Genomic DNA, 115,343 nt, shown 5'->3' with positions numbered 1-115,343 from the left:
AATATCATTAGTACCCCAAGAACCGATACCATATTGATATAATAATTTATTGTCCGAGCCAGATTCATATTGGAATAAAGCGGTAGGCTCTCCATTGAAACCTAGTAGTTCTTCATCTGAAGTCATATCACTGTTTGGAGATACTAAGACATCTTTTTGTGATACATAGTGGTAGTCACCACCACCAGATACTGCGTTTCGGTATGAAAGGTTTTTGAACGTTTTGTCCGATACGTTACTTCCTGTAAAGCACTTATTCAACGACTCACGGTTAAGTGCGAAAGTAACATTGCGAAGCTCTTTATCTTCTAAAAACTCGCGAGAGAAAGAATTTACACGAACTTCTCGACCATTGAATTCAAGTGCTTGAATAGTGATGTAACCACCTTCAGGAATGTCTTCTAAAACAAACTTGAAGTTATCGCTGGTTGGTTTAATAACTTCTCCAACCATTTTGCCATCAGCATCAGAATAGTAACCGATAACATTATTCGTGACCTGAGCTTTTGATGCATGACTGTAAGTTAAAACGGTAGCGTCACCATTCGAATCAGTATCTCGATCATAAATTGTACAGCTTTGTGCCTTAGCATCGCTCTCAGACAGTGTCGCAGGGATCGCAAAATCAAACGTAAATGTTGTTTTCGATGAACCGCCGCCACCGCCGCCACCGCCGCCACAACCGACCATTAATCCCGAAATAATTGCCACTAGCGGCAGTACTTTAAGCTGTTTCATGTCTTCTTCCTAAACTGAGCGGCAATGATTAGCCAAAAAATCGTCTCTGCTCGGTACTAAGCAAGAATGAAGCCAGCTTTATATACAATTCATGAATGACGTAAATAAATCGCATTGGACATTATTTCTGCAAAATAACGTCTAATTTTATGCAACTTGTGTAATCGAATTACACACTAAACAACCAAGTCATTCGCATGCCAGACACTTTCTGTAGTTTTCTTTCACATCTATTCTTAAAGTGATCTAAATCAATCACCCCAAAGGGCTATCTTGCTAGACTCCGCCACAATGATGAGGAATTTTTTGTGCCTCAACACAATGAGTTATTAGCTATGCTTAGGCACGTGGTATTCGTGCAACAAAATCTAATAATAGCTAGCATAGGAAGTGCCGCAGGAAGCGGAAAAACACAATTCAATTTAGAATTCATAACTTTTAAATATATGAGGAATCTATGTCAGACGCAGTGAATAAAGCGCACTCTGATTCGGATATCGAGACTAAAAGCTACCGCGAGCTTCATCGTCCATCATCTGAGTTCGCAAGCCGTTCAGACTACCTAGACCACGAACTACAAATCATGAAGCCACGCCGTTTTGGCTTAAACTTGCCAGGTCGTGACTTCCGCTTTGAGCTTGAAGACCTTGTTCCAGCGCTTGCTGGTACGATCGGTATTATCGCAATGTACTCTGCGGTAATGATGTCTTGGGCTGAAGGTCTTACTGCTGCATGGGACCACGTTAACTTAGGCAAAGATTTTGCTATCGAAGTTGCTCGTGTAGAAATGCTAATCCCTGCACTCCTTTTCTGTATTCTTGCTTCTGGCTTTATTAACCCTAAAGCCAACCTAGCAGGTAACCACGGTCCAATGATCCCTCTTATTGGTACCATCGCTCTTGCGGGTGCCCATCCTCTTGCATTGGCAATCCTAATCGGTGTGTTTGGTTTGATTTTGAGCTTACTAAAAGGTGGCTCAAAACTCGTAAACCTCACTTCAGAGGGTACAGCTGGGGGCCTACTCATCTTCTTAGGCCTAACAGGTACCATGAGCCAAATCAACTCAATCCAAGCTTGGGCAGTTGGTTTGCAATCGGATACGGTTGCCGCAGGCAGTATGGGCTACATTGGCCTAATCGTTCTCGCGGTTACTATCGGTCTATATGCTTTCCTTGCTAAAGTTAATAAACGTTGGCTAGCCATCCCAGTATGTGCTTTCACGGGTCTCGTCATTGCACTTGTACTTGGTGCTGGTTTCGACATCAAATTCGTTACTGAAACAGGTCTTCCGAACCTAAACCCAATCTACTGGTGGGGTAGCACAGAAGAAGGTTGGATGCTTGGTCTACCAAATGTAGAACACTTCATTGCTTCACTACCGTTTGCAATTCTTGCTGTAGCTATGTGGTCTCCAGACTTCCTTGGTCACCGTATTTTCCAAGAACTGAACTACCCTAAAAAGACTGAAAAAGTTCTGATGGACGTTGATGACACAATGACTATGTGTTCGGTTCGTCAAATGGTTGGTACTGCTGTAGGTGGTGGTAACATTACGTCATCTTGGGGTACGTACATGATCCCAGCAGCAATTGCGAAACGCCCTATCCCTGGCGGTGCAATCCTGCTCGGCTCTCTATGTATCATCGTCGCGATTCTTGGCTTCCCAATGGATGTAGCAGTATGGCCACCAGTAATGCGTGTTGCTCTTCTAGTAGGTGTATCTCTACCTCTACTTGAAGCAGGTATGCAGATGGTGAAAGACTCTAAAGACTCTCAAGCAGCAGGTATCTGTATCTTCGGTTCTGCGGTAGTTAACCCAGTATTGGCTTGGGCATTGACTATGCTTCTAGACAACAACGGTCTGATTGGTGACAAAGAGCGTGCATCACGTCTGTCATTTGTAGATAAGATTGTGATCCCTGTAGGTGTACTTGTTGTCTGTTTAGTCGCTATGCTTGCAGTTGGTATGCTAGAAGGACAATATGGCATTAAAGCTTGGCTATAATGACATTCGTTCAAAAATTGTGTGGGTAGCGCTCGTCGCTACCCCATTTTTATCGCTATTTTTTAGTATTTATTGATTTAGTTTAAGGTTTACAAAAATTTTTTAGTGTAGCCTTGAATTGTGGTTGGGAAGAACCCACATTAGTAACAGTGACAATATTTATAGTTTTATCGCCCTATTCTTCTTATTTAAGACTATAAATATTGTTATTCATTAAGAGTGTACTGTTCTCCATGTGGAAGTGGAGATAGCTGGCTCAACGGCGAACCAGTACGTATTTTTTTCTACTACAAAGGTAGGTATGTCATGGCAGAGCAATTTGCTAAAGCTTGGGAAGGTTTTGCTGCAGGCGACTGGCAAAACGAAGTAAACGTTCGTGATTTCATTCAGAAGAACTACACTCCGTACGAAGGCGACGAATCTTTCCTAGTTTCTGAAGGTACTGAAGCGACTAACAAGCTTTGGGCTAAAGTAATGGAAGGTATCAAGCAGGAAAACGCGACTCACGCACCTGTTGATTTCGATACTTCTGTTATCTCTACCATCACTTCACATGATGCTGGTTACATTAACAAAGACCTAGAAACTATCGTAGGCCTACAAACTGAAGCTCCGCTTAAGCGTGCAATCATGCCTAACGGCGGCGTACGTATGATCGAAGGTTCTTGTAAAGCATACGGCCGTACGCTTGATCCACAAGTTTCTAAAATCTACTCTGAGTACCGCAAAACACACAACCAAGGTGTTTTCGATGTTTACTCTCCTGACATCCTAAAATGTCGTAAGTCTGGTGTTCTAACTGGTCTTCCAGATGCATACGGTCGTGGTCGTATCATCGGTGACTACCGTCGTGTAGCTCTATACGGTGTAGATTTCCTAATCAAAGACAAAGTAGCTCAATTCCACTCTACTCAAGAGAAGCTAGAGTCTGGTGAAGATCTACAAATGACGATGCAACTTCGTGAAGAGATTCAAGAACAGCACCGTGCACTAGGTCAAATGAAAGAAATGGCAGCATCTTACGGCTACGACATTTCTGCTCCTGCGACTACAGCTCAAGAAGCTATCCAATGGACTTACTTCGGCTACCTAGCTGCTGTTAAATCTCAAAACGGCGCAGCAATGTCTCTAGGTCGTACTTCGACTTTCCTTGACGTATACGTTGAGCGTGACATCGCAGCTGGCATCATCACTGAAGAACAAGCTCAGGAAATGATCGACCACTTCGTAATGAAACTACGTATGGTTCGCTTCCTACGTACTCCTGAGTACGATGAGCTATTCTCTGGCGACCCAATCTGGGCAACAGAATCTATGGGTGGTATGGGTGTTGACGGTCGTACACTAGTTACACGTACTAACTTCCGTTTCCTAAACACACTATACACAATGGGTCCTTCTCCAGAGCCAAACATCACTGTACTTTGGTCTGAGCAGCTACCTGACGGCTTCAAGAAGTTCTGTGCGAAAGTATCTATCGATACTTCTTCTATCCAGTACGAAAACGACGACCTAATGCGTCCAGATTTCGACAACGATGACTACGCTATCGCTTGTTGTGTATCGCCAATGGTTATCGGTAAGCACATGCAATTCTTCGGCGCTCGTGCAAACCTAGCGAAAACTCTACTTTACGTTATCAACGGCGGTGTAGATGAGAAGCTTAAAATGCAAGTGGGTCCTAAGACTGCACCAATGACTGACGAAGTTCTAGACTTCGACAAAGTTTGGGCTGGCCTAGATAACCTAATGGATTGGCTAGCTAAGCAGTACGTAACTGCACTAAACGCTATCCACTACTCACACGACAAATACAGCTACGAAGCAGCTCTAATGGCTCTTCATGATCGTGACGTTCGTCGTACTATGGCTTGTGGTATCGCTGGTCTTTCTGTTGCAGCTGATTCTCTATCTGCAATCAAATACGGTAAAGTTAAACCAATCCGTGACGAAGATGGCATTGCAATCGACTTCGAAATCGAAGGCGATTACCCTAAATTTGGTAACAACGATGCACGTGTTGATGACATGGCATGTGAACTTGTTTCTAACTTCATGGCTAAAATCCGTAAGCTTAAGACTTACCGTGATGCAATCCCAACTCAGTCTATTCTTACTATCACTTCAAACGTGGTATACGGTAAGAAAACTGGTACTACACCAGATGGTCGTAAAGCAGGCGCTCCTTTTGCACCTGGTGCTAACCCAATGCACGGCCGCGATGAGAAAGGTGCGGTAGCATCTCTAACATCTGTAGGTAAACTACCGTTTGCTGATGCAAAAGATGGTATCTCTTACACCTTCTCTATCGTGCCAAACGCACTAGGTAAAGAAGAAGTTAGCCAACGTGCTAACCTAGCGGGTCTGATGGATGGTTACTTCCACCACGAAGCTGGCATTGAAGGTGGTCAACACCTTAACGTGAACGTACTTAACCGCGAAACTCTAGAAGACGCTGTTAAGCACCCAGAGAAATACCCTCAGCTAACAATCCGTGTATCTGGTTACGCTGTACGCTTCAACTCTCTAACTGCAGAGCAACAAGCTGACGTAATCGCACGTACATTCACTGAATCTCTATAAGACTGATTGAATTAGCACTTTGAGTGATAAAATAGAGGCCGATGCTGTAAAGCATCGGCCTTTTTTTGTGTCTTGAACTAAAGTTGTGACATTGCCTAAGACTTTGTTCTCGATCTTACGTATGATGCCGAAAACGCTAGCAAACGAAGTATATGAAACTCAGTAAATTATTTATCCTTGCCTTGTTGTCGCCTGCTGCGATTGCATCAACGAAATCTACCGTCTCTTTCACTTTAGATAACGATGGCATATTTGGTGTCGACCAAGACTACACCAACGGCATTTTCCTTTCTTACGCGACCGATAAACTGCGTGAAGACAGCGAATGGAAATGGTTCAGTTTAAACGGTAATGGGCAAGCCAACGTCGATAAAGTAGAACTTGTACTAGGCCACAAAATGTGGACGCCGAGTGATATTGAAGCCGACTACCCTCTTGTTAATGATCGTCCTTACGCAGGCTACCTACATACCGAAATCAACTATATCTCGATCACAGCAGACCAAGCCGTTCGATACAATTTTACTATCGGGGCAACAGGTGAAAGCTCACTATCAGATAAAGCCCAAGATATCGTTCACGGCATCACTGGCTCAACCGACCCACAAGGTTGGGAATACCAAATTGATGACGAAGTCGCATTCAGTGTTGGTTACCGAGCATTCAACAAACTGATGCGCAGCGAAGGTAAAAGCACACAATGGGAAATTACTAACGTAAACGACATCAACGCAGGTAACTTCCGTAGTGATGTATCTCAAGGTGTCATGTTCCGCTGGGGTACCAACTTAGCGAACAGTATCGGTGCGGCAAACATCAGTGTTGAAAGCCCATTCCACGCGAGTATGCTAGCGCAAAGTACATCCAGTTGGTTCTTGTTCACCGGCTTTGAAGGACGTTACCGCTTTAACGACATTACCATCGAAGGCGATCGTTCAGACATTCCTGAGCCATCCGATCAATACGATGTTACGTTACAAAACTGGCAAGCAAGTGCGGTTGCTGGTGCAGCTTGGTATAACCGAAACTACGGCGCGAGCTTAACCTTTACCGTTAAAACACCGGATTATGAAGAAGCACAAACTGATGTTTATGGTACAGGCTCTCTGTCACTGTTTGCGTTCTTCTAAAGATAAGTCCCTGTGCGGCGTGTGAGTTTTCATTCGCCGCTTTCTTTGCTTAATATCTCGCCAACGTCCCTCTCCAAGACTGTTTTAACCCTGCAATTTGTAATAAAATAACGGGTAGAATTTATTAAAAAATGAGAGCAAAAGATGTCAACAGCTGGTCGTATTCACTCGTTTGAGTCATGTGGTACCGTAGACGGACCCGGTATTCGATTTATCGTCTTCTTGCAAGGTTGTTTAATGCGTTGTAAGTATTGCCATAACCGCGATACTTGGGATACGCATGACGGCAAAGAAGTGACGGTTGAAGAAATTATTGCTGAAGCAAAAACCTACCGTCATTTCATGAATGCATCAGGTGGTGGCATTACTTGTTCTGGTGGCGAAGCGATGCTTCAACCAGAATTTGTGCGAGACTTCTTCCGCGCAGCTCAAGCGGAAGGTATTCACACTTGTCTTGATACCAATGGTTACATCCGTAAACATACCGATGTTATCGATGAAGTGCTTGAAGCGACAGACCTTGTAATGCTTGACCTTAAGCACATGAAAGACGAAATTCACCAAGATTTCATCGGCGTTTCGAACCGTCGAGTTTTAGACTTCGCTCGCTATCTACATAAAATCGGTCAAAAAACGTGGATCCGCTACGTGGTTGTTCCGGGCTATACAGACGAACCCGAAGCGGCGCATATGCTTGGTGAATTCATCAAAGATATGGACAACATTGAGAAAGTGGAACTTCTTCCGTACCACAAACTTGGTGCGCATAAATGGGAAGCATTAGGGCTTGATTACCCATTAGATGGTGTAAACCCTCCATCGAAAGAAACGATGGATGAAATCCAATCGATCCTTTCCCAATACCATCCAAATGTGAAATACTAAGTCATATTAGGTTATTGAATAAATTAAAAATACCAGCAATTCGCTGGTATTTTTTTACTCATATTACCGTCGAGAGTACCAAACAAATCAAAACATTTGATGCCCTATCCTCGACACATTAAACGTATACAAACCTACTACACACTTAAAACGGTAAGTAAAGCTCGTAAGGAATCAAAAGTCAGGATATCAAACATGGATTGGTTTAATTTCGTATCGGTCATTATTGTTGGTTGGGTTGTAATCATGCATTGCCTACCCGATTGGCGAACAGTTGTTTGGCCTAAAATGGAACAAGAAAAACCATTTCAACATTTGATCTTCGCAACGCTCTTCTTGCTTAGCATTTTGTGGTCTGCACAAGCCGATGTGAAAGAAGGGTTGCAAATCCACTTTCTTACTTTGACAACGCTAACAATGATGTACGGTTGGCGAATGGCTTTTCTGCTCTGTATCCCTGCCATGATCATCAATCACTTGATTCACGGTATTCCTCTATTAATGCTGCCAAGTGCGCTCGTACTTTCTGCACTGGTACCAATACTAATAAGCTACCTCGTTTTTCTACTCAGCTATCAATATTTGCCACGCAATATTTTTGTCTTCATTTTTGTTGCGGGATTCTTCAATGGAGCACTAACCGGTAGCTTACACCTACTCATTAACTCGGTTTATCATCTATTAGTCGGTCATTACGACTGGCAAACCATCCAGCACAACTACTTTGTTTTTGTACCATTACTCGCTTTCCCCGAGGGGCTTCTTAATGGGATGTCATTGGCGGTCCTAACCGTATTCAAACCAGAATGGTTAAGAGTATTCTCGGATCGAGATTACATATACAACCACTACCACAAATAGCATGTCACAACGCATTCATACGCTGTTTGTAAACTGGCTAAATTTGATAATTCTTGCCATTTTTCATATTAAATATGTGTTGAGATCATGTTTCAGTAACGTCTGAAACGTTAACCTAAGCACATTAAAAATGTATTAGATTATTTAGTGAGGTCATCATGGAAATGTCAAACGCTCAACGTTTGATCTTATCAAACCAGTACAACCTAATGTCTCAGATGGAACCTAGCAGCGCAGCAAAATACAAGCGTCTACAGACCATCGTAGAACGTGGTTACGAGCTGCAAATGCGCGAACTGAACAAAGATTTTGGCTGCATTACTGAATCTGAATGTCGTGAAATCATCGACATCATGGAGATGTACCATGCAATGCAAGAATCTAACAAGATGCTGGATGACGAAGAGCGCAGCAAAGTCGATCAACGCCGTCTGCAATTCCTTGGTTTTGATATCGCAACAGAAGCCCAACAAGTGCATTACGTTCGTTTCCTTGTGGATTCTGAAGGTCTATATCCTCAATTTGATAAGGCTGATCACCACTTCAACAGCCAAATGCCAATGCAGGAAAAATACCAGCGCATGTTGAAAACATGGCGCAACTGCCCTCGTCAGTACCATTTGTGTGCAAACGAATTGGCGCAAATTTTCAGTGCATAACGCACTAAGCATTTGAAAAGGAGAGTAAACGCTCTCCTTTTTTCATCTCCCCTGTCACGATTTTATCAAATCTCACCTGTCAGCTTTCTCTACGCTTTCCCAAACACCACCTAGAATTCACTGATATCGACGATTTATCGCCAAATAATTGATTTCTTATACTGTCATTCACAACACAAATTCTTCTCTCATTAAACAGTGATTCAAATGTCACTTTTGCAATAAATTCATAATTGTTAAGCAAAATTGGAAATCCCCGACTAGGCTTAAAATGAGAAAGGGAGTGATTGAAAGGTACCTATCCACCGTCCTCCGTTGCAGTGAAAAATTGTCCATAAAGCAAAGCCTTTGGCGTGACCTAACTGGGATTCGGTACAAACCAAATGCGATAACAGGGCGTATAAGTTCATACAACGAAGGACATATCAAAGGTGGGTAAGCCTGCGTCAACGTTCGTCGGTAGACTGACTATTAAAGGGGAAAGCGACATGAGTATTTTCGACCACTATCAATCAAGATATGAAGCTTCAAAAGATGAAGAGATGTCGTTGCAGGATTTCTTAGCCCTGTGCAAGGACGATAAAAGCGCTTATGCCAATGCAGCAGAACGACTTCTCATAGCGATTGGGGAACCAGAAGTCATTGATACTGCGCAAGATCCAAGACTGAGCCGCATCTTCTCAAACCGAGTGATCTCTCGCTACGAAACCTTCAAAGACTTCTATGGCATGGAAGACGCTATCGAACAGATCGTGTCTTATCTCAAACACGCCGCGCAAGGTTTGGAAGAACGAAAACAAATTCTTTACCTTCTTGGCCCAGTAGGTGGTGGTAAATCATCACTGGCTGAGAAGTTAAAAGCACTGATGGAAAAAATGCCGGTTTACGTGCTCAGCGCCAATGGTGAGCGAAGCCCAGTAAATGATCATCCTTTCTGCTTATTTAATGCTTCGGAAGACGGCGAAATCCTTAAGAAAGAATACGGTATTGAGCATCGCTACCTACGCTCTATCATGTCACCTTGGGCTGCAAAACGTCTGCACGAGTTTGGCGGTGATATCACCAAGTTCAAGGTGCTTAAGGTACGTCCTTCTATCCTAGACCAAGTTGCAATTGCGAAGACTGAACCCGGCGATGAAAACAACCAAGACATCTCATCATTGGTTGGTAAAGTTGATATTCGCCAGCTTGAACACTTTTCACAAGATGACCCAGATGCTTACAGCTATTCCGGCGCGCTATGTAAAGCAAATCAAGGTTTGATGGAATTCGTGGAGATGTTCAAAGCGCCAATCAAGGTGCTACACCCTCTCTTGACGGCAACTCAAGAAGGTAACTTTAACGGTACGGAAGGGTTGTCTGCTATCCCATTCGACGGCATGATTTTGGCCCACTCAAATGAATCAGAGTGGCAAACGTTCCGTAATAACAAGAACAACGAAGCATTCTTAGACCGTGTATACATCGTGAAAGTCCCTTACTGTTTACGTGTATCGGAAGAAGTGAAGATCTACCAGAAACTACTTGAAAACAGTGAACTTTCTAAAGCACCTTGTTCACCAAGCACACTCGAGACTCTGGCACAGTTCAGTATTCTGTCTCGACTCAAAGAGCCTGAGAACTCGTCCATTTTCTCGAAGATGCGTGTCTACGATGGTGAAACACTGAAAGATACCGATCCGAAAGCGAAGAGTTACCAAGAGTACCGCGACTTTGCCGGTGTCGATGAAGGTATGAACGGTCTTTCCACCCGTTTCGCGTTCAAGATTCTATCGCGTGTGTTTAACTTCGACCAAACCGAAGTAGCGGCAAACCCTGTCCACCTATTCTACGTGATTGAGCAGCAAGTTGAGCGTGAGCAGTTCCCTTCTGAAATGGCAGAAAAGTACCTCGAGTTCTTGAAGGGTTACCTTGTACCACGTTACGTCGAGTTCATCGGCAAAGAAGTACAAACGGCCTACCTAGAGTCTTATTCTGAATATGGCCAGAACATCTTTGACCGCTACGTGACTTACGCAGATTTCTGGATTCAAGATCAAGAATACCGCGATCCAGAAACAGGTCAGCTATTTGACCGTGCCTCTCTGAATGCTGAACTAGAGAAGATCGAGAAAACCGCTGGCATTTCAAACCCGAAAGATTTCCGAAACGAAATCGTCAACTTTGTGCTTCGTGCGAAAGCCAATAACAATGGTCTGAATCCAGTTTGGACCAGCTACGAAAAACTGCGCACGGTAATCGAGAAGAAAATGTTCTCCAATACCGAAGAGCTACTTCCGGTTATTTCATTCAATGCGAAAACGTCTTCTGAAGATCAGAAGAAACACGACGACTTTGTCGCTCGCATGATGGAAAAAGGCTATACCGAGAAACAGGTTCGCCTACTTTCTGAGTGGTACCTACGAGTACGTAAGTCATCCTAACCAGTTTGAGTTAGGTCGCTTGTGAAACATGAAGAGGGCTATTTCATGGCGCAATTTATAGACCGAAGGCTCAATGGTAAAAACAAGAGCGCTGTTAATCGACAGCGCTTCTTGAAACGCCATAAAGAGCAGATTAAAGAGTCGGTAGCTGACGCAGTGAATCGACGCTCGATCACAAACACGGAAACGGGCGAAGACGTTGCAATACCGCACAAAGACATCAACGAACCTATGTTTCATCAGGGTAAAGGGGGCGTGCGTGAGCGTGTGCACCCTGGCAACGACCAATTTATTACTGGTGACAAAATCGAGCGCCCGAAAGGTGGAGGCCAAGGTGGTGGCGCAGGAGAAGGTAATGCGAGTCCTGACGGCGAAGGCCAAGACGAGTTTGTTTTCCAGATATCCAAAGATGAGTATCTCGATATCTTGTTCGAGGATTTGGAGTTACCCAATCTTGAAAAAAATCAAATTGCTAAAATAACTGAATGGAAGACCCATCGTGCGGGTTACCAAACTGCAGGCATTCCGTCCAACATTGCCATTGTGCGTTCGTTGCAGCAATCACTTGCTCGACGCACTGCAATGACGGCAGGTAAAAAGCGTCTTCTCAATGAACTAGAGGATGAGCTTACTCGCATCAAAAACATCGAGCCAGCTCAACAGCTCGAGGAAAATCGTCTGAAGAAGGAAATTGAGGATCTGCGCAAGAAAATCGAAAGCGTGCCCTTCATTGATACCTTCGACTTACGTTTCAAGAACTATGAGAAGCGCCCTGTGCCATCGAGCCAAGCGGTCATGTTTTGTCTGATGGACGTTTCCGGTTCTATGGACCAAGCCACCAAAGATATCGCAAAACGCTTCTATGTTCTTTTATACCTGTTCTTGACGCGCACCTACGAAAATGTAGAGGTTGTATTCATTCGTCACCATACTCAAGCAAAAGAGGTCGATGAACATGAGTTCTTCTACTCGCAAGAAACGGGTGGAACAATTGTGTCGAGCGCTCTCAAGCTAATGAACGAAATCGTGCAAGACCGCTATCCTGTAGGCCAATGGAACATCTACGCCGCACAGGCATCCGATGGGGATAATTGGGCTGACGATTCTCCACGTTGCCGTGAACTCCTAGTGAATAAACTGCTTCCTAACTGTCAGTACTATTCATACATTGAGATCACCCGACGCTCACACCAAACGCTATGGCATGAATACGAGAAGCTTGCTGAAGCCTTCCCGAACTTTGCCATGAAAAACATCCGCTCTGTGGAGGATATCTTCCCAGTCTTCCGTGAACTATTCCAAAAAGAAACGGCGTAAGGAGGCTAGCGATGAATACCGCAACGAAAAACCTTTCGGGGGAAGCTTCGAAGAAGCGCAGAGAAAATATGCTTCCTGACGGCCCAGACTGGACGTTTGAACTGTTGGAGCGTTATCACAAAGAAATCAAGCGTGTCGCGGAGCATTATCGCCTCGACACTTACCCAAACCAAATCGAGGTGATTACCTCCGAACAAATGATGGATGCATACTCAAGTATCGGTATGCCCATCAACTACAATCATTGGTCGTTTGGCAAAAAGTTCATCCAAACTGAGCAAAACTACAAACACGGTCAAATGGGCTTGGCTTACGAGATCGTGATTAACTCCAACCCATGTATCGCTTATTTGATGGAAGAGAACACCATCACGATGCAGGCGCTTGTTATCGCTCACGCTTGTTATGGACACAACTCGTTCTTCAAGGGCAATTATCTGTTCCAAACGTGGACCGACGCCAGCTCGATCATTGACTATCTCTTGTTTGCGAAGAACTACATTGCGGAATGTGAAGAGCGATACGGGGTGCATGAAGTTGAGCAACTACTTGACTCATGCCATGCATTAATGAACTTCGGTGTAGACCGCTATAAGCGTCCCGAAAAAATTTCTATTAATGAAGAGAAAGCGCGTCAAGAAGAGCGCGAAGCCTATCTTCAATCTCAAGTGAACGAACTTTGGCGTACCGTTCCACAGGCAAAAACTAAAGAAGAAGATATCAAGATTCGTTTCCCAAGTGAGCCACAGGAAAACCTGCTTTATTTCTTCGAAAAACATGCGCCATTGCTGGAGCCTTGGCAGCGTGAAATCGTCCGAATTGTCCGTAAAGTCAGCCAGTACTTTTACCCTCAGAAACAAACCCAAGTTATGAATGAAGGGTGGGCAACATTTTGGCACTACACGATTCTGAATCACCTTTACGATGAAGGCTTAGTATCAGAGAAGTTTATTCTCGAATTTCTACATAGTCACACCAGCGTTGTTGCTCAACCTGCTTACAACAGTCCGTACTTTAGCGGCATTAACCCTTATGCGCTTGGCTTTGCGATGTTCAGAGACATAAAACGTATCTGTGAAGAGCCAACCGATGAGGATAAAGAGTGGTTCCCAGAAATTGCCGGAGCCGATTGGTTAGACACGCTTCACTTTGCGATGCATAACTTCAAAGATGAAAGTTTTATCAGCCAATACTTGTCACCAAAGTTAATGCGAGATTTTAAACTTTTCGCCATTAATGATGATGATCGTAAGAACTTCGTTGAGGTTGCTGCCATTCACGATGAGATGGGTTACAAACGCATCCGAGAGGCGCTAGCCGCACAATATAACTTAGCCAATCTAGAGCCAAACATTCAGGTATTTAACGTGGATGTGAGAGGCGATCGTTCGTTAACACTTCAATACGTCCCTCATAACCGAATTCCATTGGATAACAGTTATGAAGAGGTGTTGAAACATGTTTATCGCTTATGGGGCTTCGATGTGATTTTGGAGGAAGTAAAAGACACCGGACACCGAGAGATTCTCTCTACCTGTCCGAAACGCAATCAGTACGACACAAATATCTAGAACTCCCTTTCTACTAGTGAATAAAAGAAAAGGCTCCTAACTTAGGAGCCTTTATCTATCTAAATCAGTCAGTGCGGTGTATTAAGCTTACTTTGCAATAATTTTTCTTACCGCTTCAAGGTCGGCTTGCGTATCGACACCTGCTGCTGGCGCTTCTTTTGCAACCGCAACATGAATCTTTTCACCGTACCAAAGCACGCGAAGTTGCTCCAGGCACTCGATTTGCTCAAGTGCACTTGGTTGCCAATTCACATAAGTGTTGATGAAGCCAGCACGGTAAGCGTAGATGCCAATGTGACGCATCAATGGATTTACGATGGTTTTGTCTTGCTTGGCAAAGTTGTCACGATCCCAAGGGATCGTCGCACGACTAAAGTACATAGCGTAACCACGCTCGTCCGCGACCACTTTTACCGCATTCGGGTTAAAGACTTCTTCTTCCGATTCAATCTCAACCGCAAGCGTTGCCATTGGCGCATCGCAACCTGCTAGGTTGTCAGCTACTTGGCGAATAATAGACGGAGGAATCAATGGTTCATCACCCTGAACATTAACCACAATGTGGTCTGCAGGAATTGCCATTTTTTCTACCACTTCTGCTAGTCGCTCAGTGCCAGATTCATGGTTTGGCGAGGTCATACAAACCTTGCCACCAAACTGCTCTGCAGCCGCCGATACGCGCTCATCGTCAGTCGCAATAATCACGTCTTCAGCGCCCGCTTGTAACGCTTGCTCATAAACCCATTGGATCATTGGTTTACCACCAATGTCTGCCAACGGCTTACCCGGTAAGCGGCTTGACGCGTAACGCGCAGGAATGACAACCGTAAAAGACATTAGCGTCCCTCGTCCATGCTCATGGTTCTTGCTTCTGGTTCAAGGAGAACAGGAATACCCTCTTTGATTGGGTAAGCAAGGCGATCTAATTTGCAGATCAACTCTTGATTATCTTTATCGTACGTCAGCTTACCTTTGCACACAGGGCAAGCTACAATCTCAAGCAGACGGTGATCCATAAGTCGCTTTAACCTCTTTTATTCGATTTAAAATTCGTTCTGCATCATATTGTTCAAACTGAGCAGAAACAGGAAGATACCACCAATTGTCTTGCGCATAGCGGTCGCATTTAACGGCATCTTTTTCTGTCATAATCACATTCGCTCCTTGTTGAGCCAATGCATCTAATTCTTGTTGGTCAAAGTCCTGATGATCGGCAAACCCTTTCGTGACTTTGACATCCGCATTCATTGCGTTAAGTGTATTAAAAAAACGAGGTGGATGCCCAATACCTGCAAATGCGACTAAGTCTTTCAACTCACTCACATCCACTTGCTGCTTCGTCTTCAAATTGATCGCTTTAGACGGCGCTAAAGACATTGGCATTTCGCCATGCTGAGCTTGACCACCATTAGTGATGATAAAGTCGACTTCAGCAAGACGCTCTACCCCTTCACGTAGCGGACCAAGTGGAATAAGGCTTTCATTGCCAAAGCGGCGATTACCATCAACGATAACGAACTCGATATCTCGCTCTAAAGCGTAATGCTGGAGGCCATCGTCAGTAATAATGATGTCAACGCCAGTTTCAAGCAATGCTTTCACCGCATTAGCACGAATCGGGTCTACGGCTACTGGCGCACCAGTACGACGATGAATTAGCTTAGGCTCATCACCACAGTGTTTCGCTGGTGTATTATCATCAAGAACAAGCGGATACTGAGGTGCTTTTGCGCCATAACCACGCGATACCACTCCGGGTTTATAACCCATTAGTTGCAATTGCTCTACCAGCCACACTACCACTGGCGTTTTACCATTGCCACCAGCGGTAATGTTCCCAACGACCACAACAGGCACGGGTGCTTTGTAGGCATCTTTCTTGCCGACTTGGTATTGACGGCGTTTCGATTGGCTTATCGCACCAAACAACAAGCTTAATGGCCACAAAAGCGGCCATAGCAAATATTTAAGCGGATGGTTTTCGAACCAGATCTTTTCAATCACAGCGCTTAGGCACCAAATTGAATTCGATGGAGCTGGGCATAAGCGCCATCTTTAGCGATCAAATCAGCATGACTACCACGCTCAACGATAGCGCCTTCATCGACTACAAGTATTTCATCAGCGTTTTCGATGGTCGACAAACGGTGAGCAATCACCAGTACCGTCTTGTCTTTTTGCAGTTCATCCAGCGCCGATTGAATAGCACGTTCCGATTCCGTATCCAGAGCTGACGTTGCTTCATCAAGTACCAGCACAGGTGCATCACGTAGAAGTGCACGTGCAATTGCGACACGCTGGCGCTGGCCACCAGACAAACTCGCACCATTTTCGCCAATCATCGCGTCTAGGCCACCGTCCATTTTACCAATGAACTCCATCGCATGAGCCAGTTTGGCTGCACGCTCAATGTCTTCATGTGAGTATTGTTCTTCTGTCGCGTAAGCAATGTTGTTTGCAATCGTGTCGTTGAACAAATGTACGTTTTGCGAAACAAGCGCAAACTGCTCACGAAGATTCTTAAGCTCATAATCACGAATGTCATGACCATCAAGCGTAATTGAACCACTGCTTACGTCATAGAAACGGTTGAACAAGTTAGCAATGGTACTCTTTCCTGAACCTGAGCGCCCAACGAGAGCAACCGTCTTACCTTTTGGAATGTCAAAACTGACATTCTCAAGTGCTGGTTTTTCTGCACCTTCATAAGTAAAGCTGACATCTTTGACAGTTACATCGCCTTGCGCACGCTCTACTTTGAATTTACCTTCGTTCTTTTCTGGTTCTAGATCGACCAGTGCAAACAAGGTTTGGCTTGCCGCCATACCGCGTTGGAACTGTGAAGTAACATTCGTCAGCGCTTTCAATGGACGCATCAAACCAAACATCGCAGAGAATACAACCGTAAATGTACCCGGAGTCAACTGGTCTTTAATTGAGTCGATACTAGCAAGGTAAAGCACGACAACAATCGCGATAGATGCAATCATTTGAATGATCGGGTTCGCGGCTGCTTGAGCTGTCACTAGCTTCATGCTTTGCTGGCGCATCTGATTGCTGACTTTCTCGAAGCGTTTACCTTCGATGTCTTGACCACCATAACTTAGTACGACTTTATGACCTTTCAGCATTTGCTCCGCGGAAGCCGTCACATGACCCATCATGGTTTGCATGTTCTTTGAAATTTTTCTGAATCGTTTAGAAACGATACCAATACCCCAAGCAACAACGGGAGCAACAGCAAACAGTACCAAAGACAATTGCCAGCTGTTGTAGAACATCAAAACCAACAAGCCAATGATACTTGCACCTTCACGAACGATACTGACCAATGCTTGGCTAGTTGCAGCAGATACTTGCTCTGAGTCGTAAGTGATACGTGACAATAAGTTGCCTGTTTTTTCTTTATCAAAATAAGAAACAGGCATATGCATAAAGTGGTTGAACACCATTCGTCGAATTTGCATCACGACGTTGCCGGAAACCCAGCTCAAACAATAGGTCGAGACAAACCCACTCACACCACGAATAAACATCATGGCGAAAACAATTAATGGGAGTGTGCGTAGAAAGTCTGACTCTGCATTGCCAAAACCTTCATCAAGAAGTGGTTTAAGCAGGGAAATCATGTAGGTATCTGAAACAGCATTAACGACTAATGCAATGACAGCAACGATCAAACCGGCCTTATAAAGGCGAATAAATTGCCATAGACGCTTAAACGTCTGCCAGGTCGTTTCATCAGTATTTATCGACATAGAAGTGCTTTATTTTCTTACATTAAGACTCTTATTCTACTCCCTTACGCAGCATCTGCCTATACCAAGGGTCAAATGTCTCACTTCGTTTAACTTCGAAGTGCCAATTGTCTTGCTCAATAAACACCGATACTTGACCATCACTGCCTGTGTCTAACCAAAGCGCCTTGCTCTCATCATAAGCTGATACCACATTTTCAGCAGGCATCCCCCATTGATTACTTTTTGCGAGAGAAGCAATGGCTAATTTGGGGGAAACGGCTTGAACAAATTTGGGGTTCGAAGAACTCTTGCTGCCATGGTGAGGAACCAACATAACATCACTTTCTAGTTTCTCAGGCTCACGCATGAGTATCCATTCACTTATGGCTTCAATATCTCCCGTCAGCAGCAGACGGAAACCAGATTGAGAGTCGACTACCCTAATCACACAAGAGTGGGGATTGTAGGCACGTTGAACCAACTTCGGTGGCCACAACACTTCCATATTCAAGGATTGCCACGACCAGTACTCCCCTGCAACGCACGCTTTGTAGTCAGTGTAATTCTGGCTGCTGAACTTATTGGTCGGATTGAAAGCGCTTTCGATGTATTGACGACCTCCTGCATGGTCAGAGTCCGCATGGCTAATGATGACCCCATCAATGGAACCGTAACCTCGACGATGCAAAGTCGGGGCGATAACCTGCTCAGCAATGCTACCGCTCCCCCATCCTTTCCCTGTGTCATAAAGCAATACCTTGCCGCCTTTTTCGATTAATACTGCAAGCCCATGCCCAACATCGAGAACATCCACTCGCCATCGGTCTCTAGTTGAATCATGAAAGAACACCACACAAGTCGTGACCAAAAGTAATAAAAGCAGTCCGTTCGCCCGAAAAAAGCGACCAAGTGAAAGACAAGCACTTGCCACACCGACAAGAAGCGTTGCTTTTAAACTGAGAAACTGCCAACTCCCTGTGGCAAAGGGTAAAGACCAACTCAATGGCCATAGCGCCCAGTCCATGCCTTGCCAAAACCACGCCGAAATGAAATAAGAGCAAAGCGAAAACATGAGTGCAAGAAACATCAGAGGAACCACAATCATCCCAAACCAAGGTATAAATACTAGGTTATAAATAATTGAGGTTAGACTGGTGCCAGAGAAGAAATACCCGCTGATCGGCACGATCAACAAAGTAAGTACTAACTGTACTTTCAACAACAAGATCAACTTGCCCTTCCAATCCCCCTTGTGGCTCTGAACGGCATTCACCGCAAGCAGTACCGCAACAACAGAGAGATACGACAACCAAAAACTCAGACTAAGAGAAGCAAAAGGTTCAATGCAAAGCTGAATAGCGACTGCTAACAGCAATACACGCCAAGCGCTCCAATACACCAGCCAAAACTTTAATGACACATAAATAACACAGACAGAAAAAGCTCTTATTGTCGGCAAAGAAAAATCTGCAAGCCAAGCGTACAAAAACGCAGTGATAATCCCAATGACAGGTGGTAACAGCTGGAGATTGAAAAAAACATACCGAAGCGCAACCCCGGCGAAAATACCAAAACTGAATGCCATCCCAATATGCAAACCGGAAATAGAGACCAGGTGCAATAACCCACTATCCCGTAGCTGCTGCCAATCTTGATATGTTAAAAGTGAGCGGTCACTAAAGGCGAGCGCATTGATGAGTGGATAATGTTTGAGGCGCGAGATGCTTCCAGAAACCGACTGAATGATTTGCTGACGAACAGAGTACGAAGAACGAATCTGCCACTTGGCATTACGTGACGACGTTGCCCTTGCAACAATTCCCTGCCCAATGGCTTGTTGCTCAGAATCAAAACCCGCTTCATTTCTCAACCCTAGAATGGGTTTAAGTGAAATTTGAGTAGTAAAGTCACTGTTAACAGGCAGTGGGAAAGGGGTTATCAGACGGATTTTCGGTTTAAGAAAAGGTAACAGGTTTTGAGAATTCACCCCGCTAACCACCGCAATTCCTTCATATCCGTGACTTATTTGCGTAAAAGGGCTGTCAACTTTACCAATTATGGTAATATTCACCCCTGCTTGAAACAGGGCTTGTCTTTGATGTTCCATAACATTGCCGTGGACAATAACAACCATACAGCCCGAAATTACGCCTATGCTAATTAAGCCTCGACGTAATTTGATTATTGAGCCAATGGCAATTATTCCCAGCAGCAACCATCGCCAATCTGGCATCGTCGGCCACCATGCAGACGAAATAACGCTCGCGACAAATAATGCCAAGGTCCAACTTTTTTCTAAGAGAGTCATGTCGTCCTATGCCTAGAAAGCTGATAAAACGCTTCATGCCAGATCATGAAATGATCAAACGCCAAAAAGCACTAAAGGTCTTCGGCAACGTGTTATACAACCCAAACTTGTGGTGTTTAAACCGTCGCTCTGCATCTGGTGCTTTTGCTGTTGGCTTATTTATGGCGTTTGTTCCGCTTCCGAGTCAGATGATCATGGCCGCAGGTCTCGCCATCATGCTTGGCGTTAACTTACCGCTTTCTGTTGCATTGGTATGGATCAGCAACCCTATCACGATGCCAGTTCTGTTCTACTTTGCGTACAAACTTGGCGCTTTGGTTATGCACGTTCCTCCACAGCCATTCCATTTTGAGTTGTCGTGGGAATTCATCATGCAACAAATGAACACTATTGGACCACCGTTCCTACTAGGCTGCGCAATATGCGGCGTTGTATCAGCCATCATTGGCTATTTTGGTATTCGGGGGCTTTGGCGTTACTCAGTCGTGAGAAGCTGGCAAAAACGTAAGATAAGATAAGTACTTATTCTTCAATTAGCAGGTTGTAGAGCATCGAATGGAGAACAGTTAACGTTCGACATGAAAGGCGCTGTAACTCAAGTATGAAGTCTACCGAGCCATGACAGAGATAAGCTGAACATAGATAAAAGAAAGGACCGAGATTCGGTCCTTTTTTGTGCCTGCCGCTTGAGAGCGGCGGCTAAAGTCTTTCTTTCGATTACTTGGAACTCAATACCGCAGCAGGATTGAGCTTCGCTGCGCGAGAAGCAGGGTACCAAGTTGCTAACAAGCTCAACATGATTGCCGTTCCCGAAACCAAAGCCACATCAGGCCAATGCAACTGGGAAGGTAAGAAGTCAACAAAGTAGATGTCACCCGATAAGAACTGATGTCCGATTAAACTCTCTAACGCTTTAATGATGGGGGTTAAGTTTAGCGCGACAAACACACCAACAATACTGCCTGCAATACTTCCGAATACGCCCGAGAACACACCTTGCCATACAAAGATACGTTTAATTAACCCATCTTTTGCGCCCATGGTGCGTAATATCGCAATTTCTGCAGCGCGATCTTTTACGGCCATCATCAATGTAGAAACGATGTTGAAGCTTGCTACACCAATCACCAGAACCATCACCAAGTACATAATGGTGCGAACCAGTTGGATGTCGCGATACAAGAAACCAAATTGTTGTTGCCAGCTCTTGAGGTAGACATACACATCAATCAGACTACCGACTTCACGCACGATCGAAGGTGCATTAAGTACATCATCTGTCTTCAATGAAATCCCTGTAACACCATCGCCTAAACGTGCATACGCCTGTGCATCTTTTAATGGAACCAGAGCGAGTGAATGATCGATCTGGCCGTTAAGCGTCAAAAAACCTGAGACTTTGACTCGCACACGTTTTGGTGCTTGAACTTTGCTGGTGCTTCCCGTTTGCGGAATCATTAACGTAACGTAGTCACCAACCTCAACATTTAATTCGTTGGCAACTCCACGCCCCAGAATGACTTGCTGCTGACCAGCATAAAAATTCTGCCATGCTTGGGGATCAATAAAATCAGACATGTTTGATACGGCCTGCTCAAAAGCCGGATCGACACCTCGTACTTCAACGGCTTTAAGCTTGCTGCCTTTTTCCGCCAAACCAGTAAAGCGAACATAAGGCGCCGCCGCGACAACATGTTCATGACTCAATGCCTGATTCATAGTTTTGGTGTAGTTGTGCAGTGGTCCATTGACCCCTTCTAACTCACCATGCGGAATAACTGATAACACGCGCGATTGCAGCTCACGTTCAAAACCATTCATTGCTGAAAGGCCAATAATGATAACCGCAACGCCAACCGCAATACCAATCGTGGAAGAAAGCGAAATGAACGACACCATTTTGTTACGCTTTTTAGCGCGACTGAATCGGCCCCCGATCATCAGTGCTAGAGATGAAAACAAAATTAGCCCTCCGCAACCGCTGTTTCAGTGATAAAGCGATCCACCAGCAAGCCATCTTGCATATGCATTTGGCGATCCATTTTCGCGGCTAACTCGTTATCATGAGTAACAACTAAAAAGGCAATGTTCGACTCTTGGTTTAATTCACGCATCAAATCGTAAATCGCCAGAGCAGTGTTGTGGTCTAAGTTACCCGTTGGCTCATCCGCCAATACCAGATCAGGCTTGTTCACCAAAGCTCGTGCAATGGCTACGCGCTGACGCTCACCACCAGAAAGTTCGGACGGACGATGATCCATGCGATGACCTAACCCCACCTTTTCGAGTAGAGTTTGAGCAGCTTCTTTTGCTTGCGATACTTTCGTTCCACCGATCAGCAGGGGCATTGCCACATTCTCTACTGCTGTAAAATCCGCCAACAAATGATGGAATTGATACACAAAACCAAGGTGTTTGTTACGTAACGCGGCTTGTTTATTTGAACTCAATGCAGATAGGTCTTGGCCAAGAAAGTCGACCTCACCTTGTGATGCGTCGTCCAACGCACCAAGGATGTGCAGTAAAGTACTTTTCCCTGAGCCCGATGAGCCAACAATTGACACTAACTCACCTTTATCAATATCAAAGCTCACGCCTTTCAACACTTCTGTATCTAACGATCCCTCTCGGTAGACTTTACGAATATCACGACATTCTAATAGCTTATTCATAGCGAAGTGCCTCAGCAGGTTTAACAGAAGATGCTCGATAAGATGGATATACAGTTGCAGCAAGACTCAGAGCAATCGCCAGCACTACCACTAATAAAATTTGGAATGAATCGATAACAATTGGCAGATGGCCACCAAAGCTAAATAGCGCCACACCAGCCGCTTCCAGAATCGCATTGAGGTTAAGCGACAAAGCCACGCCTACCACTCCACCAACAATCGCGCCAATTACGCCACTGCTAGCACCTTGAACCATAAAAATAGCCATCACCTGAGATTGCTTCATCCCCTGGGTTTTGAGAATTGCGACTTCAGATTGCTTCTCCATCACCACCATGATCAAAGCAGAAATGATGTTAAACGCGGCAACACCGACTATTAAACCGAGCATCAAGCCCATCATGTTCTTTTCCATTTTAACCGCTTGGAAAAGTTCACCGCGTTGTGCACGCCAGTCACTCCACTGCCAACCTTCAGGCATAGGTTTATCTGCAAACTCAGTCACCATAAACGGGTCGGAGAAAAAGACACGCCAACCAGAGACCGTCTCTTTAGGTAAGCGCATCAACTTTGCAGCATCCGTCATGTTCACAATCATCAATTGTCCATCAACGTCCGAGCCAGTATTAAACAACCCCGCAACGGTAAAGTTACGCTGACTAGGAATACGTCCTAACGGAGTAAATTGTGATGCATTCGTTACCATTAAACGCACTTTATCGCCCATTGAGATTTTTAACGATCGCGCCAAGCTGTGTCCTAAGAAGACCTTATACTCACCCGCTTTTAAAGAAGACAATCGACCTGCGATTAAATGGTTTGAAATAGGGTCGCCTTGTTTTGGTTCAATCCCAATCAAGTAGCCCGCGGTCAATTGTGCAGAACTTTGAATAACCGCTTCTCCACGAACGATCGGTTCAGGCTTTGCCGTCATAGACATCTTCTGGATAAATTCAGGCGCCGTCGCTGTCATTGGCGTTTTGCCATCATGTTGTGAAATTACGGCGTGAGGCAACACACCTAAAATGCGCTCTTTTAGTTGCGCTTCAAAACCGTTCATGACAGAGAGTACGGTCACAAGCGCCATCACACCGATCGTAATGCCTGCAGTCGACATATAAGACACGAATCGACTGAACCTATCTCCGGAACGACCCCGAAGATATCTCAAGCCAATAAACAAAGAGATAGGATGATACATATAGGACAAACCAACTGGTTTTCTAATAGTGCTAAATAATAAGAGTTATCTTACCTTACTCTTACAATGAAGAAGACAAGATAATCGCTAAATTTGTCAACGACATGCAATAAGTCCATTTTTAAGCGAGAAAGTTCACCCAGACAAAACATGGAAACTTGATAACTTATTTCAGTTAGCGATAATCAGTGCCCTATCCCTCTCTTTCTTCAATGAAATGAGAGTGCTCGTTGGCAGAAAAGGACCGATTAATGACAGAGCAAGAATACTTCACCGTACACCACAACCTCACTCTTAATGTCGAAACATTAGGAGCGGACTTCGTTCTGCCTGATGAGGAAACCTTTGTCTCGGAAATTCCAACGCCTTTTATTGTCGCAAGCGAATTTAGCCATTTAGATATGCTGGCAGATAATGCACGCCTTGAACTACAAACTAAAGAGCTGAAACACGTCATCAGCCTGTTGGATACACAGAATTCAAAGCTCAACCTTTTACTTAGTTTTATGCTCTCTCAACAAGACGATGCAACACTGCGCTTTCAAACCACTCAGTTTGGAGCAAGCCAGCTCAGCTATCGCTCAGAAACTGAAATTGAGACTCAACAATTAGTGCGAGTAAAACTGTTCTTAGATTACCCTGCGGCAGCCATTTACTGCTACGCTCAGGTAGTGGCATGCGAGCCTTGTGACCGTGGTTTCATCACCACTCTGAGGTATAAATTGCTCAGAGAAGCCGACCAAGATTTATTGATCAAAGCCGCTTTGTACCAACAACAGAAACTACTGCGTCAGCGTTCACTAGAGCGAGATAACAAATAACGACCATGACAAAAGCAACGATTCTTTCCGTCACTAATCCGTCTGAACGTGGCGATAAAAAACAGCTAGGGAATTTACCTGGCGCGTCATTACCAATGGCCATTGCAGAACTGGCAAAACAACACTCAAGCCATTCAGTTCTTGTGGTGCCCGATCCACAAATCGCGCTAAAACTACAAGCTGAAATTGAGCAGTTTACAGACCAAACCGTGAGCCTGTTCCCGGATTGGGAAACCTTGCCATACGATAATTTTTCACCGCACCAAGAAATTATCTCAGACCGAATTGCACGTTTATACCAGTTGCCTCATCAACGTAATGGGGTGACGATCGTACCAGTCAGCACAATCTTGCAACGTCAGTCTCCGAGAGACTTTTTGCTGCAACACACTTTGATGGTTAAGACGGGCGACCAGTTCTCACTCGAAAAGCTACGTACTCAGCTAGAAAACTCGGGATACCGTCACGTCGATCAAGTGTTTGGACCGGGTGAATACGCCAGTCGCGGTTCGATCTTAGATTTGTTCCCTATGGGCAGCTCCGACCCTTATCGTATTGATTTCTTCGATGATGAGATCGACACGATACGAACTTTCGACCCAGAGAACCAACGTTCGATCGAAGACATCCAGCAGATCCAATTACTGCCTGCGCACGAATTTCCAACGACCAAGGTAGCAATCGAAGACTTCCGTACCCGTTGGCGTACACAGTTTGAAGCACGCCGAGAGCCTGAATCGATTTATATGCAGGTCACTAAAGGAACATGGCCTGCCGGTATCGAATATTGGCAACCATTGTTCTTCGATCACACAGAGACTCTGTTCGATTACTTACCAGAAGATTCGCAACTGATCATTTATGGAGACATCGAAGCAGCGGTCGATACTTTCTTAAATGACGTTGACTACCGTTACGATCAAAAGAAAATAGACCCACTTCGTCCGCTATTGGCCCCTCATGAACTGTGGCTAAAGAAAGACGAACTATTTAAGCACATCAAACAATTGCCTCAGGCCCTATTAAGCCTAGAGAAAATTGTTAAACGTGCTGGTCGTCAGAACCTAGCGGTACAGTCTTTGGCAGAGCTTGGTGTCCAGCAACAAAACAAAGAGCCATTGTCTCGCCTTCGCCAATTTAGCGAACAATTTACGGGAAAAATCGTCTTTTCTGTCGAATCAGAAGGCCGTCGTGAAGCGCTGACAGAACTGTTGCAAGGCATCAAAGTACGTCCCGTGGTTCATGGATCAATATACCAAGCACTAGATTCAAATGACCGATTCAGCCTGATACTTGGCGCTGCAGAACATGGCTTTATCCATGATGAGCTGAACTTTGCACTAATTTGTGAAAGCGACCTACTCGGCGATCGCGTTATCCAACGCCGTCGCAAAGACAAAAAAACCGTCAATAGTGACACCGTCATTCGCCACCTTGCCGAGCTAAAACCGGGGCAACCTGTCGTACACATTGACCACGGTATCGGACGCTACATCGGCCTGCAAACGCTTGAAGCCGGTGGTATGAAAACGGAATACGTTACCCTTGAGTATCAAAACGATGCCAAACTTTACGTTCCGGTTTCTTCCCTGAACTTAATCAGCCGTTATTCTGGCGGTGCAGAAGAGAGTGCACCACTGCATAAACTCGGCGGTGAAGCGTGGGCAAAAGCACGTCGTAAAGCCGCAGAAAAAGTACGTGACGTCGCAGCAGAACTTCTGGATGTTTACGCAAAACGCGAGCTAAAACCGGGGTACAAATTCGAGTTGGATCGTGGCCAATACGCCACATTCAAAGCGACATTCCCATTTGAAGAAACGGACGACCAATCCACCGCCATCAATGCGGTACTTTCGGACATGTGCCAAGCAAAAGCGATGGACCGACTCGTATGTGGTGACGTTGGCTTTGGTAAAACCGAAGTTGCAATGCGAGCAGCCTTCGTGGCAACAGACAACAGCAAGCAGGTGGCCGTATTGGTGCCGACTACCCTGCTCGCTCAGCAGCACTTTGAAAACTTCCGTGATCGTTTTGCTAACTTACCAATTCGTGTAGAGGTCCTTTCGCGCTTTAAATCAGCGAAAGAGCAGAAAGTGATCCTTCAAGACGTCGCGGACGGTAAAGTGGACATCGTTGTTGGTACACATAAGCTGCTTTCAAGCGACATTAAATTCAAAGATCTTGGCTTGTTGATCGTCGACGAAGAACACCGTTTTGGTGTACGCCAGAAAGAGAAAGTAAAAGCAATGCGTGCCGATGTCGACATCCTAACGCTGACGGCAACGCCAATCCCTCGTACGCTGAATATGGCGATGAGTGGTATGCGTGATTTATCGATCATCGCAACGCCACCAGCGCGTCGTTTAGCGATCAAGACGTTTGTGCGCCAGCATGAAGATTCGGTCGTTCGTGAAGCCGCATTGCGAGAAATTATGCGCGGTGGTCAAGTGTACTTCCTGCATAACCAAGTCGAAACCATCGAGAAAACCGCTGAAGACTTGCAAAAGCTGATCCCAGAAGCTCGTGTGACGGTTGCCCACGGTCAAATGCGTGAACGCGAACTAGAACGCATCATGAACGACTTCTACCACCAGCGTTTCAACTTACTCGTTTGTACCACTATTATTGAAACAGGTATCGACGTTCCGACGGCAAACACCATTATCATGGATCGTGCCGATAACCTTGGTCTTGCGCAGCTTCACCAATTACGTGGTCGTGTAGGTCGTTCGCACCACCAAGCTTATGCTTACTTATTGACACCACATCCGAAAGCCATCACCAAAGACGCCATCAAACGTCTTGATGCTATTGCTTCGTTAGAAGATCTGGGCGCAGGTTTCACTCTTGCGACGCACGATCTTGAGATTCGTGGCGCAGGTGAGCTATTAGGTGACGAACAAAGTGGTCAAATTCAATCGGTTGGCTTTACACTGTATATGGAGATGCTTGAACAAGCGGTTGAAGCATTGAAAGAAGGTAAAGAACCATCGTTGGATGACTTGCTTCGTGAGCAAACGGAAATTGAAATGCGTATTCCAGCCTTGTTACCGGATGACTACATCCCTGACGTGAATACACGCCTATCAATGTACAAACGTATTGCAAGCGTCAGCGACAACGAAGGCTTGTCGGAATTGAAGGTAGAACTGATTGATCGCTTTGGCTTATTGCCAGATGCAACCAAAAACCTTCTCTCTGTCTCAGAACTGAAAATTGGGGCAGGAAGTCTCAAAGCGAAGAAAATTGAGGCACATGATAAGGGCGGATTCATCGAGTTTTACCCTGATGCTGACATAAACCCAGCGTATTTGGTTAAACTCCTGCAATCACAGCCGCAAAAATTTGCAATGGAAGGTCCAACTAAGTTCAAGTTTAGCGTACCATTAACGGACCGACGAAAACGCATTCAGTTTGTTCAAGACTTACTGAATGATTTTAAACAGAATTTATTACCAACGAGCTAATAGTCGAATGAGAATACTGATCCCATTATTGCTTCTTTGTGTCTCAATGCCTACTTGGGCTGCGCGTCAATTTGATATTGAAGTAATTATTTTCAAGCGAGCAGTTAACGCTGAAAGTACCAGTGAATCATGGCCAAATGAGCTGCCAAAACTCGAAATGAGCAACGTAGGCAGCTTAGACAGTGAGTCTTACCGCCGTTCTAAAGGCGTCACTTTGCTACCACGTTCTTCTTTCCGTTTGAATGCACAAGAATCAGCATTGAACAATCACGCCGGCTTCAAAGTGCTTAAACACGTAGCCTGGCGTCAAGGCGACCGCGGCAAGGCAAGCGCGCCGATCTTCCATATCGTGGGTGGACGTGATTTCTCAGGCTCTTACAACGCTGACGGCAGCCAAATCAATGGCAATGCACAATCACTTTCAACCGATGGTTACAGTGAAGAAACCGTTAACGGTCCGCTCTACGAGTTAGACGGCAAACTTCAAATCTACGTTCAGCACTACTTGTTCGCTGAGACCACCATAGATTTACGTGAGCCCGCTGTACGTGAAGTTCGTATCGAGTCTCAGCCTTCTGAGCAAATGACGAATGAGTTAGGTGAAGTGGACGGCAACGTTCAAGTAGGCAACTTGGCAGAAGTTTCACCAACCATCACTGAAGAGAAGTTCTTGAAGAGCTTCCGCATGGATCAGAAGCGCCGTATGCGCAGTAGTGAAACTCACTACTTAGACAACCCATTGATGGGAATGATCATTCAAGTTCGTCGCGTTCGATAAGAGCAACATAAACATAAAAGCGCAGCACTGGCTGCGCTTTGTTTTATCTAGCGCCCAACAAGGAAGTCGTATCTATTCATGAGTCCAGATTTTGAAATCATCACCTCGCGCTTGGCACTCAAGCTTATTCCCTCAGAACAAGCCCACTCACTACAACGCTTGTTAGTTGAATCCCCTTCCCTACATCAATGGTTAGATTGGTGTGACGAAAACGTCACACTCAAAGACGCGCAGGACTTCCTTCTTGCCACTCGCTTAAATTGGGTAAAAACGGAAGCGTTTGGATTTGGTATTTATGATCGTGAATACAACAATTTACTTGGAATGGCTGCTGTAAACGAGCTTTACCATACATTCAACATGGCGAGTATTGGCTACTGGGTTGCAGATAAATACCAACGAAAAGGCTATGCACAAGAAGCAATTCGAGCACTGGCTGAATTTTGTTTCGCCAAGCTTAGCCTAACGCGAGTAGAGATCGTCTGCGATCCAGACAACATTGCCAGTCAAGCATTAATCGAATCAGTCGGAGCGAAGAAAGAAGCCATTGCTAGAAATCGTTTTATCTTCCACGGTAAACCAAAAGATGGCGTTGTGTATTCGTTGTTACCCACTGATTTGTAATTAATCGAATGAAAGTGTTCGATTTTAAGACAACAAAAAAGCCACCGACAGACGGTGGCTTTTCGTTTTGATTGTTTGTCTTTCTATCAAGTCAGCAATAGAAAGCCAAGTCATCAAATTAGTGTAGCTTCAAGTTTGGACGAAGTACGCGGTTAATACGGCCAACCAGCATCATCAAGCCAGTCTTAATTACGCCATGCAACGCCATTTGGTGCATACGGTATAGCGAGATGTATACAACACGCGCGATACGACCTTCAACCATCATAGAGCCTTTGGTTAAGTTCCCCATCAAGCTACCAACTGTAGAGAAGCGGCTTAGCGAAACCAAAGAACCATGGTCTTTGTAAACGTAGTCTTTCAGTTCGCGACCGTTAAGCTTAGCGACGATGTTGCTGAACGCTTGGCTTGCCATTTGGTGTGCTGCTTGAGCGCGTGGCGGTACGAATGAACCATCAGGTTGAGTACATTGCGCCAAATCACCAATAACAAAGATGTCATCGTCACGAGTGGTTTGAAGCGTACCTTTAACCACAAGTTGGTTGATACGGTTTGTTTCTAGGCCGGCAATGTCTTTGATAAAGTCAGGGGCCTTAATACCCGCTGCCCACACCATGATTTGCGCAGGAATTTTCTCGCCGTCTTTAGTGGTTAAACCGTCTTTATCCGCTTGCGTTACCATAGTAGCAGTACGCACGTTAACACCGAGTTTAACCAGCTCTTGGTGCGCCGCAGAAGAAATACGCGGTGGCAATGCCGGAAGAATACGCTCACCTGCTTCCACTAGGTTCACGTTTAGTTTGCTCGAGTCTAAGTCACCAAAGCCGTAAGTACGCAGCTCTTTCACTGCGTTGTGCAGTTCTGCTGACAGCTCCACACCCGTTGCACCCGCACCAACAATCGCAATATCCACGGTACCGTTACCATTTTTCGCGTGCAGTTTTAGGAACTCATTGTTCATGCCAGAACGGAAACGGTGCGCCTGTTCTGGACTATCTAGGAAGATACAATTTTCACGAACACCGGGAGTGTTGAAGTCATTAGACGTAGAGCCAATCGCCATCACTAGAATGTCGTACTCTAGTTCGCGACTTGGCATAAGAAGCTCGCCATGTTCGTCTTTAAGCTCACTAAGAATGATCACTTTACGTTCACGGTCGATGTCTTGAAGGCTGCCCATTTGGAAGTCAAAACTGTGGTTTTTCGCGTGAGCACGGTAACTCAATGCGTCCACACCTTCATCCAATGAACCAGTTGCTACTTCATGCAACAGCGGTTTCCACAAGTGGCTCGCTTTACGGTCTACCAGTGTAATTTGCGCACGGTTCTTACGACCAAGAGTGCGACCTAGCTTGGTTGCCAATTCAAGGCCACCAGCACCGCCGCCTACAACGATAATGCGTGTCACAATGTTATCCTCTACAAAAATGAATATATGGGTTCAGCTCGAAGCTCTGACTCACAGTCTTACTGTGGTAAAGCATCCAACCGATGAATTCTTTGGTCTCTAGAGGTGAGCTCACTTTTTGGATAAATCCAATGCCATCTTTAATGTGCGTGTTTGATTAACTTGCTGATATGGCATTGCTCGTTTGTCTGAAAGATACGATCTCAGACAAAAAATGGGCAAGTTTCTTACTCGCTCTCAATTTTTTTTGATATTTATCAAATTATTTTTACCAAGTTCATTATATAGGGCAATCTTTTGATGGCAACAAAAATCCTTGCTAGGAATACGGATTGGCTAATTTTCAACTGTTTAACGGTATCGTTTTCGTGCCACAAAAGGTTAAAACGATAAATCAAGATAATAAATCGCTACAAAATGTAAATATCTACAGAATTATTGCTATCAAGTTACGTCTTGCAAAAACAAAAACAGCACTTCGAAAAGTGCTGTTTAAACATAGTCAGTTTGTTCGTTTTTATGCAAGTTACGCGTTCTTGAATGCCTTCATCGCCTGCAAGTGGTGAGAGATCTTCTTGAATTTATGCGTTTGGGTTTCATCCCAAATGATGTCGTAATGTTTCTCTAATTCCGACGCCGTTTTTCCATTGTCGTGAATCTCATCTTCTTTCGACAAAATCACTAAACAACGCGCTTTGTTCTTAGCACGAAACTCCTCAACACACTTGGTCGCAATGTCTTCGTACTCTTCTGGACGATCAATACGTCCTGCCATTGTCTTCTCAGGATGCAAGTTCGGGTTGAACATCACTTGCTTAATGCCGCAGAGAAAACCGATACGCTCTGACCAATAAGCACCTAAACCAACACCACAGATTAATGGGTTCGAATCGTCAGATTGGTCAATCACCTTAGACACTTCTTTCAGCAGGTGCTGCATATCGTGTTTTGGATGAAGTGTACTGTAGTTGATGAAACGAATGTCATCATCGATGAATTGCAGTTGCAGAACTTTTTCGTGGTTACCTGGGCTTGTACTATCAAAGCCGTGCAAGTAAATAATCATGTGTACCTCTCCCTGTGACTTGCTGGTACTTTCACTTTAAACTACCACTATTTCCTTATGGTTAAAGAGGAAAAAGCCATCAGTTCTCAAAACAGTGATCTTCCATACATAATAAGTCTTTAAACTCGTATGCACTGCTCAAGTATTGTTCATCATCCCATAATTTGTAGGCCAATAAATACCAAAGCATCGCCATCATTCGAGTTCTTGGCATCCACGCTCGCACGCCTTCCAACCATAAAGCGACGTCTTCAATGCCACGAGTTTGGCAATACTGTTCTACACCTTGTTCAATAGGCACGTCGGCGAGTTGCAGAATCAAGGTTAAATCGAGCCTTGGGTCCGCTAAGCCAGCATACTCCCAATCGATCACTTTCACGCCCTCTTCGCCTCGAACTAAGTTGTAACACCCAAGATCAAAATGACACAGCGCTGCAGGGACTTGCGCCACGCTTGGCTCAGAACGCCACTTTAGATAAAGCGCTTCGTACTCAGTGCCGACGTACTGGCCAGCCAGTTCCAACCAATAATGGTCGATGCGCGAAAGATACGAGAACGGTACTAAAGGAACCGCCTTTGCAGGATATTCATGAATCCTAGCAGCAATCGGCAATAGCTCTTCAATATCAATACCTGGCTTCGTCAGCGTTTCACCCGGCACCCATTCCACTAACAAACCTTGCTCATGCACAAAGACAGGCTTTGGTCCTAGGTTGAGAGGGGCAATCGCGTTAAGCACTTGATATTCGTTATGACGAGATATAGCAAAGGCCTTACACACGTTGCTGGTCGGGCGCCAGACGTAAGCAAGGCCTTCTGAGGATTCCAACCGCCAACAGCGATTGGTTAACCCACCAGTGACGGTTTGTACCTTCACTGGTGGAGAAGCAAAGAAGCTATCAAGGGTGTTAAGACTTGGGTCTAATTGTTTCGCTTGTTGCCAAGAAAACCACGCCATTAATGACTTCTCCACTCAAGGTCGTAGGACCAAATAGAATCAATTAAAGACCAAATAGGCTCTTCGATTGCTCTTTACGGATTTCCGTTTCATCCGCCCATTCGATCAGGCCAGTTTCTAGATCCATCAGACGCATCGTCATTTTGTAATATACGTCTTTGTCGCTACCCGCATCTTTTACGATGCTAGAAAGGTTACCGTAAAGCATGTATTGCGCACCGACCATTTTACCGAACTGAATTGCCGTACTTTGGTTCACTAGCTCATCCGTATTTTGGAAGTTTAGTTGCTCACGAACTGACTCAACACGATCCATATCCACGAAACGGAACTTACCTGAGTTCAACATCTTAGTAGAAATAGTGTCGGTGATAGACTCCGTATCGATGTGCTCACTTGTTTTGTTCTTGATGCGCTCAACAAATACGATAGGACGTTGGTCACGAGTAATTGCTGCCACTGAACCTGACATCATCATGCTGTCTACCATTTCACCAGCAATTTTTTGTAGATCCGTCGAGCCGAAATCGATGGTTGTAGTTTCAGTCGCTTGCGCATCACCGTAAGAGACTTTGTTTGAACAACCACCCAAAATGACGGCAAGACCTAAAAGAGCAATAATACTTTTTTTCATGAGAGTTCCTTAGTTTGTGTTTCATCCCAAGGCGTCTCCACCTTGGAAAAGCAGCAAGCTGCCTAAAATTATTTACCCAAAAGTGGGTTAGTTATCTAGTGCTTCGCGAATTTGTACACGGAATTGGGTACCGTTTGGATTCACTGTCACTTCTGACAGCGTCACTTGCTCAAATCCACGTACGATCATTTTTCGCCAAGGGCCTGGCTTGGTGTTCACTTCCAACCCAGAATTGTCATACCAGTAAAAACGATAAAGGATTTCTTGGTCACCTTTGTAGTTGCTACTTAGTTGTACAACACCGCGTGGACGATCATCCACGTAAGTCGTCGTAATATTATCGACTAATAAACGACTGCCCATTACGTTATCGTGGAAGAATACTTTTTGTGTTTGGCCGTCAATTCGGATACCCGCGGTATTATCAGCGCACCCCGCTAAACCGATGATCATTACCAAGCCAATAAGCCATGCTTTCATTACAATCTCCCTAATTGTTTGTGCCATACCGTTGAATGCGTTCCCTGTCGAGAAACCCACACCAACGTGGTTTGCTGTGCTGGCACTTCGAATTGATACACCTGATCGCCAACGTTTAAGCTCTGCAGCCCCGGTTTCACGACTTTCGAAGCCGTTTTCACCGTACCTGGTAGCGTCTGCCAACTTCTGGTATCAGGTTGTTCGGTTAATGTATTCCACACATTGAAAAGAATGTTGCCGACATCATCGCCTTTTGCCGCTTCTTTTCGGATTCTGTCTTTTGCCCAAACACGAATCGCTTGGCGAATCACAATCGTGGTCAAACGTTCGTGCAAATCGTTTTGCGCCATCGCGTTCACATCAGTCAGTGTGCTTGAAGGTAGCTTGTTGCCATTGAGCGCAACATCTCCAAAACGCTGTGTTCCACGTTTCGGGTAGTAAGGCAGCGCAAGCGAATAAATCGCACCGTCGCCTCGGCTATCATAAATCGGCAAATCAATGCGCCAACCTTGCAGTGCTTCCACCACGCCTTGCTCGTCTATAACGATCACGCGGCCTTGTGACTTACTCAGTCCTGAAGGCGCTTTGCCGTAACGTTTTTCCAGCATACGAAGGTCTTGACGCATACCGAGCTTTTTCGCGGCATACATTGCACTTTCAATCACTTGTTTGTTATCTGGCATCACAGCGAGCGCGCGACGATAGTCTACGTACGCACTGTTCAAATCTCGTGACGCTTCATAAAGCAAACCTGAAAGGTAGAACAAGTAACCGTTTTGTACGGAGCTAAGCTTTTTACCGGCATCCGGATAGTTCGCAAGTACACTACCCAAGTTGGCAGACATACCTTGCTTCTTAAGATCCTTTTCGGCCTGCTTTAGTTCCTTTTCACGAGCTTTCTTTGCAGCTTCCTGAACTTGATTGGCTCGGCGCATTTCAACCAAAGCTCCTTCAAGATCATTTTTCTGTAAGTAGTTAAGGCCTAAATACAAATGCAAAAAGCCGAGTTCATAGTCGGCTGGTTGGTATTCATTTAGATTGTCGTTAACGGCTAAAGAACCCACGTTGGTCGCCGTCTCCGTGACAGAAATCGTGGCACGGTCTTGTTGCTTACGTACTGCACGGTCGCTGTCTTCAAGCGAGCTCAAACTGGTTGGGTAATCTGCTGCAAGAAAAGAGATTCGGCCTTGCTCGAAATTACCAAGTATCTCGCCACCTACATCGCTTGATTGAAGTTGCTCAGCTTTCGCGTATTCACCTGCAACGACCGCTTGGTAAACTTCTTTATTTTGGTCACTGTAATGACTGAACAGGTTGCCAGCGGATAAATTCGCACACCCTGTCGCGAGCAAGGTCCAGCTAATTAATCCGAATAGCTTCACACCATGTTTCACATTTATCTCCACAAATGTGTCGTTCGAGGAATAAAGAAGTGGATGACGTTCTTCATCCACTTCCTTCTAAAGATTAGCTCAATACCATAGGACCTAAAGGACGACCGCCCACTAGGTGCATATGAATATGATAGACTTCCTGACCGCCATGTGAGTTACAGTTTACGATTAAACGGTAACCGTCTTCTGCAATGCCTTCTTCTTTCGCTAGTTTTTTCGCTACGGTGAACATGCGTCCCATCATTGCTTCATCATCCGCTTCCACATCATTTGTGGTTGGGATTAGCTTGTTTGGAATGATAAGGATGTGGCTTGGCGCACGCGGATTAATGTCGCGAAATGCCGTCACTAGCTCATCTTGGTAAAGGACATCTGCTGGGATTTCTTTGCGAATAATTTTGCTAAAGATGGTTTCTTCCGCCATGGGTACTCCATTTTATAAGGTGTGTAACCTATTTAGTATGCGCTAAGCCAAAAGCGAGCTCAATAAAAAACAGTGTTCACTTAACATTATCAATATAACTCGTGACGTTGAAGCTTTTTTTGTCGTGTGCGTCATAAAACGTGCGTCGCAAACTCAATACAATCCGATGAATTTTGTTACTTTTTTAAGACAATTCTTATTTACGTTGTCTATTTTTGGGAGAGGAAGCTCACTTATGCGAGGTTCAGTAATTAAACGGATGTATGCAGGCTTCGCGCTGATCATCGTCCTTTTCGCGGTCACGATTGCCATTATGATGGGGGGCATGAATGATATTCACGGCAAATTTGAGACAGTATCTAAATCATCACTTCCACTGGTATCCCTATCCAACCAAACCAGTGTCGAGCTACTTTCTGCGGACAAATCTTTCAAAGACTTCCTGACCACGGAGAATAAACAGCGCATGGATGAAATGCGTCAGGAGTTTGCTAAATCTCAACAACGATTCGAAGGCACATTAGGCCAACTTGAAGTGGCCAGCCAAATCTACCCTTCCCTAGCAGAACCTTTTTCTCAGCTTAAAGAACTTGAGCAGAGCTACTTTACCGAAGCAAAGGAAGCAATGGACAACTACGAAGCGATGTTTGCGGCACAAGAAGAAGTGCAGAAGTCTTCTCGTCGTTTCCAAAAGCTCAACACCGAACTTTCCGTTGGTCTGAAAGAATACGTAGCCGATCAATCAAGCATCTCAGTCAAAGTGATGGCAAAAAGCTATTTCATTAAGCTAAAAGATGCAGAGGTGATCACATCGGACGCATTGGCTAGCTCAAATCCAGAGTTTGTGACTCAAGCCGTTGCGAAAAACCGTAAAGCGGTTACGCACCTGAATTACGCATTTCGTGGATTGGTTACTCAGTTACCTGAGCTTAAAAAAGCCTTTGGTGATTCAGTGGATCAATTTACTCGAGACGTAGGCATGCGTGGTGGTGTATTAGACCAACACAACAACTACTTATCTGCTCGTTCTGCGCTGTACAACAATATCGCAAATCTAGCGACTAAAGTTGATTCAAGCATGTCGATTCTGGAGCAATTTACAACAACAGCGACAGACAAATTGAATGAGTCTCTGACCGATGCAGGTGACATCTATTCTGCTGGTGTAACCAAAGCTATTGTGATCGCAGTGATTGTGGTTCTGTTTGCGACGGCTATCGGCTATCACATTGCACAAAGTGTACGTGAACCATTGACTCGTATCTTGAAGGTATTAGAAAGCTTGACCGAAGGTGACATGACGCAGCGCATCGATAACCGTTACAACAACGAGTTCAGCCGCGTGAGTGGTCACATTAATACGTTGGCAGACAGCCTGCACAACATTCTTGTGAAATTAAATGATGCCTCAGATAACCTTGCATCTACCGCATCAACGAATGAACAAACTTCTTCTCAAGCGCAATCTAAATTGAATGCGCAGCGCGAGCAAACCGCGACCGTCGCAACCGCAATGACAGAGATGTCACATTCGGTGCAGGAAGTAGCGCAAAGTGCACAAGGCTCACTTGAAATGGTTCAGCGTGTAGAAACCGCCTCGGACCAAGGTCGAAATGTCATGAACAGCAACATTTCGACGATTAACCAACTTGAAACACGCTTGAACGAATCGGTGTCTGCCGTTTCTGAACTGCAAAAGATGAGTGGTCAAATTGGCTCGATTCTGGATGTGATTCGTAACATTGCCGAGCAGACCAACTTGCTTGCCCTAAATGCCGCAATTGAAGCTGCACGTGCCGGCGAACAAGGTCGTGGTTTTGCGGTCGTCGCAGATGAAGTTCGTGTGCTTGCCTCCAAGACCACACAATCGACAACTGAGATTGAGGCAATGATCAGTAACCTACAATCAAGTTCGCAATCCGCTAACCAAGTCATCCAAAGTTGCATGAGTGACATGGAAATGTCAGTAGAGCAAGCATCGAAAGCCAATAGCTCAATGGAAGAAATCCAAGCGCTTATTATCGAAATCAGCCAAATGAGTACGCATATTTCTCAGGCGGCAGCAGAGCAAAGCGAGACGTCAGCTGACATTGCACGCAATATTGAAGACATCAACAGTATCGCAGATGAAAGCTACCATGCGATGTCGAGCATCGCTCAGACCAGCGAATCGTTAACCCAACTGGCTCATCAGCAAAACGAGTTAGTTCATCGATTTAAACTATAAGAGCAGCATCGACAGTTAACAGATTTTTTGCAACCAACTGTATAAGGGCGACTTTTTATTGAAGTCGCCCTTGTTTTTTATGAGCCTTGTCTACATATGGTTAATATGGCTTGCTCATCCCTTTTCTTTTCTCTTTTCGAGCAAGCCAAATAAGAAGGAAAATCTATGGCTGTTCATGTTGGTATTATCGACCAAGACCCAGTGAGATTGGTCACTCCTCTTTTGGATAATCGCACTGTTAGCACACATATCGTCTTCATCGGCGACAAAAGCCAATCTGATATGTACGAGCGACTGAGTGCCGTGTTGGAGCAGCGAGAAATTACTTCTGAATTTTTTGAAATTCCTTCTGTTGTAAACACTTCTCTTATTAAGCAATCGATCCATAAATTGGCAAAAGACCTCCATGATAGAGGTGAAGAAGTAAAACTGAATGCAAGTTGCGGCCTTCGCCACCGACTGCTTTCTGTGTATGAAGTTTTCCGTACGTACCGCTGGCCAATCTTTGTCGTTGAGCCAAACAGCGACAAACTTTGCTGGCTGTATCCTGATGGTAAAGAAGACACGCAAGTTGAAGACCACATCACCATCTCTGATTACCTGACTATCTTCGGTGCACGCGGTGAATTCCACCACGTCGATCTGCCTCCTCAACTAGACCAAAAACTTTATGAACTGGGTGAGCGTTGGGCTTCTAATGCGCTAGAACTTGGTCCTGGACTGGCGACGCTTAACTATCTTGCGACGACATGTCGTAAAGAACAAAAGTTAGATGTAGAGCTTTCTGAGAAGCAGCAAGGCTACCGTGAACTGAATATGCTTCTGACTGATTTGGTGGAAGCAGAAATTGCAACCTATGAAAATGGGGTTCTCACCTTTATCGATGAAGATGCTCGTCGCTTCTCAAATGGTGAATGGTTAGAAACGTTAGTTCACAGCACTGTGAAGCAAATCCAAGACACAATGCCGACTATTCAAGACCGATCGTTGAACGTTCAGGTTTATCGCAAACTCGGCGAAAGCGAAGTTCGTAACGAGCTTGATGTGGCGACTGTGGTGAACAACAAGCTACACATCATCGAATGTAAAACTAAAGGCATGCGTGATGATGGCGATGATACCTTGTACAAATTGGAGTCATTGCGCGACCTTCTAGGTGGTCTGCAAGCGCGAGCAATGTTAGTTAGCTTCCGCCCACTGCGTCATAACGATATCACACGTGCAGAGGACTTAGGGTTGGCTCTTATTGGCCCAGACGAGCTGAAAGATCTCAAAACTCACCTAAGTGCTTGGTTTGAAGCCGCCGGTGGTTCTGACGAAATCTAATCGTCGATATAGATCAAAAATCAAAAAAAGCAGCCTCGAGCTGCTTTTTTATTGCGTCAGATTTGTTGTTTGAATACTCAGACAAAACTGCCAGATAGAAAAAACCAGAGGCGAACCTCTGGTTTTTCCCGTTTGTTTAAATGCCAACTAACCGTTGTGCTTAAAGCATCTTACGCGCTGCTTCTACTACAACTTTAATTGAGCGAGCTTCCGTTTCTTTCAGCGTTGCATGATCTGGAATCTCTTTTTGTGTACGGTTGATGATAACACCCGCCACACAACCTGCTTTCAAGCCAGAGCTTGCACACATGGTTAGCAGTGTTGCTGACTCCATTTCGAAGTTCAGAACGCCCATGTCTTGCCACTCTTGCATAGATCCTTGGAAACGCTTAACAACACGACCAGAGAACGTGTCGTAACGCTCTTGACCAGGGTAGAAAGTGTCACTTGAAGCAGTCACACCCATATGAACGGTTGCACCAGACTCTTCAACAGCCGCTTTCATTGCTGTTGCGATTTCGAAGTCTGCTACTGCTGGGAACTCCATTGGAGCAAAGTGTAGGCTCGCGCCATCTAGACGAACAGAACCTGTCGTAACGATCATGTCACCTACGTTTACGTGTGGCTGGATTGCACCAGTAGTACCAACACGTAGGAAAGTGCGAACACCAAGCTGAGCTAGTTCTTCTACTGCGATAGACGTAGATGGACCACCGATACCTGTAGAACAAACCACAACAGGTTTACCGTCTAGCTCTGCACGGTATAGCGTGTATTCACGGTGACTTGCTAGAAATACTGGGTTTTCCATTTCTTCTGCGATTTTTTGTACGCGTGCAGGATCGCCTGGAATGATTGCTAGAGTCGCACCATTAAGATCCGCTTCAGTAACACCTAAATGGAATACAGCTTGAGACATAAGTCGCTCCTTGTTGTGGCTTATTTTGTAAGCAATAAGCTCATTAGTAAGTTGTTGGGTACAGATGCACTGTAGCGAACCTTTTACCAACATAGAGTGATCATAATCACAATGAAACAATGTAATAAACTTACACTTTCAAATAAAAACGGTTTTGATCACACTTTGAAAGCCATAAAGCTATTGTGTTGCATAATAAACAGTGACTCTTCAATCAAATCATTCAGGAAAATGATTTCAATCATACAAATACAAAAGCCCGAGACGAATCCACCTCGGGCTAATAATTAATCGATTAGATCGTGAAATTACTTTACTTGTTTGGACTCGAATCGAAGCAATCTCAAAGCATTTAGAGTCACCAAGGCCGTAGCACCACTGTCAGCAAGTACCGCAACCCATAGGCCTGTAATACCTAACAAACTAGTCACTAAGAACACCCCTTTTAAACCCAAAGCCAAAGCAACGTTCTGACGAATGTTATTTAATGTTGCGCGTGATAGCTCAATCATGGCTGGCAGTTCCACCAAGCGGTTGTGAGTCAACGCGGCATCTGCAGTCTCTAAGGCAACGTCTGTTCCGCCTCCCATGGCAATACCAATGCTGGATGCTTTCATTGCTGGTGCATCGTTAATACCATCTCCGACCATCGCGACAGTGTGTTGCGCTGATATCTCTTCCACATAGTGCACTTTATCCGCTGGTAACAGACTGGCTTTGTAATCAAGACCAATCTGGTTAGCAATAGCTTCTGCACTACGTGGGTTATCACCGGTTAACATGACTGATGAGATACCAAGTTTCTTAAGTGCAGCAACCGCTTGCTGGGCGTCTTGGCGAAGCGTGTCTTGCCATGCGATCAAACCAATGACTTCATGATCATGACGAGCAATAACGACCGTTTTACCCTGCCCTTCTAACTCAACCACTTGTTGCTCAACCTGTTGCGATATTGGGAAGTCTGCTTTCGATGGTGCGATGACTTGAACCAACTTCCCTTCAACCACACCTGTCACTCCTGAACCAACCTGCGCAGTTTTATCTGCCGCTTCAGGAATATTGATGCCTTGCTCTTGCGCTTTACTTACCAGCGATAACGCTAGTGGGTGACTTGAGCCAATCTCAATCGACGCCGTTAAGCTTAATAGCTGCTCTTCTGTTACATCGAATGGAACCACGTCAGTCACTTGCGGTTTACCTTGTGTCAAAGTACCTGTTTTGTCGAACGCGACAGATTCAACACGTCCCAACAGTTCCAACGCTGCACCGCCTTTGATCAAGGCACCTCGTTTTGCTGCCGCGGCTAAACCTGAGGTAATCGCTGCAGGAGTAGAGATAACCAAAGCACATGGACATGCGATCAATAACAATGCTAAACCGCGGTATACCCATGTCTCCCAAGGCTGAGCAAACAGCAATGGTGGTGTGATAATGACAAGTAGCGACACCAACATCATCAAAGGAGTGTACCAACGGCTGAACTTATCTAAGAAGCGTTCTAGTGGAGCTTTGCGTGATTCCGCTTCTTCTATCAAATGAAGAATTCGGTCAATCGCGTTTTCACCTTGGCGAGATGTCACTTGAATTTGCACGACTTTGTCGACAACCACAGCGCCAGCCATGATTTTCCCACCTTCAATGTGTTCAACTGGTAGCGATTCACCGGTAAGAGCACTTTCATCAAAGCTTGCGGCTTGATTGATAAGAACACCGTCAGCAGGCATACGACCACCCGGTGCCACTTCAATCACGTCACCCGGCTGAAGTTGAGAAGCAGGGACTTCTTTACGCTCTCCGTTCACAATCAAAGTCGTGTTTTCTGGCACTAAATCCATCAGAGCCTGAACACCGCTACGAGCACGGGAGGATGCATATGCTTCTAACTTTTCACCAATAAGGAAAAGCAATAGCACCATCGCAGCTTCTGCGGTTTCACCAAGATACAGCGCACCTAAAGCCGCCACACTCATGAGCGTCTCGATAGCAAAGGGCGTTCCACTGCGTGCGAGTTTGAAAGCTTTCATTGCCACTGGGTATAGACCCAACAAACAGGTCAAGGTAAACAACCACGTGCTCAGCATCGGATTAACGTCCGAAATAAGACCGGCAAATGCCATCGCACCTGCAATAGAAAGTATCTGAGCATTGTCTTTGATGATACCTAACCAACCCTTCTTCTCAGCTTTTGGCTTTGGAGCATCGGTCGAAGACAGTGGGAATCCTGTTTGTTGTGAGATTTGTTCAATCACAGGCGCAAGAGCGCGATTGTCAAAATCAACCACCAGCTTTTCCGTCGCAAACAAGACTTTGGCCTTGAGTACACCGTCTATAGAAGAAACGGCTTTTTCAAGCTTTTGGGCACAGGCAGGGCAATCCATGCCAGACACCAACCAGCTATGGCGAATGGAGGTTTCTATGGGTTCGGCAGGGCCTTCTTCATCAGCAGGGTCATTACTACAACCACCACTGCTGCTGCAACATGACTCTTCTGAAGCCATAACACTGGCTTGAGTGATATTTAAGGTTGGTTTTGTTGGTGCGGAACAAGACTCCGTAGCACCTATTGCCACCGCAGATTTGATTTTGCCTGATTGGCAACCTTGATGTTTATTACACATAATTCACTTTCCTTATTGGTGATAAGTCTTTACCTACCGTAAAGAATAAACCTTGGAGCTTACTCCAAGGTCAAGAGTGTTTATGTGAAATTATTAAAATTTACGCTTTTTCTTCTTCTAAGGTGGTGACGACTTCATCGATCAAAACCGCATCGTGAGAACAGAAAGGCTGAGTATTTACGCACGTTATCGCAGGGTCGTCTTCCACCAAGTCTTCGCCAAAGTTTTGCATCAGATCTTTAATGTGTTTATTTAGCACAACCAATGCCAGCAAGCCGAACACGATGGTACCGACCGCTTGTCCATAGAGCACACCAAGCGCGCCATACCATTGCGCCCCAAAGTACACAAAAGGTAAGGTACCAATCGTCGCTTTACCTAAATTCAATGCTGTCGAGTAAAGTGGCTTACCAAGGTTGTTAAACGAGGTATTTGCCACAAACAGAGTGCCATTGAACACAAAGCTGATTGCCACATAAGTGCAGAAGGCCACTACAATGATTGCAGCATCACCAGTAAGGCTAAACATCGCAACAATGTAGTCTTGCAATAGATACAGTACAACGCACACCGAAAGTGTATAAATCGTGGTGACTAACAACGAGTCCGTCAGCGTTTTTTTCACGCGATCCATTCGCTCTGCACCAAAGTTTTGTCCAATAATCGGCCCTACCGCACCTGATAAAGCAAAAATCACAGCAAAACAGACTGGCGTCAAACGTCCAATAACGGCAAAACCAGCCACAAAGTCTTCCCCAAAATGCGCAATGTGCGTCGTTACAATAGCGTTCCCAATAGGGGTTGCGGTATTAGTAATGATAGCGGGCACAGCAATGGCTAGAATTGGCTTAAGGTTGTTTTTGAGGATGCTGTAATCCGGGAATGAAACCAACTTGTGCACTTTCACTAATGGATAGAGCGAGAAAGCCAATACGGTAAATCGAGCAATAACCGACGCAGCTGCAGCCCCTTCAACATTCCATTTGAAGACAAAAATAAACAGAGGATCAAGAATAGCGTTAACAATGCCACCCGCTAAGGTGGCCCACATGGAACGTTTAGCATCTCCCGCCGCACGCAAACCTGCGCCTGCTGACATGCCTAAGGCGAGAATAGGAGCACTTGGAAGTAGAATATTAAGGTAAGCTTCGGCTCTTTCAGCGGCAACGCCCTCTGCACCAATCGCAGCCAAGAGCTCGGGAATGTGCATGTACATGCCAATAGTGATAACCAAGCTGATCATAAAGGCAGTGAGCATGATACTGCCGCTCATCAACCTCGCTCGGTCAAAGTCCTTTGCACCAATAGACTTGGAGACCAGTGCTCCCATTGCGATTGACGTGCCAATCGAAGCTGACGTTGAGAAAAAGATCAATGTCCCAGCAAAACCAACGGCAGCCGCTAATTCAACTTGCCCCAACATACTGATAAACAACATATCGAGTAAATCGACGACGAACAACGCCATCAAACCAACTGAACCTGCGCCAGACATCACTAAGATGTGGCGCATGGTAGAACCTTGGACAAACTTCGCGTCTTGCGTGGACATATTCTTCCTCAACGACAAAAAGACGCCGAGGCGTCTTTTGTCTGAACTTTTATTATTTTGGCTTTAAACAGGATGTTTGAAACATTCGTTTAGCGTCTTCCCGATAGCCCTCAATACATCACGGCGAGTAATTACACCGACGAGCTTATCTTTATCATCCACCACTGGGTACATTTTCGGTTTCCCCACCTTCATCATATCTGCTAGTTCTATGATGGACATTTCTGGTGACACAGACAGTGCATCTTCGTGCATGCACTCTTCTACTGTGTGGGTATCCTGACAGTGGTAACTGGCTTTAACGAGTTTGTCTAAAAGGTCTTGTTCAGAAAGGAATCCAATGACTTTCTCGTTTTCGTCGATAACGGGACCACCTAGAGTAACACTTTGCATCACCTTATCCAAAGCCGCTGTGAGCGACATGTTTTTGGTGAAAGTCACCGCTTGCAACGTCATGTAATCTTTTACTTTTAGTGAGTGCATTCTTATCTCCTTAGCGGCACATTTTTGCTGCCTTTAAGATAAGTGTCGTCTAATTTCTTGATTTTACTAAATGGAAAATGGCAATTTTATTTATAGGCGTTGTCTATTAATCACAGTCACAATAGATTCATAAGATAGAGCAATGAAAGATCAGTTGCATATTTATGTTGTACTCCACCCGCACGGAAAGATCTGACAGAATGCGATGAAATAAGGAACAAACTGAAAACAAACAGGCTTAAACTCGGAAAAGAAAAAGGGGTTAGGTTAATTAGCTATGCATCACGCACAAAAAAGCCAGCCTCAAATTGGGCTGGCTTTCGACAAACTATTATCTGCTGAAATTATGCATTTTGCATTGTTTCAACGATATCACGAGCAACCGCTTCGGCGACTTTAATTCCATCAATACCCGCAGAAAGAATACCACCCGCGTAACCTGCACCTTCGCCCGCTGGGAAGAAACCTTTCAGATTAATACTTTGGAAGTCTTTACCACGCTTGATGCAAACTGGAGAAGACGTACGCGTCTCAACACCAGTCAGTAGACCGTCTTCAGAAGCAAAGCCTTTGATCTTACGATCGAATGCTGGAATCGCTTCACGAATCGCTTCGATTGCAAACGGTGGAAGCGCCTTAGAAAGATCAGTCAGTTTGATGCCAGGTGTAAACGATGGTTCAACATCACCCAACGCACTTGGATCGCGACCTTTCAGGAAGTCACCAATTTTCTGTGCTGGTGCGTCGTAGTTCTCACCGCCGAGTGTGTAAGCGCCCGATTCTAGTTCACGTTGGAAACGGATACCCGCCAGAGGATCACCCGGGTAGTCAACTTCTGGAGAGATGCCCACTACGATTGCGCTGTTCGCGTTACGCTCTGCACGTGAATATTGGCTCATACCGTTTGTTACTACACGACCTTCTTCAGAAGTTGCAGCAACAACAGTACCGCCAGGACACATACAAAAGCTATAAACCGTACGACCATTCTTACAATGGTGAACCAGTTTGTAGTCCGCTGCACCAAGAATTGGGTGACCTGCACTTGGACCAAAACGAGCTTCGTCGATCATCGCTTGTTTATGTTCAATACGGAAACCAACAGAGAATGGCTTCGCTTCCATGTAAACGCCACGGTCATGCAGCATTTCGAAAGTATCACGAGCACTGTGACCAACTGCCAGAACAACGTGACGAGATTTGATCTCTTCACCGTTTGATAGCGTTACGCCTGTGATTTGACCATCTTCCATATGCACATCATCAACACGAGTGCTGAAGCGGATCTCACCACCTAGTTCGATGATTTTCGCGCGCATCTTCTCGATCATAGTTACCAGTTTAAAGGTACCGATGTGCGGCTTACTTACGTATAGAATTTCTTCTGGTGCGCCAGCTGCAACAAACTCAGTGATCACTTTACGACCGTAGAAATTTGGATCTTTCACTTGGCTGTAAAGCTTACCATCAGAGAAAGTACCCGCGCCGCCCTCACCAAACTGCACGTTTGATTCCGGGTTTAGTGTGCGCTTACGCCAAAAGCCGAACGTGTCTTTAGTACGCTCACGTACTTCTTTACCACGCTCAACGATGATTGGGTTAAAGCCCATTTGAGCCAAAACCAAGCCCGCAAACAGACCACAAGGACCAAAACCGATCACCACTGGGCGCTCTGTTAGGTTCTCTGGTGCTTTCGCAACAAACTTGTATTCCATATCTGGTGTTTGGCGAACGTGCGGATCTTTTTCGAATTTCGCTAGCAACGCTTCTTCATCACCTTCAACGATGATGTCTAGCGTGTAGATAAGATGAATATTGGTTTTCTTACGAGCATCGTAGCCGCGTCTAAAGACATTAAAAGAGATAACTTTCTCAGCAGCAATGCCAAGCTTTTTAGTAATCGCGTCCAATAGCGCGCCTTCCTCATGATCAAGAGGAAGTTTAATTTCATTAATACGAATCATGTGATGTCTCGTTATGGTAGGTGTCTTAGCCAGAACTGCTATTTTCTCCTCGTTAATATCAAGGGTGAAAAAGCAGTCAGCTCACAATGGCGCGCATTTTACGAGAAATTGATTTGTCTGTCATACTAAATCCAAGTTGCGCGGCGGAATTAACGTAGCGAATGTTGAATTTTGCCTTGGGATGAGTATTATCCCCATTCTTCAATTTTGACTAACTTAAGAGCTGATTATCATGGCGTTTGTCGTAACCGATAACTGTATCCAATGTAAATACACTGACTGTGTCGCGGTATGCCCTGCTGATGCCTTCCACGAAGGCCCAAACTTTATGGTAATCAACCCGATTGAGTGCATCGACTGTGGCTTGTGCGTGGACGAATGTGCCGCAGCCGCTATCTTCCAAGAAGACGAGCTGCCAGAAGATCAAGTGATCTACAAGGAGCTCAACGCAGAACTTGCAGAAATCTGGCCGGTACAAACTGAAGTCAAGCCAGCAATGGATGAAGCGGAAAAGTGGAACGGCGTGCCAAACAAATTGGACATGCTAGAAAAATAAGCGCATTAAAACGAAAAAAGCGTAATGAACCTCAACTTGAAAAAGTCTGGCTCGTTACGCTTTTTTTGTATCTATGATTCGCTGCTGCGATTAGCTGTGTTGACGACGCATGTTGTCCAGAATAATACCTGTCGCCATTGCCACGTTTAGCGACTCAGCACCGCCAAACGCTGGAATGGTAATCTTGTCGGTCACAAACTTCGATGCCGCTTCACGCACACCATGAGATTCGCTGCCCATCAACAAAATACCTTCTGCTGAGAATTCCGTCTTGTGCACACTCTCGCCTTCAAGGAAAGCGCCATACACTGGCAAGTTTGCCTCTTCCAAGTAACTTGGTAAATCCACGAGGCTCACTTGAACGCGACCAAAGCTGCCCATGGTTGCACTGATGGTTTTTGGATTGTATGGGTCGGCACAATCTGCGCTCGCGATGATGTGCTTGATACCGTACCAATCCGCCACGCGAATGATCGTACCTAGGTTGCCCGGATCAGAAACGCCATCCAATGCAATCATCAAGCCTTTTGCCTGAGGCACTATTACGTTTGGAATTTCAACCACAGCAATGGCTGCATTGTTGCTCACCAGCGTACTTGCTTTAGTTAGGTCATCTAGTGACGCTTCAATACATTCGAAACTGTTGAGTTCTTGACGATGCTCATCCAGAAACTCAGCCGTCGCAAAAATCTGCTTTACTGTGAGCGAGCTGTTCGCCAATTCCAGTACGTTCTTTTCACCTTGAACCAGAAATAAGCCGTGCGCTTTACGCTGCTTCTTTTGACCTAAAGCACGCAGCAGTTTTAGTTGGTTTTTTGAAATCATGAAAATATCCCAGATGAAAGTTGGTGAAGTACCAGATGAAAACGGGTGGATTATAGAGTAAACCTTCGCACAGCTAAAGAGATGCCTTGCTTGAGAGAAAAGAAAAGCCCGCCAAGCTATCACTCTCGGCGGGCTTTAGGCATCTGTCACTTCCCTATGCTGAAAGAATCGACATCTCCATTCTTAAACGACTTTGGTTTTCGTCATCTCTTTAATGCCAGACAGAATGAACGTCGGCAGCGAGGACACAAGAATCACGCCAAATAGGTGACCAGCACTTAGTGCCTCTGTGTTAAAGATCAACTGACCAACACCGGTGTAAATCACGCCAAGGGACAGCGTTGCCGATAATGCTACTGCGCCCAAGAGGTATTTGTTGGTGAACGGGTTCTTGCGGTATAGCGAACTAAAACTGCGCGAATCGAACAAGTGCCATAGCTGAGCAAAAATCAGCATTGCGAACGCCATCGTTTGTGCATACTGCGCGCTTTGACCACTGCTCAGTGCCCAGTTGAACGCCAAGTAACTCATACCGCCCAATACCAAACCGCGTGTCACAATACGTGTACCCAGATGATCGCTGAAGAAACTTTCGTTACGCTTGCGCGGCTTACGCTCCATCAAATCTTTCTCTTCAGGTTCTACACCCAGTGCCAGCGCAGGCAGACCGTCAGAGACTAAGTTAATCCATAGAATCATTAGCGGCGTAAGTGGCAGAATCGCTTCTGGTCCCATCATCAAGAAGGCGAAAAAGATAACCGATACTTCGCCCACGTTCGCCGTCAATGCTTGGCGAATAAACTTACGCAAGTTATCGAAGATCTGACGACCTTGGCGCACCGCTTTCACGATCGTGCTGAAATTGTCATCCAGTAGAATCAAATCGCCCGAGTCTTTGGCTACCGATGTACCGGTGATACCCATTGCAACACCGATGTCCGCACGACGAAGAGCTGGCGCGTCGTTCACGCCGTCACCTGTCATCGCTGCCACTTCATTGTTGTGTTGCTGAGCCTGAACAATGCGCAGCTTGTGTTCTGGTGTTACACGAGCAAAGACGGCAACTTCCGGACATATTTTACGTAGTGCCTCATCATCCATCTCATCCAGTTGTGCGCCCGTAATGACCAAGTCTTTTTCACTGCGGATAATGCCGATTTCACGTGCAATTGCCGCTGCAGTAAGTGCGTGGTCACCAGTGATCATCACCGTGCGAACGCCTGCGTTGTAACAGCTCTCTACTGCGTCGCGAACTTCTGGACGTGGAGGGTCCATGATTCCGTACAAACCAAGTACGGTCACATCTTTCTCTAGCTCAGCAGGATCACGCTTGAGATCATCTTCAGTCAGCTCTTTATAACCTACTGCCAAAGTGCGAAGCGCTTGCTCTGCAAAGTCCTGAATTGCCGCTTCGTAGTTCGCAATCACCTCTTCTGCTGGGCTTGCCGCTAACGCAAGGCTACCTGTCGACATGGTTGGAGCTGTTGGTAGCTCACCACCATCAACCATAAAACCAGAGGCATTGCGTAACACCACATCTGGCGCACCTTTAATCGCCAAGAAGTGCTTACCATCAGGTCCTTTGACAATCACTGACGCCATCTTACGAGCAGAATCAAACGGGAACTTCTCAACGATAGAGTAACCGCCTGTCGATAGCATGTCTGATTGCTCCAGACCCGCTTTTGCCGCTGCAACAATCAATGCGCCTTCGGTTGGGTTACCACGCACAGACGAGTTATCACCATTTTTGATGTACTCCGCATCATTACACAGGGTCGCAACCACTAAGCCTTTCATCATCTCTGGGCTTTGCTTTGCATCAACCGTGTGGCCTAGAGGTTTGAATTCACCTTCAGGGCTAAAGCCTTTGCCTGACACTTCCCAGTAACGACCACTTGCATCGTACGCTTTCATTACCTGCATTTGGTTCTGCGTCAGCGTACCCGTTTTATCTGAACAGATAACCGTGGTGGAACCCAGCGTCTCAATCGCAGAAAGCTGTTTCGCCAATGCGTTGTTCTTCACCATGCGCGTTGAGCCCATCGTCAACACAATTGAGATAACTGTTGGCAGACCTTCTGGAATCGCTGCTACCGATAGAGAAATACCCGTGTTCAAGATCTCCTGCCAAGGCATTCCGTGGTAAAGGCCAATACCACAAACCACCGCCACCACACCCAAAGCCGCAACCATCAAGGTTTTCGCGATGGTATCCATACGCTCTTGCATTGGCGTTTTGGTTTCTTCGGTGTTTGCCATCATGTCCGCGATGTGACCAACTTCTGTCTTCATGCCGGTGCTGACAACCACACCCAAGCCTGTACCAGTGGTCACAATCGTGGTCATAAAGCCCATATTACGCTGATCACCAAGGCCGACGCTTTCGTCTTCAATCACCTTAACGATTTTATCAACCGGCTCAGATTCACCAGTAAGCGCGGCTTCATCTACTGCAAGACGGTTCGCTTCAATGATACGCACGTCTGCAGCAAGGATATCGCCCGTATTAATCTTTAGAATGTCACCCGGCACAATGTCTCGTGCCAACACATCAACCCATTCGCCATTACGACGAACTTGTGCGGTTGGCGCTGCCATTTCGCGCAGCGCTTCCATGCCCTTCTGAGCTTTAAACTCTTGCCAAAATGCGATGATGGCATTGATGAAGATGATCACCGTGATGGCAATCGCATCCACAAGATGACCAGTAAAGAAGGAAACAATCGCACCAATACCCAGAATGAAGATCAATGGGTTCTTAAATTGGTGTAGGAATAGCTCAAGGGCAGATTTGCCTTCTTGCTCTTGTAGCTCGTTTTTGCCGTGTTCAGCCTGACGCTGCTCTACTTCTTCCGAAGTCAAACCTTGCTCAGTTGATACGTTAAATTGAGTCAGTGTTTCTTCAACCGACTCAGTAAACCACTTTTTAGTCATGGGGGTCTCCAAAAAGCATTCAAGCGACATCAGTACAATTTCAAACTGATAAAAAGCATTCGCTGAATAGAATTGAGTTAAATCACCTCGCTAGTCACCGTCGCACCGTTTATTTTCATTTTGAATATTTATCAAGAATCTATTCAGTGTTTTGCCAGCGAGTAAAAATAACCTACCCGAACCGATGAATACTTGTAATTAACTTTCAGATAGGCAGATAGCGAATGCGGACGAATCTTTGACCCCAATCAATCTCGATTTTATTTTGTCATACAAAAGATCAATTAAGTGTAAATGAACATGAATAAGACCCCGATTAGACTGAAAAAACACTTCATTTTTCCCGAAAAGTGTAATTTTTCTACACGATGGTTTTATTAAGAGTGACTAACAAGCGTAACAAAAAGGCAAACTATCCGAAAAGATTTGCAAGGGAGGGTAGAAAAATCGCTAATAAAGCATGACCAAATTTAGCTAGCCAAAATGCATCACGTTCGAGTTATACAATCAGCATATTTATTCACTCTAAAACAAAGGAGAAATCACAAGAGACACGGCTGAATACTGCATACAAATTTGGTTGTGAGTCACGAAAAGCCACCAGCCAGACTAATAGCCAGTTTAGAGAATGGGAGAAGATCTAAGAGAGTGTTTTACAGCGCAGAAACGAAAAAGCCTCGCTGTATAAGCGAGGCTTTTTGTCGCTAAAACCATAATGCGTCCAACCACATAGTTTAAACTCAACAAGTTACATATCGATTGAAACCATAATTTGTCAAGATTTAAAACCATAACATGTCCTTTTGGTCAGCTTCAACAAAAACACAAAGGTTAGGTGTAAGAAAGTTACACAATACTAGAAGCAGTCAAAATGTGGTTTCTAAAACAGTGGCAGTAAGTGTTCATATTATATATCTTCAACAAGTCGAAAACCTACATATGGCTCTCGAATGTCTATATGTCGTGACCAATAGGAATTAGGGACTAAGTCCTGCCCCGGTAAAAACCAACCTCCGCCGACGAACAAGTAAACTGCACATTCTTGGCTTCCTTTTACTCGTTGAGGTAAACATTGGTCTACCCATTCACCTACATTTCCTAGCATATCAAAAGCACCAAACCGGTTCGGAGGAAAAGAGCCTACTCTTGCCGTTTGTTTATTACTCCAAGCAGTGCCGCAGTTACTACAGTTAACGTTGCTGGCCTTAGGTTGTTTTCCCCAATCATAACTCTCCGACATACCTGCTCTCGCGACATACTCCCATTCAGCACGCGTAGGTAAGCGGTACTTTTTGCCAAACTTGGAGTTAGCCCAATCTATATAACCCTGCACATCAGAATAACTTACATTGATAACGGGACGGGTGCCACGCCCCCATCCCATATCATCAGGGTATTGGCAGACTTCTCCCTCTACACACGGCTCTTTTATAGGACGATTTTTATATGCCCAGCTAGACTTAGGCTTTTGACAGCCTCCATCAGAAACACAGGCGTCCCATTGTTCCATCGTGACTTCAAATTTACCGATACGAAAAGGAGGTACTGCAATGGTGCGCATTATAAACTCTGGTTCACTGCAAATTTTAGTGTCATCAGGACATGTATACAGATCAACGTTACCTTTTGGAATGTCTATCATTTCTAAAATGGAATATTGACTCTCTGCATGCACCTTTAAAGAAATACAAGTGATACTTACAAACCAACAAAACACACCAAAAATTCTTACCACATTACCCCCTCAAAAATAACTTCAAATTGCAAGATTACGCTCAACCTTGGCAGCTCTTCATTTCGAATCAATCTTGAACAGTTTGTATGGGAAAAGCCCATGAACGAGTTTTTCACTAAGTAGAAAAGGGGCATAAATGTTTTAGCTCATCTGCCCCATTTCCAATGACTTTCACATAAGTTCAATTAAGAAGCGACAAACTGCTTCCCCATTACCCAATCCGATACTTTTACAAAGTTAAGTGTATCAACGTTGTGTTTTTTGAACGCTTTAACCACTTTCTCATGAACAATAATATGAGGGGTACTGCTGAATTTAGGCATAAAAACCAGGCGCTCTTCTTCTGGTATCGCTTCTAACTTTTCATCACTCAAACAGTATTGCTGAATTTTTTGTCCCTCTCTATTAGGGTTTCTTTTTCTTATGGCACATCTATCCATGTCCAGAACATCCATTTTTTCAAAGACGTTAAACACCCAATAGTCTTCATGGAAATCGCCGTTGTCATCCACTATTACCGCTGGGTAGCATTGACAAAAGTTATTATCAACACTGCCAAGTGACTGCTTGATAGCGGTAGTGAAAACTGGGTAGGTTGAATCTAAATGTGCTTGTTTAATAGGTCTTGATACACTTCGAGAAATATCTTCATCACGATAACAATTTTCAAAAAACATCGGCTCGCCACCAGTAAGTTTAGTGTATTCGTAATCTCGCATAGCTGAATGTTTTTGTGGCTTGAGATACAGTGTGTTGTCATCATAAATTTCGAAAACAATATAGTATTGATCGTTGAATCGACTCATTTTCCTACCTCTGGTGTCCATCTTGTACTTCTAAAAGTGATCGTCTTAGTATTCCACGGCACGCGACTAGGTTGGTATCGCTTGTCTTTGCCATCGCGGTCATTGTTTTTATAGTGGAGCCTAGCATTGCTACAAAAAGTGCCATGATGCTTTTCCGCATCATTAACCTCGAATTGACAGGCGCATCCTGGCCCACCAGGGATAAAATAGTGGGAAATTTTGGTTAACGGTAATGAATAGTACTCACCATCAACAACAAAATTTATTTCATCAAGAATGTCCTCACTAATCGGATCGAGTATTTTGTGTATTTCTGACTCGTCTTCCGTTTTCTTAGTTTTTCCGTAACAGTTGTTTATCTTTTTTCTTATTTCAGGATCTCTCAACTCTGCTGAAACATAGCGATGATAGGGTTTTTCTTCGGGTCTCATATACGTATGATCGCCTCGGTGTAGTTGACAATGGAGTTGACATGCCCCGGGCAGGGTAGCAGGAAAGCCAACCAAATTCGATAACTGGTTGATGTCGTAGCCTTTCTTGACTAAGATCTCACCCAATTCACTGTGCTTTACTGCTTCTGCTGAAATCAAGTGATGGGTATCCATATGGATACCATTATTAAAAGGATGATCAGGCAATTTCTTTACGTTTTTCACCCAACGCTTACGATACTTTTTTTTCTTTATCATCCCAACGAGAAAATCTGACTCGGATGCTTCTTGGTTTATAAGTTTGGTCATCAATATCCCACCCTAAACGTAATTGATTTCACCACGGTATACCCGAGGTGTTTTATGCTTTTCACTCTTACAAAGTCGACACTGACCATTTCTAGGATGGTGTTTCTCTTCTAATTGAGCAGTATCGTTCACCCTTTTATTTGGAATAGTCGACTTACGACGCAACGCTAGATGGCCAGCCAAGGTGTCGTAGTCTGGAAGAATATCTGTTAAACCGTCCAGAGTATTGGTAAAGCCTTTTAACGCTTGCGCTGCATGAGAGACTGTTCCGGCCTTTTTTACGCCCATGCCAAATTTGGCGGTAACGGCGGCGATCCTTGCTGCTGCACCTGCCGGTCCAGTCAAAAGACCAATAACGATAGTCAACACTATTTCAATGGCGATATAGGCCGCCGCTTTACCCACGTAATAAAAATAAAAGTTAGGAGGGATGGCTTCAATAATCAGGTTTAAGTAAGTGAAAAAAGGCAGAATACTGTTGTTATCATTAATTAGCGCCAAGGCTTTAGGGAAAAAATCACTTTTCTTTACCTCCATAGCCCATTCAGGGTCAAACTCCATCAACACGGTATCGACAAACTTTTCCAAGTCTTTTACATTGTTACTGGTGAATAGTGTTGGTAAGTTCCAGATCGCCTCTCTGTGCTTTGCGATACATTTGATTTTTCGTGCGATATCGTCGGAGCCTTCACTCCACCAAAGCTGCACTTCATCGATGGCATCATCAATACTTTCGTATGCATCAACGCTGGCAGCGATAAGTAAGTTGGGTGCGATACTACTGATATAAGCGGCTTGCTTTACCCAGCTTGGTAGATTGCTCTGGGCTAACTGAGCCTCCGTTCCTTTCATTGCATCTTCGGTATATTGCTCTAGCGCGTTATATTTTTGGTTGGCATAAATATAAAGTTTATCAAAGCTATCAGTAGTGGCATCAGCTAATGTATGACCCATTTCGCCCCATACTTCGGGAGAAAATAGTTCAACCACATCTGCTCCCCAAGCTTTAGCTCCGGCAAGTACGCCATCTCCCAAACACAATATACCTTCTTCATCCCATTGCTTTTGGAAGCCTGACATATCTTGAACGACCGTGTTTAACAAGCCATCTAAGTACGTCTCTATCGACTCTTGTTGTTTTCTTATTTTGGCTTCAATACCAGGCTCACCTTCATACTCGATCGTTACAGAAGCCGTATTTGGTTTGAGATCATCGATGACGACCACACCCCCTTCTGTTTTCTGAGTTTCCAACGCCAGTTCCATTGTTGCTGATGTAGTACTGCGCTGCGGTGATAGGTTGAGTTCTAGTTTATCCTTATGAGGAGTGGAACCATTGGTCATCACTTTCAGGTTTTTTGCATAAACAGGGGTTCCCCATAGGTCATCATGAATTGCTCGAATTTTTATCCATTTCTGCTCTTCTAAGTCGATTTTTAAAATCGCATTTATGACAACTTCAATATTCCCTGCCTCTGCTGAATACACGTTGTCCGGTGCCTGAATGACTGAAACTTCAGAGGTATCATTCATCAAGCTTTCCGCTTTGGTTTGAAGACGCTCAAACGCGCTTGACAGGTTATCGGACAGTTTTTTCGAGTAGGTATTTATCGTACTTACGTGCGCGTCATAGATATCTGACGAGAGATACAGGTAGTTTAATCGGTTAGCCTCAGAGCTAAGTGATTCGAGACGCCCTTTTACTTTTGAAAGCACCGCTTCAAGCTGACTACTAAGCGCTTGCTTTGCACTTTGCCAATCGTATTCTTGTAAGAACGTTTGTGGGTTCCCTTTCCCTCTTGCTCGCATGTATGCCAGCATTCGATCTGCTGTTTCATGTTTTGGTAAACGGAACAGAACCGAAAGTAATTCACCTTCCTCTAGAACCAAGGGTAAACCAAGAGAAAGAACACGATCCATACTCTCTTCAGACATGCTTTCAATCCCTGCCACTAAGGCTTCAGCAAGAATGCTGAATGAAAAGTCTGGATGACGCTGGAGAAAATGTGTTTTGACCTCTAAATCGACAATGTCTAAAAAATAACGATCGGCAGTTAGACTTGTCCCCATTGCTCCCCATCCTTCAGAGGGAGGAGCTATACGGTAGGGGTGCCAAAATGTTTGCTGACCTTGAGATGCTCTATCGAAAAAATCTTCGTCAGTTTGCGTCATCAAATAATGTGGGTTATCAATTCGCACAACTTTAGGAACGAACGCATTCGTACTTTCTTTAGCCAGAATCTTAATTTGTCCCGGTTTTAAACCAGAGACAGTGCTTTTTCCAGAGTCATCAAAGTGCCCGCTCGTTAACACGCTTCCTGATGGGTCGGTAATATCAAAGTCAGCATCTTTGAGCAGAATGCCGTCAGGATAGCGAGCTTTCACGTAAACCGTGTATGTCCCTTCTTCATCTTCTGTCACGCTGACAGCAGGGTTTTGAACGCCACCCAAACACATTGTGTTAGCTTTGTTCATTGTCATCTGATCAGAGAGGCGAGCGACGCCTTTTCCTTCAATCAGGACATCGGGAGACGCTGAAATGAATTTTGCTTCCGCCTCGATAGTACCCGAGGCGACGCCTTTTTTATCACCTGCTGCATCGCCAGTACTTTTTGCAAATGTGCTGCCTTTTAATGCAATGCTATTCCCACCGTCAGCGGTCACCGTTGTTGAACCGCCAGCTAAATCAGACGATTTAGCATTATTACCGTAAGGGATAGGTACGATGGGCTTCCCCACTTTTGTTAGACAGACATCTGGCAGTGTTGCGTTTGCTTCGCCGCCCGAACCTTTATGGACAACACTGAGTCCATTTGCACTTATTGTTACTGCCATAATATGATCTACTCAGGATTAAGTGGATTAGTTGAGCTTTACTTTAGAGCCCTGAATCTTCTGAATTTTTTCAGCACTACTACTTACATGCTTAGCCGTTGTAGTAATACGCCCATCCGTCCCACTAAATTTAGTTTGTGCCTCGCCGGAACCAATAAGCACTTCTTCCTCTGCATGAAGTGTTATTTTCTTTGCTTTAACAACAAGCTCTTGTTCTTCCAGCAAAGATATGTAGATATCAACTAATGTTGGAATGGTGAGGTCTTCGGATAGAAAAGAGATACGGCAATCGAGTTTATTATCGATGGCCATAAAAATTTCTGACCGAGTAAAAGCACGGCCTAATGATGCCCAAATTGGTTGAGAAAATGGGTTATTCTCAAAATCTACTTTTACTCGATTCTTCTCTGGATGAACTTCCACTATCCAACCAATTCGAGAGCAAGGTTTTGAAGTGATGTTTAGGTTGCCTAGGGGTAGTTCTTGATTCATAGTCGACCTAGTACTTTTTTAGATCTAACTATTTTATCCCTGAGCGGTTTGAATAGGTAATGTGGAAATGAATAGTTACTACGATTGAAGTACGGACTTAAAAGGCATTAAGCCCAGACAATATAACTAAATTAGCCAGTAAATTATTTTAATCGCGTGTGTTTTTCACTTTTCTATAGATTTATCTCGCACTCAAAGTTGTGAATCAAATCACACAAGCGAGATTGCGATTTCATCACTATAACTTGAGCGTAAAGAGTAACTTGTCAACCTTGACGCCTTTCCTCGTTCTCACACTTCAGTCTGTGCTAAAAATAACTCAAAACCCTCACTCATCACTACCTTCCCAACCAATATACCAGAGTAAAAGTGTTGAAAAAGGCTATCAAATAATCCGATTCTCTATCTTTTCACAGCTCTCTAATGAGCCACAAAGTTTGAATGGGTAAGAAGAAGTCAGACTATGAAATTTCGGTTCTGGAAGTGCCTATCGATAAGGTCTTGGAAAGAAATCTACTAGCGTAAATATGCTGAATGAATACAAATGTTGTGTACGTGAGATGACTTCTTGGTTTGGTCAAACATAGTAAAATCACTTTTGTTGTAAACCTACAACAAAAAAATAGACTATGAAGACTTATGGTGCAAATATGAAAAAAGCCTGCAATTTATGCGAACATATATTGCAGGCTTCATAAAGGGTGGGACCCCAGCCACATCCCGGCACACAAGTCACCCGCTGCGGCTGCTTCCTTCCGGACCTGACCGAGTTCACGAGCTATTGTTGCGAGAGGACCAGGGCCCCATAATTCTGTTTTGAGAGCGTGTCTCAAATGATGTGAGGATTATTCAGTATCGCCTCTCAGATTGCAAGGGCTAAAGCGACGAATTTAACCATTTCACTTCTGTTTGCACAAAACTCGGTCAATTCAGCCTATTAGGTCCCCGCCGGACAGGAATTTCCGTCACAACAATCACGCGACGCCTGCTTACTGGAGTACATGTTCTCATCAGCCAAATGCATGGCTTGCTCCAGACTCACGCTACGCTCACGTTTAGCTGAAACCCCGACAGAGATAGTCACTTCACTCAGTCCATTTAAAGCTTCATCTTTGACATCCAACTGACTGAGCTCCTCCATTGCTCTTTGCAATTGAACTTCGGTTGGGTATCCGAGCAAAATAAATTCATCCCCTCCGATTCGGTAGCTCCTACCCGCCCATACTCGATGTACTTTGAGAGACAGCAATTGCAGTACGCGATCACCAGCTCGGTGTCCGTAGGTATCGTTGATTTGCTTAAACTGATTAATGTCCAAATAAAGAATCGCTAAGTCTTTTGGTACACCTTGGCGGTACTTCACATGCAGAGCGCGACGATTTCTCAATCCGGTTAAGTTATCGGTATTAGACTGACGATATAAATACAATGTCACCCCAAGTACAAACACCAACACAAAGATAAACACTGCTTGAGTTTGCGTGGCCAAACGTACTTCGTATTCCAATGCAGTTCGCCAATCAGGCCTTAAATCGTATTGCGCGACAATTTTCTCAAGATCGAGCATAGAAATCGCGCGACTGAAATACGGCGCAAGAATTGCTCCGCGCTCGTTCGCCGCCAGCCCAACCGACAGCTCTGATTGGTAGAATTCACCAATCGCATCATCTTGCTCAATGGGGATAAGTTCGCTCAAGCGTAAGAAGTGGTTGAGCATCGCGGTATCCATTGCGATGTAATCAATCTCTCTTGCTAGCAGTGCTTCGAGCATCGCTTGCTGTGAATCAAAACGATTAAGCTCTTTTAACGGCAGCATTTGCGTCAAAATTTGATCGAAGAAATCGTCTTTCACTACGCCAATACGTTCGGAGATCAACTGAGAGACATGAGAATAAACGTTAGGTTTGTAGCCAAGACGCTTAACCATCACGGACGTCGGAGAGTAATGAGGCTGCGGAAAATAACTGAATGCTCGTCTTTCTCGGCTGATCGTCAATGGAGCAAGCATATCAAACTCACCCCGAATAAATTGATGATACATGGTTTCCCAACTTTCACTTGGCTGACCAACAATCACGCAATTTAGATCCAGAATATCGCAGCTCTTAAGCACAACATCTGCCGTCATACCCTCAACCGAGCCATCCTCGTTATAGACAACGTAGGGGAAAATAGACTCCAGTTTGATCCTAAACGGCTCATTTAAATCGATAGGAAGCTGTTTTAACGACTCTCGTAACGCGGTCTGACGCAATTCAAATTGGTACAGTGCTACTTGCTCTCGTAATAGCTTTTGCACCGATTCGCTATGAATGAAATCAGCAAAGCGATCAAGCTCGTCCAGATGGGAGCCTTTCGCACTTACGATTGATACCGGCTTTATTGATATGTGATCGTTGAGCAATTTGGCATCAAAGCCTTCAAGCAGCATAGGCTTGAGTTGGTTGATGGCATCAACAACGCCATCAACTCGATTTGCTCGTAGCAGCGTCAACGCTTCTTCATACCCTTGATAGGGAACCTGAATGACTTCGGGATAGTTTTGTTTGATCAGGTCTTGATAAATAGTGTCTTGGGGAACACCAACAACAGCGGTGTCTTTTAAACTAGTATCACTCACCCCATAGAGGTAAGTGTATTCAATATTGGTCGGACGCGAATAGCTAAACCGCGCTGCTCTCTCATCGGTGTAGGTAATGTTGGCGGCGAAATCACTTTCACCAGTCGCTACCGAATCAAGAATGGCATCGAAACTGGAGTAGTTTACGTATTGGATCGAGACATCAAAGTTTTCTGCTACTGCATCAAACAGGACTCGAGTAACGACATCATCCGCTTCTGTCGCAACTTTATAATAAGAGGGTGTTACGGGCTCTGCTTTGAGACTCAGGCTCAGTAAAAAGCAAGCAAAAACCAACAGCCTTTGAACAACTTTAACCATGACTAACGTTTCTAAAATGCCTCTATATCCATAGAGGTTAAGATTGAATTTTTATTTTTAAATACACAATAAATATGAAAGGCCGAACATATAACATCCGGCCTATTATTTCATAATCAGATCAGGAGTCTGCCGCACGGGTCACTATTTAGTCAGCGCGCTTACAACTATTTTATAACTCGGCCTGCTCATCACTACTACGTAAGATGTAGTCTGTCATCCATGCTGTACCAAGTAAGCATATCCAAACCACGAAAACAGGGTTTGGCACTTCAATATTCGGACTGACTACCAAAGCGGCAAAACCTACTGTCGGTAACGTCCAACACAGTAATTTACCCCAGCGTATTGAATTTTTAATCTTAGTCAGCGCTTCCATGGACGCTAAAATACCTGTGATACCTAATGCCAAAAGTACCGCATAAGGTAGGCCAGCTATCCACAATGGCAGCAACAATAACAACGACCACCAGCTGTGTTTTTCGGAAGGTCTCCAACTTCTCGCGGCCCACCACATCACCACAACGGACAGAGTCTGCAAAACAGTAAGCCATGGTGAACCATCTAACTTACCTGCTTGCTGCGTTACCATAATGCCAACTTGAAGTGTCAATACGATCAAACCTGCGGTGAGCAACACGCCCAGTGAGCTGCGTCGAGAAAAAACCACCATGAGCAACGGAAACAGCACTAAGGTACCAATGGATAAAGCGATCGGCTGCATAGACAACGTAACACCATAGACAGTCATCGCGCCCAGTAACACTAGGCCAGCGAAGCCCCCTTGCGGCAAGATCCACAGTGCAGGAATCATCAAAGCAATAACAGGAATGTCACCCTCACTTAAACTAATGGCACGCGCGCACACCACAGCAAGTAGAGTCGTAACAAGAAATTGAAGTGTCGAAAAAATCATAGCGCCTCCTGGCTTCCCCAACCAACTTGGTAATTCAACGGCCAACCTCTTTCGATTATAACGTCATTGAACGGGTCTAGATTCAAGCTAAGCTTGAGCTTATTTTTGCATTGCTAACCTACTCTTTGAGATCAATGTACAGCTCAGAAAAAAGGGAACGTAAACGGTGTTATTTTGTGAGCAGTAAGTGATGTTAAGGAGCAAGAACTGATAGCGAAATACAAGTCTTGTGTATTACCATTCCTTGGTAAACAACAATGGACACTGTCAGTATGGACCAATTTTTAATGCAAATCTTTGCTGTAATTCACCAAATTCCCACAGGGCGAGTGTCGACCTACGGTGAAATTGCCAAAATGGCAGGCTATCCGGGCTATGCAAGGCACGTCGGTAAAGCGCTGGGTAACCTACCAGAAAGCAGCAAATTACCTTGGTTCCGAGTCATTAATAGCCAAGGAAAGATTTCGTTAAAAGGCCGAGATCTTGAACGACAAAAGAGCAAGCTAGAAGCAGAAGGCATCGAAGTGTCTGAAGTCGGAAAAGTATCCCTTATAAAATATAAATGGCAGCCTTAAGCTGCCATTTTTTTATTCGTTTTGTTTGAAGGTAGCGATTAACGCGTACCAACAAGGCGAATGTTCGCTTCGTGCGTTTGTTCTGCATCCGTGATAACTGGAATGCTAGTATCATTAATAAAGCGCAGCTTACCATCAACTTCGATACGAGCACGTAGGCTATAACGATGGTTAGGTTTAATATCGTTGCTGTTGTAGCTCAGTTCAAACGCTAGAGGCACTTGTTTACCTTCTGTTTCGAACGTTTGTTTCGCTAGAACTTTCGCAGGAGCATCCGCTAAAGAAACATCTTCAAGTGCTACCGTTACTACTGCGTGTGGAGGCAGTGCAATACGCTCGCGGTAAGCCACTGTACCTGTAATTGTCTTCATTGACGCCTCAGCCGATTCCATTTCTGTTGTTTGAGAAGTTTGGCAACCCACTAGTGCAGCACCGAATAGTAAAGAAGTAACAAGTAGTAGTGTTTTTTTCATAGTTTCCTCAACGGGTGTATCGATTCGCGCTAAGTATAGAGGGAGAATATTAAACTGTCTGCGTTAAATGGATTCATTTGACAATAGTTTGACTAAGTTAGAAATTACCAAACAGTTGATTTTGTTTCATAATTGAAGCAGTAATAAAAACAAGGTGAGGAGACATCATGAGTAAACCATTAAGAGAATTGCTCAGCCTACTACAACTCGAAAAACTAGAAGAAGGCTTGTTCCGTGGTCAAAGCGAGAACCTAGGTTTACCTCAAGTTTATGGTGGTCAGGTTATTGGACAAGCGTTATCCGCAGCACGTTACACGGTAGAAGACGCACGCACCGTGCATTCATTCCACAGTTACTTCCTATACCCTGGCGATCCTGAAAAGCCGATCATTTACGATGTTGAAAACCTGCGTGATGGCCGCAGCTTCAGTACTCGACGCGTGAAAGCGATTCAGAACGGTCGCCCTATTTTCTACCTTACTGCCTCTTACCATGGGGATACGCCTGGGTTTGACCATCAAAACGCAATGCCCGACATTCCGGGGCCAGAGAACTTTCCATCCGAATCGGAACTCGCAAGTCACATTGCTGAGTTTTTGCCAGAAAGGCTGCGCAAAACATTCTGTGGAGAAAAGTCGATAGAGACTCGCCCAGTGAACATCGTCAATCCTCTCAAGCCTAAAAAGACAGAACCGAAGCAATATCTATGGATTCGTGCCAACGGTGAGATGCCAGACAACCAGCTCATTCATCAATATCTATTGGCTTATGCTTCTGATTGGGGGTTTTTAACCACAGCACTGCACCCGCATGAAGTATCGCTGATGACGCCAAACTTCCAAGTGGCAACCATCGACCACTCTATCTGGTTCCACCGTCCATTTAAGATGGATGAATGGTTGCTGTATGCCATCGAAAGCCCAACAGCAAGCAATACGCGTGGTTTGGTTCGTGGTGAGATCTACAACCAACAAGGCCACCTTGTTGCTACCGCAGTTCAAGAAGGCGTGATGCGTTATACCAAGTAGCTTGTTGTAAATTGCAACGAAAGAAGGAGTGCCGAAGCGCTCCTTCCTAATATTCCGAATTATCTTAAATCACTTAACCGCCGTAAATAGGCAACTCCGTCGTGTACTTTATCGGTTCCATTGCAAAAGTTGATGTCACGTTCGACAAACCTTTTACGCTGTTGACGAGCCGCTTGTAAAACTCGTCAAAACACTTCATGTCTTTAACCAATACTTTCATCATATAGTCGTATTCACCCGCCATACGATAAAACTCCATCACTTCAGGGAAATCACTCACTGTGGTAACAAAATGGTGATACCAATCTTCAGAGTGGTCACTGGTCTTTAATTGGACAAAAGCGATGAATGACAAATCAAGTTTTTCTGCATTCAGCAACGCGACTCGCTTTTCTATGTAACCTTCATCTTCTAGCTTCTTCATCCGCTTCCAACAAGGTGTTGTGGTTAAATTCACCCGTTCAGCTAAGTCGTTCAAAGACAAGGTGCCATCGGTTTGAAGTAAAGAAAGTAACGTCTTGTCGATTTTATCTAAGCTCATTCCTATAAAAACCTTACAAAGTAGAATTTTTTTCTATCATTAGTGAATATCAAAACAATAATAGCAAAGTTTTTCTCTACATTTATAGGTAGATTATTCCCATAGACAAAAACAACTACCCTACAAAATTCCGAGGAGACACGTTATGTGTACTGACCACAACTGGATCAACAACGCAGTGCGTAAGATTGAAGCTGATTTCCAACGCTCAGCAGACACTCATCTTTTCAAACTTGATCTTCCTTCTCTTGAAGGCATCGACATCTACCTAAAAGATGAAAGCACACACCCTACAGGTTCATTAAAGCACCGTTTAGCGCGTTCGCTATTCCTTTATGCAATTTGTAACGGCTGGGTTGGTCCAGAAACCACGGTGATCGAAGCATCATCAGGCAGTACAGCGGTTTCTGAAGCGTACTTCGCGCGTCTACTTGGCTTACCGTTTATCGCAGTAATGCCAAAAACCACAGCACGCAAGAAAATTGAACAAATCGAATTCTACGGCGGTAAAGCGCACCTTGTTGACCGTTCAGACCAAATTTATGACGAGTCTCGTCGCCTAGCGAAAGAGCTAAACGGTCACTACATGGACCAATTTACTTACGCTGAGCGCGCAACCGACTGGCGTGGTAACAACAACATTGCGAACTCTATCTTTAGCCAAATGGAGCTAGAAGATCACCCAATCCCAAGTTGGGTTGTGATGAGCCCAGGTACTGGCGGTACATCTGCAACGATTGGTCGCTTTATCCGTTACCAAAAATACGACACAAAACTGTGTGTTGTTGACCCTGAGAACTCAGTATTCTTTGACTACTTCCAGTCTGGTAATGCCGATATCAAAGGTGAAAACGGTAGCAAAATCGAAGGTATCGGTCGCCCACGTGTTGAGCCGAGCTTCATTGCTGGTGTCGTAGACGAAATGCGTAAAATCCCTGATGCAGCAAGCGTGGCGACAGCACATTGGCTATCAGGTCTGATTGGTCGTAAAGTTGGCGCATCGACAGGTACCAACCTGTACGGCGTGTTACAGCTTGCATGTGAGATGAAAAAGCGTGGTGAGAACGGCTCTATCGTTACTTTGCTTTGTGACTCTGGAGAACGCTACCTAGATACTTACTACAACACTGATTGGGTAAAAGAGAACATCGGTGATATCCAACCGTATCTTGCTCAACTTGAGATTATTCAAGCAGAAGGCTGTGTGGAACCCGCATGTTGCGGCCCAATCACTGAGTGATTTTCGCTGAGAATAAAGCAACAGCCCGCTGAAATGAGCGGGCTGTTTTGTATCTGCTTAAATGGTGTCTATTACTTTTTCTGACGCGCTTCAAATGCCGCCAACTGTTCTGGTGTCGCTTTTGGCTGGTGGTTTTGTTTCCACTCATCGTAAGTCATACCGTAAACGCGCTCACGAGCATCATCGATGTCGATATCCACACCAAGATCTTCCGCTTCTGCCTTGTACCATTTGCTGAAACAGTTACGACAGAAACCAGCAAGGATCATAAGGTCGATGTTTTGCACGTCTTTGTTTGCATCTAAATGTGCAAGAAGACGACGAAATGTTGCCGCGTCCAGCTTGTCTTGTTCTTCTTGAGTTAGATTTTTGTATTTGAATTCAGCCACTTTACTTTCCTTTTATTTATCTCACAGCTCATAGCAGAGAAATGAGCGAGTTTGATCTGCTTAAAACTTGCGCCATCACAACAAATTTTCGCTCAACATCGCATACTCACCCAAAAGACTGATATGATAACTGCCACTTATCTTATTGATTAAATTAATACTAATTCTAAAAACAGTTCTTCACAAAGGTTATCGCCAAGTTATGAAAAACGCCATTCTAATATTATCGGCACTGACCCTGAGTCTGCCAACTTTCGCAGCTCAAGAGCAAACTCACCAATCCTACTTATACCTAGGCACAGGTAATGTTGGTTTTGACACTCCGAATTTTGGTTCTGATCGCGACAGTGGCTGGTCGACACCTCACATTACGGTTGGCTGGGGTTACCATGTAAACCAATACCTCGCATTTGAAGGGGTACTGCGTTATTCACAAAATGAACTTAAGAATGATGCTCTAAAAACTGACTTAGACCTTCACTATTACCAAGCAGGTATGTCTGCTGTTGTAACGAGTGATAACTTAGGCGATACGCCACTGTCACTATTTGGCCGCGTAACCGCGCTTGGCACTCAAGCTGAAATGTATGTTCCAAACGAACAAAAAGTCACAGACGATTCTGGTGCACTATTCAACATTGGTGCAGGTGTCCATTGGGATATGAGTAAAGATATTTGGCTACGTGCAGAATACATCTACAACGTTGCAGACATGGGCTTTGATGACTTCTACGACAGCTATGAAGGCGTGCAAGTGAGCTTGGGTAAACGCTTCTAATCGAACGCTCCAAGCTGGTTTTAAAACCCAAAATTGGAGACAAAGAAAAGCCGAGGTCATTGCCTCGGCTTTTGTGTTTTAGAGTTTGGTTAAGGGTGCGCGATACGTCCCTTCGTATCATGGCTAAGCGCTTTATTCAGCTCAGCTTCAACATAACCAGGGGAACGCGTCTTCGCAGAGATCAATCGATACATCGCAGGGATAACAAACAGTGTAACTAACGTCGCAAACCCCATACCGAAGAAGATAACGGTACCGACGGCCACACGGCTTTCATAACCTGCTCCTGTTGACATGATCAAAGGAATAGCACCAGCTAGCGTCGTAAATGCCGTCATCATGATAGGACGCAGACGGCGAGCTGCCGCATCAGTGATCGCTTTTTCAAATTCGATACCACGGTCACGTAGCTGGTTAGCAAACTCAACGATCAAAATACCGTTTTTGGTTACCATACCGATCAACATAATCATGCCGATTTGGCTGTAGATGTTCATTCCTTGACTCATGACGACCAACCCAAGGAAGCCACCAAATACGCCCATAGGCACGGTGAACATTACCACCAGTGGGTTGACGAAGCTTTCAAACTGCGCTGCCAATACTAGGTATGCAACAAGTAATGCCAAGGCAAATACAACGGCAACACTGGCTTGGTTTTCTTTAAAGTCTTTCGACTCACCAGAGTAACTGACCGAAATATCACCCGGCAGGTTATCAATCGCTTCTTGATCTAAGAAATCTAGCGCCTCACCTAGGGTGTAACCTTCCGATAGGTTAGCAGTAATGGTGATCGACTTCTGTTTGTTGTAGTGGGACAGACGAATTGATGCCGCCACTTCTTCGACTTTAGTAACCGTATCTAGGGTCACTAGCTCACCGCTGTTGGTGCGTAAGTAAATCTGGCTCAAATCAGCCGCGTTATTGAAGCTGTTTTCGTCACCTCGAAGGTAAACATCATATTCTTCACCACGGTCAACGTAAGTGGTTTCACTCTTACCACCAAGCATGATTTCTAGAGTTTCAGAGATGTCTTGTACACTCACACCAAGTTCAGCAGCACGGCGCTTGTCCACTGACACCAAAAGCTCTGGTGTTTTCTCTGAGTAGTCGATTTCCGCACCTTCCATCATTGGTGACTCTTCAGCTGTGTTCTTGAGCATTTCAGCCCAGACTAACAACTCATCGTAATCAGAGCCACCAAGAACAAACTGCACAGGTTCGCTAGAACCACCACGGAAACCCGGCATGAATGGGAAGACACGAACGTCTGGAATACCGGCCAATGACTTACGAACTTGGTTGAGTGCTTCTTGTGCCGTCACATCACGCTCGTTCCAGTCTTCTAAAATCATGATAACGAAGCCAGTTTGGTCACCCGCTTGCCCACCAAATGCTGGTGTTTGAATACTGAATGATTTCAGGAAACCTTGTCCCAACAATGGCATCAAGCGATCTTCTACGATGTCCATGTTCGCCGACATTCGGTTGTAGGAAGTCGCATCTGCACCACGAACAAAAGCAAAGATAACCCCTCGGTCTTCTTGTGGCGTTAGCTGTGCAGGCACTTGATTCATCAAACCATAACTGCCTCCCATACACGCAAGGATAACCAAAGGCGCAGCCCAACGAACCTTCAATGCACCACGCAGCGCTTTTCGGTAACCAGTCTCTAACTTAGCAAACAATTTATCGACCGCTTGGTTGAATCGATTCGGCTTCACATTCGCTTTTAGTATCTGACTACCGAGCACTGGAGTCAGCGTTAATGCAATTAAAGATGAGAAGATCACTGACATCGCCAACAATACTGAGAACTCAGTAAATAGCAGGCCTACCATGCCATCCATAAAAGAAATCGGCAGGAAGACCATCACCAGAACCAAGGTCGTAGCAACAACGGCAAATCCGACTTCTCTTGTGCCTTTATAAGCCGCCAGCAGTGGTGACTCGCCGCGCTCAATATGGTGGAAGATGTTCTCTACGACAACAATCGCATCATCCACAACTAGACCGATAGATAGGATAAGCGCCATCAGGGTGATTAGGTTGATAGAGAAGCCGAAGTAGTAAGCCGCAATGAATGAAGAAATCAGTGAGACTGGTACCGTCACCGCAGGAATCAATGTAGCGCGCGCCTGACCGATAAAAATATAGAGGACTAAAATAACCAGACCACCCGTAATAAAGAGCGTGCTGTATACCTCATCAATCGAGCGTTCAATAAATACTGTGGCATCATAGTCTATGGCCAGACGAGTACCGTCCGGTAAGAACTTCTGAATCTTATCTACTTCTGAACGCACCGCCTGTGCCACTTCTAGCGGGTTAGCGTCTGATTGCGGAACGACGCCTAAGCTAATGTTGACTACACCATCACTCTTAAAGGTTGAGTTTTCGTTTTCCGCACCAATGAATACGTCCGCCACATCTTTCAAATAAATAGGCGTGTTATCGCTAGCACGTTTCACAACAAGATATTGAAAGTCTTCTGGCGTATTGTACGTACGTGCTGTACGAACTGACATGACGGTTGAATCGTTACGAACCTCACCTCCTGGACTTTCCAAGTTTTCACTTCGTAATGCTGTCGTGATATCAGATGCAGTAACCGAGCGACCAGCCATCAGATCTGGTTTAAGCTTCACGTACATCACTTTGTATAAACCACCGGACAAGTCGATCGAACTGACGCCCGATATCAGACTAAAGCGGTCCATAAGTACGCGCTCGGCATAATCCGTTAGCTGGGTACGGTCCATCTCTGATGAACTGAGGTTAATATAGAGGGAGGCTTCACCAGAACCATTATTCTTGTAAACAACGGGATCGTCAGCTTCATCTGGCAGCGAACGTTGAGCGCGAGCAACGGCATCGCGAACATCACTCACGCCGGTGTTTAAGTCATAACCCAGCTCAAATGTAATGGTGATACGCGACATACTGTTGCGCGTCGTCGAGCTAATTTCGTCGATACCACTGATACCAGAAAGCTGGTCTTCCAATACCGACGTTATTTGGCTCTCGATGATGGTGGCAGAGGCGCCTTCATAACGTGTGCTGATCGAAACCACTGGGCTTTCGATGTCTGGCATTTCACGGACTGCAAGTTTAGTAAACGACACAAAGCCGAATACACACAGCAGCATACTCAATACCAGCGCAGCGACAGGGCGCTTTACGGAAACGTCAGAAAGTAACATTAGTTCGCTTCCTTAGCCGCTTTGCCTTCTGCATCTGCAGCATGTGCACTTTTCGATTGAGTTGGCGCGACAATTTCAGCGACTTCAACGCCATCACGCATATTTACGATGCCTTGAACCACTATTTTGTCGCCGATCTCAACACCCGATTCGATCACAACCTCATTATCAACACGCGCTCCTAGGAAGACCTCCTGACGCATTGCTTTATTGTCTTCATCAATCACGTATACAAAACGCTTAGTACCTGAATACTCAAGTGCTTGAACCGGAATGATTGGCGCTTTAATCGCAGGAAATGCCAACGATGCATTCATCAGCATGCCAGGTTTTAAGTGATTTTCTGGGTTATCAAATTCGATACGAACACGTAAGTTTAAGGTTTCAGCACTAATTCGCGTATCAATACCTGTTACCTTACCCACGAATTCTTGATTATTCCAAGCACTGGTGGTGGCATGCACTTCCATACCGACCGACAACATCGATAGGTAACGTTCAGGAACTTGAAGATCCAATTCCATGACAGAGAGGTCATCAAGCGTCAATAATTCAGAACCAGCGCTGACCATTTTACCTTTGCTAAAATCAATAAAACCAACGGTACCGGCAAAAGGTGCACTAATATGAAGATCCAATAAGTTAGCTTTAGCGGCATCTAGACGCGCTTGTGCAATTTCAACACTCGCCTTTTGCCCATCAATTTCAGTTTGGGTAATCGCATTACGTTTAACCAAACGCTGAAACTCTTTTAACTTACGCTGTTCATCTTTTAGGTATGCTTTTGCCTCTATTAAGGCAGCTTGTGCTTTATCATCGTTAAGTTGAATCAAAAGCTGGTTTTGCTGAACGTTTTGATTAGCGTTAACGGCGATTTGTTTCACCTTGCCAGCGACTTCAGAAGCAACCACTACGGATTCGGCCGCTTCTAACTTGCCGATCAACGACAGAGATTGGTTAATTTCATGCGTTTCTACTTGTTCAGTTACTACCGTAACTGTAGATGGACCACGTTTGGCAGCAAAAGCTACTGGCGAAGCCATTAAAATAGAAAGCGTTAAAACAGATAAAGTGGCTCTCATACTCATAATCTTGACTATTAATCGAATAAACTTATGTCATTAAACTGAATACAGTTTATCAGTAGATACGTCCTCTAACGTCAAGTAGTGTAAATTCAAGTAAAAAGAAGGTTTTCCTTTTGTATAAACGACATACAAAACGCTGACTTTCTACCATCTTTGCCCAAAAAGGCAGCATTCAACGTAAAAACGTAAGAAAAACGCTTTACAGCCGGAGCGAGTTTGCTATGATGCGCTCCGCACTTGAGAGATGTGTTGGGAAAACAAATCTTAAGTATAAAAATACCCTGGAGGGGTTCCCGAGTGGCCAAAGGGAGCAGACTGTAAATCTGCCGGCACTGCCTTCGATGGTTCGAATCCGTCCCCCTCCACCATATTCTTTCTTATGTTTTTCCTTTAAACGTGAGAACAACTTGGAAGCTAGGTTGGGAAACTAACATCTAAGTATAAAAACACCCTGGAGGGGTTCCCGAGTGGCCAAAGGGAGCAGACTGTAAATCTGCCGGCACTGCCTTCGATGGTTCGAATCCGTCCCCCTCCACCATATTCTTTCTTATGTTTTCCTTTGAACATGAGAACAACTTGGAAGCTAGGTTGGGAAACTAACATCTAAGTATAAAAACACCCTGGAGGGGTTCCCGAGTGGCCAAAGGGAGCAGACTGTAAATCTGCCGGCACTGCCTTCGATGGTTCGAATCCGTCCCCCTCCACCATATTGAAAAAGCCAGCTCATTGAGCTGGCTTTTTTCGTTCTATAGCTATATTTTTTCAATGGCTTACCTAACTATTTGGCTAAATCTAGCCTCACTCAACGCGCGATTCTTAGTGATCTTTCGTTTAGTAGTACGACACCTAGGTACTTTTAACTAGCTCTGCTTGAGAGCGAATCCAAGTGTTAGTTGGTTTATTTAGGTCAATGGAATCAAGCCATTGATCATCTCCGTTAGCTTTATCTTCACCATTCCCTATTGTGCGACTCATCGCTGCCTCATAACAACCCTATTAAAGTCGACTTCAACCACTCGTACTGTCTCGATAGATTTAGAGTCTCTGATCTTCAGGCATAAAAAATCCCGCACGAAAGCGGGATTTTATTAAGACTAAATTGAATACTTAAGATAATTAACCTTGAATACCGACGATCAACCACGGTGCATTTGGCACAGTTAGGTCACGCTCTAGGTGCCAGATATCTTCGATTTCTTCTTCGACACCTTCTTCAGCATCACGGTAACGACCACTGAACTGTAAGCTGAGCTGTGCCTTACTTGCATCATAATCTGCACGAACAATTTCAGCATCAACGTACATCACATCTGTGTGCTGCTCACCATCTAACTTCGCACGTTCTGCTTTCAAGTCTTCGAATAGGCTTGGTGAAACGTACTCTTCAATTGTATGAAGTTGGTTGTGGTTCCACGCGCCTTGCAGGATTCGGTAGTGCTCACGAGAGCCGTTGATGAATGCCGCTTGGTCAAAACCCGGTGGGTAGTTATGCGGGATATCAGTTTGTGCGCCGAAACCACCAAAGCCACCAGCATTTGTGTTTGGTTGTTGTTCAAAATTCTGCATGTTTGGCTGCTCGAACTTCGTGTTGTTACCACCAAAGGCTGGCTGCTGACGATGCTGATTCATACTGCCCTGCTTAGCACCAAGCATACCTCGCATCAGTTTGAAGATAACGAATGCGATCAAACCAATGATTAGGATATCCATAAACTGGATACCTTCAAACGCACCACCAAAGAATGCTGCCAGAAGACCACCAGCAAGAAGACCACCAAGTAAGCCGCCCATCAAACCTTTTTTGCTTGATGATTTAGCACCTTGTTCTTTACCAATGGTGTTTGTGTTTTGTTGCTGCTGTTTAGGAGCAGGCGCGGTTTTGTAACTCTTACCAAAAGACTTACCACCACCAAATTTCTTCGCTTCTGCGATAGGCGTTACGGCAACAGTAAACATCAGTAGGGCGACAATCGAAAATAAACGTTTCATCGTTATCCTTAAAATTGACGATATGTACTTAATCATGCTGATTGATGATGAAGCAAACAAGCATCCATATCAGTAGCACGCTAAATATGAGATATGACCATCATACTCCGTCAGATACAACAATGAAACATTCCATAATAGAAGACATGTATCAGAATATTGCCAAGCAATAGGTTTCTGACTGGTTTGTGTTATTGACGGTGATTCAGTAGCTGTCTATCATATTGAACGTTGTTCAATAAGTAGTTTTAGATTATGGCGCGCAGAAACGATCACACCAGAGAAGAGTTAGTCAACTTGACCCTTACTACGGTCAAAGACTTTTTAGACGAAAACTCTTACCACGAGCTCAGTCTTCGTAAGATTGCTAACATGATTGGTTACGTGCCAAGCACTTTAGTAAACATTTTCGGCAACTATAACTTGTTGCTTTTACACGCGGTTGCTCAAACGTTAGATGAGCTACAACAAGAAGCAGTGAAAGCGACCAAGAACAGTAAAGATGCCCATCAGGCCTTATTTGAACTGGCTTATTGTTATCACGATTTCGCGCAAAAACACCCACATCGTTGGCAGTTAGTTTTTGAGCACAATATGAATGGCGCAGAACTTCCTGAATGGCATGCAAAACGCATCGACGGTATGACTGGCATGCTAGAATCCTTACTTGCTCAAATCGCACCGCACCGTACTGAGTCTGAAGTACTTCAAGCGAGTCGCGTATTGTGGTCCGGAGTACATGGAATCACGCTACTAAGCGTTGATGATAAGTTTTTCTCTAGTGAACCTATTGATGGTAAAGAGCTTATTGATAACCTGATTTCAAACTATCTGATCAGCTGGTAATAAAGGATTATTCATGTCATCAGACAGCCAGTCGTCCTTGCTTAGGCAACGAAAGTTCCTTCCCTATTTTATTACCCAGTTTTTTGGTGCTTTCAACGACAATATCTTCAAAAATGTGCTGTTGCTGTTTGTCGCCTTTGCGGGGTCTAGTGCACTGCCCGTTTCTAGCAACTTATTTATCAACTTAGCCGCTGGCTTGTTCATCCTCCCGTTCTTTCTATTTTCCGCATCAGCAGGGGTGCTGGCAGATAAGTATGAAAAATCTTGGTTTATCCGCAAGGTAAAACTGTTCGAGATAGGCATAATGTTGCTTGGGGCTGTAGGTTTCATTACCGAGAGCTACGGTGTTTTACTCCTACTGTTATTCCTGATGGGCACGCAGTCAGCATTTTTCGGCCCAGTCAAATATGCATTGCTACCACAACAACTTAACGAGAAAGAACTCGTTCCGGGCAATGCACTAGTAGAAGCTGGTACCTTTATTGCTATTTTGATCGGTACACTAGGCGCAGGGCTGATTGCTTCCGCAGATAACGCTAAATACCTTGCTGCATTTTGTGTGGTTATCTTTGCCCTTCTTGGCTACTTATCAAGCCGTTCAATTCCCTTTGCTTCCGCTAGCGCTCCCGATATTCAATTTAAATGGCAGCCATACAAACAAACCAAACACACGCTTTCTATTGCCAAGTCTGACCGCATCGTCTTCCAATGCATCATGGCAATCAGCTGGTTCTGGTTCTTAGGCGCGGCTTATCTCACCCAGTTCCCTAATTTCACGAAAGAGTATTTGAATGGTACAGAGAGCGCGGTTTCATTTCTGTTAGCTTTGTTCTCGGTCGGTATTGCTGTTGGCTCAATGGCCTGTAACTGGCTCTCAAACCACAGAATTGAAGTAGGAATCGTACCGATTGGTGCTTTAGGTATCACCATATTCGGCTTCTTGATGGCGACATCTATTCCTACAGACTTACCTCGATTTCATACCTTTGTTGAGTTTGTAAGCTTCGACGCTTTTTGGCCGCTGTTCTTCTATCTACTAATGATCGGAATCTCTGGCGGCTTGTTCATCGTACCACTGTACGCGCTTATGCAACACAGAGCAAAAGAGACAGAGCGAGCACAAATCATTGCGGGGCTAAACATCTTTAACTCGTTGTTTATGGTGGGTAGCGCAATATTGGGTATCGTCTGCCTAAGCGTGCTTGAAATGACCATCCCCCAATTGTTCGCTCTATTGGCTGTTTTAAATTTCTTAGTTGCGGCATACATTTTCCTGCAAATCCCAATTTTCGTTGTGCGCTTTGCTATGTGGGTAGTCACTCACACAATTTACCGCGTAAAACACAAGAATTTGCACCACCTTCCTGAGCATGGTGGTGCATTAATCGTATGTAATCATGTGAGTTATATGGACTCGCTACTATTAAGTGCGGTTTGCCCACGCTTGATTCGCTTTGTGATGGAAGAAGATTACGCCAACCTTCCACCTCTACGACGTTTTCTTCGCCGAGCTGGTGTGATTCCGATCTCAGCCAGCAATCGCACTTCTATTCGTCGTGCATTCAGTGATGTTGAGGTGGCACTAAGTGAGGGGCATATTGTGTGTATTTTCCCTGAAGGTCGTTTGACATCAGATGGTGAGATGAACGAGTTTATGCGCGGTATAGACATCATCCTTCGTCGTAGCCCTGTTCCAGTGATACCAATGGCGTTGAAAGGCTTATGGGGCAGCTACTTCAGTCGCGCAAAAGGCCGAGCATGTAAGGGCTTACCAACGCGTTTCTGGTCTAGACTGGAAATCGAAGCTGGTACACCTGTCGATCCAAAACATGCCACAGCACAAGCTATGTTTGAGAAAGTAAAAGCACTTCGCGGCGACTGGCGCTAAACTCAAACAGAACAATTCTTAATTTTTGAACATGCGTTTAGTTTTTCTGAACGCACGTTCAATTCATTAAGACTTTCTGACCATAGGCGTTACGATATACTCTGCGCTTTAACTCACTACAACGAAGACACCCTTGAATACAAAGAATATCCCCTTTGGATTGGCACTGCTGTTTTGTTTAACCCCTTTTGTGTCCTCTCCTATCGCGCTTGTGATCGGTTTTCTTTTGGCGAGTTTTAGCCTAGTACCGACAGAGCTTCCTATTGCTTCATTTACCAAGAAGCTGCTTTCTTACTCCATTATTGGTTTGGGCTTTGGGATTCACTTTGACCAAGCTCTCGCGGTCACGTCTGATGGAATAGGTCTAATCATCGCGACCATCCTTGGCACACTTGTGATCGGCATGATGATTGCCAAAGCAATAAAACTTGAACGCACAACGGCGTATTTAATTGCTTCTGGTACTGCCATTTGTGGTGGTAGTGCGATTGCTGCTGTCGCTCCAGCGATCAAAGCAAAGGACGAACAAATCGGTCTTGCACTTGCAACGGTTTTCGTTCTGAACTCACTGGCGCTGTTTATCTTCCCTGTAATTGGTCACGCTATTGGTTTGGATCAGCATACGTTCGGAACGTGGGCTGCGATTGCAATTCACGATACCTCTTCCGTTGTGGGTGCGGCATCTGCTTACGGTGAAGAAGCATTGACTACCGCAACCACATTGAAGCTTGCTCGCGCATTGTGGATCATTCCTGTCGCACTGATCAGTGCCGTGATCTTTTCTCGTGGAAACGGTAAAGAAGGTAAAAGCAAGTTAGTGATTCCTTACTTCATTTTCTGGTACTGCGCTGCTATTGCATTCAGCGACTTCTTCCCGCAATTTGAAGTGGTGTATCAAGGCATCTTTGCTATTGCTAAGCAAGCGCTTGTGGTGTGTCTGTTCTTGATTGGTTGCAGTATTTCAGTATCGAAGCTGAAGTCTGCAGGGGCAAAACCATTATTGTTTGGTGTCACACTGTGGGTGCTGATTTCTACAACATCACTCGGTTGGCTACTGCTGAGCTAAACCTTAATTAACTTTCTGTGGCTGGGTGAGCTCTGCTTTTTTCGCGCTCTGGTTTTTGTGTACCAACACTAAAGCTATCGCGACCAGAAAGGCGGTTAGCTCAGCCAATGAGCGCGTTAGTCCCTCAGTGCTCATCGCAAGGCCAATTTGCAGCAACACCGCTGCCACCAAAGCTAATTTTATCATCCTGAACCTTATGCTTTATTTCTTAATCTTTAAGCATAATTATGATTCAGAGTTATAAGGATTCGAAATTCCCTTTTCGACTAATTCATTGCTAAATCAACTAAGTTGGCTCTCCACCCATGAAATGAAAGTCTTCACTTTAGGGCGGTGCTCATACCCAGATGGACAGAGTAAATCATACCCCTGCTGAGTATCCATCGTAGGGTAAGGGCTCACTAGTTCTCCTTTGTCTAAGAGATCTTTGACAAACCGATATCGTCCCATCGCAACACCAACATTGTTTCTCGCGGCTAACACAGCCATATCACGGTGACTAACACAATAAAAGTGTTGGAAAACATCCACATCTAATACCATGTGAGACACCCACCTCTGCCATACGTCAGAGCCTAATGCATGAATAAAATTAATACGGAGTAGAGAGGCGAGCCCATCTTCTAAAATATTCATCTCTTTCATGTACTGCGGTGTGCAAACAGGAATGTACTTTTCACCAAACAATCGCTGACGATAAACATCAACAAGGTCCTCAGTATCATAAAAGATAGCCACATCGATCTGATTTGTTACAAGATCTAACTGACTTTCTTGCGCAAATAGATTGAGATTGAAACCTGGGTAATGGCGCTTAAAGTCCGCAACCCTTGGCATTAACCAACCGTTTAAGAATCCTGGAGAGGCGGCAATGTTTATCTCGCCCACTAAATCCGTCGACTTTATTTCTTCAATCTCATTAAAAATGGTACTGAGCGATGTAGATAACGTCTTTTGAAAACGACGCCCTTCCTCTGTCAGCTCAAGCTTTCTCGTGCCGCGAACGAACAAGGTAAAACCCAGCTCTTGCTCGAGTACTTTAATGCGATGACTAACCGCACCTTGGGTTAAATGCAACTCCTTCGCTGCATGAGTAAAGCTAAGGTGCTTCGCTGCGATACTAAAGGTATGAAGATTCCTAAGCAGTAATTGTTGGTTAGCCATGACACACCATGCATTAAAAATATTAATTCATGATAGTAGTGAATTCGTTTGTTTGCGTCGATAATTAAGTTTCAAATAGTCCCTAGAAACTTAATAAAAACGCCAATTTCCAGCATAGATCATATTCTGGGAGGCATTAAAAATTATAGGGGCAAATATGAATATACTCGGCTACATGCAAAAAGTCGGTAAGGCGTTGATGGTTCCCGTAGCGACACTACCCGCTGCGGCAATCTTGATGGGCATAGGCTACTGGATTGACCCTGTCGGGTGGGGCTCAGAAAGCGTACTGGCCGCATTTTTAATCAAATCTGGTGGTGCCATCATCGATAACATGGCAGTGCTATTTGCCGTCGGTGTCGCTTTTGGTCTAAGCAGAGACAAGAATGGCTCTGCCGCACTTTCCGGCTTTATTTGTTTTATGGTTTTAACCACATTGCTTGCGCCAGGAGCGGTCACTCAGCTGATGGGCGTCACAGCAGATGAGGTGCCTGATGCGTTCAACAAGATTAATAACCAGTTTATCGGTATCTTAGTCGGCATAATCTCAGCGGAGATTTACAACCGTTACTCTGGAGTCGAGTTACCTAAGGCATTAGCGTTCTTCAGTGGAAAACGCCTAGTTCCGATCCTAACTTCTATTGCTGGTATGGCATTGGCCTTCGTTCTGCTTTACGTTTGGCCTGTGATTTACGATGCACTGATCATTTTCGGCACTAAGTTGGAAGCAATGGGCGCTGTCGGTGCCGGTCTTTTTGGTTTCTTCAACCGCCTGATGCTGACCATCGGCATGCACCACGCGCTTTACCCAGTGTTCTGGTTTGATGTAGTTGGGATTAATGACATTCCAAACTTCCTCGGTGGTGCACAATCTATTGCGAATGGCACTGCGGTTGTTGGCCAAACTGGTATGTACCAAGCAGGCTTCTTCCCTATCATGATGTTTGGTCTGCCGGGCGCTGCGCTTGCGATGTACCGATGTACCACTGCGCAGATAAAGAGAACAAAAACAAAGTATTTTCTATCATGCTTGCCGCTGCAATGGCGTCTTTCTTCACAGGCATCACCGAGCCACTAGAGTTCAGCTTTATGTTCCTAGCGCCTGTGCTTTACCTAATCCACGCAGTACTAACGGGCATTTCTATGTACATTGCTGCAAGCATGCAATGGATGGCAGGCTTCGGTTTCTCCGCTGGGTTCGTAGACTTTGTGCTTTCAAGCCAAAATCCACTAGCAACCAAATGGTACATGTTGATCCCACAAGGTTTAGTGTTCTTCGCTCTGTACTACACGATATTCCGCTTCGCGATCGTTAAGTTCAACCTGCGTACTCCGGGTCGTGGCGAAAACATGGAGAAGGAAGTAACAGAAAACGTTGGTGAACTTGCAAAAGATTACATTGCCGCTATCGGTGGTGCAGATAACATCCTAGAGGTAGACAACTGTATTACCCGCCTACGCTTAACCGTAAAAGATTCCTCACTGGCTGACGAAGCAAAACTAAAACAGCTCGGCGCAGCAGGTGTAGTTTGTATTGGTAAAGGTGGCCTGCAAGTCATCATCGGCCTAGGTAAAGTAGATAAAGTAGCGGAGCAAATGAAAGTCGCCCTCGCTAACTAAAGAATTGTGGTGACTCACCATCACCACATCCCCCTGAAGTGCAATAACGCTTAGTCACCGTTTTGCACTTCATTTTTTAACCAGTCTTTTACCGCTTTGCGCGATACTTTAATTCCTCCAGCCAATAAGGTTTGAGGCATTACATAATACGCGACCGGCCATTTGAATTTTTCTAGCTTAGTTTGCAGGTGTTGCTCGTATTGAGCTTTGTCCAGTAATGAATCCGTCTGCATCACCGCCACTGGCCGATGTCCAAATTCCACATCTTCTACCGGTACAACGATGCTCTGCGAAACACTCTCTATTTGGTTCAGTGCCGCTTCTATCTCTTCACAATGAACGTTTTCTCCACCAGAGATAAATTGGTTATCTGCTCGACCAATGATCTTGAGTTCATCCCCTTGCCATTCACCTAAGTCTTTGCTGTCGAACCAACCACTTTCATTCAGGAGAGAAGTAATATTACCTTGATGAAAATAGCCTGCTGCCAGGGTCTTACCGCCGATATAAATACGTTGTTCCACCAGCTTAATATCGCGGTTTTGCAACAGATGCCCCGCATTGCTGATGCTATCGATTCGCTTAGCTGTTACGGTAGACGCAGCTTCTGTCATGCCATAACCTAACCAAGTTTCAACCCCCTGCTGTGTCGCCCGTAAAGCCAGTTCGTGTCCAACATGACTACCACCAAGTAACACATGAGTAAGAGACAGTTTAACTTGGTCATCCAACAGACGTTTTAATTGCGTTGCGACCAAAGACGCATGAGACACACCAAGAATATCTTCTGCTAGATTGCCATTTCCCACCTTCAGAGTCGCACCAGCAAACAACCAACGATAAACGATCGCAAGGCCAGATACATGGTAGAGCGGCAGTGACAACAACCAAGTATTTCGTTGAGTAAATCGAAACTCCTCTAACAAACCTTGTGCTGAAGCAAAGTGCTGTAGATGGTTGTGAGCTACTGCTTTGGGCGTTCCCGTTGAACCGGAAGTAAATACGATAGTAGCGAGTACATCACGCGCATAGCCGTCAGTTGGAGTAACGACATCCGCGTTTATCATGTTCTGAATGGAAATAAACGTCGCATCGAGTTGTGACAACTGACGCCCTGAATAAGCATTCGCTAGGCTATCAGCAAACCAAACAAAACGTTGTTGATGAGTTTTGTAAAGTGTCTTGAGCTTGCCTTGCAATGCCTCCAAAGGCTGCGGCATCGTCAACGCTACAATAGCGCCCAATTGCTGGGCAGCAAGGGAAAGCAACAATGCATCGACTTGATTCTTGCCGACTAAAGTCAAGACATCACCATTTGCCAGTCCCTGCTGCTGCAAATAATGCGCATATCGGTCAACGCGAGATGCTAATTGCTGCCAATTTATAGACTCTGTGGTTGTTTCCAGCGCAATAGAAAAAGGGCTCATTTGAGCCCAATATTTCCATGGTGCAATCGCAATCGTCTCTATGCTGAATGCCACACTAACTCCTGCTCTGATAGCGGAATAATTGGAAGTTCACATTTAGGCCACCCCTGTTCCAATTGCGCTTTGTACAAGCCAATTGTATCCAAGCCAGGGATTTCATTCGGCAGTTGCCATTGAGCTAAACGTGCTAACTGGTTCAGACCCAAGCTGGATTCAATACTTGAGCTTATCACAGCTTTGATACCCAGAGTTTTAGCCTTCTCAATCAGCTTAATACAAAACTCAACCGAGCCGATCAACGTTGGCTTAATAATGATGGTCTTCACACCGGTAAGATCTTCTAGGCGGAAGTCTTCACGACGAACCGCATCCTGTAGCGTTTCATCCCACGCGATAGCAATCCCCGTATTGATAGCAAACGACAGACTGTCACCCGGAGAGCGGCATGGTTCTTCCAAGAAGGTGATACGCTGACGCAGTGATGGGGCAATGTACTTAGCAAACTGCTGCGCTTTTTCTGGCGTCCAAGCACGGTTTGCATCAAGGCGAAGTGTCAGCTGCGGTATCGACTCAAGAAATAAGTTCACTAGCATGCCGTCGCGAATCGGTTCGTATAGACCCACTTTTACCTTCGCAACTTTCTCGCCTTCCATCTCGTTCAGTTTAGGAATCAGCTCATCAGGGTCACCATTACACAGGGGCGCAGCTTGATACTGCCCTTGTACCGGTAGACCGCCTTCTAGCTCAAGTTGAGCCATCGATAAGCCAAACGCCACAGAGGGATACATGTGGTTGTAATCCACGGGTAAATCCGCAACCCAACGCTCCGCTTGAGCTTGCAGTTGAACACCAGCGTCTTCGGTACCTTCAAGGCTAAAGCCCGTTAAAGGTGCAACTTCACCACGACCAATTTTGTCGCCATCCGTTAATTCAAGAATGAAGCCAACACGCTCAGTCAGTTTGTTGTCACGTAATATAACGCCACTGTCCATTGGTAGAGAGTAACGATAAATCTTCGCTTTACGCATAATTCGAATCCTATGTAATACCATATATTCTGAACTTTTTAGCGAGAGAACCCGCTAACCTCCCAGAGGGCGAGGCGCTCAGGACGAAAAACGAAACAGAGGAGCACAAAGGCTCCTCTTTCTTTACGGATTATGGGTTACGAGGGAACTTGTCGAAGTCTGGGCGACGTTTCTCGTTGAATGCGTTGCGGCCTTCTTGGCCTTCATCTGTCATGTAGAACATCATGGTTGTGTTACCAGCCAGTTCTTGCAAGCCAGCTTGACCATCACAGTCCGCGTTCAATGCGGCTTTCAAGCAACGCAATGCCATTGGGCTGTGCTGTAGAACTTCACGACACCAACGAACGGTTTCTTTCTCTAAGTCTTCTAGTGGTACAACCGTGTTTACTAGACCCATGTCTACCGCTTCTTGAGCATTGTAGAAACGACATAGGAACCAGATTTCGCGAGCTTTCTTCTGACCTACGATACGAGCCATGTAAGACGCGCCCCAACCGCCATCAAAAGAGCCCACCTTAGGACCAGTTTGACCAAATTGTGCATTCTCCGCCGCAATCGTCAGGTCACACATCATGTGCAACACGTGACCACCACCGACAGCCCAACCTGCGACCGATGCGATCACTGGTTTTGGACAAGTACGAATATCGCGTTGGAAGTCTAATACGTTTAAGTGGTGCGTACCTTGGTCGTCTTTGTAGCCGCCGTAGTCGCCACGGATCTTCTGGTCACCGCCAGAACAGAACGCATCTTCACCTAGACCTGTCAGGATGATCACACCAACAGTCGAGTCATAACGCGCATCTGCCAGTGCATCAATCATCTCTTTTACAGTTTGAGGACGGAAAGCATTACGTACCTGTGGACGTGCAATGGTAATTTTCGCGATACCATCAACAGACTTGTGATAGTGGATATCCTCGTATTTCTCGCTGCAATCTTTCCATTGAACCGGAGCGTAAAGTTCTTCTTCAGAAATGCCTACTGTTTTAGCCATGGTGATTCCCATTGTTCTCGTTGCTCTCACTGAAAGTGAGAATGAATTATTTGATTAATCTGTATCGCAAACTTCTGGGGTTGCTCTTGATGAGCGTTATGCCCTGCTCCCTCAATTTGTCGATATGCCAACCCGCTCATTTCTGCCAGTTGACTGAATTTTTTGTCTTTAGCACCGCACACGTAATACAGCGGAACCGCTTGTTGTTGCAGTGCTGGTAGCAAATAACCTTGCTTAGCCAAAGAAGTCGCAAGCAACATATCTGCGACTGACGAGCCAAGATTAGCACTTCGTTTTGTCACTAATGTTTGTCTTTGCTCATGGTTTAGTGAAGAAAAGACCAACTGTTGGTACCAATCGTTCAAAACACAAGCAAGAGGCTCAATTTTGAAACGCTTTGCCCAGCAAGTGTCATTCTTTAATCTGGTCTGCTTATCTGACTCGTTTTGTAGACCGAAGTTTCCTCCTTCAACAATGGCACCACAAATATTGAGATCTGAAAAACACTGGTGCGCAAGGCCATGCATAGCAATGCGTCCACCCATTGAGTAACCAATCAAAATAAGCGGTTGTTGTGAAGGAAATAGTAAAGATAGTGTGGAATTGAGCAATTTGCAGCAATCATCTAGATCACTGCAAGAAATAGATTGGCTTTGACCATGACCAGGAAGGTCAATCGTCACACGTTCGAATTGAGGTAACGCGTTTGAGCATAGATGCCAATCCGCTCCGCTACCTAACAAGCCATGCAAAAACACCAGAGTAGGCAAAGTGCTACCTTGGTGCTTTTCCGTTGCTGGAAAGTGCTCAGAATAGAGCATGCAAATTCTTGTTGAACGATTTTAAATGCTCAACAGCTTGGTTAGACGGCGTTTGCACTTCAATCACCAATGCGCCTTGCCCTGAAGCAAAATGCTCAGAAACCAAAGATTGGTATTCTGCTAATGAGCTTGGTTGACGATACTCTAAACCAAACTGCTTCGCGGCGTGCTCAAAGTCGTAACCATGAGGCATTTGGTAGAACGACTCACGATGTTCCTGCGGCACCGGCAGTAAATCAAAAATCGCGCCGCCATCATTGTTCGTAATCACCAACACTGACGGTAACTTACTGTGCGTAAACAACGCCAGTGAGTTCAACCCATACAATGCCGACGTATCGCCAATAAACATTAACATCGGGTTCTGGCGCGCGCGTTGAACCCCGCTTGCCGTTGCAAACAGGCCATCAATGCCTGAAGCACCACGGTTGGTAAACACTTCAGTATTGTCGAGCTTACCAAACATATCAATTAAGCGAACAAACAAGCTGTTACCCACAAACAGGTCAACACCTTTTGCGCGCTCTGCAACATCAATGGCTAATGCAATCTCGCTTAGCTCACTCTTAGGATCAGAAACGAACAAACCTTTTGCATGCTGAGTCACTTGCTTAATGTCAGTCGCAAGGTCGTCTGCCCAACCAGTATATTCCGATTCAAACTCTGTGGTACGTTCTACCCAAGAGCTCGGTTGTTCAGCCCAATGCCATTGTGGCAAGTGGCTTTGATTATCACGGTCTAAACGTGGAGAAACATACCAGTATTGAATATCTCTACCATGTTGGCTACGCGAAACATGTTTATCGAGCCAGTGGTTAAAACGCTTGGAGATGATTCGGCTACCAAATTGAACCACTAAATCACAGCTATCTAACTGGCTCGCCAATCTTGGATGCTGCAACCACATATCAAAATGGGCCCAATCCGAACTCACACCACTTTGAGGATCAGCCAAAACAGGCCACCCCATTTGCTCAGCAAACGAACGTGCAGCCTGTGCTTGGGCTAAAGGCAAACTCCCAATGACCACGATACCTTTGTTGTCACCACAGCTTGGAATCGCACTGTTCGTTTTCGGGTTGAATCGTTGACAATAAGTCACGCGACTTTCTTTCCAACCAGCAACCGTATCGAGGTAATCTTGGTGAGTACTTTTTTCTACGTTTGAGTATAACGGCTCAGGGAAGGCACAGTTGATGTGTACCGCACTGCCTTTTAGCCGCTGCGTGAACATCACTTCATCCACAGAGGTCAAAAGCCAGTTGAGTGGCGTAGACAATGTCGGGCTTGGCAAATTCAGACTGTCAGAAACATGCTGTGAGAAAATACCAAGTTGATTGATGGCTTGATTTGCACCACACCCTACCAACTCGACTGGTCTATCGGCAGTCAATACCACCAGCTTTTCACCAGTGAGTTTTGCCTCTGCAATAGCGGGCAACAGATTGGCGACGGCAGTACCAGAGGTCACGATCAATGCCACAGGCTCTCTACTGGCTTTTGCTAGCCCTAATGCCATAAAGCCCAAACCACGCTCATCAAAGTGCGTGTGAATGGTAAAATTTGGATTATCCGCCGCCTCCACCGTTAAAGGGGTAGAGCGAGAACCTGGTGCAATACAGATATGATTTACACCAAAGCGGTTTAATTCTGTCAGGATGGTTTCAGACCAAATTCGATTTAAAACAGCTTGATCAGCATTCATGATGCAACCCCAAGCGGTGGGTGGTCTGAAATAAGAGAAAGTAACGTTGACATTTTTTTATCTAACTCGGCCCATTCATGCTCTGCAATGGAACCTGGAACAATACCCGCGCCAGCAAACAGTTGAACTTGTTCTTCAAGGATCAACGCACTTCTGATTGCGACACAAAACTCTGCACGCTCATGGCTGATATAACCCATGGAGCCTGCATACCAGCCGCGTGCAAACGGCTCATTATCTAAAATAAACTGCATCGACTCTTTACGGGGCAACCCAGCAACAGCGGCTGTCGGCTGTAAAGCAGAGAGTAACTGAACGCCATTAATGCCCGTTTTAAGATCCGCATGGATATTACGCTTTAAATGCTGCACTTTTCTCAGGCGAACCAAACGAGGATCAGTTTCAACGTCAACGCTTTCTGAGTGGGGTGAAAGACGTTCAATAATGTCGTCCACCACATACTGGTTCTCATTGAGGTTCTTAGAATCTTGAGATAGCCAGTTCGCCAATTCCATATCTTGAGTCGCATTCTCGCCACGGCCTATCGTACCGGCTAATGCTTCCGTATGTAGTTCGTGTCCGATACGCGAATACAAACGCTCTGGTGTGGATCCCATAAAGCTGTGTTTACTGTCTAAGCTCAACAGAAAATGAAAACTATGATGGTTGTTGAGGTAGCTCGCTTTCAATAGCTGCGCAGCAGAAAGTGTCGAATCTAAATGAACAGTCGATTTGCGAGCCAACACCACTTTTTTAAACTCGTCATTGTCGATACCAGTGAGCACCTTCTCTACCAAATCATTCCATTGTGGCTCCGTCGGAGCGTGATCAATCGAACGGATATGAGAAGAGATTGGCGCTAAGCTAGGCACATCAGAGACCAGCTTTTTCAAGCCTGCTAATGTACGAGTTTTATCTTCTGCGATATTCACCGCAAGTGACCATTGCTGGTCAAACCGAATCAACTCAATTTGCGGAAGAAAAAAGAAGGATGTCATACAGCGACGATTTTTCTCGTGCTGACCGTCAAATGAACGACCGCCCCATACGCGTTGGCCTTCACCAAGGATCGTATAGGCAGGTCCAGGATCGGTAAAGGAGTGGAGTTGGCCTAGAGCAACAACTTCTTCACGAGTATCACGGGACTGCCAGTAAAACTTGGGAAAAAGTGGTTGTGCTTCAAGCCAGTCTATAAACGCGAAATTGGGTTTCTCGCTGAGTGGCTCGATTAAACGTGTTTGATTGCCTTCCGTTTGCTGAACTCGCTCGATAATTCTATTTACGGCTTGATGGAACTGTGACAAATCAACCTCGAAACGTGTGAGGATAAAGGATAACTGACGGCTACTCTAAGTTTAGACCCAAAGCAAATCAAGGTCGTATACGATCTTTTGCAAATTCCTGTGATACCAACAGAACAAAACTTAATCACCAAACGGATAATTTACAGATTTTTATTCTAATAAAAAACAAATTATTGTATTTTAATAAAGAAATTAACGATTTTTTAGGAATTAAGCAATGCAAAATATCGGGATGTCGTCAAAACTCGACAATGTCTGCTACGACATTAGGGGTCCTGTACTCAAACATGCTAAACGCATGGAGGAAGAGGGGCATAAAATCCTAAAGCTAAACATTGGTAACCCCGCCCCATTTGGTTTTGACGCCCCTGATGAGATTCTAGTAGATGTCATTCGTAATCTGCCAACTTCTCAAGGCTATTGTGATTCCAAAGGCATTTATTCGGCGCGTAAAGCTGTCGTGCAGCACTATCAGCGCAAAGGCATCCGATCGTTAGATGTTGAAGATGTATACGTTGGTAACGGTGTATCAGAGCTGATCGTGATGGCGATGCAAGCATTACTGAACAATGGCGACGAAATGCTGATCCCTGCGCCAGACTACCCGCTTTGGACGGCATCTGTTGCTTTGTCTGGCGGTAAACCTGTGCATTATATCTGTGATGAAGGGGCAGACTGGTACCCAGATCTTGAAGACATCAAAAAGAAAATCACGCCAAAAACCCGTGGTATTGTTCTTATCAACCCGAACAACCCAACAGGTGCGGTATACAGTCGTGATTTCCTATTAGAAGTTATCGAGATTGCGCGCCAACACAACCTGATCATCTTCGCTGATGAAATCTACGACAAAGTCCTTTACGACGGCGCGACACACACCTCGGTTGCAACGCTAACAGAAGATGTATTGGTGATGACGTTCAACGGTCTTTCAAAAGCGTATCGCGTTTGTGGTTTCCGTGGCGGTTGGATGTTCCTAACGGGTCCTAAACATCTAGCACAAGGTTACATCAATGGCTTAGAACTCCTTTCTTCGATGCGTTTATGTGCCAACGTACCAATGCAACATGCGATTCAAACCGCATTGGGTGGCTACCAGAGTATTAATGAGCTGATCTTGCCGGGTGGTCGTTTGCTTGAGCAACGTAACCGAGCTTACGAACTGATCAACCAGATCCCTGGTGTTTCGTGTGTGAAGCCGAAAGGTGCGATGTATTTGTTCCCGAAAATCGACACCAAGATGTACAACATTAAGAATGACCAACAAATGGTGCTCGACTTCTTGAAGCAAGAAAAAGTACTTCTGGTACAAGGTTCTGGCTTTAACTGGCCGAAACCGGATCACTTCCGTATTGTTACACTGCCGCACGTAGAAGATCTCGAAACCGCGATTGGCCGCTTTGAGCGTTTCCTATCAACGTATAGCCAGTAGTAATTACTGCTGATCTCTCATATGCTTAGAGGAGCTCCCAGTGAGCTCCTTTTTCGTATCAAATACCAATGTCACTTACGAACGGTTTGTGGGATCGGTACATAGGAGAGTGCAATGAAAGAAAGCCATTTTTTCGCCCACTTGGCCCGAATGAAACTCATCCAACGCTGGCCACTGATGCGCTCAGTCTCGCCAGAAAATGTCTCTGAACACAGCTTACAAGTTGCCTTCGTAGCGCATGCCCTAGCATTAATTAAAAACAAAAAATTCGGCGGTACACTAAACCCTGAACGTATCGCTATACTCGCCATGTACCATGATTCGAGTGAAGTACTCACTGGGGATCTACCGACCCCCGTTAAGTACTACAACCCTGAAATTTCTAAAGAATATAAGAAGATTGAAGCAGCGGCAGAACAAAAACTGCTCTCGATGTTACCTGAAGAGTTTCAAGATGATTTCGCACCCTACTTGCTCTCGCATTCCGCTCATGAAGAAGACGCTAAAATCGTTAAGCAAGCAGATTCTATCTGTGCGTACCTTAAATGCTTGGAAGAACTCAGTGCAGGAAACCACGAATTTGCCTTGGCAAAGAAACGCTTAGATATCACATTGCAAGAACGCAAAACACCGGAAATGGAATACTTCCTTCATACCTTTGCCCCAAGTTTTGAATTATCGCTGGATGAAATTAGCTAGTTGATGGAGAGAAATGTGTCATTTGAATTAAACGCTTTATGGCAAGAACGCCATGATGATGAACATAAAATCCGCCGCGATGACCATCGTAGCCCGTATCAACGTGATCGTGCACGCATTCTGCATTCTGCAGCATTTCGACGCTTACAAGCGAAGACCCAAGTGCATGGCAACAGCTTGGAAGATTTTCACCGAACTCGACTCACCCACTCTCTAGAAGCAGCGCAGCTTGGAACAGGTATTGTTGCCCAACTAAAAAAGAAGCAACCTGAATTTCGAGATCTACTGCCGTCTGACAGCTTGATCGATTCATTGTGTCTCGCACACGACATTGGTCATCCCCCTTATGGGCATGGTGGTGAAGTCGCCTTAAACTACATGATGCGTGATCACGGCGGCTTTGAAGGCAATGCTCAAACCTTCCGTATCGTCACCAAGCTTGAACCTTATACCGAGCACTTCGGCATGAACCTATCACGTCGCGCTTTACTCGGTTTAATAAAGTACCCAGCTCTGCTTAGTCAAACACGCTCCACGCGCCTACCGGACCCGGTTGAGCATCAACGCAAACTCAAAGCCAAAGATTGGAGCCCTGCCAAAGGCATTTATGATTGCGATAAGGATTTATTCGATTGGGTCATTGCGCCACTGACCGAAAACGACAAAGCACTATTAAGCCAAATGCGTTGCCGCCCTGAATCAGACTTGGAGCACTGTAAAACTCGGTTTAAGTCTTTGGACTGCTCAATAATGGAGCTAGCGGACGACATCGCCTATGGCGTACATGATTTAGAAGATGCCATTGTGCTTGGTATGGTAACTCGACAGCAGTGGCAAGAAGGGGCAGCAAGCCAGCTTGCAGATTGCGGAGACCCTTGGTTTGAAGAACACATCGGTTCCATCGGTCAAATGTTGTTTAGTGGTAAACATCATCGACGTAAAGACGCGATTGGTGGCATGGTTAACGCCCTATTGACGAGTATCTCAATCAAAGTAGTTGATGAGCCATTCAATAACCACTTACTGGCTTGGAACGCCTGTTTAGAACCTCATATGGCAAAAGCACTAGAAGTATTGAAACACTTCGTGAGCCAATATGTGATTCAAATTCATCAAGTACAGATTGTTGAATACAAAGGCCAGCAAATCATCATGGATTTATTTGAAGCGCTCAGTGCAGATCCTGAACGCTTGCTACCCAAACACACTCAAGAACTTTGGAAAGAAGCAATGGATGAGAGTGCAAAAATGCGCGTCATTGCAGATTACATCTCAGCGATGACCGACGGCCATGCACAGAAGCTGCACCGTCAGTTGTTTTCTTCAATTGTCTTATAGAGAATGCTCTATAGATTCGCTACTCACCTTTCAGATAGTTCTTCTCAAATACGCCCGGAGGCATCTGGGCGATTTGAAATTCAATCATCTTCTCAAAAGCAATCAACAAAGGAGTAAGATCCTTGCTAGGTTGAAGTAACGAGAGCGCATGAAACCCCGCTTCTACCGTCGACAAGCTGTTATCAGAAGGCGCTTTACGAATCGTATAATGACCTTGTAAGTCTTCCGGTAGTTTAACCGTCTGGATAGTATGAAGGTTCGTCGACAGTTGCCACATCTTGTAGGCTTTCTTCCAAGTACCGTCGAGTAAGATTAAACGTGTTTTCTTATCGGGCACTTCTGCAACCGTCGCCAATTCTGAAAGGCACAACGATTGCTCTGAAGGGTAAAGAATGAAATGTTGGTAGGTTTCATCTTCAAGCAACGCATTCAAGGCCGCACTGTCAGAAAAGTCTTCTCCAATCAGGCAAGTACAATGATTTAGGCTCAAATTGAGAATCCGTGCCGTACCAAGAGGACGATGTTCTTCACTCGTATGCTGAAGAATGATAAGTTCAACCTCGCTTGCTAGCGGTACAATCCATTGGCAAATACAGGCTTTGAGCGATTTTCCACACTGAGAACAATAACGAGACATAGAGTGAACCTTTATACATTGCTGAGCATCATCAGCGTTATCTGTTTAATTCTTCAATTCGAACCCATGGCAAGTCTGACTGAATGGCATGCTTACAATATACGCCATGGCGAATGGTGGCGAATCGTAACAGGAAATCTCACGCATACCAACTTTGCTCATCTCGGCATGAATCTCGCTGGATTATGGGTTATTGGTTTTATCTTTCGACCGACAGCACGTAACTTCACCATCGTATTTTTGATTCTTTGTTCATTTGTCGGTGCGATGAATCTTTTTACCAATATGTCAGTTTATGTCGGGTTGTCAGGTGTATTGCATGGACTCTTTGGTTTCTGGGCGCTCAGTGAGGTTTTCGACGGCAGAAGAAGCAGTTTGGTGCTGGTAGGTGGCTTAATTGCAAAAGTCGCGTGGGAGCAATTCTACGGCCCCTCCACTAGTACTGCAGCTATGATTGGCGCACGTGTTGCGGTTGACGCTCATTTATTTGGTGCAATTGGTGGTTTAGGCATGGCTTGGTTGGAAAAGTTAATGCATCGCCGGATCTTTGGTTAAACCAGATAAGCGATCTTTGGCCTTCCTCAAATTTAAATCTGACCAAATAAAAAATCCCGAACCGGTAATGAGGATTGGTTCGGGAAAGCAGTAATAGGAAACAGAAACTTCGCTTTTCAATGGCCAAAATGTATTTACAGCAAAATTCGCTCTTGGTTTTTCTTCACCGTTGCTTCCCCAATGCCTTTCACTTTGCTTAAGTCCGCTGCCGTTTTGAATGGACCGTGCTCTTCACGATACTTTACTATCTGTTCGGCTTTCTTCTCGCCAATACCATTAAGTAATGTCGCGATCTCTTCCGCTGAAGCAGTATTCACATTAACAGTAATCTCAATACCTTCGTATTTCGACGATTTCGACTTTGTTGTCTCACCGCCGGCCGCCCATCCCACTGGTGTCAATAGCATTAAGCACAGCGTTAACATCCATTTCATATTGAGTGCTCCTCCTGAGTTATCTTGTCAAAGTACTGACTACTCTAGATAAACCGAGCACGGCATTGAAGTGACTTCAGATAAAAATAAAACGGGCCGCTAATGCGACCCGTTTTAGTTAACATGCAAATTACATTCGTAGTGCTTAGTTGCTCACAACAAAGTACTCGATGTCAGTGTTTGCGCGTAGTACTGCGATAACAGAAGTAAGATCTTGTTGTGAAGAAGCACGTTGCATCTGCATTGCTACTTGCTCTTCTAAAGAAGCATCTAGTTCAGCTTTCACAGCATCAAGCTCGATAACCACGATGTTACCAGCAAGGTCTTTTGACTGACCGTATACAGGCTTGTCATCAACTGGTTTCGCCATAGCAAATACTGTGCTCGCCAGTGGAGAACGACGGTCTACGGTTTCTTGCTCACCAAACGTTAGATTGTTTTCAGCAAGGATAGCCGTGTTGCCTTCTTTAAGCGCAGCAACCACTTTCGTACCTAGTTCGATTGCGCCTTGCTCACCTTTAACGCGAGATAGCTCAGCAACCACTTGGTCTTTCACTTCGTCTAGAGGAAGTACGGTCTCGTCACGAGCATCTTCAACGCGAACAACAATGATGTGCTCAGGTGCGACTTCGATTGCTTCAGAGTTTAGACCATCTTCTTTCACTTCTGGGCTTAGAATCGCCTGCATTACTGCTTGGTTCTTAAGCACTTCAGGCGCATCAACTTGAGAAATGAAGTCTGTCGTTTTCACTTCTTGGCCAACCGCTTTAGAAGCGTCGTCTAGAGAGTCAGGGAATTCAAACGCCACTTTCTCTAGCTCGTTTTGTAGCTCGTAGAATTGATCAACTGCTTTTTGGTCAACCATCTCTTGTTTGATTTCAGCTGCGACTTCAGAGAAAGGCTTAGCAACAGAGTCTTTAAGCTCTTCAAGCTTGATGATGTGGTAGCCAAAGTCAGACTTCACTAGACCAGTCACGTCACCAGGGTTCTTAAGTGCGAACGCCGCTTCTTCGAATGCAGGGTCCATTACATCGCGCTCAATCCAACCTAGGTCGCCGCCGTTTTCAGCACTGCCAAAGTCGTCAGATTTTTCTTCTGCTAGCTTAGCGAAATCTGCACCACCGTTAAGTTCATCAAGAATGGCTTGTGCTTTCGCTTCATCATCACCTTCAACTAGGATATGTGCGACGCGACGTTGCTCTTCTGAAGAGTATTTGTCTAGGTGATCATCGTAGTATTTCTTAACTTCTTCGTCAGAAACTTGGATTTGCTTTTTCAGTGCTTCAGCTGATAGTTCAATGTAAGCGACTTTTACTTGCTCTGGGCGAGTAAACATATCTGGATTTGCTTTGTAGTACTCTTGAATTTCTTCATCAGTAAGATCTACTTTTTTAGCAAACTCAGCTAAGTCGATAGTCACAGTACGAACGTCACGAGTTTGTGTGAACAGCTTACCTTCTGACTGAACTTCACCTGGTAGAGTGAACTCACTGGTTTGCAGAGCGTTAAGCAGTTGCTCACGAACCAATTCACGACGCATGTACTCTGCAAATGAATCTGGAGAGAAACCAGCACGGCGCAAAGAAGCTTGGTAGATGTCTTGGTCAAATTGGCCGTTAGACTGGAACTGAGGCATGTCTAGAATCATGCTACGTACTTGAGCATCGCTGATGCGTAGACCTAGTGCTTCAGCTTGTTGATCAAGCAACACATCGTTGATCATACGATCTAGAACTGATTTGCGGAAAGATTCAACGTATGCAGGGTCTGCTAGCAACTGAGAGAAGTTGTCACCCAATTGAGCTTGCATGCGGTTACGCTCATTTTGGTAAGCCATTTCGAACTCACCACGAGCGATCTCGGTATTACCTACTTTCGCCGCAGAGTTGTTGTTACCACCAACAATGTAGCTACCTACACCTGCAAATACGAAAGATAGAATGATAAGTCCAAGGATAATTTTGACCGCGATGCTATTCACGCCTTCGCGTAGTCGATCCATCATAATTTAACTGCTCTCCACAATTGAAGCCGACTGCTTCTAATAGAAAATGTAATGTCGCGATAATATCAGAAAAAGAAATGCGCATCAGTAGGATGCGCATAATTTAAGAAAGTTCGGCTCTTAGTTTGTAAATTTTTGTACAAATCTGACTGTTTGAACAAAAACTATGCAATGGCCGTTCGCTGAACCAGCTCTGCGTCATCGACGCAAAGAATTAGTTACAAGCGTCTTTTAGAGCTTTACCAGCTTTGAAAGAAGGTACTTTAGCTTCTGCGATTTGGATTTCTTCACCAGTTTTTGGGTTACGGCCTGTGCGTGCTGCACGAGTGCGTACGCTGAAAGTACCGAAGCCAACAAGCGCAACTTGGTCACCAGACTGAAGCGTACCACTTACTGCTTCGATGAATGCATCTAGAGCGCGACCAGCTGATGCTTTAGAGATGTCTGCGTTTTCTGCGATTTGTTCTACTAGTTGAGTTTTATTCACTGTGATTTCCCCTTTGTGTCATCTGTGATTATTTTTGTGATGACGTTTCGTTCCATAATTAAAAAATATGCCCCACCCCTTATCCTTCAAGGGCTGGAAGCTATCGAACTTAACTTAGCTTCCAAAAAAAACGCTGACAAGCCTTTTTGAGCCTATCAGCGTAAAGTTTTACTTATTTTTGCTGCACATCACTATTTTTGAGACGGAAACTCAACGCCTGTCGGGTCTTGCTCTAGTGCAACTTTAAGAACTTCGTCGATCCACTGTACAGGGATAACCTTCAGATCAGCGATAACATTTTCTGGAATCTCTTCCAAATCACGCTCATTGTCCTTCGGAATCAGTACCGTTTTGATGCCACCGCGGTGTGCCGCAAGTAACTTCTCTTTTAGGCCACCGATAGGTAAAACTTCACCGCGAAGCGTGATTTCACCCGTCATACCCACTTCTGCTTTTACAGGATTACCCGTCAAGCTAGAAACAAGTGCAGTACACATTGCGATACCCGCACTTGGGCCATCTTTTGGTGTTGCACCTTCAGGTACGTGAACGTGGATATCACGTTTTTCGTAGAAGTCAGAGTTAATACCCAGTTTCTCGGCACGTGAACGCACAACGGTCATCGCAGCTTGGATCGACTCTTTCATTACGTCGCCAAGTGAACCCGTTTGGGTCAGCTTACCTTTACCCGGCATTGATTCAGTTTCGATGGTCAGTAGATCGCCGCCAACTTGTGTCCAAGCTAGACCCGTTACTTGACCGATACGGTTGCTATCGTCCGCTTTACCGAAGTCATGACGCTGAACACCTAGGTACTCTTTTAGGTTTTCCATTGTCACGGTAACTGATTTCAAGCTGCTATCAAGCAGGATGTTCTTCACTGCTTTACGACAGATCTTAGAAATCTCACGCTCTAGGCTACGCACACCCGCTTCACGCGTGTAGTAACGAATGATGCCAATGATCGCTGAATCTTCGATAACAATTTCGCTTGGTTTCAAGCCATTACGTTGAACTTGCTTGTCAACAAGGTGACGTTTCGCGATGTTCAGCTTTTCGTCTTCTGTGTAGCCAGACAGACGAATCACTTCCATACGGTCTAACAAAGGACCAGGAATATCCATCGAGTTCGACGTTGCAACGAACATCACATCTGATAAGTCGTAATCGACTTCTAGGTAGTGATCGTTAAACGCGTTATTTTGCTCCGGATCTAGAACCTCAAGCAGTGCTGAAGACGGATCGCCACGCATGTCTGAAGACATTTTGTCGATCTCATCCAGAAGGAATAGTGGGTTTTTCACCCCAACTTTCGACATTTTCTGAATGAGCTTACCCGGTAATGAACCAATGTACGTACGACGGTGACCGCGAATTTCCGCTTCATCACGTACACCACCTAGTGCCATACGCGTATATTTACGGCCCGTTGCAGCAGCGATAGAGCGGCCTAGGGATGTTTTACCAACACCAGGAGGACCAACAAGACAAAGGATAGGGCCTTTCAGTTTGTTGATACGGTTTTGTACCGCCAAGTATTCAAGAATACGCTCTTTAACACGCTCTAGACCGTAATGGTCTTCGTTTAGAATCTCCTCTGCTTTCGCAAGGTTCTTCTTAACTTTTGAACGCTTCGCCCATGGCACACTCACCATCCAATCGATGTAGCTACGCACCACTGTCGCTTCTGCTGACATTGGAGACATCATCTTAAGCTTTTGCAGCTCTTGTTCTGTCTTTTCACGCGCTTCCTGAGGCATTTTCGATTCATCGATCTTTTGCTTCAGGGTCTCGAACTCGTCAGGAGCATCTTCCATCTCGCCAAGTTCTTTCTGAATCGCTTTCATTTGCTCATTCAGGTAGTACTCACGCTGAGATTTTTCCATCTGCTTTTTAACGCGACCACGGATGCGTTTTTCGACTTGAAGAAGATCAATTTCTGATTCCATCTGACCCATAAGGAATTCAAGACGCTCAGTCACATCAACGATTTCAAGTACTTGCTGTTTGTCCACCAGCTTTAGAGGCATGTGCGCAGCAATGGTGTCTGCAAGACGAGCTGCTTCATCAATACCATTTAGTGAGGTAAGCACCTCTGGTGGGATCTTTTTGTTTAGCTTAATAAAGCCTTCGAATTGGTTGATCGCACTGCGAACAATCACTTCTTGCTCAGGCTCTTCAAGCTCAGGCGTAACCACAAACTCTGCCTCTGCTAGGAAGAATTCGCTTTCTTTAAAGTGGTTGATTTTCGCGCGCTGTTGACCTTCAACCAACACTTTAACTGTGCCGTCAGGTAGCTTAAGAAGCTGGAGAATGGTTGCAACCGTACCTACTTCAAATAGGTCATCAACCGTCGGCTCGTCAGTATCAGCTTGCTTTTGTGCCACAAGCAGAACTTGTTTGTTTGTTTCCATTGCCGTTTCTAGACAACTAATCGATTTCTCACGACCAACAAACAATGGAATAACCATGTGTGGGTAGACCACTACGTCACGTAGAGGTAATACCGGGATCTCGATACGCTCGGAACGTTCCAAGTTCATATAATTCTCTCTTCCGCTTTCACGTTTAACGTATTACTTAACGAAGTATATGGGGTCTAATTATTTGGATTCAATAAGAGAAATAAAAAAAGGAGGTAATTACTTACCTCCTTTTTATTCATGGCTGAATTTATTCTGCTCCAGCTGCCTGGCTGTCGGCGTTGCTGTAAATAAGCAGTGGTTCTGATTCACCATTAATGACTGATTCATCAATCACGACTTTACTTACGTCCGTCGCTGATGGCAGTTCATACATGGTTTCCAGCAGAACGCTTTCTAGAATTGAACGTAGACCACGAGCACCTGTCTTACGCTCCATTGCTTTCTTAGCGATAGCACGTAGTGCGTCTTCACGGAACTCAAGCTCAGCGTCTTCTAGCTCGAACAATGCTGCGTATTGCTTGGTTAGTGCGTTCTTCGGCTCACATAGGATCTGAATTAACGCTTCTTCATCTAACTCAGTTAACGTTGTCGTTACTGGTAGACGACCAATAAACTCAGGAATCAAACCGTATTTCACTAGATCTTCAGGCTCTACCTGAGTAAATAGTTCACCGACGGTTTTGGTTTCGTTCTTAGAGCGCACTTCTGCGCCAAAGCCGATACCAGTACCTGTTGCTACACGTTGCTCAATCACTTTATCTAGGCCAGCAAATGCACCGCCACAGATGAACAGGATCTTAGACGTGTCCACTTGTAGGAATTCTTGCTGTGGATGCTTACGACCACCTTGTGGTGGAACCGATGCAACCGTACCTTCAATAAGTTTTAGTAGCGCCTGCTGAACACCTTCACCAGATACGTCACGCGTAATTGATGGGTTTTCAGCTTTACGAGAAATCTTGTCAATTTCGTCAATGTATACAATGCCGCGTTCAGCCTTAGCTACATCGTAATCACATTTTTGCAGAAGCTTCTGGATGATGTTTTCAACGTCTTCACCTACGTAACCAGCTTCGGTTAGTGTGGTAGCGTCAGCCATTGTAAATGGCACATCCAAGAATCGAGCTAGCGTCTCAGCAAGCAGTGTTTTACCACTACCCGTTGGACCAATTAGAAGGATGTTACTCTTACCAAGCTCCACACCTTCGCTCGTTGTATCACCATTGCGTAAACGCTTGTAGTGGTTATATACCGCAACTGCGAGCACTTTTTTCGCGTAATCTTGTCCGATCACATAGTCATCAAGGTGTTCACGGATCTGTTTTGGCGTTGGTAACGCCTCAGATTCTTTCTTAGGGAGAACATCCTTGATTTCTTCGCGAATGATATCGTTACATAAGTCGACACACTCGTCGCAAATGTAAACTGACGGACCTGCGATTAGCTTGCGAACTTCGTGCTGACTTTTGCCACAGAAAGAGCAGTACAGCAATTTGCCGCTGCCACTTTCTTTGCTTTTATCTGTCATTCGCTAACCTCTTAGCCTTTACTCTTTATGAATTGAGTGTATATCAAATTTAGCCAAAATGCGCTGGCTAAATTACTCGCCGCGATGGCTCAACACTGCATCCACAATACCGTATTCTACTGCCTGATCTGCCGACATGAAGTTATCACGATCAGTATCACGTTCAATCACTTCAAGAGGCTGACCAGTATGCTCTGCCAATAGGTTATTTAGCTTCTGCTTGATAGTCAGGATTTCCTGAGCATGGATTTGGATATCAGAAGCTTGACCTTGGAAACCACCAAGTGGTTGGTGGATCATCACACGTGAATTAGGCAGAACGTAACGCTTACCTGGCGCACCACCTGCAAGCAGGAACGCACCCATTGAGCAAGCTTGACCCATACATACTGTGCTCACATTTGGCTTGATGAACTGCATAGTGTCGTAAATAGACATACCCGCAGTCACGCTGCCGCCTGGAGAGTTGATGTATAGGAAAATATCTTTATCTGGATTTTCAGATTCTAGGAAAAGTAGCTGAGCCACGACAAGGTTTGCCATGTGGTCTTCCACTTGACCGGTTAAAAAGATCACGCGCTCTTTAAGCAAACGTGAGTAAATGTCGTAAGAGCGTTCGCCGCGGGAAGTTTGTTCAACCACCATTGGCACTAGCGCGTCAATAATTGGCGACATTGCATTTTTTTCTTGGTAGCTCATATTCTTATGTCCCTAAAATAAATGGCCCGGATGATGACTATCATACGGACCATTGTTAGCAGAATAGTCGACGTTAAGTCAACCTTCTACGCAAGATATTGCTTATTAAGCAGCAGGTTGTTGTTGGTTAAGTAGCTCGTTGAAGCTTACTTCTTTCTCAGTAACCTGTGCTTTAGCGATGATCGCGTCGATTGCTTGCTCTTCTAGAGCAACGTTACGCATGTTGTTCATCATTTGCTCGTTTTGCTCGTAGTAAGCAATAACTTCTGTTGGATCTTCGTAAGCTGTTGCCATCTCTTCGATAAGAGACTTCACTTTCTCGTCGTCAGCTTTTAGCTCTTCAGACTTGATTACTTCACCTAGTAGAAGACCAACAACTACGCGACGCTTAGCTTGCTCTTCGAACAGTTCACGTGGAAGCTGTGCAGCTGCTTCTGGGTTACCACCGAAGCGTTGTGCAGCTTGTTGACGTAGAACTTGGATTTCTTGGTCGATAAGTGCAGCTGGTACGTCGATTTCGTTTTGCTCAACTAGGCCGTCGATAGCTTGCTCTTTGATGCGGTTCTTAATAGCTTGCTTAAGTTCGCGCTCCATGTTCTTACGAACTTCAGCTTTAAGTGCGTCAACGCCACCTTCAGCAACACCGAACTTAGAAACGAATTCGTCGTTTAGTTCTGGTAGTTCGCGAGCTTCAACTTTGTTCACTTTGATTGCGAACTTAGCAGCTTTACCTTTTAGGTTTTCAGCGTGGTAATCTTCTGGGAAGTTTACGTCGATCTCGAATTCCATACCTTTAGTTTTACCTTCGATACCGTCTTCGAAACCTGGGATCATGCGACCTGCGCCCATCTCTAGTGGGAAGTTCTCAGCTTTACCGCCTTCGAACTCTTCACCATCGATAGAACCAACGAAGTCGATGCTTACACGCTTACCAGCTTCAGCAGCTTCTTCTACTTCAGCCCAAGTAGCTTGTTGCTTACGTAGAGTTTCGATCATCTCTTCTACGTCTGCATCGTTAACTTCAGTTGTTGGTTTTTCAACTGTGATGCTGTCTAGGCCTTTTAGCTCAACTTCTGGGTAAACTTCGAAAGTTGCAGCGAAAACTAGGTCAGCGCCTTCGTTGTTTTCAACTGGTGCGAACGTTGGAGCGCCTGCTGGGTTGATTTTCTCTTTTACGATCGCTTCGATGAAGTGGCGTTGCATAACTTCACCAAGAACGTCTTGACGTACTGCTTTGCCGTACATCTTAGCAACCATTTTTAGAGGCACTTTACCTTTACGGAAACCATCGAAACGACGGTTTTTAGCGATGTTGCGTAGTTCAGCTGTTACAGCGTCTTCGATGTTTGCAGCTGGAACAGTAATGTTTAGACGGCGCTCTAGGCCCTCTAGCGTTTCAACAGTAACTTGCATTATATATAAACCTCTAAAGTGGCTCGGTCTTCCCGAGCTTATGAGCGAGACTCTGTGAGTTCACGCTTCATCCTTGTGTAGTGTTCTGTCCGAACACCTAAGTTAAAACCGAGTATCGATGCTGGAAACCAACACCAGACTAATCAGTGATATCCTCCGCAAACGCAAAAGGTATCTCCTATTAGCCTCAGGACAGAATTTTTAGACGCGACATTCTAGCGATCTGTCGCAATCCTGTCGAGCCAATAGCCACTATGTGGACATTGTCTGCGCTAAATTCTCGAATACGGGCTCAATTTTTGCGAAAAATGCCCTTTTAGCATCGCTTCGCCTTAGCCAGCATATCTAGAATGGGGACAATAGCGACTTTTTCAAGAGAATCGACTGCTTTTTTTATTGAAAAGCCTAAAAAGAGATCTTGCTCTTGTTTTACTCCACAGAGTTGAAAACTAAATCCCTATTCATCACTACAAACTATTAACATTTTCTTACGTCACCAAAGGAAGGGGCAAGGAGCGTAATGATGTCGCAGAAAAACCGTATTCTACTGATTTTTTTTGCCTTCTATTTACTTTGCGCTTTCATCGGTGGGCATTGGGTTTGGAGTCACAGCTACCAATCTTTGCTCGAAAAACACCAGTCTCAGCTGGAACGTTTTTCCAGTCATATCCAAAACAAATTAGACAAATACGCGCACATTCCCCATTTACTATCCAAAGATGAACCTTTGGTACAAGCACTACTAACCCCGAATAACAGTGCGCAGCTCGAAATCACCAATCGCTATCTAGAATCGGTTAATCACGTGATTGAAGCGGCAGACACCTATTTGATCGACAAATGGGGGACGACGATCGCCGCCAGTAATTGGCGCAAAGAGCGTTCATTTGTGGGGCGCAACTTCGCTTTTCGCCCTTATTTCAAGCAAGCCATTGTCGGTGAGAGAAGTGAATATTACGCCCTCGGCTCCACTTCGGGTAAACGCGGCTATTACTATTCCTATCCCATCGTCTATGCCGGTGGCGTAATTGGTGTCGTGGTGGTCAAAATGGATTTGAACAAGATAGAAGACAATTGGCAGCAGCCTAAAAGTGTTTTCGTCGCCAGTGACCCAAATGGCATAGTGTTTATGAGCAGCCGTAACGACTGGTTGTTCAAAAGCCTACAATCACTTGATGAAATAAAAGAAGCCGAAGTTTGGGCAAGCCGACAGTATTTAGACACTCATATTGAGTCACTTGGTTTTGTCGGTGACATGCTGCCGAAACATTCTGAGGTAAAGCAGGGCTACCCTTACAATAAAGGAACCTTGGTGATTTCTTCCCTGCCCCTTGACGAACTCAAACTGACGATCCGGGTACTCTCGCCTAAGCAAACGGTGGTTTGGTTCACCATGGGCTATTTGCTCGTTTTGACTCTAGCTTTTACCGTTTTATTCCTTCTAGGCCAACTGGTTTATCACCGCCAGCAGCGTCATCGTCAACTTGACCGAATTCAGCAAGAAGCCAATCAGAAACTTGAATATCAAGTCATGGCGCGTACCGCTGAGCTGCAAGCCGAAGTTGCCCAGCGTACCGAAACCGAGCAGACCTTACGCTTGACGCAAGATGAGTTGATACAAGCCGCAAAACTGGCGGTACTTGGGCAAATGTCAGCAAGCATCAGCCATGAGCTTAATAACCCGCTCGCCGCCATTCGCAGTTTTGCTGAGAACGGGAAGCTATTTCTTCAAAAAGAAAAATGGGAACGAGTTGAAGATAACCTCACCCGCATTTCCGCACTCTCCGACCGAATGGCAAACATCAGCCAACAATTGCGTTCTTTTGCCAAGAAAACCAGTGGGAGTGAACTACTTCAAACCCGCCTATTACCCGTCGTTGCGTCGGCACAAGAGTTGATGAAGCCCGCGTTCAAATCGGCGCGAGTGACATTAGAAACGAATGTTCCAGAGCATGATATCGATGTGTACATCAATACTATCCAGCTTGAGCAAGTATTAGTAAATCTGCTAACCAACGCGATTGAAGCAATGAAAGCCCAAGAGCAGAAACGAGTGGCGTTGTCTGTGGAACGTGATGAGACAACGAAAACTGTCTGGGTTCATGTCGATGACAACGGCTCAGGTTTGGGTGCATTCACACTTTCAGAATTGTGCGAACCGTTTTTGACCACCAAACAAAACGGTTTGGGGTTAGGGCTTTCAATCTCCCAACAAATCTTAGCCGGGATGAACGGTAGATTGAGTGCTCAGAATAGAAAACAAGGTGGTGCTCGATTCTCACTCTGTTTACCTATTGCTTCACCAAACGCCAAACCATAGAAGGATGAGACCATGTGTCAGGTATTTTTTATTGATGACGAAGCCGATCTCAGACTGGCGATAGAACAAACCTTCGAACTTGCCGATATTGACGCCAAGTTTTTCTCCGATGCAGAATCGGCTTTAATTGAGATGCAGCAAGGCGAAGAGGCTGGCGTCGTTGTCACTGATATCTGTTTGCCGGGCATTTCCGGAATGGATTTGCTGACCACACTCACTCAGCGCGATGCAAACCTCCCCGTCATCATGATCACCGGACATGGCGATATATCCATGGCTGTACAAGCTCTCCATCAGGGCGCTTACGATTTTATCGAGAAACCTTTTGCGCCAGAGCATCTAGTAGAAATCGTTAAGCGGGCTATTGAGAAGCGAAAGCTCACCGACGAAAATGAAAAACTGCGACAGTCACTCAAAGCCAGCAAAACCCTTGGGCCAAGAATTATCGGCGAAACTCCTAGCATCCAAATGCTGCGCGAAACCATCAGTCACATCGCGGATACGAACGCCGATATTTTACTATTTGGCGAAACAGGAACAGGCAAAGAACTGATTGCTCGTTCGCTGCATGAGCAAAGTGCTCGCCGCAATCAAAACTTTGTCGCAGTAAATTGCGGCGCAGTACCGGAAAACCTAATTGAGAGCGAGTTGTACGGTCACGAAAAAGGCGCATTTACCGGAGCAGAAACCCGTCGTATCGGCAAATTTGAATTCGCTCAGGGCGGCACTCTGTTTTTAGATGAAATCGAATCTATGCCAATTCAGGCACAAATTCGATTACTACGTGTTCTTCAAGAAAGAGTGATTGAACGAGTAGGATCAAATGAATTACTGCCATTGGACATCAGAGTCATTGCCGCAACTAAGGTCGACTTAAAGCAAGCCGCTGAAGAAGGCTACTTTAGACAAGACCTGTATTATCGTCTCAATGTAGTCACGCTCGACTTACCACCCATGCGCGAACGAAAAGAGGACATTCCTGCGCTGTTCCACCACTTTCTGTTAGTCGCTGCATCACGTTATGGTAAAACCTCACCTAGCCTTTCGTCACAAGATCTCGCTCAATTAATGGCCCATGATTGGCCCGGTAATGTTCGTGAACTGCGCAACGCAGCCGAACGCTTTGTCTTACTGGGTAAACTGATACAACTTGGAGAGACACCCTCTCATCCAACGACGGCATCAAGCCTTGCAGAACAAGTGGCAGAATTTGAGAAAGCAGCAATAGAGAGTGTTTTACTAGAAAGCCGCGGCAGTATTAAGCAAACCATGGAACAATTGAATGTGCCTCGAAAAACCCTGTATGACAAAATGCAACGCTATCAGATAGATAAAGATCTATATAAATAAAACGCAGTTTGCGGTTTGTTGTTATATCCAACTTGAATCATACTTTTTATAACAACGAAAAGATGGCTCATACGGATATGACAGAAAAAATTAAAATACCGGTGATCACTGATACAGTAATGGTCGACGGGCATTATCAAGAAGAAAGGCGTTCTGGCGAAGATAGGCGCAAAAACAAAAAGAAGTGGCTTGGCTACGAGCGGAGGATCAAACCCGATCCGAGAAGACCATCCTATAAATCCATAAACGAAGAGGTGTGAACAGTCACACCTCTTTTGCTTTTGTGGCTAAAAACCATTACTTGATGATGATTTCTGGTCCCATCAGCGTGGTTGGTAGCCAAGTCGAAACCCAAGGTACATACGTTACGATAATGAGGAATAAGAACATCACCGCCACCCAAGGCAAAGCCGCTTTCACCACGTTCATCATCGACATTTTCGCTACCCCGGCGGTTACAAACAAATTAAGCCCCACAGGTGGCGTTATCATGCCTATCTCCATATTCACCACCATCATAATACCAAGGTGAATAGGGTCGATACCTAGTGCGATTGCAATTGGAAAAACCAAAGGTGCGACGATAATCAACAACCCTGAAGGCTCCATAAACTGACCGCCAATCAGCAGCAACACGTTGACCACAATTAAGAAGGTGATCGGGCCGAGCCCCGCAGACAGCATAGATTCAGTGATCATTTGCGGGATGCGTTCTTCCGTCAGTACATGTTTAAGAATCAAAGCATTGGCAATGATGAACAACAGCATGATGGTCAGTTTGCCGGCTTCATAGAGCGTGTGCTTGGTGTCTTTATGGACAAACGTTTGGAAGATCTTCACCAACGCTGGTTTGGTATTATGTTTATCCGCAAATGGTCCCATGTCTTTATAGATAAAGTTGGCAATCAAAAACGAATAAACTGCTGCCACCGCCGCGGCTTCTGTTGGCGTGAAGATACCACCGTAAATACCACCAAGAATGATCACCACCAACAACAATCCCCAACTGGCGTCTTTGGCGGCAGCGAACGTTTCCTTCCAACCAACAAAAGGTTGTTTGGGTAAGTTCTTAATCCTCGCGGCGATGTAGATAGCAATCATCAACATCACACCCGCAAGCAAGCCCGGTATCACACCGCCAAGAAACATACGCCCCACCGATACATCCGTCGCAGCGGCATACACAACCATCACAATTGAAGGTGGAATCAAAATGCCCAATGTCCCCGCATTACAGATAACCCCCGCCGCAAACTCCTTCGAGTAGCCGTTTTTGATCATACCGGCGATAACGATGCTACCAATCGCGACTACCGTTGCTGGAGATGACCCCGAAAGCGCGGCAAACATCATACACGCCACAACCGACGCCATCGCTAAGCCACCACGGAACCAGCCGACAATGGCGATCGCGAAGCGGATAATACGTTTGGCTACACCACCGGTAGACATAAAGCTTGAGGCTAAAATAAAGAAGGGAATCGCTAAAAGGGTGTAGTGACCAGCAAACGCATTAAACAGAGTTTGAGCAACAGAGGCCAAAGACGCATCCGAGTGCATCAATAAGAACAGAATACTAGAAAGGCCCAGCGAGACAGCAATTGGCACACCAATCAGCATGAAGCCAATCACCATCAAGAATAAAAACAGAATATCCATGGTTTATTGCTCCTTGCGATCTGATGAAGAAGAACTATTTGGAATGGCATCCGCCGCTTCACTCAGCTCTTCCTTTAACGCTTCTAACTCTTCTTCCGCTTCATGACCTGCAATTAGACGGTCGAGTTTACCTGTCGCAATTTGCCATGTAATTTGTACAAAACGGAACGTCAGCAGCGCCATACCAAGTGGCAGCGCAAAGTAAGGAATAAATCTTGGTAGCTTTTCGTAGCGTTCACCTTCATTAAGCCAATCGGCCAAGAATTGAAACATCTCTGGCATTGGAATGTCATCCGTCTCATACCATGCACGCTCCGTCGCAAATGGGTACCAGTAATTCCAAGAACCAATCAGTAGTAGAACCGAAAACGCTAGGCAGCAAACAGCGGCAAGCAACGCGAGTATTTTACGTTTAGGCTCAGAAACCATATTGATGATGACATCGACACCAATGTGAAAATGTTTCTTTACTCCATAAGACGCACCAACCAACACCATCCACGCGAACATGAATACGGTCAGCTCCAGCGCCCAAAGTATATTGTCGTTAAAGACATAGCGAAAAATCACATTGGCAAACGTCAGCAACGTCATTGCACCGAGAAAAAATGCAATCAGCGTTTCTTCTAAGGCGTCAGTGATTCGCCCTGCCTTGGCAAAAAAAGTCTGTTCCATAATTACATCACATCATTATTGGGAGAAAAGGGCCCTCTTCCTCAGAACGCTGAGTACATGAGGGCCAATCGTAGTGCTCGTGTAATATTTATTGTTGGTTAGACGCTATTGCGGCATCAATAAGATCGGTACCGATGTCTTTCTCAAACTTTTTCCACACAGGTTGAAGTGCAGTCACCCATTCTTGGCGTTGCTCAGGCGTTAGAGTTCGAACTACCCCACCCGCTTCAATGATGTTGTTCTTATTCGCAAGGTTAACTTGTGTCGATTCTGCATTGCGCTGAGTCGTTACCTCTTGAATGATGGTATTGAGCTGCTCGCGTTGATCATCTGGGAGTTTTTTCCAGAAGTCGTTTGACGTTACAACAAGGTAATCCAGAATGCCGTGGTTGGTTTCAGTGATGCCATCTTGTACTTCGAAGAACTTCTTACCGTAAATGTTCGACCACGTATTTTCTTGACCATCTATAACTTTGGTTTGAAGACCGCCGTACACTTCTTTAAATGACATTTTTTGCGGGTTCGCACCAAGTTGCTCGAACTGAGCGACCAAAACGTCGGATGCTTGCACGCGGAACTTCAGCCCCTCGGCATCGCTTGGCAGCATTAATGGCTTGTTGGCAGACATCTGCTTCATACCGTTGTGCCAGAAAGCGAGACCTTGTAAGCCACGACGCTTCATTGCGTTCTTTAGCTTCTCGCCAGATTCTGAGTTTTGGAAACGGTCAACAGCCGCCACGTCTTCGAATAGGAAAGGAAGGTCAAAGATGCGGTACTTTTTGGTGAATTTCTCAAACTTTGAAAGAGAGGGGGCAGCGAGTTGAACATCACCGTTAAGGAGCGCTTCAAGCACCTTGTTATCATCGTACAGTGTCGAGTTAGGGAAAACCTGCATACAGACTTTGCCGTTCATCTCTTCGTTCACGCGCTTTTCTAGCAGCGAAGCTGCAATGCCTTTCGGGTGTTTATCAGTGTTAGTTACGTGGCTGAACTTGATGACGGTTTCACCAGGGTCACAATTTGCGGCAGCGTTAAAACTAGTGACAGCAAGAGCAGAGACAGACAGAAGGGTTAGAGGTTTAAACATTATTATTCTCCTTGTTGAATCACATCCCATCCTTTCCATGAGTACCTAAATGGGTGGAGGGTGATGGGTACGGATGTTCAACAAGGAGCAAGTTGCAGACCAAGTTAATTATTCTTTATTATTCAGATATTTAAATAACAAAGAATAATCAATGGTGAAGATAAAGGGTTAAATCCACCCACGAGAACAAGCTCTATGGGTGGGAAATGACACATTTTAGGAAGAGCAGCTGATTTCCATCGTCTTACCCCACTCAGGAGGTAACTTGGCATAACCATCAAAATCTGGCTGTTCATCAAATGGGTGCTTTAGCAACTCAGCGAGACGATTTACTTCACTGAAATCTCCCTCCTCTGCCTTATCAATGGCAAGCTGCGCAAGGTAGTTACGTAAGATGTATTTCGGATTCACTTGACGCATGCGTCCACATCGTGTGGCTGCGTTAACACATTCACCTCGTTCATCAACCTCTAATTCGCAGCGAGCAAGATACAAATCCACCCATGCATTAGCGGCTTCGCGATCAAGGAACAAATCGATCACAGCTTGAGGCGACTTAACATCGAGATTAGACAACTCACGGAAGAAGCGAGTGTAGTCAGCTTTGTTTTGGTTCAACAGCTCAAACATAGCTTCGAACAAACGTCCATCTTCGTCCACCTTAGTATGGAGACCGAGTTTGGCTCGCATCAGTGCACTGAATTGCTGGCTCAGGCGAACTTCAAATTTACCAAGCGCCGCTTCAAGATCTTCTCGCACCACCAACGGCGATAATGCATGCGCTAAGGCAGATAAGTTCCACAGCGCGATGCGTGGCTGCTGCTCAAACGCATAACGACCTTGGTAGTCTGAATGGTTACAAATGTAATTTGGATCATAATCGTCGAGGAAGCCAAACGGGCCATAGTCGAACGTTTGTCCGAGTATCGACATGTTATCGGTGTTCATCACGCCATGCGCAAAACCGTAAGCTTGCCAGTAGGCAATCAGCTCTGCGGTTTTCTCCACAATAGACTCGAACATAGCTGCGTATGGCTTCTCCGTTTGGGAGCACGCAGGGAAGTGCCATTCAATCACTTTGTCAGCGAGCAGCTTTTGCTCAGCAAGTTGATTGGTATAAAAGAAGTGCTCGAAGTGACCAAAACGGATGTGCGTTTCTGCTACGCGAATCAACAACGCACCATATTCCATCTTCTCGCGATAAACGGGGGTATCGCTGTCCATCATACCCAGTGCTCTGGTGGTCGGAATGCCTAACCCAGCCATCGCCTCACTGCACAGATATTCACGAATAGTAGAACGTAGTACCGCTCGGCCATCCCCCATTCGCGAGTACGGGGTAAGCCCTGCTCCTTTGAGGTGAATATCAAACCAAGTGCCATCATTGTGCTGCATTTCAGCGAACAACAAGCCGCGACCGTCCCCCAAGTCTGGGTTATAAACCCCAAACTGATGACCTGCGTACTTCATTGCTAAAGGCGCGAAAGGCAAAAAATCCGTTTGCCCAGAAAATACCTTCAAAAGCTCGTCACTCTCTTTCACTGGTAAACCAAACTGTTGAGCAAACTCGCCATTCCACACTACCCAACGCGTATTGTCTAAGAGCTGCGGAGTAACATAGGTGAAAAACGCAGATGGTAGTTCACTAAATCGATGGGTGAAATTGACACCTTCTAAGATAGGCATGATGGTTCCTCAAATACGGCTTCCTGTTAGAAAGTATACGCCCTGTATGCCATAGCTTTCAGCCACGAATTATTCATGGGTATTTCAGAAAGAGCAGATCAAAGAAACCACTTTAGCGAAAGGAGTAAAAAGAAGCGGCCCCGCTTTACAGCATCGTTAACGGGGCTGCCATGATGACTTACCCTCGAAACTCGTAAGCATCGCTCTGAGAGTCTGGAACACCCTTAAACTGAGCGCGTTCGATATCCAGAATCGTTCGATAACTCAAAGATAGAAGTGCGATTTGGAAGGCTCCAAAAATACCGAAAATAACGCCAGATACGACCAATGCGAAAAGATGGGTGAACTCAGCGAACACAAATTGACTAACCGATCCCACAACCAAAGGAATTAGCCCCATCAAAATAAAAATCTGCTTGTTGAAAGGACGACTTTGTCGCCATGCATTACCAAGGCTTCTCGGTTCACGATCTAACGCCGTTGCAGGTAACACTAAGGACCAACGGGAAAGAACCCAGTATCCCGGAACACTCAGCAGCAAGGTAACAAGGTTCATTGTGAACTCACTGATCTCTCCGCCTTCAAAGACGATAAAAAACGTCACGAGAAATATTGGTAACGCGATGATCAAGCCCATTGATAAACCGAACAAAATCCACCAGCCAATAAACCGTAACTCTCGCATGGATAAGCGCATCACATCGAGAACAGAACGCATGTATTCATGAGCAAGATAAATACGGTGGATGCGAACCGCCGCCATTGCCGCAACTAGCGGGTACAAAAGGAAAGTCGTAATAAAGAAACCAGCACCAAAGTTAGAAAAGTCAGGCTCTTGCGATCCTTGAACTAGGGCTTCTTGGTATTGGGTAATAAAGATCGTGTGAACCACGATCAAAGGAATACAAGCGACAACTATCGCGAGCAGGTTTGCTCTGACCATTACTACTGCTTCTTGGCAAAGAGCCGCAACAGAAAACCGATTATCAGACATAAAAATATCCTTACTTTTATAAATATCTAGCCATAGATTACGCCTCAAGAATAGAAGGCGTACAAAAATAAAGGTGAAACTCATCTCATAGTAAAAAGTTCGATGAGTACATTGTTGGAATAAGAATGAACAGAAAAAAGCCACTCAAAAGAGTGGCTTTGAAACATCAATTAAGTACGGCGACGCCAACCAAGTAGCGCCAGTAACATTAATGCCCAATAAGAGACACTACCGCCACTGTCAGATTTTTTGAAATCGACACTCTTAACTGAAGCCACGACGGAAACATTGATGGATCCTTTGGTAGTACCACCCATGCCATCAGAAACAGTGTATTCCAACTGAACGTTCGCGACTTCATCATCTGGTGCTTGATATTCGACTTTACCGTTAAGGACACTCGCAGAGCCGTCTCCAGACAAGTTATTTACACTTTGCAATATGAGTGTGTCTTCATTGAAATCCGAATCATTACTCAACACATCAATCACAATACTCTTACCCGCTTCAACACTGGCAGAGTCTGGTTGCGTCACCGGCGCAGTATTCTCAACTTCAACATCGACTGTTGCACTTGAAGACAATCCGCTTGGATCGGTGACCGTCACTTGGAACGTTAGAACCTCACCGGCTTTCGTACCTTGAACGACACTAAAACTTGCGTCTGCGCTGCTTGTATTCGTCAATGTTGCTGCCGTACCGGAGGTTTGTACCCACGTATATCCAAGCGTATCACCATCTGGGTCCGTACTCGATGCCGCTGATAAGCTTCCTTTGCCATCAACACTCATGCTGCTGGTATCAACGTCAATACTCGCGGTTGGCGCTTCATTTTGACCATTCACTGTCACTTGAACGGTGACTGATGCCGAGCTCAATGCACCATCAGAAGAAACAAGACGATATTGGAAACGATCTGTCCCTACAAAGCCCATTTGTGGTTGGTATTTATTCCCACTAATAGATCCATGTGTCGGTTGCTGCGTGTATTCAACATTAAATTGATAACCTGGAGCAACAAAGTCATTGTCCATTAAGTTCAGATCAACAGAAACATTCTTATCGGTTTCAATGATATCGGCTTTTGCTTCAACAAGGCTGTTTGTGTCGATATCAAATAAGGCGGCGAAAGGAATGAAAGAAAAGCTTTGTCTCGTTAAACCATTTGCGTAAATCGCGTTGCTGCGACCAGCCCACATCGTTGGTTGAGATTGCAATTCTGTCGCTAACGCACTTTCAAAATTAAAATTAGTTTCAAAACGCCCACCTTCAAGCTCAACGACTAGCAAGTGATGACCCGCACTTAGCTGACTAGGTTGATCAAAAAGAATACGTGAGGAACCTTGCAAAGAACCTTCTTGTAGCAACTGAGCTTCACTTTCCTCTAACCACAGGCTGTAAGTTTCTAAACCTGTTGATGGAAAACGCCACACCTTATAATTCATCGAATTCTCAAAGCTGTCTAACGTGGCGTAAACCTGAAGGCCATCAAGTTGCGATGCGGCTTTGAGGTCAATAGAAATGCCCAACGCGTTATCCGTTCCCGACATCACATAGCCTTGATAGAACGAATTTTTCCAAGCCGATTTATTTGGCTCATTTGGCATCGTTAATGAGAAGGTCGCGCTACTGGGGTTACTCGTAATATTCGAAATAGTGACGTCGGTGTTGTATCCCGTAATACTACTCAAGCTAGGAATAGAGAAATCAGAGATAGCCGTAGCACCATTTGGGTACAAATCGCCACTGTCACTTGGGAATCCCCACTCAAGCTCACGCTCACCATCGGCTTGCATGATTTGCACCTGCATATCGCCAGCACCATTGAAAGGATTCAAGATATTCACCGACGTAGCGAGAACACCTTCTCCTGCCAATGCACGGTCGTAATCAACATGGGTACGATTTTCAAGGTAAACGCGAGGGCCATGTTCTTTTAAGTAAGGATCAAGGTAAACCAGCTCTACCTCGCCATTCGATACCGAGGAAGATTCGTCCGTTTGGGCGATTTCTGGTACGACAAACCCAGCGGCATGCTTGCTCCACGCACTCATATTAACGGGGGTATCGCCAGCATAGCTGTCCCCTGGTTTCATCGCCCATGAACCAGCGCCCATCACTCCCCACTGACCAATAGAGGCCAAACCGTTGTAGGAGTATAGGTCCGGTAAACCAAGCATAAGATGACCAAGTTCGTGAACGATCACTCCCAATGTCGATTGGTGCGTCACTTGGAAATCAGCAAACACGCAATACTCTGTGATCGTTTTACCGTCGATGGTTACATCATCATGAGAGAATTTGTGCGGCCAAATTGATGGACGATCAAGATAGTCTGTCGAACGGTCACCACCAGCAAAAATAAACATCACTGACAGTTCTGTCGGGTCAATACGCCCGTTGTCATTGACATCGTATTGGGCCAAGTTTAAGTACGGGTCCAATTTTTGATAGGCCTCCGCAAAAACGGCCTTGGTCTCTACATCACACGCATCACCACCAAAACTGCTGTTACAATCTGGGTGGTTTTGGTCAACGCTAACACCGATCACGCCATCATTTTCCGTCCCGTATGTTTCAACGGCTGGAACAACACGATATTGCCCTTTCGAGTTCTTGTCGTAGTAATCCACCACACTTTGACGATTTTCACCAAACACCAAAGGTTGGAAATCATGCACCATCGCTTGATCATTAAAGGACACTTCGACAACCAATAGTGGTTGCTGCTTAACACTCGCCCCACTCATCGCTTGAATTCCCTGAGCTTGGCGCATCATATTGGCGCGCGCTCTTGGTTCTATGCCTTTCAATGAAGACATCGACTGCTTGAGCAAGACGCTTGGGCGATTTTTTGCAATGGCAGGTGCAGTGGCTGCTTGTGTCTTTTCAACACCCGTTGAAACCAAAATAGGGCGATCGGATTTACGTTCAATTTGGGCGTAAAACCAAGTCTCACCCTGTTTGATCAGCGCATTACCTTGTTTATCTTCGTGCCAGTGAAAACTTGCGCTACCACGCAGAATCACATCACTAGAAGTACCATCGCTTAGGGCGACTACTCGCCAATTGGGGGAAGGAGGGGTGGTTGCCATGCTTTGACCAGATACGAAAGCGGCCAGCATGGTGAGTGCTAGTGTCTTGAACTTCAAACTACGGCTCCATGAGTTCGATGCGCGAATTACGCATTCCATACGCAAATAAAACAACAAGTTGTATATGAAAGAACTATGGGATAGTACAGAAATCGTTAAGGATTGAAATACTACTAATGCAAATAAATCGAAATTATTCTCATTTCTGCAGCGTATTTATAAAAAACGCGAGCGCAGTTAAACCGCCATACTCGCGTAATCGTTTGCTGATAACAGATCTATTACTAACCAGTTAAGACATTGTCTTCTGGGTATTTGATTAGCGTTGGTTCTGGACGCGCTAGCATATAAGCCAGTGTCAGTGGACCAATACGACCAATGATCATCACTACTATCATGATGTACTTGCCTGGTTCAGAAAGATCAGCCGTCAAACCAGCAGTTAATCCAACAGTCGCAAAAGCAGAAATCGTCTCGAACATCACCTTATCAAAGTCGGCTTTCTCGGTGAGCATGAGCAAAAACATTGCCGTCGTGAGAATAGCCCCGCTCACAACAATAATCGCAAGCGACTTAGTAACGGTTTGCCAATTGACGGTACGTTTGAAAATGACGACATGCTTTTTCTGACGAAGGAACGCCCATGTCGCCATAAACGCGACAGCAAAAGTAGACACCTTAATACCACCGCCGGTTGAGGTAGAACCTGCACCGATAAGCATCAATACAATCATCACCAGCAAAGCTGGTTGAGTAAATTGTGCTAGATCGACACTATTAAAACCCGCTGTACGTGCGCTGGCAGATTGGAAGAACGCCGCTAACCACTGCCCCGCTACAGGCAAAGATTCCATTGTGTTCGGATTGTGTCTTTCCAATAACCAGAACATGATGGTCCCAACGGCAAGCAATACGGGGGTCGCAATCAACATGATCTTGGTATGCAAGTGCAAAAAGTGAAAACCTTTTCGCCAATGCAACCACAAGTCACCAATAACAGTGAAACCCAAACCACCGAATATGAACAATGCCGCCAACGTAAAGATCACCACTGGGTCATTCACAAAGCTCATCATGCTATCTGAGAACAATGCAAATCCGGCGTTGTTGAACGCAGAGATAGAATGGAACAGTGCGTAGAACATCCCCGTTTGCCAACCCATTTCAGGCACCCAACGGAAAGAAAGGAAAATAAAACCTATCGTTTCTGCGATCAGGGCAAACACCACGATTTTCTTAACCAGCTTACGCAAGTTAACCTGACGGTCTTGTCCTAAGGCATCTTTTGCCAAGGCTTGTTGGCGCAAGCTAAGGCGAACACCAAACATATAAAGCAATACCGCAGATAACGTCATTTGCCCTAGCCCACCGATTTGCATCAAGCACATCAGCAAAATCTTACCGGCCAAGGTGAAGTGTTGCCCCGTATCAACGACCCCAAGCCCCGTCACACTGATGGCAGAAGTCGCAGTAAATAGCGCATCGGTAATCGACAGACCGGTCACCGAAAACATAGGTAAGGTTAGCAAAACAGCAGAAGGCAATAACACACCGAGAAAGCTCAGCAATATAATGCGCGGCTCGCCACCTTTCGCTTTATCTCGTATGCCGTCTTCTGCTTGAAAAAAAAAAACA

The 115,343-nt window shown here is 45.1% G+C and carries 91 protein-coding genes, 3 tRNA genes, 1 other RNA gene and 1 pseudogene (1 of these 96 running past the window's edge); 35 read left to right on the top strand and 61 right to left on the bottom strand.

From position 1 onward, the window contains the following. Positions 1-738: the 5' portion of a 54K polar flagellar sheath protein A gene (locus OQJ86_RS00480; protein WP_265985111.1), read on the bottom strand. Its footprint begins 735 nt before the window's first position; 738 of the gene's 1,473 nt are visible here — the first part of the coding sequence; the start codon lies at positions 736-738; the stop codon falls past the left edge of the window. 457 nt (positions 739-1,195) lie between these two features. Between OQJ86_RS00480 and OQJ86_RS00475 the strand changes: the two genes are divergently transcribed. The 9 genes from OQJ86_RS00475 (at position 1,196) to OQJ86_RS00435 (ending at position 14,172) form a co-directional block, all read left to right on the top strand. Beyond that, positions 1,196-2,743, top strand: a complete 1,548-nt coding sequence (locus tag OQJ86_RS00475; RefSeq protein ID WP_038866702.1) for a DUF3360 family protein — start codon at positions 1,196-1,198, stop codon at positions 2,741-2,743. A 306-nt stretch (positions 2,744-3,049) separates the two neighbouring features. Then, complete coding sequence (gene pflB / locus OQJ86_RS00470) at positions 3,050-5,326, top strand: formate C-acetyltransferase (protein ID WP_038866700.1); 2,277 nt, start codon at positions 3,050-3,052, stop codon at positions 5,324-5,326. Positions 5,327-5,478: 152 nt separating this feature from the next. Beyond that, on the top strand, positions 5,479-6,456 hold the full coding sequence (locus OQJ86_RS00465) for a lipid A deacylase LpxR family protein (RefSeq protein WP_265985107.1): 978 nt from the start codon (positions 5,479-5,481) through the stop codon (positions 6,454-6,456). Positions 6,457-6,600: 144 nt separating this feature from the next. Beyond that, a complete protein-coding gene (gene pflA / locus OQJ86_RS00460) occupies positions 6,601-7,341 on the top strand; it encodes a pyruvate formate lyase 1-activating protein (protein ID WP_038866696.1) in 741 nt (246 codons plus the stop codon). Positions 7,342-7,536: 195 nt separating this feature from the next. Further along, positions 7,537-8,202, top strand: a complete 666-nt coding sequence (locus OQJ86_RS00455) for an energy-coupling factor ABC transporter permease (protein ID WP_265985105.1) — start codon at positions 7,537-7,539, stop codon at positions 8,200-8,202. A gap of 158 nt (positions 8,203-8,360) precedes the next feature. Then, entirely contained in the window at positions 8,361-8,861 is a 501-nt protein-coding gene (locus OQJ86_RS00450; protein ID WP_265985103.1) for a YfbU family protein, read from the top strand. Positions 8,862-9,349: 488 nt separating this feature from the next. Continuing rightward, entirely contained in the window at positions 9,350-11,284 is a 1,935-nt protein-coding gene (locus OQJ86_RS00445; protein WP_038867152.1) for a PrkA family serine protein kinase, read from the top strand. A gap of 45 nt (positions 11,285-11,329) precedes the next feature. Next, on the top strand, positions 11,330-12,601 hold the full coding sequence (locus tag OQJ86_RS00440; RefSeq protein WP_038866690.1) for a YeaH/YhbH family protein: 1,272 nt from the start codon (positions 11,330-11,332) through the stop codon (positions 12,599-12,601). 11 nt (positions 12,602-12,612) lie between these two features. After that, positions 12,613-14,172: a SpoVR family protein gene (locus OQJ86_RS00435; RefSeq protein ID WP_038866687.1), complete on the top strand. Its 1,560-nt coding sequence runs from the start codon at positions 12,613-12,615 to the stop codon at positions 14,170-14,172. A gap of 87 nt (positions 14,173-14,259) precedes the next feature. Here OQJ86_RS00435 and kdsB read toward each other — a convergent pair whose 3' ends face one another. Genes kdsB through OQJ86_RS00410 form a run of 5 tightly spaced genes read right to left on the bottom strand, consistent with a single transcriptional unit; the run spans position 14,260 to position 20,220 of the window. Beyond that, the gene (kdsB, locus tag OQJ86_RS00430) at positions 14,260-15,009 is read right to left on the bottom strand and encodes a 3-deoxy-manno-octulosonate cytidylyltransferase (RefSeq protein ID WP_265985095.1); all 750 of its coding nucleotides are present in this window, start codon (positions 15,007-15,009) and stop codon (positions 14,260-14,262) included. Further along, entirely contained in the window at positions 15,009-15,188 is a 180-nt protein-coding gene (locus OQJ86_RS00425) for a Trm112 family protein (RefSeq protein WP_005378451.1), read from the bottom strand. The genes kdsB and OQJ86_RS00425 overlap by 1 nt, the downstream gene beginning before the upstream one ends. Continuing rightward, positions 15,169-16,176, bottom strand: coding sequence for a tetraacyldisaccharide 4'-kinase (gene lpxK / locus OQJ86_RS00420; protein WP_265985020.1), 1,008 nt, complete (start codon positions 16,174-16,176; stop codon positions 15,169-15,171). The genes OQJ86_RS00425 and lpxK overlap by 20 nt, the downstream gene beginning before the upstream one ends. Before the next feature lie 5 nt (positions 16,177-16,181). Beyond that, the gene (gene msbA / locus OQJ86_RS00415; RefSeq protein ID WP_265985018.1) at positions 16,182-17,930 is read right to left on the bottom strand and encodes a lipid A ABC transporter ATP-binding protein/permease MsbA; all 1,749 of its coding nucleotides are present in this window, start codon (positions 17,928-17,930) and stop codon (positions 16,182-16,184) included. Positions 17,931-17,961: 31 nt separating this feature from the next. Then, on the bottom strand, positions 17,962-20,220 hold the full coding sequence (locus tag OQJ86_RS00410) for a DNA internalization-related competence protein ComEC/Rec2 (RefSeq protein ID WP_265985016.1): 2,259 nt from the start codon (positions 20,218-20,220) through the stop codon (positions 17,962-17,964). An 8-nt stretch (positions 20,221-20,228) separates the two neighbouring features. Here OQJ86_RS00410 and OQJ86_RS00405 point away from each other — a divergent pair, with 8 nt between their 5' ends. Further along, positions 20,229-20,738, top strand: coding sequence for a DUF2062 domain-containing protein (locus tag OQJ86_RS00405; protein WP_005431694.1), 510 nt, complete (start codon positions 20,229-20,231; stop codon positions 20,736-20,738). A gap of 199 nt (positions 20,739-20,937) precedes the next feature. Here OQJ86_RS00405 and lolE read toward each other — a convergent pair whose 3' ends face one another. Genes lolE through lolC form a run of 3 tightly spaced genes read right to left on the bottom strand, consistent with a single transcriptional unit; the run spans position 20,938 to position 24,093 of the window. Then, positions 20,938-22,182, bottom strand: coding sequence for a lipoprotein-releasing ABC transporter permease subunit LolE (gene lolE, locus OQJ86_RS00400; protein WP_265985013.1), 1,245 nt, complete (start codon positions 22,180-22,182; stop codon positions 20,938-20,940). 2 nt (positions 22,183-22,184) lie between these two features. Further along, positions 22,185-22,892, bottom strand: coding sequence for a lipoprotein-releasing ABC transporter ATP-binding protein LolD (lolD, locus tag OQJ86_RS00395; RefSeq protein ID WP_104038223.1), 708 nt, complete (start codon positions 22,890-22,892; stop codon positions 22,185-22,187). Continuing rightward, positions 22,885-24,093, bottom strand: coding sequence for a lipoprotein-releasing ABC transporter permease subunit LolC (gene lolC, locus OQJ86_RS00390; RefSeq protein ID WP_265985009.1), 1,209 nt, complete (start codon positions 24,091-24,093; stop codon positions 22,885-22,887). Before lolC ends, lolD begins: the two co-directional genes overlap by 8 nt. Positions 24,094-24,344: 251 nt before the next feature. On the opposite strand from lolC, the gene OQJ86_RS00385 reads away from it, so the two are divergent. The 4 genes from OQJ86_RS00385 to OQJ86_RS00370 all read left to right on the top strand — a co-directional run bounded on the left by OQJ86_RS00385 (position 24,345) and on the right by OQJ86_RS00370 (position 29,783). Continuing rightward, a complete protein-coding gene (locus tag OQJ86_RS00385) occupies positions 24,345-24,914 on the top strand; it encodes a PilZ domain-containing protein (protein ID WP_265985007.1) in 570 nt (189 codons plus the stop codon). Positions 24,915-24,919: 5 nt separating this feature from the next. After that, the gene (gene mfd, locus OQJ86_RS00380; protein ID WP_265985004.1) at positions 24,920-28,381 is read left to right on the top strand and encodes a transcription-repair coupling factor; all 3,462 of its coding nucleotides are present in this window, start codon (positions 24,920-24,922) and stop codon (positions 28,379-28,381) included. 7 nt (positions 28,382-28,388) lie between these two features. After that, entirely contained in the window at positions 28,389-29,159 is a 771-nt protein-coding gene (locus OQJ86_RS00375) for a peptidoglycan binding protein CsiV (protein WP_265985003.1), read from the top strand. A gap of 78 nt (positions 29,160-29,237) precedes the next feature. Further along, positions 29,238-29,783, top strand: coding sequence for a GNAT family N-acetyltransferase (locus tag OQJ86_RS00370; protein WP_045408789.1), 546 nt, complete (start codon positions 29,238-29,240; stop codon positions 29,781-29,783). A 118-nt stretch (positions 29,784-29,901) separates the two neighbouring features. Here the strand turns inward: OQJ86_RS00370 and OQJ86_RS00365 are convergent, their stop codons facing one another. The 7 genes from OQJ86_RS00365 to hinT all read right to left on the bottom strand — a co-directional run bounded on the left by OQJ86_RS00365 (position 29,902) and on the right by hinT (position 36,147). Then, positions 29,902-31,191: an NAD(P)/FAD-dependent oxidoreductase gene (locus tag OQJ86_RS00365; RefSeq protein ID WP_038866664.1), complete on the bottom strand. Its 1,290-nt coding sequence runs from the start codon at positions 31,189-31,191 to the stop codon at positions 29,902-29,904. Between the two features lie 526 nt (positions 31,192-31,717). Beyond that, complete coding sequence (ycfP, locus tag OQJ86_RS00360) at positions 31,718-32,257, bottom strand: alpha/beta hydrolase YcfP (RefSeq protein ID WP_038866663.1); 540 nt, start codon at positions 32,255-32,257, stop codon at positions 31,718-31,720. Between the two features lie 79 nt (positions 32,258-32,336). Further along, positions 32,337-33,215 (bottom strand): thiamine kinase, encoded by an 879-nt coding sequence (gene thiK / locus OQJ86_RS00355; RefSeq protein ID WP_038875911.1) that lies wholly within the window; start codon positions 33,213-33,215, stop codon positions 32,337-32,339. A 43-nt stretch (positions 33,216-33,258) separates the two neighbouring features. Then, on the bottom strand, positions 33,259-33,849 hold the full coding sequence (gene lpoB / locus OQJ86_RS00350; protein WP_038866656.1) for a penicillin-binding protein activator LpoB: 591 nt from the start codon (positions 33,847-33,849) through the stop codon (positions 33,259-33,261). Between the two features lie 87 nt (positions 33,850-33,936). After that, positions 33,937-34,329 carry a YcfL family protein gene (locus tag OQJ86_RS00345; protein WP_038875910.1) on the bottom strand — a complete coding sequence of 131 codons (393 nt, stop codon included), beginning with the start codon at positions 34,327-34,329 and terminating at the stop codon, positions 33,937-33,939. Then, positions 34,329-35,723, bottom strand: coding sequence for a COG3014 family protein (locus OQJ86_RS00340; RefSeq protein ID WP_265984993.1), 1,395 nt, complete (start codon positions 35,721-35,723; stop codon positions 34,329-34,331). The genes OQJ86_RS00345 and OQJ86_RS00340 overlap by 1 nt, the downstream gene beginning before the upstream one ends. Positions 35,724-35,796: 73 nt before the next feature. Further along, positions 35,797-36,147: a purine nucleoside phosphoramidase gene (gene hinT / locus OQJ86_RS00335; protein WP_038875905.1), complete on the bottom strand. Its 351-nt coding sequence runs from the start codon at positions 36,145-36,147 to the stop codon at positions 35,797-35,799. A 235-nt stretch (positions 36,148-36,382) separates the two neighbouring features. On the opposite strand from hinT, the gene OQJ86_RS00330 reads away from it, so the two are divergent. Together OQJ86_RS00330 and OQJ86_RS00325 are read left to right on the top strand one after the other, a co-directional pair. Next, positions 36,383-38,374 (top strand): methyl-accepting chemotaxis protein, encoded by a 1,992-nt coding sequence (locus OQJ86_RS00330; RefSeq protein ID WP_039978186.1) that lies wholly within the window; start codon positions 36,383-36,385, stop codon positions 38,372-38,374. Between the two features lie 165 nt (positions 38,375-38,539). Continuing rightward, the gene (locus tag OQJ86_RS00325; RefSeq protein ID WP_038866647.1) at positions 38,540-39,700 is read left to right on the top strand and encodes a DUF1887 family protein; all 1,161 of its coding nucleotides are present in this window, start codon (positions 38,540-38,542) and stop codon (positions 39,698-39,700) included. A gap of 160 nt (positions 39,701-39,860) precedes the next feature. Here the strand turns inward: OQJ86_RS00325 and udp are convergent, their stop codons facing one another. The 5 genes from udp to OQJ86_RS00300 all read right to left on the bottom strand — a co-directional run bounded on the left by udp (position 39,861) and on the right by OQJ86_RS00300 (position 47,236). Further along, entirely contained in the window at positions 39,861-40,619 is a 759-nt protein-coding gene (gene udp / locus OQJ86_RS00320) for a uridine phosphorylase (protein ID WP_038866646.1), read from the bottom strand. A 308-nt stretch (positions 40,620-40,927) separates the two neighbouring features. Next, positions 40,928-43,237: a zinc/cadmium/mercury/lead-transporting ATPase gene (locus tag OQJ86_RS00315; protein ID WP_265984987.1), complete on the bottom strand. Its 2,310-nt coding sequence runs from the start codon at positions 43,235-43,237 to the stop codon at positions 40,928-40,930. Positions 43,238-43,337: 100 nt separating this feature from the next. Next, entirely contained in the window at positions 43,338-44,789 is a 1,452-nt protein-coding gene (locus OQJ86_RS00310; RefSeq protein WP_042602649.1) for an MATE family efflux transporter, read from the bottom strand. A 63-nt stretch (positions 44,790-44,852) separates the two neighbouring features. Then, on the bottom strand, positions 44,853-45,272 hold the full coding sequence (locus tag OQJ86_RS00305) for a CBS domain-containing protein (RefSeq protein ID WP_038866642.1): 420 nt from the start codon (positions 45,270-45,272) through the stop codon (positions 44,853-44,855). A gap of 344 nt (positions 45,273-45,616) precedes the next feature. Further along, positions 45,617-47,236: an NAD(P)/FAD-dependent oxidoreductase gene (locus OQJ86_RS00300; RefSeq protein ID WP_038866640.1), complete on the bottom strand. Its 1,620-nt coding sequence runs from the start codon at positions 47,234-47,236 to the stop codon at positions 45,617-45,619. Between the two features lie 232 nt (positions 47,237-47,468). On the opposite strand from OQJ86_RS00300, the gene fdxA reads away from it, so the two are divergent. Beyond that, a complete protein-coding gene (fdxA, locus tag OQJ86_RS00295) occupies positions 47,469-47,792 on the top strand; it encodes a ferredoxin FdxA (protein ID WP_005431654.1) in 324 nt (107 codons plus the stop codon). A gap of 90 nt (positions 47,793-47,882) precedes the next feature. On the opposite strand, the gene OQJ86_RS00290 is transcribed toward fdxA, so the two are convergent. From OQJ86_RS00290 to OQJ86_RS00245, 10 genes are all read right to left on the bottom strand, one after another. Further along, positions 47,883-48,617 carry an RNA methyltransferase gene (locus OQJ86_RS00290; RefSeq protein ID WP_265984980.1) on the bottom strand — a complete coding sequence of 245 codons (735 nt, stop codon included), beginning with the start codon at positions 48,615-48,617 and terminating at the stop codon, positions 47,883-47,885. Between the two features lie 183 nt (positions 48,618-48,800). Next, positions 48,801-51,554, bottom strand: a complete 2,754-nt coding sequence (locus tag OQJ86_RS00285; protein ID WP_265984978.1) for a cation-translocating P-type ATPase — start codon at positions 51,552-51,554, stop codon at positions 48,801-48,803. Positions 51,555-52,461: 907 nt separating this feature from the next. Beyond that, the gene (locus OQJ86_RS00280) at positions 52,462-53,289 is read right to left on the bottom strand and encodes a formylglycine-generating enzyme family protein (protein WP_265984976.1); all 828 of its coding nucleotides are present in this window, start codon (positions 53,287-53,289) and stop codon (positions 52,462-52,464) included. 185 nt (positions 53,290-53,474) lie between these two features. Further along, positions 53,475-54,095 (bottom strand): imm11 family protein, encoded by a 621-nt coding sequence (locus tag OQJ86_RS00275; protein ID WP_228174916.1) that lies wholly within the window; start codon positions 54,093-54,095, stop codon positions 53,475-53,477. Beyond that, a complete protein-coding gene (locus OQJ86_RS00270) occupies positions 54,092-54,835 on the bottom strand; it encodes an AHH domain-containing protein (protein ID WP_265984973.1) in 744 nt (247 codons plus the stop codon). Before OQJ86_RS00270 ends, OQJ86_RS00275 begins: the two co-directional genes overlap by 4 nt. Positions 54,836-54,847: 12 nt before the next feature. Then, positions 54,848-57,670 carry a DUF4150 domain-containing protein gene (locus OQJ86_RS00265; protein WP_265984971.1) on the bottom strand — a complete coding sequence of 941 codons (2,823 nt, stop codon included), beginning with the start codon at positions 57,668-57,670 and terminating at the stop codon, positions 54,848-54,850. 27 nt (positions 57,671-57,697) lie between these two features. Continuing rightward, the gene (locus tag OQJ86_RS00260) at positions 57,698-58,162 is read right to left on the bottom strand and encodes a hypothetical protein (protein ID WP_045463626.1); all 465 of its coding nucleotides are present in this window, start codon (positions 58,160-58,162) and stop codon (positions 57,698-57,700) included. A 704-nt stretch (positions 58,163-58,866) separates the two neighbouring features. Continuing rightward, positions 58,867-58,963: signal recognition particle sRNA small type (gene ffs, locus OQJ86_RS00255), an RNA gene on the bottom strand. 136 nt (positions 58,964-59,099) lie between these two features. After that, on the bottom strand, positions 59,100-61,103 hold the full coding sequence (locus OQJ86_RS00250; protein ID WP_265984969.1) for a GGDEF domain-containing protein: 2,004 nt from the start codon (positions 61,101-61,103) through the stop codon (positions 59,100-59,102). A gap of 172 nt (positions 61,104-61,275) precedes the next feature. After that, positions 61,276-62,019 carry a hypothetical protein gene (locus tag OQJ86_RS00245; RefSeq protein ID WP_039978198.1) on the bottom strand — a complete coding sequence of 248 codons (744 nt, stop codon included), beginning with the start codon at positions 62,017-62,019 and terminating at the stop codon, positions 61,276-61,278. Positions 62,020-62,291: 272 nt separating this feature from the next. Between OQJ86_RS00245 and OQJ86_RS00240 the strand changes: the two genes are divergently transcribed. Beyond that, positions 62,292-62,594 (top strand): DNA base-flipping protein, encoded by a 303-nt coding sequence (locus OQJ86_RS00240; RefSeq protein WP_265984967.1) that lies wholly within the window; start codon positions 62,292-62,294, stop codon positions 62,592-62,594. Positions 62,595-62,632: 38 nt separating this feature from the next. On the opposite strand, the gene OQJ86_RS00235 is transcribed toward OQJ86_RS00240, so the two are convergent. Further along, entirely contained in the window at positions 62,633-63,067 is a 435-nt protein-coding gene (locus OQJ86_RS00235; protein ID WP_038875861.1) for a YbaY family lipoprotein, read from the bottom strand. A gap of 167 nt (positions 63,068-63,234) precedes the next feature. Between OQJ86_RS00235 and tesB the strand changes: the two genes are divergently transcribed. Next, on the top strand, positions 63,235-64,095 hold the full coding sequence (gene tesB / locus OQJ86_RS00230; protein ID WP_039978202.1) for an acyl-CoA thioesterase II: 861 nt from the start codon (positions 63,235-63,237) through the stop codon (positions 64,093-64,095). Positions 64,096-64,168: 73 nt separating this feature from the next. On the opposite strand, the gene OQJ86_RS00225 is transcribed toward tesB, so the two are convergent. Further along, complete coding sequence (locus tag OQJ86_RS00225; protein WP_039978205.1) at positions 64,169-64,636, bottom strand: Lrp/AsnC family transcriptional regulator; 468 nt, start codon at positions 64,634-64,636, stop codon at positions 64,169-64,171. A 145-nt stretch (positions 64,637-64,781) separates the two neighbouring features. Between OQJ86_RS00225 and OQJ86_RS00220 the strand changes: the two genes are divergently transcribed. Beyond that, positions 64,782-65,876, top strand: a complete 1,095-nt coding sequence (locus OQJ86_RS00220; protein WP_038866618.1) for a PLP-dependent cysteine synthase family protein — start codon at positions 64,782-64,784, stop codon at positions 65,874-65,876. A gap of 71 nt (positions 65,877-65,947) precedes the next feature. Here the strand turns inward: OQJ86_RS00220 and OQJ86_RS00215 are convergent, their stop codons facing one another. Further along, entirely contained in the window at positions 65,948-66,265 is a 318-nt protein-coding gene (locus tag OQJ86_RS00215; RefSeq protein WP_005431642.1) for a DUF1244 domain-containing protein, read from the bottom strand. A gap of 202 nt (positions 66,266-66,467) precedes the next feature. On the opposite strand from OQJ86_RS00215, the gene OQJ86_RS00210 reads away from it, so the two are divergent. Next, the gene (locus OQJ86_RS00210) at positions 66,468-67,043 is read left to right on the top strand and encodes a porin family protein (protein ID WP_038866614.1); all 576 of its coding nucleotides are present in this window, start codon (positions 66,468-66,470) and stop codon (positions 67,041-67,043) included. A gap of 89 nt (positions 67,044-67,132) precedes the next feature. Here OQJ86_RS00210 and vmeF read toward each other — a convergent pair whose 3' ends face one another. Further along, positions 67,133-70,246 (bottom strand): multidrug efflux RND transporter permease subunit VmeF, encoded by a 3,114-nt coding sequence (gene vmeF, locus OQJ86_RS00205; protein WP_042602637.1) that lies wholly within the window; start codon positions 70,244-70,246, stop codon positions 67,133-67,135. Continuing rightward, the gene (locus OQJ86_RS00200) at positions 70,246-71,334 is read right to left on the bottom strand and encodes an efflux RND transporter periplasmic adaptor subunit (RefSeq protein ID WP_039978329.1); all 1,089 of its coding nucleotides are present in this window, start codon (positions 71,332-71,334) and stop codon (positions 70,246-70,248) included. Before OQJ86_RS00200 ends, vmeF begins: the two co-directional genes overlap by 1 nt. A 283-nt stretch (positions 71,335-71,617) precedes the next feature. Between OQJ86_RS00200 and OQJ86_RS00195 the strand changes: the two genes are divergently transcribed. The 3 genes from OQJ86_RS00195 (at position 71,618) to OQJ86_RS00185 (ending at position 72,041) form a co-directional block, all read left to right on the top strand. Then, a tRNA-Tyr gene (locus tag OQJ86_RS00195) sits at positions 71,618-71,702 on the top strand. Between the two features lie 85 nt (positions 71,703-71,787). Further along, positions 71,788-71,872, top strand: a tRNA-Tyr gene (locus tag OQJ86_RS00190). An 84-nt stretch (positions 71,873-71,956) separates the two neighbouring features. After that, positions 71,957-72,041: transfer RNA gene (locus OQJ86_RS00185), tRNA-Tyr, on the top strand. A gap of 139 nt (positions 72,042-72,180) precedes the next feature. Here OQJ86_RS00185 and OQJ86_RS00180 read toward each other — a convergent pair. After that, positions 72,181-72,309 (bottom strand): hypothetical protein, encoded by a 129-nt coding sequence (locus OQJ86_RS00180; protein WP_258071253.1) that lies wholly within the window; start codon positions 72,307-72,309, stop codon positions 72,181-72,183. Between the two features lie 141 nt (positions 72,310-72,450). Then, on the bottom strand, positions 72,451-73,323 hold the full coding sequence (locus OQJ86_RS00175) for a Tim44 domain-containing protein (RefSeq protein ID WP_042602159.1): 873 nt from the start codon (positions 73,321-73,323) through the stop codon (positions 72,451-72,453). Positions 73,324-73,578: 255 nt separating this feature from the next. Here OQJ86_RS00175 and OQJ86_RS00170 point away from each other — a divergent pair, with 255 nt between their 5' ends. From OQJ86_RS00170 to OQJ86_RS00160, 3 genes are all read left to right on the top strand, one after another. Continuing rightward, positions 73,579-74,169, top strand: a complete 591-nt coding sequence (locus OQJ86_RS00170; RefSeq protein ID WP_038865527.1) for a TetR/AcrR family transcriptional regulator — start codon at positions 73,579-73,581, stop codon at positions 74,167-74,169. 13 nt (positions 74,170-74,182) lie between these two features. After that, positions 74,183-76,057 carry an MFS transporter gene (locus OQJ86_RS00165; RefSeq protein ID WP_265984950.1) on the top strand — a complete coding sequence of 625 codons (1,875 nt, stop codon included), beginning with the start codon at positions 74,183-74,185 and terminating at the stop codon, positions 76,055-76,057. 160 nt (positions 76,058-76,217) lie between these two features. Further along, entirely contained in the window at positions 76,218-77,123 is a 906-nt protein-coding gene (locus tag OQJ86_RS00160) for a YeiH family protein (RefSeq protein WP_038865531.1), read from the top strand. 3 nt (positions 77,124-77,126) lie between these two features. On the opposite strand, the gene OQJ86_RS00155 is transcribed toward OQJ86_RS00160, so the two are convergent. Continuing rightward, positions 77,127-77,309 (bottom strand): hypothetical protein, encoded by a 183-nt coding sequence (locus OQJ86_RS00155; RefSeq protein WP_038865532.1) that lies wholly within the window; start codon positions 77,307-77,309, stop codon positions 77,127-77,129. A gap of 96 nt (positions 77,310-77,405) precedes the next feature. Then, the gene (locus OQJ86_RS00150) at positions 77,406-78,287 is read right to left on the bottom strand and encodes a LysR substrate-binding domain-containing protein (protein WP_265984947.1); all 882 of its coding nucleotides are present in this window, start codon (positions 78,285-78,287) and stop codon (positions 77,406-77,408) included. Between the two features lie 157 nt (positions 78,288-78,444). On the opposite strand from OQJ86_RS00150, the pseudogene nagE reads away from it, so the two are divergent. Then, positions 78,445-79,907, top strand: a pseudogene (gene nagE, locus OQJ86_RS00145) (N-acetylglucosamine-specific PTS transporter subunit IIBC). Positions 79,908-79,957: 50 nt separating this feature from the next. On the opposite strand, the gene menE reads toward nagE, so the two are convergent. From menE to OQJ86_RS00115, 6 genes are all read right to left on the bottom strand, one after another. Next, the gene (menE, locus tag OQJ86_RS00140) at positions 79,958-81,388 is read right to left on the bottom strand and encodes an o-succinylbenzoate--CoA ligase (RefSeq protein ID WP_265984945.1); all 1,431 of its coding nucleotides are present in this window, start codon (positions 81,386-81,388) and stop codon (positions 79,958-79,960) included. Further along, positions 81,373-82,362 carry an o-succinylbenzoate synthase gene (gene menC, locus OQJ86_RS00135; protein ID WP_038879437.1) on the bottom strand — a complete coding sequence of 330 codons (990 nt, stop codon included), beginning with the start codon at positions 82,360-82,362 and terminating at the stop codon, positions 81,373-81,375. Before menC ends, menE begins: the two co-directional genes overlap by 16 nt. A 130-nt stretch (positions 82,363-82,492) precedes the next feature. After that, positions 82,493-83,359: a 1,4-dihydroxy-2-naphthoyl-CoA synthase gene (gene menB, locus OQJ86_RS00130; RefSeq protein ID WP_265984942.1), complete on the bottom strand. Its 867-nt coding sequence runs from the start codon at positions 83,357-83,359 to the stop codon at positions 82,493-82,495. Positions 83,360-83,385: 26 nt separating this feature from the next. Next, a complete protein-coding gene (gene menH / locus OQJ86_RS00125; protein WP_265984940.1) occupies positions 83,386-84,180 on the bottom strand; it encodes a 2-succinyl-6-hydroxy-2,4-cyclohexadiene-1-carboxylate synthase in 795 nt (264 codons plus the stop codon). Further along, positions 84,167-85,885 (bottom strand): 2-succinyl-5-enolpyruvyl-6-hydroxy-3-cyclohexene-1-carboxylic-acid synthase, encoded by a 1,719-nt coding sequence (gene menD, locus OQJ86_RS00120; protein ID WP_038879428.1) that lies wholly within the window; start codon positions 85,883-85,885, stop codon positions 84,167-84,169. The genes menH and menD overlap by 14 nt, the downstream gene beginning before the upstream one ends. After that, positions 85,882-87,189, bottom strand: coding sequence for an isochorismate synthase (locus OQJ86_RS00115; RefSeq protein ID WP_265984937.1), 1,308 nt, complete (start codon positions 87,187-87,189; stop codon positions 85,882-85,884). The genes menD and OQJ86_RS00115 overlap by 4 nt, the downstream gene beginning before the upstream one ends. 217 nt (positions 87,190-87,406) lie before the next feature. Between OQJ86_RS00115 and OQJ86_RS00110 the strand changes: the two genes are divergently transcribed. The 3 genes from OQJ86_RS00110 (at position 87,407) to OQJ86_RS00100 (ending at position 90,658) form a co-directional block, all read left to right on the top strand. Continuing rightward, complete coding sequence (locus OQJ86_RS00110; protein WP_005437583.1) at positions 87,407-88,621, top strand: pyridoxal phosphate-dependent aminotransferase; 1,215 nt, start codon at positions 87,407-87,409, stop codon at positions 88,619-88,621. Positions 88,622-88,735: 114 nt separating this feature from the next. Further along, positions 88,736-89,320 carry a 5'-deoxynucleotidase gene (gene yfbR, locus OQJ86_RS00105; protein WP_038865545.1) on the top strand — a complete coding sequence of 195 codons (585 nt, stop codon included), beginning with the start codon at positions 88,736-88,738 and terminating at the stop codon, positions 89,318-89,320. A gap of 3 nt (positions 89,321-89,323) precedes the next feature. Next, a complete protein-coding gene (locus OQJ86_RS00100) occupies positions 89,324-90,658 on the top strand; it encodes an anti-phage deoxyguanosine triphosphatase (RefSeq protein ID WP_042602167.1) in 1,335 nt (444 codons plus the stop codon). 19 nt (positions 90,659-90,677) lie between these two features. On the opposite strand, the gene OQJ86_RS00095 is transcribed toward OQJ86_RS00100, so the two are convergent. Beyond that, positions 90,678-91,295, bottom strand: coding sequence for a tRNA-uridine aminocarboxypropyltransferase (locus OQJ86_RS00095; RefSeq protein ID WP_265984931.1), 618 nt, complete (start codon positions 91,293-91,295; stop codon positions 90,678-90,680). 3 nt (positions 91,296-91,298) lie between these two features. On the opposite strand from OQJ86_RS00095, the gene rrtA reads away from it, so the two are divergent. Continuing rightward, a complete protein-coding gene (gene rrtA / locus OQJ86_RS00090; protein ID WP_038879420.1) occupies positions 91,299-91,850 on the top strand; it encodes a rhombosortase in 552 nt (183 codons plus the stop codon). Between the two features lie 134 nt (positions 91,851-91,984). On the opposite strand, the gene OQJ86_RS00085 is transcribed toward rrtA, so the two are convergent. The 7 genes from OQJ86_RS00085 to tig form a co-directional block, all read right to left on the bottom strand. Continuing rightward, positions 91,985-92,284: a ComEA family DNA-binding protein gene (locus tag OQJ86_RS00085; RefSeq protein ID WP_265984928.1), complete on the bottom strand. Its 300-nt coding sequence runs from the start codon at positions 92,282-92,284 to the stop codon at positions 91,985-91,987. 145 nt (positions 92,285-92,429) lie between these two features. Continuing rightward, entirely contained in the window at positions 92,430-94,289 is a 1,860-nt protein-coding gene (gene ppiD / locus OQJ86_RS00080; RefSeq protein ID WP_038865553.1) for a peptidylprolyl isomerase, read from the bottom strand. A gap of 214 nt (positions 94,290-94,503) precedes the next feature. Next, a complete protein-coding gene (locus tag OQJ86_RS00075; protein ID WP_005430934.1) occupies positions 94,504-94,776 on the bottom strand; it encodes an HU family DNA-binding protein in 273 nt (90 codons plus the stop codon). 191 nt (positions 94,777-94,967) lie between these two features. After that, on the bottom strand, positions 94,968-97,319 hold the full coding sequence (lon, locus tag OQJ86_RS00070) for an endopeptidase La (protein WP_265984923.1): 2,352 nt from the start codon (positions 97,317-97,319) through the stop codon (positions 94,968-94,970). Positions 97,320-97,449: 130 nt separating this feature from the next. Next, positions 97,450-98,730: an ATP-dependent protease ATP-binding subunit ClpX gene (gene clpX, locus OQJ86_RS00065; RefSeq protein WP_038865557.1), complete on the bottom strand. Its 1,281-nt coding sequence runs from the start codon at positions 98,728-98,730 to the stop codon at positions 97,450-97,452. 72 nt (positions 98,731-98,802) lie between these two features. Further along, positions 98,803-99,429, bottom strand: coding sequence for an ATP-dependent Clp endopeptidase proteolytic subunit ClpP (gene clpP / locus OQJ86_RS00060; protein ID WP_005430931.1), 627 nt, complete (start codon positions 99,427-99,429; stop codon positions 98,803-98,805). Between the two features lie 105 nt (positions 99,430-99,534). Beyond that, positions 99,535-100,842 carry a trigger factor gene (tig, locus tag OQJ86_RS00055; protein WP_038865559.1) on the bottom strand — a complete coding sequence of 436 codons (1,308 nt, stop codon included), beginning with the start codon at positions 100,840-100,842 and terminating at the stop codon, positions 99,535-99,537. Positions 100,843-101,365: 523 nt separating this feature from the next. On the opposite strand from tig, the gene OQJ86_RS00050 reads away from it, so the two are divergent. The 3 genes from OQJ86_RS00050 (at position 101,366) to OQJ86_RS00040 (ending at position 104,772) form a co-directional block, all read left to right on the top strand. Further along, complete coding sequence (locus OQJ86_RS00050) at positions 101,366-103,162, top strand: sensor histidine kinase (RefSeq protein WP_265984906.1); 1,797 nt, start codon at positions 101,366-101,368, stop codon at positions 103,160-103,162. Between the two features lie 12 nt (positions 103,163-103,174). Then, positions 103,175-104,512, top strand: coding sequence for a sigma-54-dependent transcriptional regulator (locus OQJ86_RS00045; protein ID WP_265984904.1), 1,338 nt, complete (start codon positions 103,175-103,177; stop codon positions 104,510-104,512). 77 nt (positions 104,513-104,589) lie between these two features. Continuing rightward, on the top strand, positions 104,590-104,772 hold the full coding sequence (locus OQJ86_RS00040) for a hypothetical protein (protein WP_038865757.1): 183 nt from the start codon (positions 104,590-104,592) through the stop codon (positions 104,770-104,772). A gap of 37 nt (positions 104,773-104,809) precedes the next feature. Here the strand turns inward: OQJ86_RS00040 and OQJ86_RS00035 are convergent, their stop codons facing one another. The 7 genes from OQJ86_RS00035 to OQJ86_RS00005 all read right to left on the bottom strand — a co-directional run bounded on the left by OQJ86_RS00035 (position 104,810) and on the right by OQJ86_RS00005 (position 115,315). Further along, positions 104,810-106,171, bottom strand: coding sequence for a TRAP transporter large permease (locus tag OQJ86_RS00035; RefSeq protein WP_265984899.1), 1,362 nt, complete (start codon positions 106,169-106,171; stop codon positions 104,810-104,812). Positions 106,172-106,174: 3 nt separating this feature from the next. Continuing rightward, positions 106,175-106,846, bottom strand: a complete 672-nt coding sequence (locus OQJ86_RS00030) for a TRAP transporter small permease (protein ID WP_038865567.1) — start codon at positions 106,844-106,846, stop codon at positions 106,175-106,177. 88 nt (positions 106,847-106,934) lie between these two features. After that, positions 106,935-107,933, bottom strand: a complete 999-nt coding sequence (locus tag OQJ86_RS00025) for a TRAP transporter substrate-binding protein (RefSeq protein WP_038865570.1) — start codon at positions 107,931-107,933, stop codon at positions 106,935-106,937. Positions 107,934-108,149: 216 nt separating this feature from the next. Then, on the bottom strand, positions 108,150-109,619 hold the full coding sequence (locus OQJ86_RS00020; protein ID WP_265984892.1) for a protein adenylyltransferase SelO: 1,470 nt from the start codon (positions 109,617-109,619) through the stop codon (positions 108,150-108,152). A 178-nt stretch (positions 109,620-109,797) separates the two neighbouring features. Continuing rightward, positions 109,798-110,613, bottom strand: a complete 816-nt coding sequence (locus OQJ86_RS00015) for a sugar transporter (RefSeq protein WP_104028845.1) — start codon at positions 110,611-110,613, stop codon at positions 109,798-109,800. 170 nt (positions 110,614-110,783) lie between these two features. Further along, positions 110,784-113,765, bottom strand: a complete 2,982-nt coding sequence (locus OQJ86_RS00010; protein WP_265984888.1) for a M6 family metalloprotease domain-containing protein — start codon at positions 113,763-113,765, stop codon at positions 110,784-110,786. A gap of 227 nt (positions 113,766-113,992) precedes the next feature. Then, positions 113,993-115,315, bottom strand: coding sequence for a TrkH family potassium uptake protein (locus OQJ86_RS00005; protein ID WP_050568503.1), 1,323 nt, complete (start codon positions 115,313-115,315; stop codon positions 113,993-113,995). Positions 115,316-115,343: the final 28 nt, after the last annotated feature.

It is taken from the genome of Vibrio sp. Sgm 5 (assembly GCF_026241575.1).
Lineage (GTDB): Bacteria > Pseudomonadota > Gammaproteobacteria > Enterobacterales > Vibrionaceae > Vibrio > Vibrio jasicida.
This window is presented reverse-complemented; position numbering and strand designations above follow the sequence as displayed.

Excerpts from the sequence above, each read along its gene's own strand:
- OQJ86_RS00475 (WP_038866702.1), top strand. The coding sequence starts at position 1,196 with ATGTCAGACGCAGTGAATAAAGCGCACTCTGATTCGGATATCGAGACT.
- pflB (WP_038866700.1), top strand. The coding sequence starts at position 3,050 with ATGGCAGAGCAATTTGCTAAAGCTTGGGAAGGTTTTGCTGCAGGCGAC.
- OQJ86_RS00465 (WP_265985107.1), top strand. The coding sequence starts at position 5,479 with ATGAAACTCAGTAAATTATTTATCCTTGCCTTGTTGTCGCCTGCTGCG.
- pflA (WP_038866696.1), top strand. The coding sequence starts at position 6,601 with ATGTCAACAGCTGGTCGTATTCACTCGTTTGAGTCATGTGGTACCGTA.
- OQJ86_RS00455 (WP_265985105.1), top strand. The coding sequence starts at position 7,537 with ATGGATTGGTTTAATTTCGTATCGGTCATTATTGTTGGTTGGGTTGTA.
- OQJ86_RS00450 (WP_265985103.1), top strand. The coding sequence starts at position 8,361 with ATGGAAATGTCAAACGCTCAACGTTTGATCTTATCAAACCAGTACAAC.
- OQJ86_RS00445 (WP_038867152.1), top strand. The coding sequence starts at position 9,350 with ATGAGTATTTTCGACCACTATCAATCAAGATATGAAGCTTCAAAAGAT.
- OQJ86_RS00440 (WP_038866690.1), top strand. The coding sequence starts at position 11,330 with ATGGCGCAATTTATAGACCGAAGGCTCAATGGTAAAAACAAGAGCGCT.
- OQJ86_RS00435 (WP_038866687.1), top strand. The coding sequence starts at position 12,613 with ATGAATACCGCAACGAAAAACCTTTCGGGGGAAGCTTCGAAGAAGCGC.
- kdsB (WP_265985095.1), bottom strand. The coding sequence starts at position 15,009 with ATGTCTTTTACGGTTGTCATTCCTGCGCGTTACGCGTCAAGCCGCTTA.
- OQJ86_RS00425 (WP_005378451.1), bottom strand. The coding sequence starts at position 15,188 with ATGGATCACCGTCTGCTTGAGATTGTAGCTTGCCCTGTGTGCAAAGGT.
- msbA (WP_265985018.1), bottom strand. The coding sequence starts at position 17,930 with ATGTCGATAAATACTGATGAAACGACCTGGCAGACGTTTAAGCGTCTA.
- OQJ86_RS00410 (WP_265985016.1), bottom strand. The coding sequence starts at position 20,220 with ATGACTCTCTTAGAAAAAAGTTGGACCTTGGCATTATTTGTCGCGAGC.
- OQJ86_RS00405 (WP_005431694.1), top strand. The coding sequence starts at position 20,229 with ATGCCTAGAAAGCTGATAAAACGCTTCATGCCAGATCATGAAATGATC.
- lolD (WP_104038223.1), bottom strand. The coding sequence starts at position 22,892 with ATGAATAAGCTATTAGAATGTCGTGATATTCGTAAAGTCTACCGAGAG.
- lolC (WP_265985009.1), bottom strand. The coding sequence starts at position 24,093 with ATGTATCATCCTATCTCTTTGTTTATTGGCTTGAGATATCTTCGGGGT.
- OQJ86_RS00385 (WP_265985007.1), top strand. The coding sequence starts at position 24,345 with ATGACAGAGCAAGAATACTTCACCGTACACCACAACCTCACTCTTAAT.
- mfd (WP_265985004.1), top strand. The coding sequence starts at position 24,920 with ATGACAAAAGCAACGATTCTTTCCGTCACTAATCCGTCTGAACGTGGC.
- OQJ86_RS00375 (WP_265985003.1), top strand. The coding sequence starts at position 28,389 with ATGAGAATACTGATCCCATTATTGCTTCTTTGTGTCTCAATGCCTACT.
- OQJ86_RS00370 (WP_045408789.1), top strand. The coding sequence starts at position 29,238 with ATGAGTCCAGATTTTGAAATCATCACCTCGCGCTTGGCACTCAAGCTT.
- ycfP (WP_038866663.1), bottom strand. The coding sequence starts at position 32,257 with ATGATTATTTACTTGCACGGCTTTGATAGTACAAGCCCAGGTAACCAC.
- thiK (WP_038875911.1), bottom strand. The coding sequence starts at position 33,215 with ATGGCGTGGTTTTCTTGGCAACAAGCGAAACAATTAGACCCAAGTCTT.
- lpoB (WP_038866656.1), bottom strand. The coding sequence starts at position 33,849 with ATGAAAAAAAGTATTATTGCTCTTTTAGGTCTTGCCGTCATTTTGGGT.
- OQJ86_RS00345 (WP_038875910.1), bottom strand. The coding sequence starts at position 34,329 with ATGAAAGCATGGCTTATTGGCTTGGTAATGATCATCGGTTTAGCGGGG.
- hinT (WP_038875905.1), bottom strand. The coding sequence starts at position 36,147 with ATGGCGGAAGAAACCATCTTTAGCAAAATTATTCGCAAAGAAATCCCA.
- OQJ86_RS00330 (WP_039978186.1), top strand. The coding sequence starts at position 36,383 with ATGCGAGGTTCAGTAATTAAACGGATGTATGCAGGCTTCGCGCTGATC.
- OQJ86_RS00325 (WP_038866647.1), top strand. The coding sequence starts at position 38,540 with ATGGCTGTTCATGTTGGTATTATCGACCAAGACCCAGTGAGATTGGTC.
- udp (WP_038866646.1), bottom strand. The coding sequence starts at position 40,619 with ATGTCTCAAGCTGTATTCCATTTAGGTGTTACTGAAGCGGATCTTAAT.
- OQJ86_RS00315 (WP_265984987.1), bottom strand. The coding sequence starts at position 43,237 with ATGTGTAATAAACATCAAGGTTGCCAATCAGGCAAAATCAAATCTGCG.
- OQJ86_RS00310 (WP_042602649.1), bottom strand. The coding sequence starts at position 44,789 with ATGTCCACGCAAGACGCGAAGTTTGTCCAAGGTTCTACCATGCGCCAC.
- OQJ86_RS00305 (WP_038866642.1), bottom strand. The coding sequence starts at position 45,272 with ATGCACTCACTAAAAGTAAAAGATTACATGACGTTGCAAGCGGTGACT.
- OQJ86_RS00300 (WP_038866640.1), bottom strand. The coding sequence starts at position 47,236 with ATGATTCGTATTAATGAAATTAAACTTCCTCTTGATCATGAGGAAGGC.
- fdxA (WP_005431654.1), top strand. The coding sequence starts at position 47,469 with ATGGCGTTTGTCGTAACCGATAACTGTATCCAATGTAAATACACTGAC.
- OQJ86_RS00290 (WP_265984980.1), bottom strand. The coding sequence starts at position 48,617 with ATGATTTCAAAAAACCAACTAAAACTGCTGCGTGCTTTAGGTCAAAAG.
- OQJ86_RS00285 (WP_265984978.1), bottom strand. The coding sequence starts at position 51,554 with ATGACTAAAAAGTGGTTTACTGAGTCGGTTGAAGAAACACTGACTCAA.
- OQJ86_RS00275 (WP_228174916.1), bottom strand. The coding sequence starts at position 54,095 with ATGAGTCGATTCAACGATCAATACTATATTGTTTTCGAAATTTATGAT.
- OQJ86_RS00270 (WP_265984973.1), bottom strand. The coding sequence starts at position 54,835 with ATGACCAAACTTATAAACCAAGAAGCATCCGAGTCAGATTTTCTCGTT.
- OQJ86_RS00265 (WP_265984971.1), bottom strand. The coding sequence starts at position 57,670 with ATGGCAGTAACAATAAGTGCAAATGGACTCAGTGTTGTCCATAAAGGT.
- OQJ86_RS00260 (WP_045463626.1), bottom strand. The coding sequence starts at position 58,162 with ATGAATCAAGAACTACCCCTAGGCAACCTAAACATCACTTCAAAACCT.
- OQJ86_RS00250 (WP_265984969.1), bottom strand. The coding sequence starts at position 61,103 with ATGGTTAAAGTTGTTCAAAGGCTGTTGGTTTTTGCTTGCTTTTTACTG.
- OQJ86_RS00245 (WP_039978198.1), bottom strand. The coding sequence starts at position 62,019 with ATGATTTTTTCGACACTTCAATTTCTTGTTACGACTCTACTTGCTGTG.
- OQJ86_RS00240 (WP_265984967.1), top strand. The coding sequence starts at position 62,292 with ATGGACCAATTTTTAATGCAAATCTTTGCTGTAATTCACCAAATTCCC.
- OQJ86_RS00235 (WP_038875861.1), bottom strand. The coding sequence starts at position 63,067 with ATGAAAAAAACACTACTACTTGTTACTTCTTTACTATTCGGTGCTGCA.
- tesB (WP_039978202.1), top strand. The coding sequence starts at position 63,235 with ATGAGTAAACCATTAAGAGAATTGCTCAGCCTACTACAACTCGAAAAA.
- OQJ86_RS00225 (WP_039978205.1), bottom strand. The coding sequence starts at position 64,636 with ATGAGCTTAGATAAAATCGACAAGACGTTACTTTCTTTACTTCAAACC.
- OQJ86_RS00220 (WP_038866618.1), top strand. The coding sequence starts at position 64,782 with ATGTGTACTGACCACAACTGGATCAACAACGCAGTGCGTAAGATTGAA.
- OQJ86_RS00210 (WP_038866614.1), top strand. The coding sequence starts at position 66,468 with ATGAAAAACGCCATTCTAATATTATCGGCACTGACCCTGAGTCTGCCA.
- vmeF (WP_042602637.1), bottom strand. The coding sequence starts at position 70,246 with ATGTTACTTTCTGACGTTTCCGTAAAGCGCCCTGTCGCTGCGCTGGTA.
- OQJ86_RS00200 (WP_039978329.1), bottom strand. The coding sequence starts at position 71,334 with ATGAGTATGAGAGCCACTTTATCTGTTTTAACGCTTTCTATTTTAATG.
- OQJ86_RS00180 (WP_258071253.1), bottom strand. The coding sequence starts at position 72,309 with ATGAGTCGCACAATAGGGAATGGTGAAGATAAAGCTAACGGAGATGAT.
- OQJ86_RS00175 (WP_042602159.1), bottom strand. The coding sequence starts at position 73,323 with ATGAAACGTTTATTTTCGATTGTCGCCCTACTGATGTTTACTGTTGCC.
- OQJ86_RS00170 (WP_038865527.1), top strand. The coding sequence starts at position 73,579 with ATGGCGCGCAGAAACGATCACACCAGAGAAGAGTTAGTCAACTTGACC.
- OQJ86_RS00165 (WP_265984950.1), top strand. The coding sequence starts at position 74,183 with ATGTCATCAGACAGCCAGTCGTCCTTGCTTAGGCAACGAAAGTTCCTT.
- OQJ86_RS00155 (WP_038865532.1), bottom strand. The coding sequence starts at position 77,309 with ATGATAAAATTAGCTTTGGTGGCAGCGGTGTTGCTGCAAATTGGCCTT.
- OQJ86_RS00150 (WP_265984947.1), bottom strand. The coding sequence starts at position 78,287 with ATGGCTAACCAACAATTACTGCTTAGGAATCTTCATACCTTTAGTATC.
- menC (WP_038879437.1), bottom strand. The coding sequence starts at position 82,362 with ATGCGTAAAGCGAAGATTTATCGTTACTCTCTACCAATGGACAGTGGC.
- menB (WP_265984942.1), bottom strand. The coding sequence starts at position 83,359 with ATGGCTAAAACAGTAGGCATTTCTGAAGAAGAACTTTACGCTCCGGTT.
- menH (WP_265984940.1), bottom strand. The coding sequence starts at position 84,180 with ATGCTCTATTCTGAGCACTTTCCAGCAACGGAAAAGCACCAAGGTAGC.
- menD (WP_038879428.1), bottom strand. The coding sequence starts at position 85,885 with ATGAATGCTGATCAAGCTGTTTTAAATCGAATTTGGTCTGAAACCATC.
- OQJ86_RS00110 (WP_005437583.1), top strand. The coding sequence starts at position 87,407 with ATGCAAAATATCGGGATGTCGTCAAAACTCGACAATGTCTGCTACGAC.
- yfbR (WP_038865545.1), top strand. The coding sequence starts at position 88,736 with ATGAAAGAAAGCCATTTTTTCGCCCACTTGGCCCGAATGAAACTCATC.
- OQJ86_RS00100 (WP_042602167.1), top strand. The coding sequence starts at position 89,324 with ATGGAGAGAAATGTGTCATTTGAATTAAACGCTTTATGGCAAGAACGC.
- OQJ86_RS00095 (WP_265984931.1), bottom strand. The coding sequence starts at position 91,295 with ATGTCTCGTTATTGTTCTCAGTGTGGAAAATCGCTCAAAGCCTGTATT.
- OQJ86_RS00085 (WP_265984928.1), bottom strand. The coding sequence starts at position 92,284 with ATGAAATGGATGTTAACGCTGTGCTTAATGCTATTGACACCAGTGGGA.
- ppiD (WP_038865553.1), bottom strand. The coding sequence starts at position 94,289 with ATGATGGATCGACTACGCGAAGGCGTGAATAGCATCGCGGTCAAAATT.
- lon (WP_265984923.1), bottom strand. The coding sequence starts at position 97,319 with ATGAACTTGGAACGTTCCGAGCGTATCGAGATCCCGGTATTACCTCTA.
- clpX (WP_038865557.1), bottom strand. The coding sequence starts at position 98,730 with ATGACAGATAAAAGCAAAGAAAGTGGCAGCGGCAAATTGCTGTACTGC.
- clpP (WP_005430931.1), bottom strand. The coding sequence starts at position 99,429 with ATGAGCTACCAAGAAAAAAATGCAATGTCGCCAATTATTGACGCGCTA.
- tig (WP_038865559.1), bottom strand. The coding sequence starts at position 100,842 with ATGCAAGTTACTGTTGAAACGCTAGAGGGCCTAGAGCGCCGTCTAAAC.
- OQJ86_RS00050 (WP_265984906.1), top strand. The coding sequence starts at position 101,366 with ATGTCGCAGAAAAACCGTATTCTACTGATTTTTTTTGCCTTCTATTTA.
- OQJ86_RS00045 (WP_265984904.1), top strand. The coding sequence starts at position 103,175 with ATGTGTCAGGTATTTTTTATTGATGACGAAGCCGATCTCAGACTGGCG.
- OQJ86_RS00040 (WP_038865757.1), top strand. The coding sequence starts at position 104,590 with ATGACAGAAAAAATTAAAATACCGGTGATCACTGATACAGTAATGGTC.
- OQJ86_RS00035 (WP_265984899.1), bottom strand. The coding sequence starts at position 106,171 with ATGGATATTCTGTTTTTATTCTTGATGGTGATTGGCTTCATGCTGATT.
- OQJ86_RS00030 (WP_038865567.1), bottom strand. The coding sequence starts at position 106,846 with ATGGAACAGACTTTTTTTGCCAAGGCAGGGCGAATCACTGACGCCTTA.
- OQJ86_RS00025 (WP_038865570.1), bottom strand. The coding sequence starts at position 107,933 with ATGTTTAAACCTCTAACCCTTCTGTCTGTCTCTGCTCTTGCTGTCACT.
- OQJ86_RS00020 (WP_265984892.1), bottom strand. The coding sequence starts at position 109,619 with ATGCCTATCTTAGAAGGTGTCAATTTCACCCATCGATTTAGTGAACTA.
- OQJ86_RS00015 (WP_104028845.1), bottom strand. The coding sequence starts at position 110,613 with ATGTCTGATAATCGGTTTTCTGTTGCGGCTCTTTGCCAAGAAGCAGTA.